The organism is Bradyrhizobium sp. AZCC 1721 (genome assembly GCF_036924715.1).
Taxonomy (GTDB): Bacteria; Pseudomonadota; Alphaproteobacteria; order Rhizobiales; family Xanthobacteraceae; genus Bradyrhizobium.
The window spans coordinates 455833-569226 of sequence record NZ_JAZHSB010000001.1; the positions used below are offsets into that span (position 1 = coordinate 455833).

Here is a 113394-nt window from a genome sequence, read left to right on the forward strand (position 1 = left end):
ATGGCGATCCTTCAAGAGGACGGCCTGCGCGGTGGCGCGCGCCGCGATCATCTCGGCCTTGAGCAATTGCGCCAGCGCCGAGCGGAACACGTCCTCGCGGCCGGCATGTTTGTCGGCCAGCGCATCGACCGCTGCGGTGATCCGCGCGGTATCGAAACGGTCATCCGCCCCGGCGCGGTCCTCTGTCACGATGCTGTCCATGATCTCCCCGATATCGGACGGCGCAGGGGCTGTCACGGGCGATTGTACGGTCAACGCAAAGCTATGCCGCCGCCTCGGCGAATGCCAGCCATAACCCGTTGGAAAAGTGGGGATTTCCGATGGAGCATGCGGGCAGCCACGAGGGTGTGTGATGACAGCGCGTCGATAGCCCAGTATATCCGATGCACAAAAAAATCCGGGAGTAGAAAATGGACGCCGCCGAACTCCGAGCGATGCAGGCCCCGATCAAGGAACGCTACAAGTCCGATCCCTCGGCCGCGGTCATTACCCTCAAAGCCAAAGGCTCGATCGACCAAGAAGGCATCGCCTGCAAGGTCGAGACCGGCCGCGCGCTGGCAGTTGCGGGGCTGCACCCCGCCACCGGCGGCTCCGGCCTGGAACTCTGCTCCGGCGACATGCTGCTCGAAGCCCTGGTCGCTTGTGCCGGCGTGACGCTGAAGTCGGTTGCCACCGCCACCGATATTCCCCTGAAGACCGGCAACGTCATCGCCGAAGGCGACCTGGATTTCCGCGGCACGCTCGGCGTCGACAAGGAGGCCCCGGTCGGCTTCGAGGAGATCCGCCTGCGCTTCGAGGTCGCAACCGACGCACCGCAGGACAAGCTCGATCTGCTGCTCAAGCTGACGGAGCGCTATTGCGTGGTCTACCAGACCATCAAGAACGGCCCGAAAGTCTCGGTGTCGATGAAGCGGGTGTGAGGCACATTGCTCGACGTCGTCCCTGCGAACGCAGGGACCCATAACCACCGAAGTCCATTGGTGAGGAAGTAGAAGAGCCGCACCGCCCATAATCGAAACGCCGCGGCGTATGGGTCCCTGCGTTCGCAGGGACGACAGGTAAATGTCCCCCGAACTCGCCTTCCTCCTGACGCTCGGCCTGCGCATGGCGATCACCGCGGCATTCGTGGTGACGGCTTCCATCGTCACCGAACGCTCGGGCCCCGTCATCGGCGCGCTGATCGCGACGCTGCCGATCTCGGCGGGGCCGTCCTACGTATTCCTCGCGCTCGATCATGACGCGGCCTTCATCGCCGAGGGCGCGCTGGCGAGCCTGCCGATCAATGCCGCGACGATCTTCCTCGGGCTGACCTACGTCGTGCTGGCGCAACGCCACGGCGCGCTGCTCAGTTGCCTTGCGGCGGTCGCCGTATGGCTCGCGTTCGCCGCGATCATCCGCTCGGTGCAATGGTCGCTCGCCGGCGGTCTGATCGTGAACGCCATTGCGTTTGCCATCTGCGTCCCGCTGCTTGCCCGCTACCGCCACGCCAAAATGCCGCCGATCCGGCGGCGCTGGTACGACATTCCGCTGCGCGCCTCGCTGGTCGCAACCTTGGTGGCGACGGTGGTCACGACATCTAGCTGGGTCGGTCCCAAGATCAGCGGCATGATCGCGCTATTCCCGATCGTGTTCACCTCGATGATGCTGATCCTGCATCCGCGCATCGGCGGCCCGCCGACCGCGGCGGTACTCGCCAACAGCGCCTGGGGCTTGATCGGGCTCGGGATTGCGATTGCGGTGCTGCATGTCGCGGCACTGCGGTTCGATTCGGCGGTTGGGCTGAGTCTCGCGCTGGCGACATGCGTGGGGTGGAATCTCAGTTTGTGGTGGCTGGGGCGGAGGAAGGCATTGCGAACTTAACTGTGCTCCGCCTGGGAGTTCGATGTCCTCGGATGTCTCAACAGGAAGTCTGCTCTCGATCGCACCAGCGAACTCCGATCTGTCACCAGATGGGCAATGAGCGGTCCCTCGTCAGGTATCTCTGATCGCACAGCGATCATCGCGTCTGCGGCGACCTTCCTCACGAAGGGTGATTTGTCACGGATGCCTGTTTCGACGAAGTCGGCAGGAGGACGATCTCTCTGAATGGTCCGCGTGCGCAACACCGGCGTACGTCGTCGCAAGCCGTATACCTTGTCGACCCAGGTCCATTCGAAGCCGACGGGCCAGATAGCCTTACCGGAAATTAGACAGCGGTAGGCGGTCGCTCTGACGGATGGTTGCGCGGCCGCCTTTGCCAGCCGCGGGAGGTGCTGATCCATGCCGGGATATCGCAAGGCATGGCGAAGACAGGCTGCGAGAGGACCGGTTGACTGCTTCTGCAGGCGTGTCGCCAAGGCGGCAAGGACGTCATCGCGCGTAAGCACCAGATCGAGGATATTTGCCTCATCACGCCACCGGCCCCAGACAAAGCGCCGCTCGAGCAGGTATACGGCCGCATCCGCCGCAACGGCTGCTGCGAGATCAAGCGCGATACGCTTGACGCACCGCTTCGCGGCCTGACGAACTGGTTCAGCCCAGTCGTTCAGTCGCCACGCCAAAGCCGCAAGGAAGAATGGCGAGGTCGGTGGTGTGGTTATGTGGTTGAGCGCCGCCTCCCTGAGGTAACCACTTGGGTGGAACAGGAATAACCACGCAAGATCCGCATTTGCGGCCAGCAATTCTCGGTCAGATGGAAACGGGAGAGACGATTTCGGCCAAAACCGGTCTCTGACCTGTTGGAAAAAGAGGATTGCTCGGTGAGTTGGGATGACTTGCCGTGGCCGCTTATCCGGCTGCCACCAGCCAAGACCTGCGTGGGTCGCGATTTCCCGGCTGGCTCGTACGACAAGATGTGCCGGCAGCGCTGCGAGTTCGGTAAGGATGTCGTCCAATTCGCGATTGGTCGGCGGTCGCGTGGCAAGAGCGGCAAGCTTGGCCGAAAGCGATGGCGAGAGGATGGGGCGGGCAGGCGATGACATACCGCAGCTTGGCAGCATTCTCCGGTTGTTGGAAGCCGCGCTAGCCTACTTCGGCAGCGTCGCCTTCAGCGCATACAGCGCCTCCAGCGCCTCGCGCGGCGACATCTCATCGGGATGCAAGGCCTTCACCGCTTCCACCAGTTGCTCCGCCTCGCTCGGGGCTACGGCTTCGGCGGCGGCGCGGGAGGGGACGGCGAACAGCGGAAGGTCGTCGGCAAGGGCGCGGGCGGTCTGGCCGCGGTCCTGCGCCTCGAGCTTGGCCAGCACCGACTTGGCGCGCGCGATCACGGCCGGAGGCAGGCCCGCGAGCTTCGCCACCTGGATGCCGTAGGAGCGATCGGCCGAGCCCGGCAGCACCTCATGCAGGAATACGACATCGCCCTGCCACTCCTTCACCCGCACGGTGGCGTTGAACATCCGCGGCAGCTTGGCGGAGAGCGCGGTCAATTCGTGATAATGCGTGGCGAACAGCGCGCGGCAGCGATTGGCCTCGTGCAGATGCTCGATCGCGGCCCACGCGATCGAGAGGCCGTCGAAGGTGGCGGTGCCGCGGCCGATTTCATCCAGGATCACCAGCGAGCGCTCGCTGGCCTGGTTCAAAATCACGGCGGTCTCGACCATCTCGACCATGAAGGTCGATCGTCCCCGCGCGAGATCGTCGGCCGCGCCGACGCGTGAGAACAGGCGGTCGACGACGCCGATCCGGGCGCGCGATGCCGGCACGTAGGAGCCAATCTGCGCCATCAGCGCGATCAAGGCGTTCTGGCGCAGGAACGTCGACTTACCGGCCATGTTCGGGCCGGTGATCAACCAGATCTGACCCGACTTCTGGCCAGGCCCCGGCGAGAGGTCGCAGGCATTGGCAATGAACGGCTGGCCGTCGCGCTTCAGCGCCTGTTCGACCACCGGATGCCGGCCGCCCTCAACGGCGAAGCCGAGCGAGCCGTCGACCTCTGGCCGCACGTAATTGTCGTCTGTCGCAAGCTTCGCCAGCGCGGTCGCGACATCGAGCAGCGCGAACGCATGCGCCGCGGCGCGCAGATCGTCGCTGGCGGCCAGCGCCATGGCGCAAAGCCGCTCAAAAATTTCCAGCTCCAGATTGAGGGCGCGGTCGCCGGCATTGGCGATCTTGGCCTCGATCTCGCCGAGCTCGGACGTGGTGAAGCGAACCTGCCCCGCGAGCGTCTGGCGGTGGATGAAGGTCGCGTTCAGCGGCGGCGCCATCAGTCTGTCGCCGTGCTGCGCCGTGACCTCGACGAAATAGCCGAGGACGTTGTTGTGCCGGATCTTGAGCGCCTTGATGCCGGTATCGTCTGCGTAGCGCGCCTGCATCGCGGCGACCACGAGGCGGGAGGCATCGCGCAGGTTTCGGCTCTCGTCGAGCGCGGGCTCATAGCCCTCGCGGATGAAGCCGCCGTCGCGCTTGACCAGCGGCAGTTGCTCGGCGAGTGCGCGTTCGAATTCGCGCGCGAGATCGCGCGAGGGGCGGCGCAGCGCCTCCATCACGGCGATGATTTCAGCCGGTGCGGCTTCGAGCTGCGCGAGGCGCGCCAGCGCCTGGTCTGCCGCGAGAATGCCGTCGCGCAAAGCGGCGAGGTCGCGCGGGCCGCCGCGACCGACCGACAGCCGCGCCAATGCACGCGACATGTCGGGTGCAGCGCGCAGCGTGGTCCTGATATCGTCACATGCGGCGCCATCGGTAACAAATGTCGCGATCGCATCCAGCCGCCGTGCAATCGCGGCGCTGTCGGTGAGAGGCGCGGCGAGCCGTTGCGCCAGTAGCCGGGAGCCTGCGGCGGTAACCGTGCAGTCAATCGCATCCAGCAGCGATCCGCGCCGCTCGCCAGCGAGCGTCCGGGTCAGTTCGAGATTGGCGCGGGTGGCGGGATCGATCGCCATCGTCGTGCCCGCAGCCTCTCGCGATGGTGGCGACAGCGGCGGACGCTTGCCGACCTGGGTGCGGTCGATATAGGTGACGGCGGCGGCCGCAGCGGTCGCCTCCAACTGCGTCATCGCGGAAAGACCATCCATGGTCGCGACTGCGAAATAGTCACAGAGGCGCCGCTCGGCGGTGGCGCCGTCGAAGACGTCGCGGGTCAAGGGCGTCACTGACGGCAGTTCGCGCAGCAGCGGCCCTAAATCAGGATCGCCATAGAGCGCGTCGGTGACGATGGCCTCGTTCGGATTGATCCGCGCCAGCGTCGCCGCCAGTTCCGCGGTCGAACATTCCGTGACCATGAACTCGGAGGTCGAGATATCGATCCAGGCGAGGCCAATGCGGTCGCCTCCGGAGGAGGCGCGGGCGCGCGCGATTGCCAGCAGATAATTGTTGGTGCGGGCATCGAGCAGGGTGTCTTCGGTCAGCGTGCCCGGCGTCACCAGCCGCACCACGCCGCGCGCCACCACGCTCTTGTTGCCGCGGGCGCGCGCGGCGGCCGGATTCTCGGTCTGCTCGCATACGGCAACGCGATGGCCGGCATTGATCAGGCGATGCAGATAATCCTCGGAGCGTTCCACCGGCACACCGCACATCGGGATATCCGCGCCCTGATGTTTGCCGCGCTTGGTCAGCACAATGCCGAGCGCCTTCGAGGCGATCTCGGCGTCCTCGAAGAACAGCTCGTAGAAATCGCCCATCCGGTAGAACAGCAAGAGCCCGGGATGGGCGGCCTTGATCTCAAGGTACTGTTCCATCATCGGCGTGACGCGCGCGGGCGCCTCTGATGCCGGTGCTTGCTCCGGGGACAGGGGGATGGATTGCTGGATCGTCATTGCGGGCGGCAAACTACAGAATTTCGCCGCCCGGTCCTATTCCCTTACCTGCGTTGTCAGAGTTTTCCACGCCCGGGACCGCCAGACCGATTATACGCCCGGAGCATGACGGCCCCTCCGCGAAAGCGCCGCGGGGCAGCCATGCCTCAATTGACCTGCCGCGGGTGCGCTCCTAAAACTCGCCATCAAATCTGGGTCAACGCCTAAAGCACGGCATTCAGGGAGAGATTCTATGCGTGATGTATTCATTTGCGATGCCGTCCGGACCCCGATCGGCCGGTTCGGCGGATCGCTCGCCAAGGTGCGTGCCGACGATCTGGCCGCAGCCCCGATCAAGGCGCTGATGGCGAAGCATCCCGATCTCGACTGGTCGCAGGTCGACGAAGTATTTTTCGGCTGCGCCAACCAGGCCGGCGAGGACAACCGCAACGTCGCGCGGATGGCGCTGTTGCTCGCGGGCATGCCGGAATCGGTTCCCGGTCAGACGCTGAACCGCCTCTGCGCGTCGGGTCTCGATGCGGTGGGCGCCGGGGGCCGCGCGATCCGCGCCGGGGAAATCGATTTCGCGATTGCCGGCGGCGTCGAATCGATGACGCGGGCGCCGTTCGTGATGGGCAAGGCGCCGGAAGCGTTTGCGCGCTCAGCCGAGATTTACGACACCACGATCGGCTGGCGCTTCATCAATCCCCTGTTGAAGGCACAGTATGGCGTCGATGCGATGCCGGAAACCGGCGAGAACGTCGCCGAAGAATTCCAGGTATCGCGCGCCGACCAGGATGCGATGGCGATCCGCTCACAGCAGCGCGCGGGCGCGGCGATCGCCTCAAGCTATTTCGCCGAGGAGATCACGCCGATCCAGGTGCCCGGCGGCAAGGCAGGTCCCATCACCGTCGACAAGGATGAGCATCCGCGTCCCGAAACCACGCTCGAAGGATTGGCAAAACTGAAGCCGATCGTGCGCAATCCCGGCACGGTGACGGCGGGCAATGCATCCGGCGTCAATGACGGCGCGGCGGCGATGATCCTTGCCTCTGAGCTAGCTGTGAAGAAGCACGGGCTGACGCCGCGGGCGCGCATCCTCGGGCTTGCTTCGGCCGCGGTGCCGCCGCGCATCATGGGCATCGGCCCGGTGCCGGCGACGAAGAAGCTGATGGAGCGGCTTGGCATCAAGATCTCTGACTTCGATTTGATCGAGCTCAATGAAGCCTTCGCTTCCCAGGGCATAGCCTGCCTGCGCCAACTGGGCGTCAAGGACGACGCTGATTTCGTCAACCCGCATGGCGGCGCGATCGCGCTCGGCCATCCGCTCGGCATGAGCGGCGCGCGGCTGGCGCTGACGGCGGTGCACGGCATGGAGAAGCGGGGCGGGAAGCTTGCCTTGGCAACCATGTGCGTCGGCGTCGGCCAGGGCGTCGCGGTCGCGATCGAAAAAGTCAATTAAGACAATGGTTTGGGAGGGTGAAAAATCGCCCTTTCCCAAATTAGTTATGTCATATAATGATCCGGCGGCGCGGCTCAGCGACAAAATCGCAAAGCATTTTGCGCGGCGACTGCGATGCGAGGGAGGAATTCGTCATGACATTGGTCTATCCAGTGCAAAGTCTCGCGGCGCATCCGCCGCGGCTGTCTCCCGCCTACAAAAGCACGGTCAAGCGTTCGCCCTCCAAGCCGCTGATTCCGATGCGTCATACGCTGTCGGAATTGACCGGGCCGGTCTATGGCCACGAGACCGTGCGCGCGAACGATCATGACCTCACCGTTCACGGCAAGGGCGAACCGATCGGCGAGCGCATCATCGTGCACGGCCATGTGCTCGATGAAGACGGCCGCGGCGTGCCGAACACGCTGGTCGAACTCTGGCAGGCCAATTCCTGCGGCCGCTATGTCCACGTCGTCGACCAGCATCCCGCGCCGCTCGATCCGAATTTCACCGGCGCCGGCCGCGCGCAAACGGACGCGCAAGGCTACTATCGCTTCGTCACCATCAAGCCCGGCGCCTATCCCTGGGGCAATCACCACAACGCCTGGCGGCCAGCCCATATCCACTTCTCGGTGTTCGGCCACTCCTTCGTCTCGCGCCTGGTGACGCAGATGTATTTCCCCGGCGATCCGCTATTCCCGTTCGATCCGATCTTCAACTCGGTCACCGACGAGAAGGCGCGCAACCGGATGATCTCGTCATTCGATCTGGAGAACACCAAGCCGGATTGGGCGCTGTGCTACCGCTTCAACATTGTGCTGCGCGGGCGCAACGCCACGCCGATGGAGAACAGTTAAGTGCCTCAGACCAAACCGGACGGCATTACCCCGTCGCAGACCGTCGGTCCGTATTTCGCCTATGGCCTGACGCCGAATGGCAAATACGACTGGAACGATGCGTTCAACAACAATCTGGTGACGCCGGACACCTCGGGCGAGCGCATTCGCGTCGAGGGCACGGTGTTCGACGGCGACGGCGTGCCGGTGCCGGACTGCATGCTGGAGATCTGGCAGGCGGACGCGCAGGGCCGGTTCTCCGATCCGCAGGACAAGCGGGCATTGCCGAATACGTCATTCAAGGGATTCGGCCGCATCGGCACCGATGCCAAAGGCGGCTATGCGTTCGACACGATCAAGCCGGGCGTGGTGCCCGATCCCGACGGCAAGCCGCAGGCGCCACATATCGTGCTTGCGGTGTTCGCACGTGGCATGCTCCTGCATAATTACTCGCGAATTTATTTCGACGGCGAGGCGGCCAATGCCGCCGATCCGGTGCTGGCGCTGGTCCCGGCCGAGCGCCGCTCCACGCTGATCGCGACGCGCCAACCGGGCAGCGGCAATGCGATCTATCGTTTCGACATCCATCTGCAGGGCGATAACGAGACGGTGTTCTTCGACGTGTAGCCGCGACTGCATCGCAGGAGCGGCGCGACAGGCAAGACTTCGCACATGATGACGCTTCGCCAGGTCGAGGTGATCCGCGCCGTGATGGTGACCGGCACGATCGGCGGAGCTGCGAGACTTCTGAACGTATCCGCGCCGGGCATCAGCCGGCTGGTGAAATATACCGAGAAGTCGCTGGGCGTCCGCTTCTTCCAGCGTCAGAACGGGCGCTATTTCCCGACAGCGGAAGCCCGCAACATCTTCGAGCAGATCAACGGCGTCTACGAGAAGATGGACGATCTCTCCGAGATCATCTCCAAGATCGGACGCGGCGATCTGTCCGAACTGCGCATCGGCTCGGTGCCGAGCATCTCGCAGGTGATGGTGCCGCGCGCGATCGAGCGGGTGCGGCGCCGCTATCCCGAATTGCGGATCGACATCAACATCCTCAAAATCGAGGAAGCCGTCGACTACCTGTTGCTCGGCCGCGGCGATTGCGTCGCCATGAGCTACCGGCTCGAGCATCCCGGGCTGGATTTCCTGCCGCTGGCGTCGGGAGAATTGTTCTGCATCGTGCCGGCGGGGCATGAGCTTGCCGGGTGCAAGCAGGTCTCGGCCAAAGAGATCATCCGCTATCCGCTGATCGGCATCGATCCCAACGATCCCTATGGACGGATCATGGCGGAGATATTTGCGCGCAACAAACTCGACTACGACATCACCATCCGCGCCCGCTTCGGCACCACGGTGTGCGCGCTGGTGAAAGCCGGCCTCGGCATCGCCGTGATCGACCAGTTTACCGTCGCGCATGGCGGCTATCCCGGCGTCGAACTATTGAAGATCGTCGAGCCGACCAGGTTCGACACCTACATCGCGGTAAAGCGTGGCGCTCCGCTGTCGCTGCACATCGAGCATTTTATCGACTGCCTGCGCTCGGAAATGCGGGCGGTGGGGCCGGGCAAGGCGGCGCTGCGAAAGCCCGATCCCAAGCCGCGCAAGAAATAACATGATGTTATCTATCCGGCATAAATGGGTAATTGTGTTAGGTAGGCAAAGCGCTATCGTTCGGCCGGATCGGGACGTTCCCGAGCCGTCCGCTGGCCCTTACCCGCATTTGCGCCCGACGACGAGATCATGAGCCCTGCCGCCCGCCCGATTGCTCCGGCCGATCGCCGTTTCCTCACCGGCCTGATCGGCGCGCCGATTGCGCATTCAGCATCGCCGGCGATGCATGAGCGGGCCGCCGAAGCGCTCGGCGCTCATTGCCACTACCAGCTTATCGAAGTTGCCGGTGCAGGCCGCGAAGAATTGCGGTTGCTGCTCGACGGCGTGCGGCGCCTCGGCTTTGCGGGCGTCAACGTCACCTTCCCGTACAAGGAAGCGGTGGTTTCCCTGCTCGACGAATTGTCGCCCGGTGCGCGCGCGATCGGCGCCGTCAACACCGTCGTGGTCCGGGATCACCGGCTGATCGGGCACAACACCGACACAACGGGATTTGCCCGGGCGATCACCGAACTCGTCCGCGATCCCGCGCAGAGCATTGTCGCGGTGATCGGCGCGGGCGGTGTCGGCAAGGCGATCGCGTTTGCGCTTGCCGGCATTGGCGTGGCGGAAATCAGGATCTTCGACACTTATGCAGCCAAGGCAACGCAACTTGCCGGCCTGATCGAGAGCCGTGGCAGCACAAAGGTTGCCGATAGCGTCGAGGAAGCCATGCGCGGCGTCAGCGGCGTGGTCAATGGCTCGCCGGTCGGCATGCTGCCGAACCGTCGCACGCCTGTGCCGGATGCGCTGCTGCACAGGGATATTTGGGTGGCGGACGCGGTCTACACGCCGCTCTGGACGCCGCTGTTGAATGCCGCCAAAGCGAAGGGCGCCGAGGTCATGACCGGACGCGAGCTCGCGATCTACCAGGCGGCGGACGCCTTCGAACTGTTCACGGGACTGAAGCCATCGGCCGTCGAGATGGGAAATGCATTCGACGCCGTGATGGCCAAACGCTACGCTAAAGTGAATGCAGCGTAACAGCACGGCCGCTTACAAGGCCGTCTTTTTGAAACAACAAGAGGGGATGGAAATGAGATCTGGAATCTTTGCCGGGCTATTGCTCGCTACCGTATCGGCCGCAACCGCATTTGCGCAGGGAGCACCGATCAAGCTCGCCGATGTCGCCGAACTGTCGGGCGGCGGCGCCACCGTTGGCAACAACTGGAAAAACGGCATCGATCTCGCGATCGAGGAGATCAACGCCAAGGGCGGCGTGCTCGGCCGCAAGCTCGAAGTCACGCATGCGGATTCGCAATCGAATCCCGGCGTTGCCCGCGCGCAGGTGCAGAAGGCGCTCGACAATGAGCCCTACGTCCTGCTCGGGCCCGGCTACTCGGGCTCGGTCAAGGTTACCTCGCCGCTCGCCGCGGAAGCCGGCATCACCCAGATCATGGGTGGCGAGGCGGCTGAACTGACACAGGGCGGCAACAAGTTTCTGTTCCGCACCTCGTTCGGCCAGCAATCCTCGATGCCAAAAGTCGCGAAGTACATCAACGATGAGCTGAAGGCCAAATCGGTCGCGATCGTCTGGGTCAACAACGACTTCGGCAAAGGCGGACGCGACGTCATCACTAAGGAATTCGCCAAATACAACATCAAGGTCGCGGCAGACCTTTCCACCGAAGCGGGACAGGCCGATTTCGCCGCCGACGTCAGCAAGATCAAGGCCGCGGCGCCCGATGCGGTCTTCGTCTACCTCAACGAGGAAGAAAGCGCGCGCATCCTGAAAGAGCTGAAGCGCCAGGCAGTCGCTGCGCCGCTGGTGGGCGAGACTACCCTGGTTGGTCAAAAGGTCGTCGAACTGGCTGGAGACGCGGCCAACGGCGCGCGCGGCCACGTCGGGCTTACCACCGACGCACCCGTCGATCTGGTCAAGGCCTTCCGGGAAAAGTTCGTCAAGAAGTACAACTACGTGCCCGATCACAACGGACTCAAGGGCTATCTCGCGATCTACATGGTCAAGGCGACCACCGAGAAGATGGGCAAGGTCGACGCCAAAAAATTCGCCGATACGCTTCACGGCCTCACCATCAAGGCCGCGAGCGAGCCCGGCATCCTGATGGATGTGACTTTCGATGAGAAAGGCGACATCGATCGCCAGGGATTCCTGGTCGAGATCGTCGAGGGCAAGCAGGTCGTCAAGCAGGTGCTGCCGAAGCTGAATTGAGTTACGGCGACGGTGGCGCGCGGAGGGGCGCGTCACCGCCGCGATCAGAAATTTCGAAACAGCATTGATATCGTCCGCGTCTGACGGGTGAGGGAGAAGCATGTCCAATCTGCTCGATCTGCTCGTGGCAGGCCTAGCGACCGGGGCGATCTATGCCCTTGTCGCCGTCGGTTTCACGCTGCTGTGGCAGACGTCGCAAACCATCAATTTCGCGCAAGGCGAATTCGTGATGCTGCCGGCGTTCCTGATGCTGGCGGTAATGCATGCGGGCGCGCCGTTCTGGCTCGCCATCATCCTTGGCATCCTGCTGTCGCTGCTGCTGTTGGGGCTCGGCTTTAAGCTGCTGCTGGTCGACCCGATGCTGCGGCACGGCGTGCTGCCACTCGCGATCGCAACCATGGCGCTCGCGATCGGCATGAAAGAGGCGGTGAAGCAGTTCTTCAGCGCGGAAGCCTCGCCGTTCCCCTCTATCGTGCCGGTCGGTGATGTCTGGATCCTCGGCCGCGTGGTCTCGTTGCAGAGCCTCGGCGTGCTCGCACTTGCGATCGCCGTGGTGATCGGCCTGACTGCGCTTTTGAACCGCACGTCGATCGGTCACCAGATGCAAGCGACCGCACAGAATCCGACGGTTGCCCGCATCATCGGCGTGCCGGTCGAACGCATGATCCTGCTGACGTTCCTGATCAACGCGTTTCTGGTGGCCTTGGCGTCGCTGCTGATTACCCCGATTTATCTGGCGAAATTCTCCTCCGGCGAAGTGCTGGGGCAGGCGGCGTTCATCGCGGCGATCGTCGGCGGCTTCAACCAGGTGCGCGGCGCCATTGCCGGTGGGCTGTTGATCGGCGTCGTCGACAATCTGGCGGCGGCCTATGTATCGACGCAGTACCGTGCCGCGGTGCCGTTGATCCTGCTGATCGTCATCATCCTGTTTCGTCCGCAGGGGCTGCTCGGCCGGCCCGAGGAGCGCACGGTATGACCGCAATCGGAAAATACTGGCGTATTGCCCTCGGCGTTGCCGTCATCGCGGCGCTGATCATCGTGCCGATGAATTTCAACCGCTATGGCCTGTATATCCTCAGCCAATGGACGGTGATGACGATTGCCGCAATGGGGCTCAATCTGACGCTGGGATATGCCGGCCAGGTTTCGCTGGCGCAGGGCGCCTTCGTCGGCATCGGCGCCTACGCGGCAGCGATCATGACCACGCAGGGCATGCCGCTGATTGCGGCGCTCGGCGTTGCGATCGTGCTGTGTTTTGCGATCGGATGGATCCTGGGCTATCCGGCGCTGCGCGTGCAGCACCATTACCTTGCCTTCGTGACGCTGGCGTTCTCGACGCTGGCCTTCCTGGTGTTCCGCAACGAGGACTGGCTCACCAAGGGCATCTACGGCATCTCCAATATTCCGCGGCCGAATGTCCTTGGCTTCGCGACCAACCGGCCGCTGCCGTTCTATTATTTCTGCCTCGGCTCGCTCGGCATCGTCTCGCTGGCGATGTGGTGGCTGATCCGCTCGCCCTGGGGCCGCGCGTTCGTGGCGCTGCGCGAAAATCCGGTGCGGGCGCTATCGCTCGGCATCGACACGCGCCGCTATACGCTGATGGCGTTCGCAATCGGGTCGGCGCTTGGCGGCGTCGCCGGCACGCTTTATGCGCCGCTGACGCAATATATCGATCCGGTTCCGTTCAACCTCTCGCTCTCGCTCGATCTATTGATGATGGTGATCGTCGGCGGCTCCGGATTCTTCTTCGGGCCGTTCCTCGGCGCAATGATTGCGGTGCTGCTGCCGGAATGGCTGCGCTTCACGCAAGGCTACTATTTGATGCTCTATGCGGTCGCCGTGATGCTGCTTCTGATCTACTCGCCGACCGGCATTCTCGGCATCCTCGACCGCTATCTGACCGAGCGTCGCACCAAGGCGGCGTCCGCCTTGCGGGCAGTGGCTAAATCCCGGCTGGAGACGGCACCATGACCGCAGTCCTCGAAGTCAGCAACATCAAGAAGAGTTTTGGGGGCATCAAGGCGGTCGACGGCGTCAGCTTCGACGTGCAGGAGGGCGAGATCCTCGGGCTGATCGGCCCGAACGGCTGCGGCAAGTCCACGCTGTTCAACTGCATCCTCGGGCAACTCACGCCGACCGATGGCGAGGTAAAGGTCGACGGCAAAACCGTCACGGGATTGCGGCCGTCCGAGCTGAATCGTCTGGGCGTCAGCCGCACCTTCCAGCTTCTGCAGGTATTCCCGAAACTCTCGGTGCGCGAAAACCTGATCCTTGCCGGCCAGGAGCATCAGGGCAACATGGTGTCGCGGCTGTTCGGCCCCTCCGATGCCGGGCTGAGCGCGGCGGCCGACCAGATCATCGGCTTCTTCAAGCTCGACCATCTCGCCACCGAAGCCGCAGGCGGGCTGTCGTACGGCCAGCAAAAGCTGCTCGACGCCGCGATGGCGTTCATGGGTGGCCCGCGGCTGGTGCTGCTCGATGAACCGGCCGGCGGCGTCAACCTCACCATGCTCGGGGATCTCAAGGAACGGCTGGCGGCGATCAACCGCGAGAAGCGCGCCACCTTCGTCGTGATCGAGCACAACATGGAATTCGTGATGTCGCTATGCACGCGCGTGATGGTGATGGCGGAAGGCAGACTGCTGGCGATGGGCACGCCTGGCGAAGTCCGCGCCAATCCCGCCGTCATCGAAGCCTATCTCGGCCACTAAAGGGATCGATCCATGAGCGATGCTATCCTGGATGTTCAAGGCCTCATCGGCGGCTATGGCAAGATGACGATTCTCAACGGCACCAGTTTTTCGGTGCCGGCGGGCTCCATCACCACCGTAATCGGCCCGAATGGCGCTGGAAAATCCACCGTGTTCAAGGCGATCTTCGGGCTGTTGAAGCTGCGTGAAGGCAGGATCGTATTCAAAGGGCGGGACGTTACCGGGCTGAGCCAACGCGAATTGCTGACGTCAGGCATCTGCTATGTGCCGCAGGGACGCAACATCTTCCCCGAATTGTCGGTGCGCGACAACATCCAGCTCGGCGCCGTCGTCGCCGGGCGGGACATCACCGATCTGCCCGCGCGAATCGAGGCGGCGCTCGACAAGTTTCCGGCGCTGCGCAGAAGGGCAGCGCAGCAGGCGTCCACGCTGTCGGGCGGCGAGCAGAAGCAGCTCGAGATCGTCCGCGGCCTGCTGCTCAACCCGCAACTGGTGCTGATCGACGAGCCCTCGATCGGGCTGTCGCCGCTGATGGTGCAGCAGACCTTCAACATGCTGAAGGAATTGCGCGACCGCGGCGTGTCGATCCTGATGATCGAGCAGAATGCGCGCTCGGCGCTGGAGATTTCAGATTACGGCATCGTGCTCGAACTCGGCCAGACCCGGCTCGTCGACAAAGCGGAGCGGGTGCTGAACGATCCCCGCATCGGGCAATTGTTCCTGGGTGGCGCCATGACGGAAACTGCAGCATGAACCAGCGCTCGATCGCTACCGTTTCGCTCAGTGGCGCGCTCGACGAAAAGCTGCGGGCGATCGCTGCATCCGGATTCGACGCCGTCGAGATCTTCGAGAACGACCTCTTGTCGTTCGCAGGCAGCCCGCGCGACGTCGGCCAGATGTGCCGGGATCTCGGGCTGTCGATCTGCGCCTTCCAGCCATTTCGCGACTTCGAGGGCATGCCGGAGCCGCAGCGAGGGCGCAATTTCGCCCGCGCCGAGCGCAAGTTCGACTTGATGCAGGAATTGCAGACCGACTTGATGCTGATCTGCAGCAACATCTCGCCGGCCTCGATCGGCGGCATCGACCGCGCGGCGGCCGATTTTCGCGAACTGGGTGAACGGGCCGCCGCGCGAGGCTTGCGCGTCGGCTATGAGGCGCTCGCCTGGGGACTTCACGTCAACGATTATCGTGACGCCTGGGAGATCGTGCGGCGCGCCGACCACAAATCGATCGGCATCATCCTCGATAGCTTTCATGCGCTGGCGCCGTCGTTCCCGACGCTGCCGATTCAATCGATCCCGGCCGACAAGATCTTTCTGGTGCAGCTCGCCGACGCGCCGAAACTCGGCCTCGACGTACTGTCCTGGAGCCGGCACTTCCGCTGCTTCCCGGGGCAGGGTGACCTGCCGGTCGCGCGCTTCGTGGAAGACGTGCTCGCTACCGACTATGCCGGCCCGCTGTCGCTGGAAATATTCAACGACCAGTTTCGCGCGGGCTCGGCGGTGCGCACCGCGACCGACGGGCTACGCTCGCTGATCCTGCTCGAGGATGACGTCCGTAGCGCCGCCTCGAGCGCTCCGGCAAAGCCACTGCCGCCGAAGGCGCGCAGCCGCGGCGTCGGCTTCATCGAATTCGCCGTCAGTGAAGAGAAAGCCAGCGACCTCGCGGCGCTGTTCGGCCAACTCGGCTTTCGCAAGACGGGAGCGCATCGCAGCAAGGACGTCGAGCGTTGGTCGCAGGGCCATATCGATCTCGTGATCAATTGCGAGCCTGATAGCTTTGCGCATTCGCATTTTGTCGCGCACGGTCCCGGGGTCTGCGCTATCGCTGTTGATGTCGATGACGCCGGCAGCACCATGGCGCGCGCCGAAGCGCTGCAGGCGCGCACCTTCTATCAGCCGGTAGGGCCGGGCGAGCTTGAAATCCCGGCGATCCGCGGCGTCGGCGGCAGTCTGCTGTATTTTCGGGAGCAAGCCGGCAAGAACTGGGAGCTCGATTTCGAGCCGCTGCGCAGCGATGCGGCTACCGATCGTCTCGACGCCGTCGACCACATCTCGCAATCGATGCCCTACGATGAGATGCTGTCGTGGCTATTATTCTATACCGGCATTCTCGATCTGAAGCGTCTGCCTCAGTTCGAGATCGCCGATCCGGTCGGCCTGGTGCAGAGCCAGGCGCTGATCAACGCCAACGAAAACCTGCGGGTGGTTCTGAACGGTTCATCGGCGACACGCACGCTGTCGGCCCGCTTCATCCACGAATTCTTCGGCTCCGGCGTCCAGCACGTCGCGTTCTCCTGCCGCGATATCTTTGCAGCCGTGGCCGACATGCGCGCGCGGGGTGCAGATTTCCTGAAGATTCCCGACAATTACTACGACGATATCGAGGCCAAATACGGCCTCGACGCCACGACGATGGCGGCGCTGCGCGACAATCAGATTCTCTACGATCGCGAAGGCGAGGGCGAATTCTTCCAGGCCTATACCCATGCCTTCGACGAGCGGTTTTTCTTCGAGATCGTCGAGCGGCGCGACTATCATGGCTTCGGCGCTGCCAACGCCGCGATCAGGCTCGCCGCCCAGACCCGGGAATCCCGGCCGTTCACCATGCCACGGGCTTGAGCGGCCGCGAATTCTGCGGCCACAAGAAACCCGCGGGAACGCGCGCGGCTTCGGAAAGTTCACCTCTGGGAAGGTTGTCGACGCCTTCCGGAGGATCATGACCGATGAAGCGGGGGTCGGCCCGGCTGGCATTGTGGGTTATTCCCGTCGTGGTGCTGACGGCCACGTTGGCCGAGGCGGCCGAAGACGCCACGCGTCCCTCCGAATTCATCCTGATCCTTCAGATCGTGCTGTTGATCACGATCGGCCGCGGGCTCGGCGAGATCATGCAGCGGATCGGCCAGCCGTCGGTGATCGGCGAACTGCTCGCAGGGCTGCTGCTCGGCCCGTCGCTGTTCGGATGGGTCTGGCCCTCGGCGCACGCAGCGATTTTTCCGCCCTCCGCTGAGCAGAAGGCCCTGATCGAAGGTCTCGCCCAGTTCGGCATTCTGTTGTTGCTGCTGCTGACGGGAATGGAAACCGATCTGAAACTGGTCAGGAAAGTCGGCAGGGCCGCGATCATCGTTTCCATCGCCGGCATCGTCGTTCCCTTCCTGTGCGGCTTTTTGCTCGGGCAAATCCTGCCCGATAGCCTGCTTCCGCATCCGGAGGCACGCCTGGTCGCCTCGGTGTTCCTGGGCACGGCGCTATCGATTTCTTCGGTGAAGATTGTCGCCGTCGTCGTTCGCGAGATGAATTTCATGCGCCGCAATGTCGGCCAGATCATCATCGCGACGGCGATCATCGATGACACGATCGGCTGGATCATCATTGCGGTGATCTTCAGCCTTGCCGCGCAGGGCACGTTCGACCTGGTCTCGGTGGGGCAGGCGGTGCTGGGGACGCTGATCTTCCTGGCCATCAGTTTCACGATCGGGCGGCGGCTGGCATTTCGGTTGATTCGCTGGGCCAACGATACGCTGGTCAGCGCCTCCGCCGTGATCACGGTGATCCTCCTGCTGATGGGCGGCATGGCCCTGATCACCCATGCGATCGGCGTGCACACAGTGCTCGGCGCGTTTGTCGCCGGCGTGCTGGTCGGCGAATCGCCGATCCTGACCCGGCAGATCGACGAGCGATTGCGCGGGCTGATCACCAGCCTGTTCATGCCGGTATTCTTCGGTCTGGCGGGATTGAACGCGGACCTGACGGTTCTGAAGGATCCGAATTTGCTATCGCTCACGGCGCTGCTGGTGCTGATTGCAAGCATTGGAAAATTCGGCGGCGCCTACGTCGGCGGCAGTCTCAGCGGAATGAACCGCTACGAGTGCTTTGCGCTGGCAAGCGGCATGAATGCGCGAGGGTCGACGGAGGTCATCATCGCCAGCATCGGCCTTTCCATGGGCGTGCTGAGCCAGAACCTGTTCTCTATGATCGTCACCATGGCGATCCTGACCACCATCGCCATGCCGCCGATGCTGCGCGCTGCGCTGTCGCGGCTTCCCATGAAGGCGGACGAGAAGGAGAGGCTTGAACGAGAGGAACTGGAAGAGAAAGGATTTACCGCAAATCTGGAGCGTTTGCTGCTCGCGGTGGACGAGAGTGCCAACGCGAAGTTTGCATCCCATCTCGCCGGCCTCCTCGCGGGCGCGCGGGGTATTCCGATCACCGTGCTGCATATCGGCGCCCGTGCGAAGCGTCAGGAAAGAAAGCGCGACGAGGAAGAAAGCCCTGAAAGCGCGGTGAGGAGCGCGGCAAGGAGCATCGTCGATTCCGGCCCGGACGAGGCCGCGCGTGAGATCGACGTCACGACGCGCGCCAAGAGCAAAAGGCCGGCGGATGCCGTCATCGACGAGGCCCGGAAGGGGTTCGATCTGCTGATTGTCGGAATGGAAAAGGTGATCGGGACCAGGAACGGGTTTGATGAAAGAATCGAGAACGCTACATCAGGCTTCGATGGCCCGCTCGCCATCGTCGCCGCGAGGGGCAGCCATCTCAAGCAGCCCGCGGCAAGCTCTTCATTCAGGATTCTGGTCCCCGTGTCGGGTAGCGGCATCTCGCGCCGGGGTGCCGAAGTGGCAATTGCGCTGGCCCGTCCGGGTTCGACATCGGTCCGGTTCATCCATGTCGCTACGACCAGGGATCGGGGAGGACGTGGCGCTGCCAATATTTCATTGCCGCAACGGGAGGCGATCCTGAAAGCCGCCGGTTCGCTTGCTGCACATTATGGCATCGAGGCAACGACGGCGATCCGCGCCGGCGTATCACCCGAGCACGCAATCCTTCGCGAAATCGAAAGCAGCGGCGCTGATCTGGTTGTCCTGGGAGTCGACCGCATACAAGGCGAGACTCTCAGCTTTGGAGGCGTTGCATCTGCCGTTCTGAAGAACTCGAGCGCCTCGGTCTTGCTGATATCAACCTAAGTAGCCGGCCGGAACAAAGGTCAAGAACCGGCCGCGTGTCCAACGCGGGCGGTGAGCCCATGGCTGCCCGGTTTCCAGATTTCATCATTGACATAACAGAAGAGTTATATAATAGGTCAGTTATATAACTGACTTGAGATCCACGATGGCGAACCTTGATGCTGCCTTTTCCGCGCTGGCCGACCCGACCCGCCGGGCGATCCTGGCGCGCCTTGCGCTAGGCGAGGCCACCGTCATGGAATTGGCTGAGCCGTTCGAGATGACGCAGCCCGCCATCTCCCGCCACCTCAAGGTCCTCGAAGGCGCCGGCCTTATTCTGCGCCGCGTCGAAGGCACGAAACGGCCATGCCGGCTGGCGCCTGCGGCGGTCGCCGAGATCGACCAATGGCTTGCGATGCTGCGGCAGACGCTCGCGGCAAACTACAACCGGTTGGACGACGTGCTGGCCGAAATGAAAACCAAAGAGTGAAAGGCAATCCCATGAGTAAGTTGACGCTAAAGACCGAAGGCGACACCCACGTCGTGGTTACCAGGCGGTTTACCGCCACGCCGGAGGCGGTGTTTCGCGCGCACACCGAGCCGGCGCTGATCCAGAAGTGGCTGCTTGGTCCGGAAGGCTGGACGATGCCGGTCTGCGTCAACGAGGCACGCCCGGGCGGCAAGATCCGGTACGAATGGAGTGACGGCAAGGGCGGCGGCTTCCACCTGACCGGCGAATTTATCGAGGTGGTGCCGTTTAGCCGCCTCGTACATGTCGAACGGATGCATCTGCCGGACCCGACACCTGACAATCACGTCGAAACCAACTTCGCGCCGGACGGCGCCGGCACCTTGATGACCATGCGAATGACGCTGCCAGATGCTGCGACGCGGACCATGATGCTGTCGAGCGGCATGGAGCAGGGAATGGAAGCGAGCTACGTCCGGCTCGAGAGCTTCATCAATTCGCTCCCTCGCGCCTAGCTGCCGACGCATCAGCAGCGACGCTCATCCCAGCAACATTTCAATGAGGACACGCCGTGATCGAACCACTTCGTATTCTTCAAACCACCCCGCAGCTCACGGCCTCCATCCCGATCAAGGTGCCGCGCGAGGACGTTCGCAAGGTGATGGGACCCGGGCTCGCCGAATTGAAGGCTGCCGTCGCCGCACAGAACGTCGCAGTCATCGGGCCATGGTTCACACACCATATCCGCAACCCCGGCGAAGTCTTCGATTTCGAGATATGCCTTCCGGTCGCCACGCCCGTGGCGCCGGTCAATCGCATGAAGCCAGGGCAATGGCCCGCCATGAATATCGCCCAAACCACCTATCATGGCGGCTATGAAGGCCTCGGCAGCGCCTGGGGCGAATTCCTCGGCGCCATCAAGGCCGCAGGACACAAGACTGCAGACGGCCTTTATGAGTCCTATGCGGTTGGTCCGGACATGAGCGCTGATCCCTCTGCGTGGCGGACGGTGCTCAGCAAGGAATTGCTGGCGTCCTAGGTCCTACTCCATCACCGCATGATCCGGCGCGGTCGATTGTTGGCGCAGGGTTGCCTTGGACGAGCCGATCATGATGGCGAGCGGGATGGCGCAGGCGGTGAAGATCATCACGAGCTGGTAGTCGTACGAGAACGCGATGATCTGCGCCTGTATTTTCACCATCATCTCCGCCATGGCGCGGCCCTTGTCGGTGGCGAGATCGATCATGCCGCTCACGGCGGGCATCTGCAGGGCGTGATTGAAGGGGTTGATATGCTCCGACAGGACCGCGTAGGTGTAGCGCGTGCCTTGCGTCAGTTGCGAGATCACGAGCGATATCCCGATCGAGCTGGCGACATTGCGCATCAAGGTCAGCATCGAGGTGCCGTCGGTGCGCAGATGATTGGGTAGCGTCAGGAACGCCACCGTGGAGAGCGGCACGAATACCAACCCGAAGCCAAAGCCCTGGACCACGCTGATGATCACGATCTCGGTCACGCCGGTCTGGTCGGTCCAGGCAGTCATGTAGAACAGCGACAGGCAGGTGATGCCGAGCCCCGAGACGATCAGCGTCCGCGCTTCGATATGGCGCATCATGCGGCCGACCAGCATCATAGCCACGAACGTGCCGCAGCCGCGGCTTGCCAGCAGAAGGCCCGCGGTAATGATCGGATAGCCGATCACGTTTTGCAGGAACGGTGATGACAGCGCCATGGTCGAGAACAGCACCAGCCCCATCACGGCCATGAACACGCAGCCGCCGACGAAATTCTTGTCCTTGAACAGTGCGAACTGGATAAACGGATGTTGCGTCGTTAGCGAATGCGCCAGGAAATAATAGAAGCCGACGGCTGATATAATGAACTCGGCGATGATCTCGTTGGATTCCAGCCAGCCGAGCTGCTCGCCGCGGTCGAGCGCGAGCTGCAGCGCGCCGATCGCGATTGCGAGCGCGGTGAAGCCGAACCAGTCAAACCGCAGCTCGAGGTCCTTCTTGGTCTCGTCCATGAAGATGACGAGGCCAAGCACGGTGATAATGCCGAACGGCAGGTTAACGAAGAACACCCAGTGCCAGGAATAGGTTTCCGTCAGCCAGGCGCCGAGCGACGGGCCCATGATCGGCCCCATCATCACCCCCATGCCCCAGATCGCCATCGCCTTCGCGCGTTCGTGCAGTGCGTAGGAATCGAGCATCACGGCCTGCGACAGTGGCACCAGCGCCGCGCCGAACACGCCTTGCAACAGACGAAACACCACCATCTGGCCGATGTCCTGCGCCAATCCGCATAACACCGAGGCGATGGTGAAGCCGGCCGAACAGATGATGAAGATGCGCTTGCTGCCGAAGCGGTTGGCGATCCACCCGACCGGCGCGGTCATGATCGCGGCAGCGACGATATAGGACGTCAGCACCCAGTTGATCTGGTCCTGCGACGCGGACAGCGTGCCCTGCATGTAGGGCAGCGCGACGTTGGCGATCGTCGTGTCCAGTGCCTGCATGATCGTCGCCGTCATGGCGCAGATCGTCACCATGTTCCGGCGCAGGCCCGGAACGGATGCCGATGGCTGGCCCGGCGTCGCCATGGCGCTAATCGTGGTCCTGGTTCGCCGTCGCCGGCGAAAGGCCGAGCAGGGCTGAGAGCGAGCGCCGATGGTTGGTGTCGATGGTGGCGTAGACGCTCATGCCGGCCTTCAGCTTGCGGACGAATTTGTCGTTCTTGTCGAAATAGATCCGCACCGGCACGCGCTGCACCACCTTGACGAAATTGCCCGACGCGTTCTGCGGCGGCAGGATCGCAAACTGGGCACCGGTGCCGGGCGAGAGCGAGCCGACCGTACCCTTGAAGGGGTGATTGGGGAACGCATCGACCTCGAGCGTCACGGACTGGCCGACCGCGACATAGGTGAAATCTGATTCCTTCGGGTTGGCGTCGACCCACGGGTTCGAGGTGTCGATGATACTGAACACCGGCGTACCAGCCGTGACGAAGCGGCCGAGCTGGATCTGCTCGACCTGCGTGGCGATGCCGGCCATCGGCGCGCGCATCACGGTGTGGTCGAGATTGCGCTGGGCCTGGTCGAGCGCCGCCTTGGCCTGGGCATAGGGCGGGAATTCCTCGAGCGGTAGATCGGGATTGCCGAGCAGTTGGGCCTTTGCGGTCGCAATCTTCTGCTGCAGCAACTGATACTGCGCGCTCGCGGTGACGAGGGCGGTCGACGCGTTATCGAGGTCAAGCTGCGAGCCGAAATTGTTCTTCACCAGCGAAGACTTGCGCTCCACGTCACGCCGCTTCAGGTCCATGCCCTGCTGCGAGAGTTCGCTCATCTGGCCATAGATTTTCAGGTCGGCGATCAGATTGTCATAGGTGACCTTGGCTTGCGCGAGGTTGGCCTTGGCCTGCGCCACGGCGAGGCGGAATGGCACCGGATCGATCTCAAACAGGATGTCGCCTGGATTGACCTGCTGGCCTTCCTTCACCACGACCTTCTCGATCTTGCCGGAGATGTCGGGCGTGATCAAAACCTTCTGCGCGCCGACATAGGCGTCGTCGGTGGTCACGTAGCGGCCACCGTTGAGATAGAACGTCACGCCGGCGACCAGCGCAACCAACGGCAACACCACCAACAGCAGGAAGCGTCGGTAGCGCCGCATGCCGGCCATCAGCCGGCGGCGCGGCTCGGCCGCGAGTTTCGGCCGTGACGGCGCCCCGGGGGCGCCCTTCTGCTCGGGCGGGAATTTGAGGACGGGATCAGCCATAGCGCTGCTCCTTTCTGGGAGGTTCGCCGGCCGGATTCTGGATCGCGTTGCGAACGTTTTCCTTGATCAGATCGAGTTGGTCGAGCAGGCGGTGGGCATCAGTGGGATTGATGCCGTCGAGCGCGGTCGCCGTCAGTTCGGAGCGAAGCCCGGCGAGCTTGCCGAGCAGCGGCCGCGCGGCCTTGCGCAGATACAGGCGGTTGACGCGCCGGTCATTCTCGTCGCCGCGGCGTTCGATCCAGCCATTGTCGCAGAGCTTGTCGATCAGCCGCGTCAGCGTGATCGGCTGCATTTCCATCAGTTCGGCAAGTTCCGACTGCTTGAGGCCCTCGGTGCGCTCGACCTTGGCCAGCACCGCCCATTGCGCACGGGTGATGCCGTAGCGCGCGGCCTGCCGGTCGGCATAGGCGCGCACCATCCGTTGCACCTCGCCAAGCGTAAACAGGAAGTTCATGTCCACGGAACCGCGCATGCCCAAGCCTCCATAAGCCTGCAATACAATAAGCTTGCTTATGAATTCTGCACGGCGAGTTAATAATGGCCTGATCCGCTTCCAGCACATGGCTGGGAGCCAATGCGTGCGCGGGCTTTAGGATTGGCCCTCAAACTGATACAAGGTCTGACATGAGCCTGACAAAGCCGACATTTCCTGCGCCCGGCCACGATCACGGCCGCTGCACTGCGGAAGCGATCGCGCATGCCGAACAGGTTTGCGCGCGGCGGGCGCAAAAATTTACCCCGATCCGGCGTCAGGTGCTGCAGGCGCTACTGTCGAGCCACCGCCCGCTCGGGGCCTATGAGGTGATCGACGAGCTCGCCAAATCGATGCCGCGGCCGGCGCCGATCACGGTCTACCGCGCGCTCGATTTCCTGATGGAAAACGGCCTGGTCCACCGCATCGAGAGCCGCAATGCGTTCCTTGCCTGCGCGCATGATCATGACGAGACCTCGATGGTGGCGTTTTTGATCTGCGAGCTCTGCGGCTCGGTCGGCGAAATCCCCGCAGCCCCTGTGGCGCAAAGCCTCAATGCGGCGGCGCGGGCCTCCGGATTTGCGCCAAAGCTCTCCGTCGTCGAGATCGCCGGCATCTGCGCGCATTGCCAAAAATAAGAAGCGGCGCCAAGCCGGCCACGAGGATAGATGTCATCCAAGCCAGTAGAACCTTCCGCCGGGCGTGCGCTCACCCCGGGCGCCATCGCCTTGATGCTGATGTTGTGCCTGAGCTGGGGTTTCAATCAGATTGCGGTGAAGCTAACGCTGCCCGATGTGCCGCCGATGCTGCAGGCCTTGATCCGCTCGGCCGGCGCGTTGCCGGTGATGCTGCTGGCCGGTTGGCTGCGCGGCGTAAAATTCTTCGAGCGTGACGGCTCGCTCGGCCCCGGCCTGCTGGCGGGCACGTTGTTCGGTATCGAATTCGTGCTGATCTTCAGCGGGCTGGTGTTCACATCGGCGTCGCGCGCCGCCGTGTTCCTGTACACCGCACCGTTCTTCGTCGCGCTCGGCTCCTACCAGTTTCTCGGCGAGCGGCTGAGCATGATGCAATGGGGCGGGCTGGGTCTCAGCTTTGCCGGTGTCGCGCTGGCGATCGGCGTGCCGCAGGCAAATGTCGACGCAAAAGTGTTGCTGGGCGACCTGCTGGTGGTCGGCGGCGGCGCGCTGTGGGGCGCGACCACCCTGATCGCCAAGGGCACGCGGCTTCGCAACGCAGCTCCGGAAAAGGCGCTCGGATATCAGGTGGCCGTATCGATCCCGATCCTGGGCTGCGCATCCCTGCTGTTCGGCGAGAAGATCACCCACATGCCGAGCGCGCTGTCGATCTCGCTGTTGGCTTATCAGGCGATCTGGGTGGTGGGCTGCACCTTCGTGCTGTGGTTCGCGCTGGTGAAGACCTATTCAGCCAGCAAACTATCGTCGTTCACCTTCGTCACGCCATTGTTCGGCGTCGTCGCCGCCTATTTCATCCTGCACGACACGCTGACCATTGCCTTCGGCGTTGCAGCGCTGCTTGTCATCGCCGGGCTCTATCTCGTCAACAAGCCGGATCCGAAGGTGGTGCCGGATCCGAACGTGCCGGCGTGATTCTTTCCGTCATTCCACAGGTACGCAAAGCACAAGCCCTTCACCGTCATTGCGAGCGAAGCGAAGCAATCCATCCTTCCGCGCGCGCTGAAAGATGGATTGCTTCGTCGCTGCCGCTCCTCGCAATGACGTGGAAGGAGTGCGGGTCTATGTTCTACCCCGTCTCGATCGGCAGCGACGCATCCTTGGCCCATTCGCCCATCGAGCCATCGTAAAGCGTGAGGTTGTCGTAACCGAGCTGGTAGAGCAGGAACAGGTCGACCGTCGCCGAAATGCCGCCGCCGCAATAGGCGACGACCCGCTTGTCCTTGGTGATGCCCTGCGCCTTGAATTTTGCTTCCGCCTCGCCAAGCGGGACGAACGCCGTGGTTTTCGGGTCGAGCAGTGTGGCCGCCGATACGTTGCAACTGCCGGGAACGCGGCCGGGCCGGCCATAGCGGCTGGGCTCGAGGCCTTTGTGAAATTGCGGGCCGAGCGCGTTGACGATGACGGTGCCTCGCTCGGACGTGGCGGCAAGCGTTTCGTGCTTGTCGACGAAGAAACCTGGCCTCGGATTGGCCGTGAATGTTGCCGGCTCGTATCCCTTCGCCGGCCCGGTTTCGAGCGGGCGTCCCTCGAACTTCCATTTGTCGAGACCGCCATCGAGCACCGCGACGTTCTCGAAGCCGAGCGATCTGAGCATCCACCAGAACCGCGTTGCCCACATAGGCGTGCCGATGCTGTACAGCACGACCCGGCTTTGATTTGAAACGCCATGGCGGCCGAACGCCCGTTCGAGCCGCGCCACATCCGGCATCATGAAGCGAAGTTCGGTATCGGGATCGGAGAACTCGCCCTGCAGATCGAGAAAGTCCGCGCCCGGAATATGTCCGGCCTCGAAGCTGTGCCGGCCCGGCACGGTGAGATAGGGTAGGCTGGAGCCTTCAGGGGCGGGTTCGAGGTAGGTGGTGCAATCGAACAGGCGCAGATCGGGCTGACTGAGAAGGTCAGTGAGTTCCGCCGTCGTGATCAGCTCGTTTCGCGCCGGCATACCCGCCTCCCATTATTTATGTTTCGGCAATGCTAGGGCTCGCATCGGGCCATGAAAAGGCCGCCAGACGCATGCTCGCCCTTTCAATTCGGCGATTCCTGTCCAATATAGCGGTTAACGAAGACTGAGGTCTTTTGCCCTGCTTTCGGCCGCTGCGGCTGGCCTAAGCTGTTGAACACACAAGATAAAAATCCGCTATGTGACAAGGCGCACACTGCCTTCGCCGCCCCCTTGGTACATGTCACCAAAACCTGATATTCGAGGCCCCATGAACAAGCCCGAAATAATCCCACAAGACGACGTCGCCGGCCCGAAGGCCCGGCACAAAACCACCCAGGTCATGGTCGGCAATGTTGCCGTCGGCGGAGGGGCGCCGATCGTCGTGCAGTCGATGACCAATACCGACACCGCCGATGTCGAAGGCACAATCGCGCAGGTCGCTGCGCTGTCGCGCGCCGGATCGGAGATGGTGCGCATCACGGTCGACCGCGAGGAAGCTGCTGCCGCTGTTCCGCACATCCGCGATGGCCTGCGCAAGCGCGGCATCACCACGCCCCTGATCGGTGATTTCCATTATATCGGCCACAAGCTGCTCGCCGAATATCCGGCATGTGCCGAAGCGCTCGACAAGTATCGCATCAATCCCGGCAATGTCGGCTTCAAGAACAAGCGCGACACGCAGTTCGCCGACATCATCGAGATCGCCAACAAGAACAACAAGCCGGTGCGCATCGGCGCCAATTGGGGTTCGCTCGATCAGGAGCTGCTGACCAAGCTGATGGACGAGAACACGGCCTCGGCCAACCCGCGCGATGCGCGCGCGGTGACGCGCGAGGCCATGGTGCAGTCGGCGCTGCTGTCGGCCGCCCGCGCGCAAGAGCTCGGCATGCCCAAGAACCGCATGATTTTGTCGGCAAAAGTTTCCGCCGTGCAGGATCTGATTGCGGTCTATCAGGAGCTGGCGCGCCGCTCGGATTATGCCATCCACCTCGGCCTCACCGAAGCCGGCATGGGATCGAAGGGCATCGTGGCTTCATCCGCCGCGCTCGGCATTCTGCTGCAGGACGGCATCGGCGACACCATCCGCATTTCGCTCACGCCTGAGCCCGGCGGCGACCGCACGCTGGAAGTTCAGGTCGCGCAGGAATTGCTGCAGACCATGGGCTTCCGCACCTTTGTGCCGCTGGTCGCGGCATGCCCGGGCTGCGGCCGCACCACCTCGACGACATTCCAGGAGCTGGCGCGCTCGATACAGGATTTCATCCGCGAAGAAATGCCGGCCTGGAAAACGCAATATCCCGGCGTCGAGCAGCTTAACGTCGCGGTGATGGGCTGCATCGTCAACGGCCCGGGCGAATCCAAGCACGCCAATATCGGCATCTCCCTGCCCGGCACCGGCGAAGCGCCGGCCGCGCCCGTGTTCGTCGACGGCAAGAAGTTCCGCACCCTGCGCGGGCCGACCATTGCCGCCGATTTCAAGGCGCTGGTGATCGATTACATCGATCAGCGCTACGGCAAGGGCAAAAAGACGCCCGAGAACGCGGTGACCGCGGCGGAGTAAGCTTTGTCGTCCCTGCGAACGCAGGGACCCATAACCACCAGCCTGCATTGTTGAAACGCAGCCGTCGCCCCGCGTACCATTCCGCCGGCCGCGGCGTATGGGCCCCTGCGTTCGCAGGGGCGACATGTTGAGGGGTTCTCGCCTCTATTCCGTCGTCCCCGCGAACGCGGGGACCCATAACCACAGGTTTTTGTGGTTTATGCCGCGCTGTAGCTCCAGCCCCTACAACAACAATCTCTTGTGGTTATGGGTCCCTGCGTTTCGCAGGAACGACGAGCTACGTGCATTGCACTTCGTCTCGCCTGAGCTACGATGCGTCCCAATCAAGAACGATTGGGAGAACGCCCATGTCATCGCTGTCCGGCAAGCAGGGACCGCGCTACCGGCACGTCGCCGACGAAGCCGAACCTTACGAGACCATTGCGGTCGAGAAACTCACACCGATCATCGGCGCGGAAATCTCCGGCGTTGATATCGGCAAGCTCGTCTCGGACGACGCGCGCTCCAACCGGCAGATGGACGAAATCCATCGCGCGCTCGCCGAAAACCTCGTCATCTTCTTTCGCGACCAGCATATCACTCCGCAGCAACATCTCGCTTTCGGGCGCAAGTTCGGTGAACTGCATGTGCATCCGGCGGCGCCCAACGAGGGCGACCCGGCGCTGATGAAGATCTATGCCGACAAGGATTCGCCGCGCGCCAATGGCGAGGGCTGGCACACCGACGTGTCCTGCGACGTCGAGCCGCCGATGGGGTCGATCCTCTACATCAAGCAATGCCCGCCACGCGGCGGCGATACGCTGTTTGCCAACATGTACGCCGCCTATGAGGCGCTGTCGGACCGAATGAAAACCTATCTCGACGGGCTGACCGCATTGCACGACGGCGAGCAGACCTATCGCGGGCTCTACGCCAACTATGGCGTCGCCGACCGGGTGGAATATCCGCGTGCCGAACACCCCGTGGTGCGCACGCATCCCGTCACCGGCAAGAAGGCGCTCTACGTCAATCGCGGCTTCACCCGCTATATTGTGGGTATTCCCCGCGACGAGAGCGATGCCATGCTCGCCTATCTCTACCAGCACGCGGAGAACCCGCTGTTCCAATGCCGCTTCCGCTGGACGGAAAACGCCATCGCGTTCTGGGACAATCGCTGCGCCCAGCACCGCGCGATGTGGGACTACTGGCCGCACACAAGATCGGGGACGCGCGTGACGGTGAAAGGGGAGCGGCCGGTTTAGAGGCGCGTTGACGTATCGCGCCCCCTGCGCCAAGTTCGGCCAAAAGCAACAACAAATCCCGGAGGACGCCCCATGCTCCGCGCCGAAGACAACAAATTCCTCACCGAGAGCGGCGCCGGCACCGGCATGGGTGAATTGCTGCGCCGCTTCTGGATTCCGGTGCTGCTGTCGGAAGAGTTACCTGAGGCCGACGGCCCGCCGAAGAAGATCGTCGTCATGGGCGAGGAGCTGCTCGCCTTCCGCGATACAAGCGGCGTGGTCGGCGTCATCGATCAATATTGCCCGCATCGCGGCGCCAATCTCTGGCTTGGCCGCAACGAGGAGTGCGGCATCCGCTGCGTCTATCACGGCTGGAAGTTCGACACCGACGGCCGCTGCGTCGACATGCCGACCTCCTATCCCGACCTCAACGCCAAGGACATGATCCGCATCAAGTCCTATCCGGTGCGCGAGTGGGGCGACATGATCTGGGCCTATATGGGTCCCGCCGAAGAGGTGCCCGAGCTGCCCGATCTGGAAATGGCGCTGGTGCCGCCCTCGCATCGCTACGTTTCGAAGAAATGGCAGGACTGCAACTGGGTGCAGGCACTGGAAGGCTCGATCGACACCGCGCATTTTACCTTCGCGCATCTCTCCTTCGAAAAGGAAGAGAACGAGATCCTCGATATCAAGAAGCACTTTGTGAATCCGCTTGTGCGCGTGGCCACCGATCACATGCGCTGGATCGCGGAAGATCCGCGCCCCGTCATCAAGATCAACCCGCATGACGCCGGGCTGACGATTGCCGGCGGGCGTCTCACCGGCAGCGATAGTATCTACTGGCGTATCGCCCAGTTCCTGATGCCGGTGCATGCCTATGCGCCGAGCGCGATGCCGGGCGAGAACATCTTTGGTCAGAGCTTTGTGCCGGTCACCGATACCAATTGCTGGATCTATACTTATGCCTGGAATCCGGAACGGCCGATTACGGATGCCGAGCGTGAGGCCTACGATCGCGGCAACGGCGTCATTGCGGAAGTCGACGAGAACTATGTGCCGCTGCGCAACAAGTCGAACAACTACCTGATCGATCGCAAGCTGCAGAAGACCCAAAGCTACACCGGCATCAAGGGCGTGTCCGAGCAGGACGCCGCCGTGCAGGACAGCCAGGGCCCGATCGCCGACCGCACGCGCGAACATCTCGGCCCGACCGACCTCGGCATCATGCATTTCCGCAAGCTCGTAATGGACGCCGCCCGGGCGCTGCAGAAGGGCGAGGCGCCGCCGCACCTGAAGCATCAGGACCGCTACGCCGTGCGCTCGGGCGCCTGCGTCACCAGCAAAACCAAGGACCTCACCGCTGTCATGATCGAGCGGTTCGGCGATGCGGCCGGCTATGTTGGCGGTCCCGGCAGGAACGCGGCGGCAGAGTAGGGGCAGGCCTGAGCAAATATTACTCGCGCAGATCGTAGCGGTAGGATTTCGAGACGATTTTCCAGCCGTCCCGCAGCTTCATCGCCACCAGATAGTCGGTGAAATAGCGCGGCGGCAACTGGCAGCGCACTTTGATGAAGGCGGTCTGATCATCCGAGCGATCGATCGTCACGATGAAATCCTCGCGCGGCTTTCCTTCAGCCTTGGCGGAGGGCCGCTTGCGTACCCGGTCGAGCCAGTCCGGTACGGTCAGCACCTGCAACTCGCCCTTCTCCAGCCAGCGCAAATCGGCGCTTGCGTCGAAGATCGCGCCGAGCTTGTCGGCATCGCCCTCATAAAGGCCATCGAAATAGGTCTGCACCACGGCTTCGACGGTCGATCGGTCTGAGCTCACGGCTATTCCTCCCGGACAAGACAGAAATCATTCGGGGTGAATTTAGTCATGGACCGGCGGATTGCGCTATTGAGAAAAGGCGAACGCTCGCATCGTTGCCGAGGAATGCAACTGTCCCGCGGGCTGCGCCGGGAACCCCGGTGGAAACGGGCAATAGCGGTGGCCGAACCTGCGGGCCTGTTCGCCTGACTAAGAATATAGCGAGGGGCGCGATTCACGTCTCCGTGGTTCGTGACCTAACTCACAAAGCCCGCCTGATCCTTCTGATAGGCAGACCGGTGTGGTAAAAAAGTACGAGGCTCCGGAGGAGTCATGATGATGTCTGGATCGCTAAAATTGTGCCGATGGGCACTTGCAGCCGCCGCCTTCCTGCTGGTGAGCGAGCCGGCCTTTGCCGAGAAGCGCGTCGCGCTGATCCTCGGCAATTCCGCCTACCAGAATGTCGCACCCCTCACCAACCCGGTTAACGACAGTTCCAAAATCGCGGCAACGCTGAAGGACGCCGGTTTTGACGTCGTCGATTCCCGCCGTGACTTGCCGGCGGCCGAGACCCGTCGCGCGCTGCGCGACTTCGCCGATCGCGCGCGCGATGCCGATATCGCCGTGGTCTATTACGCCGGCCACGGGATCGAAGTTGACGGCGCGAATTACCTGATTCCTGTCGATGCGAGGCTGGAACGCGATACCGACATTTATGACGAGGGCCTCTCGCTCGATCGCATCCTGATCGCAATCGAGCCGGCCAAGAAGCTGCGGCTCGTGATACTCGACGCCTGCCGCGACAATCCGTTTGCCCGCACCATGAAGCGTACCATCGCTTCGCGCGCGATCGGGCAAGGCCTGGCCAAGGTCGAGCCGACCAGCCCCAACGTCCTGATCGCCTATTCGGCCAAGGCCGGTTCGACCGCGGCCGACGGTGACGGCAAGAACAGCCCGTTCACGTCGGCGCTGTCGAATCATTTGACGAAGCCCGGGCTCGACGTCCGCCGCGCGTTCGGCTTTGTCCGCGACGAGGTGCTCAAGACCACCAATAATCGACAGGAACCCTTTGTGTATGGTTCGCTGGGCGGTGAAGACGTGCCGCTGGTGCCGGCGCGTCCGGCGCCTGCGGCGGCAGCTCCTGCGCCAGCCCTCAGTGCGCAGGCCGAAGCCCGCCGCGATTACGAACTCGCGCTGCAGATCGGCAACAAGAGCGCGCTCAACGCCTTCCTTGGGCAATATCCCGACGGCTTCTATTCGAGCCTTGCAAAACTTCAGCTCGACAAGATCGCGGCCGAGGAGGCGCGCGTCGCGGCGACCGAGAAGGCGCGGCTCGCCGAGCAGGAACGGGCCCGGCTCGCCGCCGAGGGCGCCCAGAAGTCGCAGCAGGCAAAGGCCGAAGCGGAAGCCAAGGCCGCCGAGCAGGCGCGCATCGCGGCTGAAAAGGCCAAGCAGGTGGCGCAGGAGCAGGCGGCCGCGGCCGAGCAGAAGCGCGTCGCCGCCGAAAGCGCTGCCGCCGACAAGGCGCCCGCCCCGGCATCCGCTGACAAGGACAAGACCGTGAACGTTGCTGCCCTCACGTCAGGGCCGCCGCAGGCCGACGTCACCAAGTCGGTACAGGCCGAACTGCAACGTGTCGGCTGCCTGACCGGCAACGCCGATGGCAACTGGAATCGCGCCTCGCAGCGGTCGCTGACCCTGTTCAACCGCTACGCCGGAACCAAGCTCGACACCAAGGTCGCCAGCGTCGATACGCTCGATACGATCAAGCTGAAGTCGGCGCGCGTGTGCCCGCTGGTCTGCGAGCACGGCTTCAAGGCCGAGGGCGAGCGCTGCACCAAGATCACCTGCGCGGAGGGCTCGTACCTCAACGACGACAACGAATGTGAGAAGCGTGGCGCCAGGAAGCCGGTGGCCAAGCGCGAGAAGCCCGAACCGCGGCAGGCGCTGGAAGCCAGGCCGTATCAGGTGCCGCGGGGCAGGCAGGCCACCGCCGGGCGTTATCAGGGACGGGATCCGAGCATCGGGGCCAGTGGCCGCCCGCTCACCGGCCTCGAACGCCAGCAGGGCTGCAATGGCTACCAGGCCATCATGTCGGGCGTGTGCCCGTAACGGCGGCCGGCATCAGATCAAGTCCACATTGGCGCCGCGACAGCGGGGCCAATTGCTTTTCAGATCACGCTCGCCGCGATATTCACCATCAAGGCCAGCAGCGCGGTGTTGAACACGAACGAAATGATGCCGTGCACGGTCGCGGTGCGACGGATAATCCTGTCGGTAATGCCGACGTCGGAAACCTGCGCGGTCATGCCGATCACGAACGAGAAGTAGACGAAATCCCAGTAATCCGCATCGTCGTGTGGGGCGCCGCTTGGAAACTGCAGGCCGCCGGGCTTTTTGCCGCGATAGAAATCATGGGCGTAGTGCAGCGCAAAGGCGGTATGCACAAGCGCCCATGACAATGCGATCGTCGCCGTCGCCAGGATGAGCCCGGCCGGATTGCCTTTCGAGGCGCCGAGCTCGAGCACGATCGCGCCAAGGCTTGCGAGGGCGCCGAACGCGGTCACTAACAGGATCAGGAAACGCCCGTCATCCTGCAACACCGCGCTGCGCCTTATGTGGCCGACGTCGCAGCGCAGCATCATGATATAGGCAAGCACGAGATACAGTGCGGCAAAGACATCCCAGCCGACGATGAGACGTGTCGCCAGCCGAAACGTATCAGGCACCAGGAAGAAGACGGTCACGCCAACCGCGAGCGCGATAAAGGTCCGCGGCCTTCCGTAGACGACGCGGACCGGCATCGGCAGGTTCTGGAAGCGAACAAGGTGTTTCTCGAATTCCTTGTCCATCCGTTGGCCTTTGATACGCGCTATAGCGTTTTCGAGCGAAGTGGATACCGGTTCGCGTGAAGAAAACGCGTCAAAACATGAATCCAGAGCTTCGGTTCTGATTTCAATCAGAGCCGAAGCTCTAGTTCCTGCGCTCCGCGACAAAGCGCGCGGCTGCCCGCAATATGTCGCCCTTCGCGCCGAAGATCGACAGTGCGGAATCGGCGCGCGCCAACAGATCGCGCACGCGCTGCTTGGCGCCATCGATGCCGAGCTGGGTGACGAAGGTCGTCTTGCCCAGCGCCGCATCCTGGCCGGTCTGCTTGCCGAGCGCTGCGGCGTCGCCCTCGACGTCGAGCAGGTCGTCGGCGATCTGGAACGCCTCGCCGAGCGCGCGGCCGTAGTCGTCGAGCGCCTGGTATTCCTTCGGCGTGGACTGGCCGAGGATCGCGCCGGCGATGCAGCCATAGCGCAACAGCGCGCCGGTCTTCATCTGCTGCAGCCGCGCCACGTCGACCGGCTCGCGGTCGCCGAAGCGGCCTTCGCCGGCGAGGTCGAGGATCTGGCCGCCGACCATGCCGCCGATGCCGGAACCGCGCGCCAGTGCCCGCGTCAACAAGAGGCGCACATTGGCGTCCTTGTGGATCTCGTCGCGGGTGACGATGTCGAACGCCAGCGTCAACAGCCCGTCGCCGGCGAGGATCGCGGTGGCGTCGTCGGTCTTCTTGTGCAGCGTGGGCCGGCCGCGGCGCAAATCGCTGTTGTCCATCGCCGGCAGATCGTCATGGATCAGGGAATAGCAATGGATGCATTCGAGAGCCGCGCCGACCAGCAGTGCGGCCTCGCGCGGGACGCCGAACACCGCCGAGCTTTCGACCACCAGAAAGGGCCGCAGCCGCTTTCCGCCGCCGAGGCTGGAATAGCGCATCGCGTCCATGAGCCGCTTCGGCCGTGCGATCTCGTCGGGCAGCAGCGTATCGGACAACAGCTTCGCCAGCAGCGCTTCGGTGTCCTCCGCGGTTTGGTCCAGTCGTTTGGCAAAATCGGCAGTGGCGGTGGTCATTAAGAATAGCTCCAGATCAATTTGGCCCGGACAATGTTTGATGGCGGGCGCTTCGTCAATTCCATGACCCCCGTCACAAAAGCGCTGGAAAACGCCCGAAATATCATGGAGATGTCACATGGGTGGGGCCTGTTCAGCGGTCCCGGCGGGCCTAAGCTGAACCGGAAGCATCCAATTTGCGCATTGTCCGAATTTTCGTGCTGATCCTGCTGGCGGTGCTGTTGCTGCCCTACCTGGTGACGCCGTTCTACCGCACCGGGCATCCGGTCTCGGCCCTGATGGCCTGGCGCTGGCTCAAGGGCGCGCCGGTGTCGCGGCAATGGATCGATTTCAAGGCGATTTCGCCCTACCTGCCGCGCTCGGTGGTCGGCTCCGAAGACGCCAGATTCTGCAGCCATCGCGGGGTCGATTGGGGCGCGCTGCAGGACGCAATCGACGACGCCGAGGACGGCGAACCCACCCGCGGCGGGTCGACAATTACCCAGCAGGTGGCGAAAAACCTGTTCCTGTGGCCGGGCCGCAGCGTGGTCCGCAAGGTGCTGGAACTACCGCTTGCGATGTGGATCGATCTGGTGCTGCCCAAGCAGCGGATCCTGGAAATCTATCTCAACATCGCTGAACTCGGCCCGTCCGGGCAGTTCGGGGCGGAAGCCGGTTCCCTCTACGCCTTTGGCCGTTCGGCCTCGACCCTGTCGCCGCGCGAGGCCGCCTTGCTGGCGGCGATTCTGCCCAACCCTGTCAGGCGCAGCGCCCGCAACCCCGGCCCCGGGGTGCGCCGTCTGGCCGCCACCTACATGGCGCGGGCCAATGCCGCGGCGCTACAGCGCTGCTGGAGCGAGAATCGCGCTTTTTGAGCCAATTTTCGGCCGGTTTTACCGCAACCTGCCCTAGCTTTACGCCGGCCCATCCTCTATAAGCGCGGCCTTATCGGCATCGCAGCCCGTGCGCGAAGCGCTGGGCGGTCTGGTTTCGGACGGATGCCTCCGACAAAACACCCCTAGAGGACTGTTATGGCCGTTCCCAGAAGAAAAACATCGCCCTCGCGGCGTGGCATGCGCCGCTCGGCGGATGCACTGAAGAAGCCGACCTATGCCGAGGACAAGGATTCGGGCGAGCTGCGCCGTCCGCACCACCTCGACCTGAAGACCGGCATGTACAAGGGCCGGCAGGTGCTGAAGAAGAAGGAATCCTGACCGGATAGGGGATTAAGGCACCGCTTCCAGTGGCGCCTGCCCGAATTTGGCCAACGAGTGGGCCAACGGTTCCACAGGGCGAAGCGATGCTTTGCCCGGGGACATTTCCGGTTTTCCTAGCAAGGCGCGATACCCATGGTCGGTTTTCCGCTGCTTCTGATTCCGCTCGCGATCTACAACATCATCGTCTTCCTGATGCCGGAGGTATCGTTCACCGATCCGCTGGTGAAGCTGACCTTGATGTCGGGTGCGGAATGGACCGTGACGCTGAGCGACGTGCTGCTCACGCTCAGCATCTTGCTGCTACTCGCCGAAGTCATCAAAGGCGCGCGGCCCGGCGCGAAATATCTCACCGACCATCTGCTTTCGCTGATCGTGTTCGGAGCGGCGGCGGCTGAATTCATGCTGTGGCCGAAGTTCGGCACCTCGACCTATTTCCTGATGACCGCGCTGTCGCTGGTGGATTTCCTCTCCGGCCTCGCATTGCGGACACGACGCCGTGCCGTCGTCGCAGCGGCGGCGCCAGCGCCTACGCCTCCAGCAAAAGACGCCGAAAAAGCCGAAGCCCCGGCAGCCGAGCCCAAAATTGAGCCTGCACCGGCAGCAGCACCTTCGCCTGCCCCTGCCCCTGCCCCTGCCGCTGCTACACCAGCGGCAGCCTCTGTTGCTGAATCCGTGTTGAAGGATCGCGCCGAGCCGAAACCGGTGCAGCCCGCCGCCGCGCCCGAGGCGGCTTCAACGGCAGCCCCGTCGCCCGCAGTGTCGTCATCGGAAGTTCCTGCGCCAGAAGCCCCTGCACCCCAAAGCCCTGCACCCCAAGGCCCTGCACCCCAAGGCCCTACACCCCAAGGCCCTCCGCAAGGCCCTACGCCCCAAGTCTCGTCGCCAGGACTGCAGCCGGGCTCAGGCCCTCCGCCCTCGGATAAGCCCGATACGCCTCAGCGCTGATCCTCTAGATGGATTGCCGCGTCCGGAAGCCGGTGCTGCTACACCGGATCTGGCTGGCGCCATAGGCCGTCTGCGCATCCGCCAGCGATGCCCGCCTCAGGCCGCGGGTTTGCGGTGTCTGATCGGCGGTCGCGATCAACTGCGCGAGGAAGGTCGGATCGGGCCGCGGCATCGCCCCTCTCTGTGACCAGTGTACGGACTGGGCGACCGGCACCAGCTCGACGCAGACCGGCTCGTCGAGGTTGACGAACTCGCCGTCCAAAATTTCCTCTGATCGATCGATATCCAGCATCGCGCACCGCAACCGGCTAAAACTGTCACGTTTCGGGACGAAACGCCCCACTGCGATCTGACCTCGCAAGGCCTATGCCGCTCCCTTCCGCTTCGTTCCCGGCCAACCCGGAAAGTCCGTGAAACATGGTTTCCGGATTATTTATCAACTTAGCCTAGCCTCTCGTTCGAAACAGCCACTATCCTCAAGGCCCAAGGGAATCACCAGGGAATCACCCGGCGGTGTCCCGAATCGAGGCGATCTAATGCCCCCTGTCCCGCAAGCCTCCAGCATTCTTGCCTCGCTAGGCCAGGCAGCTTTCGTTTGGGACCTGATAGCGGACACCATCGCCTGGAGCGACAATGCCGGCGCGGTTTTCACCGACATTCCGGCGGACGCGCTGGCGAGTGGCGCCGGGTTCGCCGGGTTGATCGAGCCCTCCCGTTCGATCCGGACGGACGCCCTCACTCGATCGCCACCGCCGCGGGACGGCGAAGGCGTCGCCTACCGGGTCGAATATGGCGTGCGAGCCTCAAGCTCCGCGCCGGTACTCTGGATCGAGGAAACCGGTTGCTGGTTCGCAGGGCCCGACGGCAAGCCGGTGCGCGCGCAAGGCATTGTCCGCATCAACAATGAGCGCCGTGCCCGTGACCAGCAATTGCTGAAGCTCTCCATGCACGATCCGCTGACCGGTGAACTCAATCGCACGCATCTCATCGCCTCGCTGGCGGAAGCGATCGAGGAAGCCAAGCGTCTCCGGTCGACCAGCGCCTTCATGCTGATCGGCATCGATCATTTGGCGCGCGTCAACGACGCCTTCGGCTTCGATGTCGCGGACGCCGTGATTGCCGAAGTCGGAAAGCGCATCCGTGCCAAGCTGCGCGGCGGCGACGTGCTCGGGCGCTTCTCCGGCAACAAGTTCGGGCTGATCTTGAGGAACTGCAGCGTCGACGACACCAATATCGCGGCCGAGCGCTTTCTGGCGGGGGTCCGAGACGAGGTAATCCCGACCAAATCCGGTCCCGTTTCGGTGACTGCCTCGATCGGCGCGATCAGCATCCCCCGTTACGCCCGCAATGCCGATGAGGCCGTCAACCGCGCCCAGGAAACGCTCGATGGCGCCAAGCGCCGCCGCGCCGGATCATTCGCGCTGTGGAAGCCGAACGTCGAGCGCGACGCCCAGCGCCGCGTCAACATCCGCGTCACCGACGAGATCGTCACTGCATTGAACGAGCGGCGGATCGTCACCGCCTTTGAGCCCGTGGTCGAAGCGCGCTCGCGGCAGCCGGCGTTCTATGAATGCCTGGTACGGATGGAGCAGGAGGACGGGCAGGCGCTGCTGGCGCCCGATATCGTTCCTGTCGCCGAACGATTGGGCCTGATCCGGCTGGTCGATCATCGCGTGCTCGAACTCGCGGTCGCCGAACTCGCGGCGTCGCCGAACGTGCGGCTCAGCCTCAACATCTCGCCCGACACCACCATGGACCCGGACTGGTGGACCGGAATCGAATCGCTGATGCAGGCGCATCCCGGCGCCGGCGAGCGGCTGATCGTCGAGATCACCGAAACGGTTGCGATCCAGGACATCGACGACGTTCGCGGGTTCGTGACCCGCTTGAAGAATTTCGGCAGCCAGATTGCGATCGACGATTTCGGCGCCGGCTACACCTCGTTCCGCAACTTGCGCAAGCTCGGCGTCGATATCGTGAAGATCGACGGCGCCTTCGTGCAGAACATCGCACGCTCCGCCGACGATCGCGCCTTCGTGCATACGCTGATCGATCTGGCCAACCGCCTGCAGATCAAGACGGTAGCCGAATGGGTGCAGGACGAGGAAACCGCCGTGATGCTGCGCGAATGGGGCTGCGATTACATCCAGGGCCGCCTGATCGGACTGGCATCGCCGCAGCGGCCGTGGGCTACGCAAACTGAGACGATATTGCCGGCAGCGGGCTAGCTCTCTCCGCCAGTCGTCCCTGCGAACGCAGGGACCCATACGCCGCGGCCCATCAGCGGCGCAATCGGGTAGACGGCTTCACTAAACAATCAACGCTGGTGGTTATGGGTCCCTGCGTTCGCAGGGACGACGGGATAGAGGCGAGGACCTCTCAACATGTCGCCCCTGCGAACGCAGGGGCCCATACACCGCGGCCGGCGCAAAGGGCACAAGGGGCGACGGCTGCGCTTCGACAATGTAGGCTGGTGGTTATGGGTCCCTGCGTTCGCAGGGACGACAGTAGAGATAGTGAAACGAAGGAGAGTTCTACTCTTCCTTCTTCGGCTCTTTCGACATGCGCTCGAGGCGTTCCTGCATGTCCTTCATCTGGCGGCGAAGATCGTCGATATTGTCTCCGTCGGTCGAGGGCTCCGGCACCTTCTCCGGCTCCGGCGAAGTCGATCCGGCGCGCGGCGGCACGAACGGCTTGAACATCGAGAACGTCTGCTGAAACAATTCCATGTTGCGGCGGACATGTTCCTCGAGCGGCGCGAACGGCGTGCCGCTGAAGGTATTGGTGAGCTGCTTGCGGAATTTTTCCTGCTCGCGCGTCAGCGTATCGATCGACTGCTCCAGATATTTCGGCACCACCAACTGCATGCTGTCGCCGTAGAAGCGGATCAACTGCCGCAGGAAAGTGGTGGGCAACAGATTTTGTCCGGCCTTGTTTTCCTGTTCGAAGATGATCTGCGCCAGCACCTGACGGGTGATGTCGTCGCCGGTCTTGGCGTCATAGACGAGAAAATCCTCGCCTTCCTTCACCATCGCTGCGAGATCCTCGAGCGTCACATAGGTGCTGGTGCCGGTATTATAGAGCCGCCGGTTAGCATATTTCTTGATGGTCGTAGGTTGGTCTGACTTTGCCATAAGCTCACACATCGACACCGAGAGCAGGGAACCCGGCGGCTTCGCCGACGGGCAGACGAGCAACGCAAGCGCAGCAAAGTAAGCATTTTCAATGCGGTTCGGCTACCGTTTTGTGCGGCACGGTTAATTCCAAGGCATAGACGCTGCTATGGAAACCCCCGGGGGATCAATTTGAATGCGCCGCGGTAGGATTTTGGGCGCCGGCCGATTGACATGGGTCAACGAGGTTAACAACATAAGGTGAGAGACAGGCACGCCACCCCGGCCGCCCGCCGTCCAACCAACTCAAGCCCAAGAAACCCCATAAGGAGATGTCCATGTCAGACGATGTCGTCATCGTCAGCGCCACCCGCACTCCGGTCGGCAGCTTCAACGGCGCGTTCGCCACCACCCCGGCCCATGACCTCGGCGCCATCGCCATCAAGGCTGCGCTGGAGCGGGCGGGTGTCGAGCCGGGCCAGGTCTCCGAAGTCATCATGGGCCAGATCCTGACCGCGGCGCAGGGCCAGAACCCGGCCCGCCAGGCCTCGATCAACGCCGGCATTCCGGTGGAGAGCCCGGCCTGGGGCGTCAACCAGCTCTGCGGCTCGGGCCTGCGCTCGGTCGCGCTCGGCTACCAGGCACTGCTGAACGGCGATTCCTCGATCGTGGTCGCGGGCGGCCAGGAATCGATGAGCATGGCGCCGCATGCGCAATATCTGCGTGGCGGCGTGAAGATGGGCGGCCTGGAGCTGGTCGACACCATGATCAAGGACGGCCTGTGGGACGCCTTCAACGGCTATCACATGGGTAACACCGCCGAGAACGTTGCCAAGCAGTACCAGATCACCCGCGCCCAGCAGGACGAGTTCGCCGTTGCCTCGCAGAACAAGGCCGAGGCCGCGCAGAAAACCGGCAAGTTCAAGGACGAGATCACGCCGGTCACCATCAAGACCCGCAAGGGCGACGTCGTGGTCGACACCGACGAATATCCGCGCCATGGTGCTACCCTCGATGCGATGGGCAAGCTCCGTGCGGCCTTCGAGAAGGACGGCACCGTGACCGCCGGCAACGCCTCGGGCATCAATGACGGCGCCGCCGCCGTGGTGCTGATGACCGCCAAGGAAGCAGCCAGGCAGGGCAAGAAGCCGATCGCCCGCATCGTCTCCTGGGGCCAGGCCGGCGTCGATCCCAAGATCATGGGCACCGGCCCGATCCCCGCGTCGCGCACTGCGCTGAAGAAGGCCGGCTGGAACGTCGGCGACCTCGACCTGATCGAGGCCAACGAGGCGTTCGCGGCGCAGGCCTGTGCGGTCAACAAGGATCTCGGCTGGGACACCAGCAAGGTCAACGTCAATGGCGGCGCGATCGCGATCGGCCACCCGATCGGCGCGTCGGGCGCGCGCGTGCTGGTGACGCTGTTGCACGAGATGCAGAAGCGCGATGCCAAGAAGGGCCTCGCCACGCTGTGCATCGGCGGCGGCATGGGCATCGCGATGTGCGTTGCACGCGACTGAACTAAAGGCAGAGTGAGCGGTTGAATGATGAAAAGATCATCTCGCAACCGCGGCTCGAATTGGTAAAGATGAAATGCCCGGTCTTCGTGCCGGGCATTTTCATCTTGTGGGTGCGTTTCCAAGAACGCTTTCAAAAAGATTGAGACTCGTCAAAAGACCGGGACAATTCCGGCGTACTAAGCGATTACCAAGGAGGACTACGACATGGCACGTGTTGCATTGGTTACGGGTGGTACGCGGGGCATCGGCGCTGCGATCAGCAAGGCGCTGAAGGCTGCGGGCTACAAGGTCGCGGCGAGCTACGCCGGCAATGATGCCGCCGCCGAGAAGTTCAAATCCGAGACTGGCATCCCCGTCTACAAATGGGACGTCAGCTCCTTCGATGCTTGCGCCGAGGGCATCAAGAAGGTCGAGGCCGATCTCGGGCCGATCGACGTGCTGGTCAACAATGCCGGCATCACCAAGGACGGCGCCTTCCACAAGATGACGCTCGAGCAATGGAACGCGGTCATCAACACCAATCTCGGCTCGCTGTTCAACATGACACGTCCGGTGATCGAGGGCATGCGCGCCCGCAAGTTCGGCCGCATCATCAACATCTCCTCGATCAATGGCCAGAAGGGACAGTTCGGCCAAGTCAACTATTCCGCCGCCAAGGCCGGCGACATCGGCTTCACCAAGGCGCTGGCGCTGGAGAATGCCAAGGGAGGCGTGACCGTGAACGCGATCTGCCCCGGCTACATCAACACCGAGATGGTGCAGGCGGTGCCGAAGGACGTGCTTGAGAAGAGCATTCTGCCGCTGATCCCGATCAATCGTCTCGGCGAGCCCGAAGAGATTGCCCGCGCGGTGGTGTTCCTGGCTGCCGACGAGGCCAGCGGCATCACCGGCTCGACCATGACGATCAACGGCGGCCAGTACTTGGTGTGATGATCGTCGCGTCATCGCGCGAAGCCGTTGCGTGCAGCAGCGACCAGTAAAAAGTCGTCATGCCCGGGCTTGTCCCGGGCATCCATGTCTTTACAACTGGCGGCAAGAAAGACGTGGATGGCCGGGATAAACCCGGCCATGACGGAAGAAGCTGAACACTTTTCAACGCATGACCTCCCGCACCGCTACCCTGATCGGATTGACCGCGATCCTGATGTGGTCGCTGCTGTCGGTGTTGACGGTCGCGACCGGAAAAATTCCGGCGTTCCAGCTCGCCGCCATGACGTTTGCGATCGGAGCTTTGGTCGCCTTCGCAAGTTTTCTGTTCCGGCCTTCTGCGTTTGCAGCCTTAAAACAGCCAGCGGTCGCCTGGGTCGTCGGCGTCGGCGGATTGTTCGGCTATCACGCGCTGTATTTCCTCGCGCTGCGCTACGCGCCGCCGGCCGAGGCCGGCCTGCTGAACTATCTCTGGCCGCTGCTGATCGTGCTGTTCTCGTCGCTGCTGCCGGGCGAGCGGCTGGCGCCACACCACATCATCGGTGCGCTGCTCGGGCTTGTCGGCACGGTGCTGCTGTTCGCCGGCAACGGCGCCAGCTTTGCGCCAGGCCAGATCCCAGGGCTGGCTGCGGCCTTCGTCGCCGCCTTTGTGTGGGCGGCGTATTCGGTGATGTCGCGCAAGCTCAAGGCGGTGCCGACTGACGCCGTGGCCGGCTTCTGCCTCGCCACCGGGCTGCTGGCCGCGCTCGTCCACGCCATGGTGGAGAAGACGGTCTGGCCGGAAACGATCGGGCAGTGGCTTGCCGTCATCGCGCTCGGCGTCGGCCCTGTCGGTGCTGCGTTCTTCGTCTGGGATATCGGCATGAAGCGCGGCGATATCCGCGTGCTCGGAGCGGCATCCTACGCGACGCCGCTACTATCGACCTTGTTTCTGATCCTCGCCGGTTTCGCGCAACCGACGGCCACGATCGCCGTCGCCGCAATCCTGATTGCGGGCGGCGGGCTGATCGCGGCGAAGGATATGGTGTGGCGGAAATCTTAGGCCGCCGGCTTCCAGCCCGGCGGCTTGTACATCGCCTCCGGAATCTGCCCAAGCTCGGAGCGTTGCAGCTTCTCCGGCATCAGCCCGTAGAACTGCTGGAAGCTCATGATCAGCGGCCGCCATTTGTCGGGATCGATACGGTTGGGCTCGTCATCCATCATGATTCCCGGATGCGCATGCACGCGCGTGATGCGCACCTCGATCGCGGCAAGATTGCCGCGCCAGACCGCATCCTCCTCGGCCATCCCGTGGACGCGTGCGACCTTGGCTTCGATCTGCACCGGGCATTCCAGCGCGCGCGGCGCCGCAACGGTTTCGCCCGGCATCGCGGACAGGCCGCACAGGCCAAACTTGTCACGCGCGTGCCGATAGCCGCGCATCCGCTTGCCCGGCGGCACCGGATCCGAGCCGGTCGTGCGAGCCAGACGATCGACCGCGCCGACCAGTGCGGCCGACGGCAGATTGAGCACGCACTCGCCTGTCCGGATCATGTTCTCGGTGGTCTTTGAGTTGGCCGCTAACCCCAGCATGCAGCGCCAACCAACCCACCATGCCGACGACATCGGCGCGAGGTTGAATGAACCGTCCTCATTGGTCGAGCCGATCAGAACCACCGGCGTGCCGAAATAGAGAATCGCCGGTTCGATCTGGATGTTCGAGATTTCAAAAGTGCCGTGCATTTTTCCGCTCCTCTTGATGCGAGCGGAAACTATTGACGCGAATGCGCGGAACCCACCCGATTCCCGATCGCGATTTTTCATTGCGGCGGGAACGAATGACGACTAGGTCGGCTCCCAGCCCTTCGGCGCCAGCTCGAATTTCGCAAACTCAAATCCTGGCGCCACGGTGCAGCCGACCAGCGTCCAACTGCCGGTGCTCTCGGCGGCCTGCCAGGCGTGCGGCGGGACGATCGCCTGCGGCGCCTCGCCGGCGGCAAGATTCGCGCCGAGCTTCACGCTGCGTTGCCCATCACTATCAGCGATCCAGAGCGTCAGCGCCGCGCCCGCGTAATAATGCCAGGTCTCGACCGCATCGATGCGATGCCAATGCGAGCGTTCGCCGCGTGCCAACAGGAAATAGATCGCGGTCGATCGCGAACGCCCGGCGGTGTCCACACTGTCATCGCGAAACGTCTCGCGATAATGCCCACCTTCGGGGTGCGGCTTCAGGTCGAGCCGCGCGATGATCTCGGCGGCTTCTCGCGGCAGCGCCATCAGGACTTGTTCTTGCGTTCGCGGAGTTCGCCGAACACTTCGACGGCGCTGGCGCCCTTCATGTGCAGCTTGGCTGCCACCGATGGCTCGTCGGCGCGCAGGAACACATTGGCTTTTTTCTCCTCGCCCAACAGCACCGGGATCGTCGGCTTGTTCTCCGCGCGCAGCCGCGTCACTTCCTCGGCGCGCGCCTTCAGCGCCGGATTGTCGCCGTCGACGGTGAGCGCGAATTTGACGTTGGATGCAGTATATTCATGGCCGCAATAGAGCTTGAAATCGTCCGGCAGCGCACGGAGCTTCAACAGCGAATCCCACATCATCGGATAGTTGCCCTCGAACACCCGGCCGCAGCCGATCGAGAACAGCGTGTCGGCGGCAAACACCGCCTTTTCGGTATCGAATACGTAGGAGATATGATCGAGCGTGTGCCCCGGCGTTTCCAGCACCCTGGCCAGCAGGCTTCCCACCTTGAGTACGTCGCCATGGGCAGCGCGCAGGTCGACATTGGCAATCTTGGTGGACTTGTCGTGCGGTGCAACGACGCGGCAATTATATTTCTGCTTCAGCTCGGCAACGCCGCCGACATGGTCGTGATGGTGATGAGTGACGAGAATATCCGTCAGCGCCCAGCCTTCGCGCTCCAGCGCCTTGATGATCGGGGCGGCTTCCGGCGCGTCGATCGATGCGGTGGCCTTGGTCGCGGGATCGTGGATCAAATAGCCGAAATTGTCGCTGAGGCAGGTGAAGGTACGAATTTCCGCGGCCATGACAGCTCCGTGGTTAAGGCTTTCAGCCCCGTCAATCCGCAAGAAATATGGCGTTAACGCTTGCGCGGCAATGCCATTTTCGGCACGCCGCAATGAAACACGGTATGGTAGATTGTGCCCATGACTATCGACGTCATCGATCTCCGGGATTTCTATTCGCAGCGCCTCGGCATCGTGGCGCGGCAGTTGATCAACCGCGGCATTCGGGCGCGCTGGTCCGACGCGGCGGGGCAGCGGGTGCTCGGGCTCGGCTATCCGACGCCCTATCTCGGGCTGTTTCGCGAGGATTCGGAGCGCTGCATCGCTTTCATGCCGGCGGCGCAGGGCGTCCTGAAATGGCCGACGGGGCGGCCGGCGCTGGCATCTCTGATCGATGAATTCTCGATGCCGCTGCCGGACGCCGCGGTGGATCGGATCTTGCTGGTTCATGCGCTGGAGATGTCGGACGATCCGGAGCGCCTGTTGCGCGAGGTGTGGCGGGTGCTGGCGCCGTCCGGGCGGCTGATTGCGGTGATCCCGAACCGGCGGGGCGTGTGGACGCGCACCGACAATACGCCGTTCGGTCACGGCCGGCCCTATTCGCGCGCGCAGATCACGCAATTGCTGCGGCAGACCTGGTTCACGCCGGCGGCGTGGGGCGAGGCGCTGTTTCTGCCGCCGGTCGGCAATAGTTGGTTTCTGCGCTCAGCGATGGCGTGGGAGCGTGTCGGCGCCGCGCTGTCGCTGCCGTTCGCCGGCGTCCATATCGTGGAAGCGACCAAACAGGTCTATCGCGCGATCCCCGCGGGCCGCGAACGTGCGCGGCTGATTCCGTCGCTGGAGCCGGCGCTGGTGCCGTCATCGACGGCGACAAGGGATAAGGTGTAGTCTATCCGCTCGTCGTCCCTGCCTCCGTGCGCAATCGCGCACTCGGCGCAGGGACCCATAACCACAGGCGGTATTTGTTTGAAAGATCGTCGAGCCACGTGCCTCAAATGAAGGCCGCGGCGACGCGATGAGCGCAATTGCGCTCACGCTCGGGGTCCCTGCGCCGAGTGCGCGATTGCGCACGGAGGCAGGGACGACGATTGTGGGTGAACTACTTATTCGTTCCCCGGATTGAAATCTTCGCTTGGCGCGGCGGGCGCGGCCAAGCTGTCGGGGCGCGGGCCGTGCGGCCGGCGACGCCGGCGCGGGAAACGCTCGCCGCGGCCCTCTTCATATCCGCCGGGCGCACCGTTCACCTGCGGCTGCGGGCCGGTGATGAAGGAGGGCAGGCGGTCGACGCCGCCGGTATCGGCAATCACCGGCTGCGGCTGGGCTTGCGGCTGATATTGCGGCTGCGGACGGTGCTCGCGTTCGCGATGGTGTTCGCGCGGCTGTTGGTCGCGCTGGTAGGGCTGGTTGTCGCCGCGCTGTTCGCGTTCGCGCGGATTGTTGTCGCGAATATATGGCTGCGGCTGCTGCGGGACGAAGCCCGGCTCCTGGCCGAAATGCGAAAAACTCTCGCCGTCGTCGTCACCGTCTTCCGTCGGCTGCATTTCGGTGTCGATGCGCGGCTGCGGCTGGTTCTGCCGGAATTGCTCCTGCGCGGCAGCGATCAGGCGGAAATAATGCTCGGCGTGCTGGTAGTAATTCTCGGCAGCGACTGGGTCGCCGGAAGAGCGCGCGTCGCGCGCTAGCTGAACGTATTTTTCCGCAACGTGCGAAGCGGTGCCGCGGATCTTGATGTCAGGCCCGTTGGATTCGAACACCCGGGTCATCGGGTTCTGACCGCGCCGGCCATCGTTCCGGTTACTGCCTTGGTTCCGGTTACGCATCCGCTTGTTGTTTTGACCGTTTCTCATGTCTCGCCTTTATTCCAGCCCTGATGTTTTGCAGTTGCCGTCGTAGCCTGATCCGACCCGGCGCGCACTCAGGCGCACCGAATCACGATGCCGTTCAAACTCATGTCGTCGATTTCGCCAACCCTCGCGTTCAGCAAAGACGCGTTCCCCAATCGGCGGCGTACATTTGCCCGCCGGATCAAATCATTCAGCCTGCCAAAACCAGTCTAACCGTCTTGCATGACGGCCTCGCGTGACTGGCTGTTGCGTAAGTCTTCAAGCGCAATATCAGGCTTTCGTTCGCTTTACGGTCGAGAGCAGCACAGCTCCAGCTATTGCGCTCGATTCGACCTGCGTTTGGAACCTTTCACCCGGCGGGCTCTCGTTTCGAGAAACTCTGGCCTCACCCGCATGATCTTACGGGGCCAGCAACCCTGCACCGATGTTATGAGCGGAACGTAGTCGCTCCGGGCGAATATTCCAAGGGGTTTTTTTGCGTTCCAAAAGGACTTTATCGGGCCATTTTGTGGCCCGCGACCGCCCTCGGAATGCCCGCCAGATCGGCCTTGGGCGCCGTTGCAGGCATCAAGCCTGCGCTCGTCATCAGGGCCTGGATTGGGCCGCTTTGGCCCTCTCCAGCCTCCACGACCAAGGCTGCACCCGGGGCGAGGAGGCCGGCCGCCTGAGGGATCAACGCGCGGTAGGCGTCCAGCCCGTCGGCGCCACCATCGAGCGCGGCGAGCGGGTCATGATTTCTCACCTCTACCGACAGCCGGTCGATATCCGCCGACCGGATATAGGGCGGATTCGAGACGATCAGATCGAATGAACCGGATAGTCCACGCGCGTAATCGCAGGCGATGAACGTCGCGCGCTCCGAGAGGCCGGCGCAGGCGGCATTGGCCGCAGCGGTTTGCAGCGCCGCTTCGGAGATGTCGGTTCCGAATCCCTCGGCCGCCGGCAATTCGGACAACAGCGCAAGAAGAATTGCGCCGGTGCCGGTGCCGAGATCGGCGATACGCATCGGACGAGCGAGATCGCCGCCGGCGCGTAGCAGTTCCAGCGCCAGTTCGACCACCGTCTCGGTATCGGGTCGCGGCACCAGCGTTGCGGTTGAGAGTCGTAAGGGCAGACCCCAAAACTCCTTCTCGCCGATGATGCGGGCGACCGGCTCGCCTGCGAGACGTCGGCGGGCGAATTCCTCAAGGCGTGTCGATTCGTCCGGCGTTAGTTGGCGCTGGGCGGCCGCGATCAAGCCGGTCAGATCGAGACCGAGCGCGTGACCGATCAGAAGCCGCGCGTCGAGCGCGGCGGAATCGATGGCGGCGGTTTTGAGTCTCGCTGCGAGCGCGCGCCGCGCGGCCTCGACGGTCTGGCCGGCGAAATCCGTCATGCGGCGAGCCACAATCTCGACGTCGTCCCTGCGAACGCAGGGATCCATAACCACCGGCCTTTATTGTTGCGAGAGGTCTCGACCCCCACCGCCCACATTGCGAGGCCGCGGCGTACGGGTCCCCGCTTTCGCGGGGACGACAGCCGGATGTTACTCACGCCGCCGCGCCCTGTGCGGCGAGCTGGGCGGCCTGGTGCTCGGTCGTCAACGCGTCGATCAGTTCGCCCAGCGCTTCGCCCGAAATCACCTGCGGCAATTTGTAGAGCGTCAGGTTGATGCGGTGATCGGTGACGCGGCCCTGCGGGAAATTATAGGTGCGGATGCGCTCGCTTCGGTCGCCGGAGCCGACCTTCTCCTTGCGGTCTGCGGAGCGCGCGGCATCGGCGCGCTGGCGCTCGGCGTCGTAGATGCGCGAGCGCAGGATGTTCATCGCGGAAGCGCGGTTTTTGTGCTGCGAGCGGCTGTCCTGCATCATCACCACGATGCCGGTCGGAATGTGCGTGATACGGATCGCGGATTCAGTCTTGTTGACGTGCTGGCCGCCGGCGCCTTGCGCGCGCATGGTTTCGATCCGCAGATCTTCATTCTTGATGTCGACATCGACATCTTCGACCTCGGGCAGTACCGCCACCGTTGCGGCCGAGGTGTGAATCCGCCCCTGTGTTTCCGTGTCGGGCACGCGCTGCACGCGGTGCACGCCGGATTCGAATTTCAGCTTGGCGAACGCGCCGCGGCCCTGCACCTCGGCGATGATTTCCTTGTAGCCGCCCACGGTACCTTCCGAGGCCGAGATCACCTCGACCTTCCAGCCCTGCAAGGCGGCAAACCGCTCATACATGCGGAACAGGTCGCCGGCGAACAACGAGGCCTCGTCGCCGCCGGTGCCGGCGCGGATTTCCAGCATCACGTTGCGGTCGTCCATGGCGTCCTTGGGCAGCAGCGCCACGCGAATCCTCTGCTCGAGGTCAGCAACGCGCGCCTGCAGCGTTTCGAGCTCGGCTTCGGCCATGCTGCGGATTTCGGGATCGGTACCGGCATCAGCCAAGAGCGATTCGGCGCCCGCAATCTCGGCCCGCGCCGTCCGATACGCCTTGACCGCATCGATCAGCGGATTGAGCTCGGCGAGCTCGCGCGTGATCTGGACGTATTTTTCCGAATTCACCTGGCCCAGCAACTCGGCCTCGAGCGAGGCATGATGGGCGAGCAGGATATCGAGTTTGGCTTCGGGCAACATGGCGTATTTCTCAGGCAGCGGATACGGAAAGGTGGCGTTGTCGGGACAGAGCCTCGCTACAACGACAGCCCCTCGGCTTCCGCGAATTCCGTCAGCTTCTGCCGGATCGAGACGCTGCCGGCTGGCGCGTCGAGCAGCGGCATCAGGACAGCTTCCGCCTTTTTGGCGTCGAGGTCGAGGATCATCGCCTTGACCGGGCCGTGCGCGGTGGCCGACAGCGACAGCGAGCGGTAGCCGAGCGCGATCAGCGCCAGCGCGCCGAGCGGCTTTGAGGCCATCTCGCCGCATAGCGAGGCCATCTTCTTCGCAGCTTGCGCTTTCCGCACGATATCGCGCAGCGCGCGCAGGATCGGCACCGACATGGTGTCGAACCGTTCGGAAACTTTTGCGTTGCCGCGGTCGACCGCAAACAAGAACTGGAACAGGTCGTTCGAACCGACCGAAACGAAATCGACCTTCTTCAAGAGTTCGTCGAGTTGATAGAGCAGCGCCGGCACTTCCACCATGGTGCCGACGTCGATACGTTCCGGCAGCGCGTGGCCGTGCTGGCGCAGGTATGTCAGTTCGCGCTCGACAATGGCCTTGGCCTGGTCGAATTCGGCGACATCCGAAATCATCGGAAACATGATCTTCAGCGCCCGGCCGCCGCCGGCCCGCAGCAGCGCGCGAATCTGGCCGCGCAATAGTCCGGGACGGTCGAGCCCGAGCCGGATCGCACGCCAGCCGAGCGCCGGGTTTTCCTCGATCACGGTCTCCATATAGGGCAGCGCCTTGTCGCCGCCAATGTCGAGGGTGCGGAACGTGACCGGCTTGGAACCGGCGGCGTCCAGCACGGTGCGATAGAGCGCGAGCTGGTCGGAAGCGCGCGGCAGGCTCTGGCCGACCATGAACTGCAGCTCGGTGCGGAACAGCCCGATGCCGGCGCTGCCGGTGTCGTCGATATGCGGCAGGTCGATGACGAGGCCCGCGTTGATCATCAGTTCGACCGGCTGGCCGTCCTTGGTCACACAGGGTTTGTCGCGCAGCGCGGCGTACTGCGCCTGCCGCCGCGCGCGAAACCGCACCCGCTCGGCATAGGCCGATTCGATCTCGGCCGAGGGGCGGACATAGATCGAGCCCGAGGTGCCGTCGACGATGATGGGATCGCCGGGGTCGGCAATGCCGGGCGCGTTCGGGACTTCGCCGACCGCAGGGATTCCGAGCGCGCGCGCCACGATCGAGACGTGGGAATTCGCGGTGCCTTCCTCCAGCACCAGGCCGCGCAGCCGCTTGCGATCGTAGTCGAGCAGCGCCGCCGGTCCCATCGCGCGCGCGATCAGAATGGCGTTTTCGGGAAGCTGCTCGCGCGAGGGCGCGTGATCCTGGCCGACCAGTTGCCGCATCAGGCGATGGCCGAGATCTTCCAGGTCGTGCAGGCGGTCGCGCAGATAAGGATCGGTCGAGCGCAACATGCGCGCACGAGTATCGGACTGCACGCGCTCGACCGCGGCTTCCGCGGTGAGGCCGGTGGCGACCGCCTCATGCAGCTTGTGCGACCAGCCGTGGTCGTTGGCAAACATCCGGTAGGCTTCCAGCACCTCGCGGTGCTCGCCGCCGTCGGCGACGTCGCCGCGCTCCAGCATGCGGTCGAGGTCGGCGCGCAGCTTGGTCAGTGCCGCGTCAAGTCGTTTGATTTCCTTCGGCAGGTCTTCGGCGATGTAGTTGGTGATGACGACGCGCGGCTCGTGCAGCACGACATGGCCGAGCGCGATGCCGTCGGAGAGGATCGCGCCGGTCTTGTGCAGGGAATGCCGCGCCGCCGGTTCCGCGCCGGGCTGCGCCAGCGCTGCCAGTTCGCCAGAGGCGATCATCTCCGCCAACACCATGGCGGTGGTCTGCAGCGCCTCGACCTCTTCCTCGACATAGGTGCGCTTGGCGCGGTTCTGCACCACCAGCACGCCGAGGGTGTTGCCGGCGCGCAGGATCGGGACGCCGAGGAACGAATGGTAGATTTCTTCGCCGGTTTCCGGGCGGAACGAGAACGCCGGATGGCTCTGCGCGTCCGAGAGGTTGAGCGGGCTGGCCTCGCTGGCGACGAGGCCGACGAGACCCTCATGCGCGTTCAGCACGGTGCGGTGCACCGCGTCGCGGTTCAGACCCTCGGTGGCGTAAAGCTCGAGCGTGTTATCGATGCGCAGCACGTAGCAGGAGCAGACCTCGGCCACCATGTTGGCCGCGATCAACACCACGATCTTGTCCAGGCGTTCCTGCGCCGAGACCTTCTCCGCCATGGTCTCGCGGAGCCGTCTCAACAAGACGCGGGGACCTCCCGACGTGCTCCGCATGTATCAATATCCTCCCCCGCAAAGCCAGCCCGCCGGGTGGCCGGTCGCTGGCGTGAAACGCACGAAACGCTACGATTATATTCATTCGGCGCCGCCGCTGGCCACCGATCCAGGCCGAATCGAGATCGCCTTTGGTGCAGTTTGCGGCAACGCACCTCACAGGCCGTATAGCCAATCGAGGCTTGCTTTGCCAAGCAAAACGCCTGCCAGAAGCAATAACGTGTGGGTCAGGGCCGATGCTGCGCCAGCGAAACGCATGATCCGCCAAACCAAGCCGGTCTGGGATCAGACCATGCGCTAAATTTGAGAGAAAATCGTTCTAAGTCTGATCGAGCCCGTAGAGCGTGTGCAGCGTGCGCACCGCTAGTTCGGTATAGGCGGCGTCGATCAGCACCGAAAACTTGATCTCCGAGGTGGTGATGGCGCGGATATTGATGTTGCGCTCGGACAATGCCTTGAACGCCTTCGCCGCGACGCCGGCATGGCTGCGCATGCCGCTGCCGATCACCGAGACCTTCGACACGTCGGTGGCGCTGTCGAGCCGGGCATAGCCGATCTTGCCTTTCGACGAGGTGATGGTGTCGCGGGCGCGGTTATAGTCGGAGGCGGGAACGGTGAAGGTGAGATCGGTGGTCTTGCCGTCTTCGGAGACGTTCTGCACGATCATGTCGACATTGATATTGGCCTCGGCCAGCGGGCCGAAGATCGCGGCGGCAACGCCCGGCTTATCCTCGATCTGGCGGAGCGAAATCTGGGCTTCGTCCTTGGAGAAGGCGATGCCGGTGACGACGTGGCTTTCCATCATGATTTCCTCCTCGCTGCAGATCAGCGTGCCCGGCGGTGTGCCGTGCGGGTCGATATCCTCGGGCTTGTCGAAACTGGAACGAACGAACACAGGTATGTTGTGCACCATGCCGAGTTCCACCGAGCGCACCTGCAGAACCTTGGCGCCCAGCGAGGCCAGTTCCAACATGTCCTCGAAGGCGATCTTGTCGAGCCGGCGCGCCTTGGGAACCACCCGCGGATCGGTGGTGTAGACGCCGTCGACGTCGGTATAGATGTCGCAGCGGTCGGCCCGGATGGCGGCGGCGATCGCCACCGCCGAGGTATCCGAACCGCCGCGCCCGAGCGTGGTGATCCGGTTGGTCTGCGGGTTGATGCCCTGGAAACCGGCAATGACGGCGACTTCCTGGCGATCCTTGAAGCGAGCGGTGATCTCGCTGCCGTCGATCTCGAGAATCCGCGCCGAGGCGTGAGCGTCGGAGGTCTTGATTGCGATCTGCCAGCCCTGCCAGGAGCGGGCCTGGATGCCCATGCCCTGCAGCACGATCGCAAGCAGGCCGGCGGTCACCTGTTCGCCGGATGCCACCACGGCGTCATATTCGCGCGCATCATGCAGCGGCGAGGCGTCGCGGCACCACTCCACCAACTCGTTGGTCTTGCCGGCCATGGCCGACACGACGACGGCGACGTCGTGCCCGGCGTCGACTTCGCGCTTGACGTGACGCGCGACGTTGCGGATTCGGTCGATGTTGGCGACGGACGTGCCGCCGAATTTCATCACGAGGCGGCCCATGACGACGCGTGCATTCCCTGTGAGGATAAGTTAGGTGACCCGCACGGAAAGTGGAGCGCCCGGGCCGAAAGCGGCGTATACATAGCGACGCGGTCCGGGGCAAGCACCCCCGGTTCCGTTTTCGACCCAAAAGTGACGGAAATTACTGTAGTAGCGGGTTAATTCAGGGCGAGCGTATGGGGCGTTATATCGATGATATCCTGCAGCCCGGCGAGAGGGTGCTGTATTCGACCAATGCGCACTGGATCTTCTTTTTGCCGGCGATCATCGGCTGGATTATGGCGGGCCTATTCCTGGTGATCTCGGGTATGGTGCCAGCGGGCTCATCCGTACTGATCTGTCTGTCGCTGGCGGCGATATCAGCCATCGCTGCGTTGTACAAAACGGCCACCGCCTGGTTCCATCGATGGACCACCGAGACCGACGTCACCAATTTCCGTGTCGTCCACAAGACCGGCTTTGTTCAGCGGCAGACGTTCGAGATGAGTGTGGACAAGGTCGAGAGCGTCGACGTCAACCAGAGCATCCTCGGCCGCATCCTCAACTACGGCGACGTAACGGTCTCGGGGGTCGGCGAGGGTGGCAAGACCCTCGACACCATTGCTTCGCCACTGGCGTTTCGCAATGCCATCACGGCACGACCGGCCGGTACGTAACTCATGGCCATGCAGCAAAACGCTTCCGCCGCCACAGGCTCCACCGTCGACCCGGCAGAGGTCGCGAAATTTTCGAAATTGTCGGAGGAGTGGTGGGACCCCAAGGGCAAGATGGCCCCGCTGCACAAGATCAACCCGCTGCGGCTCGCCTATATCCGCGACGCCGCCTGCCGCAAGTTTGAGCGTAACGCCAGGAGCCTGAGTTGCCTCTCGGGCCTGCGTATCCTCGATATCGGTTGCGGCGCTGGCCTGTTATGCGAGCCTTTGACGCGGCTGGGCGCGCAGGTGATCGGGATCGATCCGTCCGCGACCAATATTGCGGCTGCCAAGCTGCACGCCGACAAGGGGCATCTGTCGATCGATTATCGCTGCACCACCGTCGAGCAGATGGACCACCGCGAGCGGTTCGACGTCGTGCTGGCGATGGAAGTGATCGAGCATGTCACCGATGTCGGCGCGTTCCTCGCCCGCTGCGCGGCGATGGTCAAGCCGGGCGGGATGATGGTGGTCTCGACGCTGAACCGCAACTGGAAGAGCTTTGCGCTCGCGATCGTCGGCGCCGAATATGTGCTGCGCTGGCTGCCGCGCGGCACCCATCAATGGGACAAGTTCGTCACGCCGGACGAACTCGCCCGGCATCTCGCCAGCAACCGCCTCACCATCACCGAGCAGGCCGGCGTGGTCTACAACCCGCTCGCCGACCGATGGAGCATCTCGTCCGACATGGACGTGAACTACATGGTGGTGGCGGAAGGGGTGTGACTGACGGCGGCACTTTTACCGCATCACCAGTGTCGTCCCTGCGAACGCAGGGACCCATAACCACCGGCTTACATTGTTGAAGCGCAGCCGTCGCCCCGAGTGCCCATTACGCCGGCCGCGGCGTATGGGTCCCTGCGTTCGCAGGGACGACGGCGTGTTTTTGTGGTATCGCGCAATCCTGTCATGACGCCGGTTCTGTTGACCTGACGCATCGCGCCCTGCACGGTGCAGCAGCATCCCGCCGGTATTTCCCATGCTCTCCGTCGCCACGCTCTGGATTCCCTTCACCATCATCGCTGCGCTGGGCCAGGTCGCGCGCAATGCGATGCAGCGGTCGTTGACGGGACCGCTCGGGACCTGGGGCGCGACTAATATCCGTTTCCTGTTCGGCTTTCCGTTCTCACTGGTCTTCTTTACCTTGGTGGTTGCTTTCACTGGCGACAGCGTGCCGTGGCCGACGGCTGTGTTCTGGCCGTGGCTATTGCTCGGCGCGCTCAGCCAGATCGTCGCCACCGGCCTGATGCTGCTCGCGATGAACGATCGCTCCTTTGTCGTGACGACGGCCTACCTCAAGACGGAGGCAATCCAGGCCGCGATCTTCGGCTTCATCTTCCTCGGCGATCATCTGACGCTGCTGAAAGTGGTCGCGATCGTGATCGCGACCGTCGGCGTGGTCATTACCGCGCTGCGGCCGGGCGGCGAAAAGGGCTTTGCGGAGTTGAAGCCGACCATCATCGGCTTGGTTGCAGCGGGCTGCTTTGCGCTGTCGGCCGTCGGCTTTCGCGGCGCCGTGATTGTGGTGCCCGGCGTCTCCTTCGTCACTGCAGCGTCTTATACGCTGGTGTTCAGCCTGTTTGTGCAGACGCTGGTGTTGACGGTCTATCTGCTCGCCCGCGCGCCTGATGTGCTCAAGGCGATCCTCGGACTGTGGCGGCCCTCAATGCTCGCGGGCTTCATGGGCGCATTCGCCTCGCAATTCTGGTTTCTGGCGCTTGCGCTGACGGCGGCGGCCAATGTGCGCACGCTGGCGCTGGTCGAGGTGCTGTTCGCGCAGGCCGTGTCGTATTATTCGTTCAAGCAGCCGATGTCGGCGCGCGAACTGTCGGGAATCGTGTTGATCGTGGTGGGCGTCGCGCTGCTGGTGGCGGTGTGAGAATTTTGCTCCAACCGTCATTGCGAGCGAAGCGAAGCAATCCATTGCGCAACAAGTTGAAAGCTGGATTGCTTCGTCGCTTCGCTCCTCGCAATGACGAGGGACTTGGCACGCTCCGCATCAATTCCTATCTTCCGGCAGCACCGGCAGCGGGGAGACCTCGACGCCTTCGTCGATCAGCGCGCGCGCCTCATCCGGCGTGGCCTCGCCGTAGATCGGGCGGTGCTCGATATCGCCGTAATGCATCTTGCGCGCTTCGTTGGGGAAGCGCTCGCCGACATTGTCGGCATTCTTGACGATGTGATCGCGCAATTCCTTCAGCTTGGCGCGCAGCTCGCGCTCCTGCGCCATCAACAGCGGCGTCGATTCTGATCCGGTTGCTTCCGCAGGCGCGGTCGGCGCGGGCGCGGCTTGCTCGCGGCCCTTCTTGCTGACGATCTGTGGAGCCATGATGGCGCGTTCGACCTTGACCGAGCCGCAATTCGGGCAGCTCACCAGTCTGCGCTTTTCCTGGGTCTCGTAAGCCGCGGAGCTTTGAAACCAGCTTTCGAAAGCATGGCCCTTCTCGCAGCGAAGGTTGTAGCGGATCATGCCGAGCCCCGGACCAGGTGCAGATGCTCGGGGCCCGCCTTGGGATCGGCAATGCCGAAGCGCCTGCCATGCTGCAGCGACGGCACGGCTCTCCGAGCCGTCTCGACCCTGGATGTGTCGATCTTGGCGAGGAACACGCCGGGCTCGACGCCGCCCTCGGCGAGGATCTCGCCCCAGGGGTCGATGATCAGTGAATGCCCGTAGGTCTCGCGCTTGTTCTCATGCATGCCGCCCTGCGCCGCGGCGAACACGAAGCAGCCGGTCTCGATGGCGCGGGCGCGCAATAGCGTGTGCCAATGTGCCTCGCCGGTTTTCCTGGTGAAGGCCGAGGGCACGGTGAGGAACGACGCGCCGGCCTCGGCCAGCGCGCGATAGAGCGCCGGAAACCGCACGTCGTAGCAGATCGTCAGCCCGATCCGCCCCCACGGCAGATCGGAAATCACGGCAGTTTCGCCCGGCTGGTAGTTGGCGGATTCGCGATAGCTCTCGCCGCCGGGCAGGTCGATATCGAACATGTGGATCTTGTCGTAGCTGGCGAGCAAATTACCGTCGGGCCCGATCAGAAACGAGCGGTTGACGGCGCGCTCGGGCGAGAAGCGCAGCGCCAGCGAGCCGATGTGAAGATAAATCTTCAGCTCCGCGGCCAGCGCGCGATAGGCTTTCAGCGAGGGGTCGTCTGCTTCCGATGCAAGATGCTCGAACAGCGCCTTGCGGTTCAGTTGCATCATGTTGCTCACCTCGGGCGTGAGCACGTAGTCGGCGCCTTGCGCTGCGGCCTCGCGGATCAGGTTGATGCCCTGTTCGAGGCTCGGTTCGGGCAGCAGCCCGGTGCGCATCTGCACCATGGCAGCGGTGAAGGTGGAACCGGCGCTCATGAGGGGGCCTTTTCTCCCGCCAGCAAAGCGTCGAGCTTGCCCGCGCGGTCCAGTGCATAAAGCTCGTCACAGCCGCCGACATGGGTTTTGCCGATGAAGATCTGAGGGAAGGTCGAACCGTGGCCCGCGCGGTCGTACATCTGCTCGCGATAGCCCGGGTCGGTGGCCACGTTCAGTTCGGTGAACGCGGCGCTCTTGCGCGTCAGCAGCGATTTGGCTGCGGTGCAGTAGCCGCAGCCGGGGCGGGTATAGATTTCAATGGCAGTCATGGCGCGCTCTGATTGGCAAGTCTTTGAATTACAAGTCTTTGAATTATATGGGAGCCCGGTGGCTGTCCACAACCCGCGCGAATACCAGCACGTCGACCTGCGCGGCCTTGGCGCGCAGTAGCGCCCGAGCGCAAGCGTCGGTCGTGGCGCCTGACGTCAGCACGTCGTCGATCAGGATGACGCGGCGGCCCTGGACGTCGGCCGCGCGGTCGGCGGCGACCTTGAAGGCGCCCTGCACATTGCTGGCGCGCTGCGGTCGGGACAGCCCGATCTGCTGCTCGGTCGCGCGAATGCGGCGAAGCGCCTCAGAGGCCAGTTTGACGCCGGTTTGACGTGAAATCACCCGCGCCAGCGCGCCGGATTGGTTGTAGCGGCGGCTCCAACCGCGCCGCCAGTGCAGGGGAACTGGGACCAGCACGTCGGCCTCATCAAGCAATTCCTTGCCCGCACGGGCCATCCAGCGGCCCATCGCGGGCGCCAGATCGGTGCGATCCTGGTACTTCAGCGCATGAACCAGGGTTCGCGCGACGTCGTCATAGCGCACCGCGGCGCGGGCGCGCTGGTAGGCCGGCGGATTGGCGATCGCCTCCATCGACAGCAGTTCGGGGCCGGGATCATAGACGAAGGGGATGCCGAGTCGCGGACAGAACGGTGGTGCGATGAACGACAGTTTCGCCCAGCATGCCGCGCAAACGCCCTCGCCATGAACCGGTTCGCGGCAGGAAACGCACTGCGTCGGCAGTGCGATGTCGAGCGCGAGCCGCGGCAGATGCGCGAATGCGTCGCGGCAGGCGCCGAGCGCGCCGCGAAGCTGGCTGGAAATGGAGCGTGATGGTGATGCCTCGGCGTCCATGGCGTGAGGCTAGCGCCGTGTCGCGTGCGGCTCAAGCACGGCATTGCCAGAGATAGGCAGCCAGCGTACCAACCGGCATGGCTTCGAACCCGGCCAGCGCGCCCATCCTGTTCGACCGTGCGCTCTTGCGCGCGCGGCTTGACCGCGCGCGGCGCGGCGGGCCGGCGACATTCCTGCTCGATCGTATCAGGGAAGATTTCGAAGAGCGGCTGCAGGCGGTGACGCGAAGTTTTGCCGATGTGGCCGATATCTGGACGCCGGGCGAGCTCTTGCAAAAACCATTGGCCGATCGCTTCTCATCCATCACCCGCATCGATGTCGATCAATCCGAAACCCTGCACTTGCCCCCGCAATCGCTCGATCTCGCTGTTTCTGCGCTGGCGTTTCAGTTCGTCAACGATCTGCCCGGCGTGCTGGCGCAGATCCGCCGCGCGTTGAAGCCGGATGGGCTGTTGCTGGCGGCGATGATCGGGGGCGATACGCTGACGGAGCTCCGGCAGAGCTTTGCCGCGGCGGAAGCCGAATGCGAGGGCGGGGTATCGCCGCGCGTCGCGCCGTTTGCGGATTTGCGCGACATCGGCAGCCTGCTGCAGCGCGCAGGGCTCGCGCTGCCGGTCACCGACGTCGATCGCGTCGTGGTGCGCTACGACAGCGCGTTCGCGCTGATGGTTGATCTCAGGCGGATGGGTGCGACCAATTTTTTGATCGAACGGCGACGGACGCCGACCCGGCGCACCACCATGTTGCGGATGGCGCAGATTTACGGCGAGCGCTTCGCCGATCCTGACGGCCGCATCCGCGCGACCTTCGACGTGATCTGGCTGTCCGGCTGGGCGCCGCATGAGAGCCAGCAGAAGCCGTTGAAGCCCGGCTCGGCGAAAGCAAGCCTGGAAGCGGCGGTGAAGAAAACTGCTCCCAAATAGACAACCCAGGGCGGGATGAGATCAGGTTGGGCCGTGACGACGGACCATTTTTCTTCTCGTGCCCCGGACGCAAGCAGCACGCGTGCGGCGAGCCGGCCCATTCTACTTTGCATGGGGTTGTTTTCGCGATTTTGTGTCTGGGCTCTGCGTGCCGCCGAAGAGGCGCTGCGCGGGGGTATTTGGAGGCGGCAAGTCCGGGCATGACGGCTGTGTATGTGGCCACTACATCAGCAAATCGATCAGATGCGGGATCAGCGGAATGTCTGCAGGCGGCATCGGGTAATCGCGCAGCTTGTTGGCGCGGACCCAGGCCAGTTGCTGGCCCTCGCGCGCTATCACCATGCCTTCCCAGCGCCGGCAGATGTAGAGCGGCATCAGCAGATGAAAGCTGTCATAGGCGTGGCTCGCAAACGTCAGCGGCGCCAGACATGGCTCGCTGACGTCGATGCCGAGTTCCTCATGCAGTTCGCGGATCAAGGTCTGCTCCGGCCGCTCGCCGGGCTCGACCTTGCCGCCGGGAAATTCCCACAAGCCCGCGAGCGCCTTTCCTTCCGGGCGCTGCGCGATCAGCACGCGCTTGTCGGCATCGACGAGGGCGCAGGCGACCACGAGAGTAAGCTTGATGTCAGCCATGCGCCGCTTTCTCGCTTACGACCGGTAGTCGCCGTTAATCGCGACATATTCCTTGGTGAGGTCGCAGGTCAGCACACGGTCGCGGCCCTTGCCGAGGCCAAGCGCAACCTTGATCTGGATCTTCGGGTTCTTCATCACCTCGGAAACCTCCGCCTCGTTGTAGGACGGATCGCGTGCGCCGCTCTTGGCGACGCGAATGCCGTTGAACGAGATCGAAAGCTTGTCGCGGTTGGCGGGCTCGCCGGCCTTGCCGACCGCCATCACCACACGGCCCCAATTGGCATCCTCGCCAGCGATCGCCGTCTTCACCAGCGGCGAATTCGCGATCGACATGGCGATCTTGCGCGCGGAGTTCTTGGTGGTCGCGCCTTCGACGATAACCTCGACCAGCTTGCGCGCGCCTTCGCCGTCGCGGGCCACCTGCTCGGCAAGGTCGGCCAGCACACCTTGGAAGGCCTTGGCAAACGCCTTGAGGCGCGGATCGCTGGCGCGGCTGATCGTTGGCGCGCCATCGTCGGCGGCCGCGCCGGTGGCGAAGGCCAGCAGCGTATCCGAGGTCGAGGTGTCGCTGTCGATGGTGATGGCGTTGAAAGTGTCCTCGACGCCGCTCTTGAGCAGCGACTGCAGCACGGCGGACGACAGCGGCGCATCGGTGAACACGAAGGATAGCATGGTCGCCATGTCGGGCGCGATCATGCCGGCGCCCTTGGCCATGCCGTTGATCGTGACCTTGGCCTTGCCGAGCTTCACTGTGGCGGTTGCGACCTTCGGAAAGGTATCGGTTGTCATGATGGCCTTCGCCGCGTCCATCCAGTGGTCGGGCGTGGCGGCATCCGCCAACGTCGCCAGCACACCGTCGAACTTGGTGGCGTCGAGCGGCTCGCCGATCACGCCGGTGGAGGCGAGGAACACGTCGCCGGTGGTGCAGCCAACCGCCTTCGCGGCGGTTTGCGCGGTCAGCGCCGTCGACTGCTTGCCGGTCTTGCCGGTGAATGCGTTGGCATTGCCGGAATTCACCACCAGCGCGCGGGCTTGTCCCCGGCCGAGCTTGGCGCGGCACCATTCCACCGGCGCGGACGGGCATTTCGATTTGGTGAACACGCCGGCGACCGTGGTGCCCTTGTCCATGACGGCGAGCAGCACGTCGGTTCGCCCCTTGTAGCGGATGCCGGCGGCGGCGGTGGCGAGCTTCACACCCGCAATCGCGGGCATCTCGGGAACATCGGTCGGGGCGAGGGGGGAAACGGTGGCGGACATGCGAGCACCTTCTTCAACCAGATCAACCATCGCCGGACCTGCGCCGGCATCGACGTCTTCAGGGCCTGACAACCGGTCCCCGGACATGGAACGGCCGGGCGCTTCGGCCCGGCCATGACGATGGTAGATACTATCGGTCTCGAAGAAGTGACAGCGATTTTTTACTTCTTCGTCGGCGCCATCTTGGAATCCGAGGGCTTTGCTGCATCCGGCTTGGTGGCCTCGGCCGGCTTATCCATGCGCTCGACCTTGGCGGCCTCGCGCAGCTTGGCGACGTATTCGGCCTGCGCCTTGCGCGTCACATAGGTTTCGATCTGGGCCTTGACCTGCTCGAACTCGGGCGCCTTGCGGGCGCGCTTTTCCTCGACCTTGATGAGGTGCCAGCCGAATTGCGACTTGACGGGGTCGGAAATCTTGCCGGGTTCGAGCGTGAAGGCGACGGCGGAGAATTCCGGCACCATCTGTTCCTTGGTGAAGAAGCCGAGATCGCCGCCATCGGAGGCGCCGGGGTCCTTGGACTTCTTCTTTGCCAGTTCGGCGAAGTCGCCGCCCTTCTTCAGCTCTTCCGCGATCGCCTTGGCCTCATCCTCGGTCTCGACCAGGATGTGCCGGGCGTGGACTTCCATTTCCCCCGTGATCTGCTTGGCGGCCTCCTCATAGACCTGCTTCATGGCCGCTTCGCTGGTCGCGGCCTTGCCCTCGGTGGCGAGCAGGCTGTCCATCAGCAGGCGGCTGCGCGTGAACGCCAGGCGCTTCTTGAAGTCTTCGGAATTCTCGACCTTCTTTTCCTCGGCGGCCTTGGCGACGATCTTCAGGTCGATCAGGAAGGCCAGCACGTTGTCCTTCTTGGTCGCCGGGTCCATTTGCGCGAGGCTGGGGCCGAGTTCCTCTTCCGCGAGCGCGACGTCGCTCTGGCGGATCTCCGCGCCGTTAACCTTGGCAAGAACGGGGTTGTCCTGGGCGCGAACCGGCAGGCCGGCGGCAAGAACCGCAGCCAGACAGGCCATTACGGCCAAAGAACCCCGTGAGCAGGCCGTGCCGAAGCGCAGGCCGGTTTTCGTTTCCGGGAACGAGGTGGTCATGGAAAATCCTTGTCTTGAAGAGGGGCGCCAAAGGCGGCGGGACACTCGCCCAATCATGCGGCCTTGGCAACGCGAAAAGTCTGTCAAAATGATGAATTCCTTGACATATGGACCCACGTTGACAAGGCCCGAACCCGGCCATATCTGTGCCGGATCGTACAGCGGCGATAGCGCTTATTTTGCTGCGTTTTTTGCCGTTGAACCTTGGATTGCTTAATTCCCACTCATTAGGCGGATGACGCCCCGGAACGGGGTATTTGCCGCCGTGCGTCACGGTGAGTTGATAGGCAACTTGGTGGTCCATCACGGCTTGCAACGCAAGTAACGGCAAAGGCAGGAATTGGCATGATCGGCGCGCTCGCCCGCAAGTTTTTCGGCTCCGCCAACGACCGGCGGGTGAAGGGATATCAATCCCGCGTCAACGCCATCAACGCGCTTGAGCCCGAGCTCGCGAAACTCTCGGATGAGGCGCTGAAAGCCCGCACCGCCGAATTCCGCCAGCAGCTCGCCGACGGCAAGACGCTCGACGACATTCTGGTTCCAGCCTTCGCGACCGTCCGCGAGGCCGCCAAGCGCACCCTCGGCCAGCGGCATTTCGACGTCCAGTTGATCGGCGGCATGGTGCTGCACGAGGGCGACATCGCCGAGATGAAGACCGGCGAAGGCAAGACGCTGGTGGCGACGCTCGCGGTCTATCTCAACGCGCTGGCCGGCCGGGGCGTCCACGTCGTCACCGTCAACGACTATCTCGCCCGCCGCGACAGCGAATGGATGGGCCAGATCTACAATTTCCTCGGCTTGACCGTTGGCGTCATTGTTCATGGTCTCGATGATGGCGAGCGCAAGGAAGCCTATTCGCGCGACATCACCTACGGCACCAACAACGAATACGGTTTCGACTATCTGCGCGACAACATGAAGTACCGGCTGGAGGACATGGTCCAGCGCGGCCATTTCTACGCCATCGTCGACGAAGTCGACTCGATCCTGATCGACGAGGCGCGCACGCCGCTGATCATCTCCGGCCCGCTCGACGACCGCTCGGATTTCTACAACACCATCGACACCTTCTTCCCCAAGCTCGACAAGACCGACTACGAGGTCGACGAGAAGCAGCGCACGGTGACGCTGACCGAAGCCGGTATGGAGAAGATCGAGACGCTGCTGCGCGATGCCGGCCAGCTCAAGGGCGAGTCGCTCTACGACGTGGAGAACGTCTCGGTCGTGCACCACATCAACCAGGCGCTGCGGGCGCATTCGCTGTTCACCCGCGACAAGGACTACATCGTCCGCGACGGCGAAGTCATCATCATCGACGAGTTCACCGGCCGCATGATGCCGGGACGGCGCTACTCGGAAGGCCTGCACCAGGCGCTGGAAGCCAAGGAGCACGTTCAGGTCCAGCCGGAAAACCAGACGCTGGCCTCGATCACGTTCCAGAACTATTTCCGGATGTACGAAAAGCTCGCGGGCATGACCGGTACGGCTGCGACCGAAGCCGACGAATTGTTCGACATCTACAAGCTCGAGGTCGTCGAAATCCCGACCAATCTGCCGGTGGCGCGTCTCGACGAGGACGACGAGGTCTACCGCACCCAGACCGAGAAATACGCCGCCATCCTGGCCGAGATCGAGCGCGCCAATGCGCGGCTGCAGCCGGTGCTGGTCGGCACCGCCTCGATCGAAAAGTCGGAAGTGCTGGCCGACTATCTGAAGAAGCACGGCTACAAGCAGATCGATTTCGGCAACGACGTCGCGCTGGAGAAGCTCTATGCCGCCGCGCGCGCCGGCAAGCCGGCAAAACTGTTTGCGGTGCTGAACGCGCGCTTCCACGAGCAGGAAGCCTATATCGTTGCCGAGGCCGGCGTGCCCGGCGCGATCACGATCGCGACCAACATGGCCGGCCGCGGTACCGACATCAAGCTCGGCGGCTCGCTCGAGATGCGGATCCTTCAGGAGACCGCCGACATCACCGACGAGGCCGAGAAGGCCAAAAAGATCGAACAGATCAAGGCCGACATCGAGCGCTTCCGCGAGATCGTGCTGAAGGCCGAGGAAGTGGTGGAGCTCGAGCCTGCCAAGGGCTCAAAGGCGGCCAAGACCGTGACCAAGCCCGGCGGGCTCTACATCATGGGCTCGGAGCGTCATGAATCCCGGCGCATCGACAACCAGCTCCGCGGCCGCTCCGGCCGCCAGGGCGACCCCGGCCGCTCGAAATTCTTCCTGTCGCTGGAAGACGATCTGATGCGGATCTTCGGCTCCGACCGGCTCGACACCATGCTGCAGCGGCTTGGCCTGAAGGAGGGCGAGGCCATCATCCATCCCTGGATCAACAAGGCGCTGGAGAAGGCGCAGCAGAAGGTCGAGGCGCGCAACTTCGATATCCGCAAGAATCTGCTCAAGTTCGACAACGTGCAGAACGACCAGCGCAAGGTGATCTTCGACCAGCGCGTCGAGCTGATGAGGAGCGACAGCGTGGCCGAAATGGTCACGGACATGCGTCACGACTTCATCGACGACATCGTCGCCAAGCACGTGCCCGAGCATGCCTATGCCGAGCAGTGGGATGTCGCCGGCCTCAAGGAAGAATTGAAGCGCGTGCTTGACATCGACCTGCCGGTCGATGAATGGGCCAAGGAAGAAGGCATTGCCGACGAGGAACTGCTGACGCGGATCGAGCAGCGCGTCGACGAGCATATGGCGGCCAAGGTCGCGCAATGGGGCCCCGACGTGATGCGCTACGTCGAGAAAACTATCCTCTTGCAGACGCTCGACCACCTCTGGCGCGAGCACCTGATCATGCTCGATCATCTGCGTCAGGTGATCGGCCTGCGCGGCTATGGCCAGCGCGATCCCTTGCAGGAGTACAAATCGGAAGCCTTCGGCCTGTATGAGGCAATGACCGCGCATCTGCGCGAGGCGGTGACGGCGCAATTGATGCGCGTCGAGATCGTGCCGCCGGAAGAGCAGCAGCCGGTGCTGCCGGCGATGGAAGCGCACAAGTTCGATCCCAATACCGGCGAAGACGAGATGGCCTTTGCCAACGCCTCGCTGGTGCCCCAGGCTCCGGCGGCCGATCGCGATCCGAAAAACCCCGCAAGCTGGGGCAAGGTCGGCCGTAACGAGGATTGCCCTTGCGGAAGCGGCAAGAAGTACAAGCACTGCCACGGCAAGTACGCTTGAGCGCAACGCAGCGCGGCTTCCGCACATGCAAATGTCTCGGAGTACCGGACGCCTCGCCTTCGCGGGCGATGACGATCAAATGCGTACGCGAATTTAGCTGACCGCTGCGAAGGCGCGGATCATCCTCTAGTTCGAGCTGTCGATCAGGCTCTCGAGCAGGCGCTTGAGCTCGTTGGTCGATTTGTCGCCATAGCTCTCGACGATGTGCTCTTCCTGGCTCACCGCCAGCGAGTTCAGCCGCTTGCTCAGCGCCTTGCCGCGGTCGGATACGAACATCAGGACCTTGCGGCGGTCCTTGGGGTCCTGAACGCGGTAGACCAGCGCGTCTGACACCATGCGGTCGACCATCTTGGTCAGCGTGGGATGGTTGAGCAGCACCGCGTCCGCAAGCTCGCCCATCGAATGGCCGTTGCCGTCGGACAGAACTTTAAGGATGCGCCATTGCTCGACAGGTACGCCTTCCTTGCTCAAGCGCATTTCTAGCTGCCGGTTGATCTCCCGGTTGGCTTGCGCGAGCAAATAGGCGAGGTGTTCTGTGATGGGGGAATTGTCTTTCGGCGGTTTGGCCACGGCTGAAACTTCGTCTTGATCCGAATGTGAGTGAATGTCCGGCAACGAGTGCCGTTTCTATATGCACTTCAATTGTTGAATATTCAATATTTTCCAATAAGCTATTTCTCCAACTAAGAAGGGCGGATGCCGCGGCCGCCCGCGGGATGTGTTTTGGTCTGGTGCCAGACAGGAGTTGGCGTGCGTTCGACGGTAAACTTCCCGGCTTCCGGCGGCCCTACGTTTCCGCCGCAGTTGCTGTTTCGAAACCTGTCGGCGGCAGCGGATGATCGCGCCTTGTCGCCGGACGATCATGCCTTCTTCAGGCGGCGCGGCGCCGGGAACAGGCTTCGGATCGGGGGCTTCATATGCTGCACCGGCTCTCCCGGGGTTTGGGGCCCATCCGCCACGAGCAGTGCGCAGCTTGCGGTCGCGGAGATCAACAAGCGCGGCGGTATCCTTGGACGCGAGATCGAGCTTTCGATCTACGATGCAGGCGGGCCGCTCGACGACGTCCTGCGTCGCGCCGAGCAGGCAATCGGGTTCGACGAAGTCGATCTCATCGTTGGCTTGCACACCAGTGCAGTCCGCGTGGCTCTGCGCAAGATTACACGTGGCCGCGTGCCCTATGTCTACACCCCCGTTTACGAAGGCGGCGAACAGACGCCGGGCGTGATGGCGATCGGCGAGACGCCGCGCTGGCAGATCCGACCGTCGATCCATTGGCTCAGCGAGGTCAAGAAGGCCGCGCGCTGGTATCTGATAGGCAGCGACTATGTCTGGCCCTGGCAGTCGCATCGCGCGGTGAAGCGGTACATCAAGGAAGCCGGTGGCCACGTTGTCGGCGAGGAGTTCGTCCCGCTCGGTGAGGACAATCACGAGCCGCATCTGGCGCGCATCCGCGCCGCGCGGCCCGACGTTGTGCTGATCTCCCTGATCGGAACCGACAGCATCACCTTCAATCGCGCCTTCGGCGAATCCGGGCTCGCCGCCACCATGCTGCGGTTCGCCGGAGCGATGGACGAAACCGTGTTGCTCGGCATCGGCGCCGATAACAGCGAGAACCTGTTCTGCGCGTCCGGCTACTTCCCCTGTGTCGGCTCGCGCGCCAATGACGAATTCATGGGCGGCTATCGCGCGATGTTCGGTCCGAATGCCCCGCCGATCGGCTCGCTCGGTCAATCGAACTATGAAGGGTTGCGATTTCTTGAAGCCGCGGCCAACCAGGCCGGCACGCTGGCGATGGCGCCCTTGTTCGCGGCGGGGCGCAATGTCGTTTATAGCGGCGCACGCGGACCGGTGATCGTCCGTGATGGTCGTGTTCGGATGCAGATGTATCTCGCCGAGGCCGATGGCCTCGATTTCAAGGTGATCAAGGCAATCTAGCAACGACGGAACAATCTTATTCAGTCGAAATCCGAAATAATGCTTGAAAAGGAAAATATTTCCGTTTTGGATACCTGCGCAAAGGCCACGGTTCGCACGCGATAAGCGGGCCGCCGGCTGCACGCCCAGGGATCAAAAAGCTTCAGGAGAGCGTCGTGTCAGTCGTCCTTCCAACACCAACGCAACTTCGCGCCGTCGCCGAGCAATGCGGCCTGTCACTCACCGACGAGGACGTCGCTTCGTTCCGCAGTCTGATGCAAGGTTCGATCGATGCCTACAATCTCGTCGCAGCGATGCCGGACGAGCTGCCGGAAGTGAAGTATCCGCGCACCCCCGGCTACCGCCCCTTGCCGGAAGAGAACCCGCGCAACGCCTGGTACCGCAAGTCGACCGTGAAAGGCGCCGCTTCCGGCAAGCTTAAGGGCAAGACGGTCGCGCTGAAGGACAACATCATGTTGGCCGGCGTGCCCATGATGAACGGATCGGCCACGCTGGAAGGCTACGTGCCCGATTTCGATGCCACCATCGTCACGCGGATGCTGGACGCGGGCGCCGAAATCGCCGGCAAGGTTCACTGCGAATCCTTCTGCATGTCCGGCGGCAGTCACACCAACGCGGTGGGACCTGTGCACAATCCGCACAAGATGGGCTATTCGGCCGGCGGCTCTTCGTCGGGTAGCGGCGTCGTCGTTGCGCTTGGCGAGGTCGACATGGCGATCGGCGGTGACCAGGGCGGTTCGATCCGGATGCCGTCCTCGTTCTGCGGCACATACGGGATGAAGCCGACCTGGGGACTGGTTCCGTACACCGGTATCATGCCGATCGAAATTTTCGTCGACCATACCGGGCCGATGACGGCAACGGTGGCCGACAACGCGTTGTTGCTGGAGGTGATCGCCGGCGACGACGGCTACGATCCGCGCATCAAGGCGCCGAAGGTCGAGGAGTATACCAAGGCACTCGGCGGCGGCGTCAAAGGGATGAGGATCGGCATACTCAAGGAAGGCTTCGAGCAGCCAATGGCGGAAGCTGCGGTGAATGAGAGCGTGCGCGAAGCGGCCAAGCGCTTCCGCGATCTCGGTGCCTCGGTCGAGACGGTCTCGATCCCGATGCATTTGACCGGCCCTGCAATCTGGACGCCGATCGGCACCGAAGGCATGACGCAGACCATGATGTATGGCGACGGCTACGGGCTGAGCCGTGGCGATCTCTATTCGACGTCGCTGATGGATTTCCATCGAGGCTGGCGCCGGCAAGCCGACTCGCTGTCGGAGACCACGAAGCTGTTCCTGCTGCTCGGCACCTACATCAACAACAATTTCGGCCCGCGCTACTATGGCAAGGCGCTCAATATCTCCAGGCGGCTGACCGCTGCCTACGACAAGGCCTTCAAGGACTACGATCTGCTGCTGCTGCCAACGACGCCGATGAAGGCGACGCCGCTGCCGCCGGCCAATGCCAGCCGCGAAGACTACGTCGCCCGCGCGCTGGAAATGATTTCGAACACCGCGCCATTCGACATCACCCATCATCCCGCAATGTCGTTGCCCTGCGGCATGGTGGACGGTCTTCCGGTGGGCTTGATGCTGGTCGGCCGGCTGTTCGAGGAATCCACGATCTATCGCGCCGCGCACGCCTTCGAGCAAATCGGCGACTGGAAGAAAATGTGAGCGGCGTTTTGTCGCGGGCCGGTTGGATCGCAAGGCATGGCTAGCACCTTCGTTGCGGCATTCGAGATCCTGAGTTTCGGCGCGATCATCGTTCTGGTCGTGCTGGGGCTCGGGATCATTGCCAGCATGATGGGAATTTTCAACTTCGCGCAGGGCGAGTTCGTCCTGCTCGGCGCTTACGTTACCTATCTGGCGCATAGCCGCGGGATTCCGATCTGGGTGGGCATGGCGGCTGCGCCATTCATCGTTGGCGGCCTCGGCTTCGTGCTGGAGGCGCTCATCATCCGGCGCTTCTATGCCGCGCCCATCGTGGCGATGCTTGGCACCTATGCGCTCGGCCTGATCATCCGCGAAAGCGTGCGCGGCCTGATCGGCGGTTTCTATCTGACCGTGCCGGAGCCGATCGGCGGCTCGATCGATATCGGCACGATGCACATTTCGACGTGGCGCTTCACGATCATCGTCATCACGCTGCTGGTGATGGGCGGCTGCTATCTATTGCTGTCGCGGACCAGCTTCGGCCTTCGCGTGCGCGCGACGTTGGAAAATCCGGCGCTGGCGCGGGTGTCGGGAATCTCGACGCCCCTGATCTACGGCGCCACGTTTGCCTTCGGCGCCGCGCTGGCGGGGCTTGCTGGCGCGTTGATCGTGCCCGTGTTCAGCTTGTTCGCCGACCTCGGTATCCGGTTCCTGATTCAGGGCTTTGTCGCCGTCATGGTCGGCGGCGTCGGATCGTTTATCGGGCCGGTCGCCGGAGCCGGCTTGATCGGAACGCTCAGCGCGGCGCTACCCTGGGTCATGGCGCCCGTGGTCGCCGACGTTCTCGTCTTCGTACTCGCCATCGTCTTCATCAAATTCCGGCCGCAAGGCCTCATCGCTGGAAAAGGGGTTTAGTCGCATGTTTGCCGATCGCCTTGATTTGACGCGCCGTCGTTTCCTCAGCGGCTTTGCTTTCACGACCGGCGCGATTGCGACCGGGATCGGTAGCTGGGTGGTCAGGCCCGACTGGGCCAATGCCGCCGAAGGCCCGATCAAGGTCGGCATCGCAACCGACCTGACCGGCCCGATCGCTTATGCCGGCAATGCTGACGCCAATGTCGCCAAGATGGTCATCAAGCAGATCAACGCTGCCGGCGGCCTGCTCGGCCGGCCGCTCGAGCTCTACATCGAGGACACCGCCTCCAACGAATCGGTCGCCGTCGGCAACGTTCGCAAGCTGATCCAGCGCGACAAGGTCGACATGGTGCTCGGCGGCATCACCAGTTCGATGCGCAACGCGATTAAGGATCCGATCGTGGCGCGCGGCAAGACGCTGTACATCTATCCGCAGCTTTACGAGGGCAAGGAATGCACGGCCAATCTATTCTGCACCGGCCCGACTCCGGCGCAGCAATGCGACGAGTTCATACCCTGGCTGATCAAGAACGGCGGCAAGAAGTTTGCGCTGCCAAGCGCGAACTATGTCTGGCCGCACACGCTCAACGTCTATGCACGCAAGGTGATTGAATCCAGCGGTGGCGAGGTCGTGTTCGAGGAGTACTACCCGCTCGACCAGGTCGACTTCTCAGCCACCGTCAACCGCATCATCTCCAACAAGGTCGATGTCGTCTTTAACACTGTAATCCCTCCCGGTGTCGGTCCGTTCTTCAAGCAGCTCTACGAGGCTGGCTTCCTGAAGAATGGGGGACGGCTGGCCTGCGTGTACTATGACGAGAATACGCTCAACATCAATCAGGCCAGCGAGATCGAGGGTCTTGCAAGCTGCCTTGACTACTTCAAGGCGCTGACCAAGGACGATCCGGTCAGCGCCAAGATCCAGGCGGCCTACGAGAAGGATTTCCCCGGCAATTTCCTGTTCGCCGCCGGCAGCGCGGCGACCGGCACCTATCGCGGGCTGAAGCTATGGGAAGCGGCGGTCAAGGAAGCCGGCAAGATCGACCGCGATGCGGTGGCCGCGGCGCTCGATCATGCCAAGATCGCGGAAGGCCCGGGCGGACCGGCCGAGATGGTGCCGGGCAAGCGGCACTGCAAGATGAAGATGTATACCGCTGTTGCCAAAGGCGGGAACTATGAGATCGTGGGCCGCAGCGACGGCCTCGTCGATCCCAAGGAGTGCTGAGTGATCCATGGGTGCAGCAAAGCAGGCCCTTCGCGCAACGTGAGTCGGGGGCCCGACGTTTCGATGGCTGACGGTGGATTGGATCAAGCATTGCCGGCGCGACTGGCGGCGGGACGGAAGGTGCTCCCGATCGTGGAAGGGGCGGTGCTGATCGCTGCGCTGATCCTGCCGCTGGTTCTGCAGGACTACCTCACGGTGTTCGCTACCCGCGTCATTATTCTCGCCCTGTTCGCGCTCTCGTTCGATCTGGTGTGGGGATATGCCGGCATCATGAGCTTCGGTCAGGCGCTGTTCTTCGGGTCGGCCGGTTATGGCGTTGCACTGATGGCGCGCGACCTCAACATCACCTCGATCTTTCTCGTACTGCCGGCGGGAACGCTGATCGGGCTCACCACCTCGCTGCTGCTCGGTGGCTTTCTGCTGCTCGGCCGGCATCCCTCCAGCGTGATCTTCGTTGCACTCGGTACCCTGACCGGATCCTACGCGGCCGACCGCCTGGCGCGCGGCTGGTACTATCTCGGCGGACAGAACGGCATTCCCTCGATTCCGTCGATGTCGCTCGGTAACTACGACGTTACCGAAGGACCGGTCTATTACTATTTCGCGCTCGGCACTCTGGTTGTCGTCTATCTGCTGTGCCGCTTCCTGGTGCGCTCGCAGTTCGGCCTGGCACTGGCGGGGCTTCGCGAGAACGAGCAGCGCATCGCCTTCTTCGGATACAAGGCGCAACACCTGAAGGCGATTGTTTTCGCCGTGGGCGGCACCATCGCAGGCCTTGCAGGTAGTCTCTACGCATTTCACGAGGGCTTCGTCTGGCCCAATATGGTCGGCGTGGTAATCTCGACGCAGGTCGTGCTTTACGTTTTATTCGGCGGATCGGGCACATTGATCGGCGCGGTTATCGGCGCCGTTATCATCGAGGGCGTCAGCTTCTGGCTGTCGGACAATTATCGCGACATCTGGCCTATCCTTCTCGGCGTGTTGCTGCTGCTGGTGATCCTGTTCCGCCCGCTCGGGCTGATCAGCTTCGTGCTCGGCGAACGCGAGCGCGTCGGCAGTTTTGGGGCGGGACCGAAGGAGAAGCGCAATGCCGCTCCTTGAGGCGACCGGCATCGTCAAGGTGTTTGGCAAGCTCACCGCGCTCGATGGTGCCGCGCTGACGATAGGCGAAAACGAGTTTCACGGCCTGATCGGGCCGAACGGCTCGGGAAAAAGCACCCTGATGAAGTGCGTCGCAGGCGCCGAGGTGCCGACCCAAGGCAAGGTCACCTTCATCAACCGCGATATCACCCAGTTGTCGCCGACCGAGCGAGCCCGCGCCGGCATGAGCCTGAAATTCCAGATCACTAGCGTGCTGCCGACACTGACGCTGTACGACAACATCCTGCTGGCGCTGCAGGCGCAATCCTCGCTGTTCGATCTGGTGTTCTCGCGCACGCGCGGCGTGCTGCACGATCAGGTAATGATGATGCTGAGCCAGTTCCGCCTCGCCGATCGCGCGCATGATGCTGCCGCGGCGCTGTCGCACGGGCAGCAGCAATGGCTGGAAATCGCTATGGCGCTCGCAGCCAAGCCGCGGCTGCTGCTGCTGGACGAGCCGACCGGCGGCATGAGCCTGGAAGAACGCCGCGTCACCGGCGAACTCCTGCAGCCTATCAAGCAGCATTGTTCGCTTGTGATCGTCGAACACGATCTGGATTTCATCCGCGATATCTGCGACCGCCTGACCGTGATCGACCAGGGTCGTGTGCTCGCGTCCGGAACGGTCGCCGAGATCCAGGTCAACAAGAGCGTCCAGGAGATTTATCTACGTCGTGCCTGAACAGACATTTCTCGACGTACGACATCTCGAAGCCGGTTATGGCCGCAGCCAGGTCCTGTTCGATGTCAACATCGGCATTCCCTGGCGTGGCGGCGTCGCGGTGCTCGGCCGTAACGGAGCCGGCAAGACCACACTGATGAAGACGATCGTCGGCGAGCTTGCGAGCTCGAATGGCGAATTGTTTTTCGACGGCCGTGACATCACCCGGCGCCGGACCGAGGAGCGGGTCCGCTCGGGCATCGGCTACGTGCCCCAGGAACATTCGGTGTTCGCTCGGCTCTCGGTGCGCGACAATCTCGCAGTCGGCTCGCTGTTCAACGTTGATCCGACGGCGGTCGATCGGGTCCTGAGCATCTTCCCGAAGCTCGGGCGGCGGCTCGACCAGCCGGCCGGCACGCTGTCGGGCGGCGAGCGCAAGATGCTGGCGATCGGACGCGCGATGCTTGGCAATCCCAAATTGCTGCTGCTGGACGAGCCGACCGAAGGCGTGTGGGTCGGTGTGATCGAGGAGATCACCGAGCGGCTCATCGAGTTGGCCAAGCAGATCGCGATCGTCATCGTCGAGCAGCATCTCGATCTCGCGCTGCGCGTCGCCGATTATGCCTATGTGCTCGATCGCGGCAGGGTGGCGCTGCAAGGCGCTGCTGGCGAGGTGCGGAACGATCCGGAATTGTTGCGCTATCTCGCACCGTAGCGTCCGCCGAAGGCGCATCGGCGTCGATGGCTGATCCGGCTATGAAAGTGTTGCCGCGCCTTACTTCACCGCCCCGAAGCGGCTGTCGAACGAGTTCGTGGACATGATCGGTGCAGAGCCTGCGACTTGATTGTCCTTGGCGGCAGGTGCCGGGCCATCCGACACTGACGGTTTCAGCGGCGGGCGGCTGGCGGCGGCGTGTTTGACGTCGGGCTTCGCTGCCGTCGTCTTCGGCGCAGCGGCTTCAGGACGCGGCGGCTGCTTGGCCTCGGTCGCCGCCTTCGGCTTGGACGGTGGCGTGCTGGCGGTGGCGTCGGCTGCGCCGCCCAGGCCAACCTTGCGGGCGAGGCTGGAGAAGAAACCGTCATTCTGCTCAGTCGGCGGCGCCGCATTGGCGACCCGCGTCGAAGTCGGGGCAGAGGCAGGAGCAGCAGCCGGTACTGCGGCCAGTTTCGGCTGCTCCGGCGGACCCATCAGCAAGTTTTCGGACGGAGCTTTGGGCGGATTGACGTGGGAGGGAACGGTGCCTGGCGCGCGTGCCATCAGCGACAGGCTTGAGCCGTCGCCGGGCTCCGAAAGCCCGGTGCTGCCTTCGGGGACGCGGGCGGCGAACACCTTGTGCATGCCGCCGTCGATGCCGGTGTTGATCCGCGCCATCGGCGTTCCCTTTGCGATCAGCCGCGCGGTCTCGGCAATATCGGTCGCCTGCTTCTCGCGCACGGCGTCGGCGATTTCATCTGATATCGCATAGGCGGGACACTTGGAGGATGCCTCGAACACCGGGTCCTTGGTGGCGCCCGGCGGCTTGACCGCATCGAACACGTATTTCTTTTCGCAGAAATCGACCTTCGGCTCCTGCCGCGTCACCTCGAAATGATCATTGCCTTCCTTGATCATTTTCCAGAACGGCATGTGCGGGTTGTTGCGGTGCTTGGCCATATTGGCCGGCGTCATCCGGAACGGGTAGGCCTGCAACTGGAACGACTTCTGGCCGCCAAAGAAGGATTCGCGGCCCAGCGAATAGATTTCCGCAATCTGCTCGTCGGTCATCGCGTAGCAGCCGCGCGAGGAGCAGTCGCCATGCACCATCAACTGCGAGCCGGTGCGTCCCAATGCTTTGTCGAACGCATTGGGATAGCCGGTGTTGAAGGAGAGGTAATAGGCCGACTGCGGGTTCATCTGCGCCGGCGAGATCGAGTAGAAGCCTTCCGGCGCCTGGCGGTCGCCTTCGCGAACCTTTGGGCCGAGATCGCCCGACCAGCGGCAGATCGGATACGTCTTCAACAGCGCGAAACGGCCGGAGCGGTCCTGCTTCCAGATCTCCAATTCGGCTTCCTGCTTGAACAGCCGGACCAGGATCGGGGACTGCAGGTCCATGTCCTTCGCCGTCATGTCGGCGATCAGTTTTGGCGGGACTGGCTGGTTGGCCTTGGCGTTGTTGGCCAGCGAGATGCCGTCACTGTTGCAGCCGGCCATCAACACGCCTGCGCCCACGAGGACAGCCGACGTGACGAGCGCGCGAACCAGCGAGCGGTTAATCAAAGGCTAAGCTCCACACCCACCGGGCATTCTCGCACCCCAAATCAACAGCGACATGCCCTGAAGCCATTGTCTAAAATACTACCCATTGCCCCCCTGCGCCGCAACCCGAACGACGCCGTCCAGCGGCTGCCGCGGCAGGCACGGTCAACAAAAACTAAAGACTGGGCTCGGGGCCTAATTGCGGCCGAATCATGCGCGCTGGCAAAAATAATGGCCGTTTAGAGGTCGTTAATCCATTGGGGCGAGTAGGCTCGAGCGAACTTACCGAGGCGGCGTAGACACGGACGAAGCGATCAGCCGAGCTTGCGGCCGATATCGAGGAATTTCTGCCGCCGATGCCGGCGGACAGCATCCGCGTCGAGATTGCGGAGATCGTTGAAGGCCTCCGCGATGGCATCGCCGGTGGCCGAGATCATGGCGGCAGAATCGCGATGGGCGCCGCCGGCGGGCTCTTTCAGGATCTGGTCGATCACGCCGAATCGCAGCATGTCCTGCGCGGTGATCTTCATGCTGGTGGCAGCTTCCTGCGCCTTGGTGCCGTCGCGCCACAGGATCGAGGAGGCCGCCTCCGGCGAGATCACGCTGTAGATCGCGTGTTCGAACATCAAGACCTTATTCGCGGTGGTGATGGCGATCGCGCCGCCGGACATGCCTTCGCCGGTGACGATTGCGACATTGGGTACGCCGAGCGATAGGCAGGCGTCGGTGGAGCGCGCGATGGCTTCCGCCTGGCCGCGTTCCTCAGCGCCGATGCCAGGATAGGCGCCGGCGGAATCGACGATCGACAGCACGGGAATGCCGAAACGATCGGCCAGCTCCATCAGCCGCACGGCTTTGCGATAGCCTTCAGGCCGGGCCATGCCGAAATTATGCTTGATGCGACCCTCGGTCGAGGCGCCCTTTTCCTGGCCGACGACGCAGATGCTCTCGCCGCGGAAGCGGCCGAAGCCACCCATCAGGGCCTCGTCCTCGCCGAATTTGCGGTCGCCCGCCATCGGCGTGAAGTCCGTGATCAGCGCATTAACGAAATCGGTGAAGTGCGGGCGCTGCGGATGGCGTGCCACCAGCGTCTTCTGCCACGGCGTCAAATTGGCGTAGAGATCGGCCAGCGCCTGGGACGCCTTGTCCTCGATGCGCGCAATCTCGTCGCCGATGTCGCTGCCGGACGCCGCCAGCGCGCGCAATTCGTCGATCTTGGACTCGAGTTCGGCGACTGGTTTTTCGAAGTCGAGATAGCTGCGCATCTGTTCCGGCATCAAGACAATATAGGTAACAACGCGCTGTGAGGCGAAGCGGTTTTCGATTCACCCCAGGAAAGCACGCATCTTCAATGACTTAGCGCGCGTCTCGGTCCGGATAGCCCGGTTCGCCGAAAGCGCGCCAAACAAGGCCACGGGCGGGATGGCTGTTTCGGGGGAGAAGCCGCGGAAGTCAAGGCGGGAGTTCATTTACCTGTCATCCCTGTGTTTCGCAGGGACGACTACGACTTCTCCGCCAGCGGATGCAGGTCGCGCACCAGGCTCTTCAGCCGTTCCTCGACCACATGGGTATAGATTTGCGTGGTCGAGATGTCAGTGTGGCCGAGCAGGGTCTGCACGATGCGCAGGTCCGCGCCGTTATGCAGCAGATGGCTGGCAAAGGCGTGGCGCAGCACGTGCGGCGAGACCAGCCGCGGCGCCAGGCCTGACGCCGCTGCCAGTTCCTTCAAGTCGCGCGCAAAGTGCTGGCGCGTCAGATGGCCGCTCTCGCCGAAGGAGGGAAACAGCCACTTCGATACGGCGGCGTTTTTCTTCTTCTCGGGCCTGAGCGCTTCCATGGCGGCGAGGTAATCTGCCATCGCCTGCCTTGAGGCTTCGTTGAGCGGCACCAGCCGTTCCTTGTTGCCCTTGCCGCGCACCATGATCATGCGGGCATCGCGCCGCGCGGCCGATAGCGGCAGCGCCACCAGCTCCGAGACGCGCAAGCCGGTGGCGTAGAGCACTTCCAGCAGGCAATACAGCCGCATCGCGCGCAGCCGCTGTTGCGGCGAGGCGTTCTCGGCCTCGGTCAATTGCTTGGCCCGCGTCAGCATCCGGTCGACATCCGATATCGACAGCACCTTCGGCAGCCCGCGGCCGCGCTTCGGGCCGGACAGGATCGCCGCCGGATCGTCGGCGCGGATGCGCTCGTTGAGCAGGAAGCGGAACAGATGCCGCATCGCCGACAGCCGCCGCGCCACGCTGGAGGATTTGAAGCCGCGGGTATCGAGATCGGCGAGGTAGTCGCGCAGCACGTCAGTCCCGGCACGGGTAAAGTTCTGGCCGGCTTGCCCAAGAAATTCGGAGAAATCTGTGAGGTCGCGCCGATATGCGTCGAGCGTATTGTCGCCCGCCCCCTGTTCCGCCGCGAGCATGTCGAGGAACAGGTTGATCAGCTTCGCGTCGGAGGGTGTCGTGCGCATTCGCTATGATACCGCATGATCCGGGCAGGACGGAGGCTTTTCAAACACGCGCCTGGACGCAGCGTTCGGAAGGCCAGACCGTTTTCAAGCGAAGTGGACACCGGTTCGCGTTAAGAAAATGCGTCAAAGCAGCCCGGTTCTGATTCAATCAGAACCGAAAGTCTCTAGGACATTTGACTGATCGCCGTGGCCTGCGACCAGACGACCATCCACCGCCCGTCGCGATATTCGTAAGTGTCGGTGTGCCAGTATTCGCCGGGTGCGACCTGGTGGCCACCGAACACGATCTCGAGCCTGGCGCGATACCGGATCACGGCATGGCCCTTGTGCTGCCGCACGGCGATAGGTCCGGGTTCCCACATGAGATATTTGATCTGGCCGCTCGTGATCGCACCCAGATATTCGTCCTTGGATAGCGGCATTCCGATCGGCGTAATCAACTGGAACTCCGACGCATGAAGCGGCCCTGCCGCCTCCATGTCGCCGGCGACGAGGGCGCGAAGCCGGGACCGTTCGGCGTTGCGGATGTGCTCGGCTTCCGGCGAGCCGTCCATGTCGGTGGTGTGCGTTGGCATCGGTGTTGTCCAATTCTGTAAGGGGAGGATTAGAATGCGTTGCGACGGCGCAACCTGCGGGTTGACCCTGATTGCGCGAGTAACGGGGCTGCCGCTCTACGCCTTGGTGATCAGGCCATAGTCGATCAGGCTTTGTGCGCTGGCGCGAATGCAGTCCTCGTCGGGCCGCGGTCTCCAGTTCAGCACGCGATGCGCCTTGGCCGCGCTTACGCTGAGGTCGCGATCGAGTTCATGAATGATCATGCGCGAACGCGGGCTGAACGGAGCCATTGCCCTCACCATCCAGTTCGGCACTTCGCCGCCGGGCAAATCGGGAGCATAGGCTGGGAACGATTTTGCCAGCACGGCGGCCAGTTCTCTCAACCAGAAAAATCCTCCGCCGATGATGAAGCGCTGGCCGGAGGCATCCGGACAGGTCATGGCGCGGATATGGGCATCGGCCGCATCGCGCACGTCCACGACCGCGAAGCCGAAGCGCGGGACACGCTTCAGCTTGCCGCTCATCATTTGCTGGATCAGCCCGACCGATGTGCCGTATTGCGGACTAAGCAGCGGACCGAAGATCATGCCCGGGTTGATGACGGCCAGATCGAGTCCGGTCTCCTTGGCAAAGGTCCACGCCGCCTGTTCGGCCAGCGTTTTCGACCTGTAGTAAGGCGTGGCCCGCGCGCTGGTCGGATTAGTCCAGTCGCTCTCGGTATAGGGAGCCTGACCGTTGCCATGATTGGTAGCGGCGACCGAGGATGTCAGCACCACACGCGCGACACCGGCATGATGGGCCGCGCGCAGCACTCGTAGCGCGCCGTCTCGCGCGGTCTCGATCAATTCTTCCGCGTCCCTTGGCAGGCCCGCCGGGAACGGCGAGGCGGCGTGGATGACATAGCGGCACCCATCTACCGCGGCATCCCAACCGGCATCGGAGCAAAGATCGGCCTGAACAAAGCTAAGCGCCTCGGCGTGAGCGGGCGCGGCGACACCAAGCTGGCTCCTGATCCGGTCACAGGCGGTAAGGCTACGGACGGTGCCGCGAACGCGAAAGCCGCTCGCCAGCAATTGCCTCGCGATATGTCCGCCGAGAAATCCGCCGATGCCGGTGACGAGCACCGTAGCGGCCGCGGGATCATTCAACTTGTTAGGCATGTCGATTCGATCCTTTAGGGCTACCGATGGCCGTCATTAGACAGGTGGACAGTTGTTGTCTAATCGTCTTTTGACGGATTAGACAAATGCTGTCAATCTGTCTCGGATGAATCAGAGCGACCAAAAATCTGAGGCTATTCTCGACGCGGCGCTCCCGGTCTTTGTCCGTCACGGTTTTCGCAAGACGTCTATGGCCGACATCGCGCGCGCCGCGGGCATGTCTCGCGCGGCGCTCTATCTAAGCTTCAACAGCAAAGAAGAACTGTTTCGGGCGGGGTCGGCGCGGGCGCACGCCCGGGCGATGCGAAAGGTCGAAGCCGCGCTCGCTGGTGACGGCGATGTTTTCAGTCGGATTGAGGCGGCAATTGCCGCCTTCCAGCGCGAGTTAATCGCGCCTTTCACCGGCAGCGGCGACGCGGCGGAACTGTTCGAAACAAACATGGCGTTGGCCCGAGACGTCACGCTGGCGGCGCGCGCCGAGTTGGTGGCCCTCCTTGCCCAAGCGCTAACCAATGCGCAGGCGACAGGTGCGATCACCTTGGATGCTCTGCATGCCACGCCTGCCGATGTAGCCGCCATCATTGTTGCGGCCATGGAGGGTATCAAGGACGCGCAAGTGGCGGGCCACGATCTGCTCGAAGATACGCGGCTGTTCCTGCGTCTACTGCGCAAAGCGCTGAGTCGCTAACTTGCTATCTCTTGAGGAACTTGTCTGCGGGAATGGTAACCGTCATTTCCCGGGGGCTTGGATTGACGAAATTCGCCAGCGCGAAAACCACGCCATAGATCACCCCGGCTATCACGCCGACGACCGTCAGAAAGCGGAACAAGCTGGGCATAGGGGCTCAGGGCGGCGAATTAACCAATGAAATCATCCAACATGTTCCCTTCGCCGTGGCAAGAGTCTCTGGCAACTGCGTCAGTCGGGGTAGTATAGGTGTCACGAAGCGGTGGAAATCCGCAAAACCACAGAGCTTTTTGATGTCCGAGACCGTCGCACCGGCCCAGGCGAGCGCCCCCCAGGAGGCCGACATTATGTCGGCCCTGGGACGGCGTTCGGTTGTGCTGGTTGGCATGATGGGGGCCGGCAAGTCGACCATCGGCCGCCGGCTGGCGGCGCGGCTGCGGCTGCCATTTCTCGACGCCGATATCGAGATCGAGGCGGCCGCCGGGATGTCGATTCCGGATATTTTCGAAACCCACGGCGAGCCGCATTTCCGGGACGGCGAGGCGCGGGTGATTGCGCGGCTGCTCGACAGCGGCCCCGCCGTGATCGCCACCGGCGGCGGCGCCTTTATGCGCGAGGACACCCGCAATCGCATCCGCGACAAGGCGGTCTCGATCTGGCTCAAGGCGGACGTCGACGTCATCATGAAGCGCGTGAGGCGCCGCGCCGACCGGCCGCTGCTGCAGACCGAGGATCCGACTGCCACCGTCAGCCGTCTGCTCGAAGCGCGCGAGCCGGTCTACCGGAGCGCCGACGTGACCATTCTGTCTCGCGACGTGCCGCACGACCGAATCGTCGACGAATGCATCGAGGCCCTGCGCGCCCGGCTGTGTGCCGGCGCCCCGGCCGCCCAGCCAACAACCGACGGGATGAACGTCACGCCATGACTGCGCCGCTGAAACATTCCGCCGACATCACGGTCGACGTCGCCCTCGGCGACCGCGCCTATGACATCGTGATCGGCCGCGGCGTGCTGGATACGCTCGGCGCGCGCGTTGCTGCGCTGCGTCCTGGCGTGCGAACCGCCATCGTCACCGACCGCACCGTCGCAAAGCACTGGTTGGAGCAAACCGAGCGCTCGCTTACCGAAGCCGGCATCCCGATGTCACGCGTGATCGTCGAGGAAGGCGAGGTGTCAAAGACCTATGCCGGTCTCGAAAAGGTCTCCGAAGCGCTGATCGCGGCGAAGATCGAGCGCAACGATCTGGTGATCGCGCTCGGCGGCGGCGTGGTCGGCGATCTCGCCGGTTTCGCGGCGGCGATCCTGCGCCGCGGTGTCGATTTCGTGCAGGTGCCGACCTCGCTTTTGGCCCAGGTCGATTCCTCGGTCGGCGGCAAGACCGGCATCAATTCGCCGCAGGGCAAGAATTTGCTTGGCGCGTTTCATCAGCCGGTGCTGGTGATCGCCGATACGTCGGTGCTCGACACGCTGTCGCCGCGCCAGTTCCGCGCCGGCTACGCCGAGGTCGCCAAATATGGCGTGCTCGGCGATGAAGCCTTTTTCACCTGGCTCGAAGCCAACCATGCCGACATCTTCTCCGGTGGCGCGGCGCGCGAGCACGCGATTGCAACCTCCTGCCGCGCCAAGGCCGCGATCGTCTCCCGCGATGAGCGCGAAAATGGCGAGCGCGCGCTGCTCAATCTCGGCCACACCTTCGGCCATGCGCTGGAGGCCGCGACCGGCTTTTCCGACCGCCTGTTCCACGGCGAGGGCGTCTCCGTCGGCATGGTGCTGGCGGCGGAGTTTTCAGCGAAACTCGGCATGATCTCCGAGGTCGAGGCCACCCGGGTCGAGCGCCATCTTGCTTCCGTTGGCCTGCCGACCCATTTGCAGGACATCGCAGGCTTTGCCCAGGAAGGGCTGGCCGATGCCGACGCCCTGATGGCGCTGATGGCGCAGGACAAGAAGGTCAAGCGCGGCAAGCTGACCTTCATTCTGCTGCAGGCGATCGGCCGCGCGGTGGTTGCAAACGACGTCGAGCCGGCGCTGGTTCGCGATTTCCTGCAACAGAAGTTGTCGGGATGACGGGATTATCGGGCGGCTTGACGCAAGCGTTGCGCGGGGCCGGAGCCGTCACGAGGAATATATGAGTTCGACCGCGTTCAATCTGCTGCTGGCGATCTTGCTGCTCGCCGCCAACGCGTTTTACGTGGCCGCCGAGTTTGCGCTGGTCAAGAGCCGCGGGTTTCGCATCAGGGCAATGGTCGAGCAGGACCGGTTCGGCGCGCGCCTGCTGCATGGCATGATGGGCAATATCGAGGCCTATCTCGCCTGCTGCCAACTCGGCATCACCATGGCTTCCCTCGGTCTCGGCTGGGTCGGCGAGCCCACCGTTTCGGCGCTGCTCGAGCCGCTGCTTGTTCCGCTCGGAATGTCGGAACGTACGCTGCACTTCGTCTCGTTCCTGGCGGGCTTTTTGGTGTTCTCCTCGCTGCACATCGTGATCGGCGAGCAGGTGCCGAAGACATTTGCGATCCGCCAGCCGACGCCGGTCTCGCAATGGATCGCGTACCCGCTCTATTTGTCCTATCTGGTGTTCTATCCGCTCAACTGGCTGCTCAACGCCGCCTCCCGCGGGATCCTGCGCATGTTCGGCGTCAAGGAATCCTCCCAGCACGAAATCCTCACCGATTCCGAAATCGAGGGCCTCGTGGAGGAATCGGCCGTGCACGGCGGCATCGAAAGCGGCGAGGCCGAGTACATCCACAACGTCTTCCGCTTCGGCGATCTCGCCGTATCTGATGTCATGGTCCACCGCACCGCGATGGTGATGATCAACGCCGACCTGCCGCCGGACGAACTGGTGCGCGAGGTGCTGGCGACCGAATACACCCGCATCCCCCTGTGGCGCGACAAGCCGGAGAACATCATCGGCGTGCTGCACGCCAAGGATCTGCTGCGCGCGATCCGTGCGTCCGAAGGCGACACCTCGCGCATCGACGTTTCGGCGATCATGCTGCCGCCCTGGTTCGTGCCGGAGATGCGGCCCCTGTCCGAACAGTTGAAGGCGTTCCGCCGCCGCAAGACCCATTTCGCGCTCGTCGTCGACGAATATGGCGAGGTCGAAGGCATGGTGACGCTGGAGGACGTCCTGGAAGAAATCGTCGGCGATATTTCCGACGAGCATGACGTTGTGGTCGCCGGCGTCCGCGTCCAGGCCGACGGCTCTGTGGTGGTGGATGGCTCCGTGCCGATCCGCGACCTCAACCGCGCCATGAACTGGCATCTGCCCGATGAGGAGGCGACGACGGTCGCCGGCCTCGTGATTCACGAGGCGCGCTCGATCCCCGAACGCGGCCAGAATTTTACCTTCCACGGCTGCCGTTTCCGCGTGCTGCGCCGCGAGCGCAACCGCATTACGGCGCTGAAGATCACGCCGCTGCCGCGCGAAACCGACGCGGAGTATCCGAAGCCGAAGCGGGCAGGGACGGCGTTCTGAACGTCGGCGCCATAACGGCGTCAGCTATTCAATATCGATGGTGACGCCGCTGAGCTTCCATTGGCCGTCGGAGGGAATGAAGCCGAGCTGGTACTTCACCTTTTTCGGCGTGGTGTCGAAGCGGCCCTTCAGGCGCAGCACGCCCTTGTCATCGATCTTTGCGTCCTCCTCCGGAATGACCGGGCTGGCGACGATCGCGTCGAACACGGCGTGCTTCTCGACCAGGTCCTTGAAGACAGCCCGCAGCTTGTCGGGCGGAAACTGATCGCGGAACGGCTTTGAAATCTTGGCGTGCAGGACCGTGAAATTGTCCGATGCCACCGCGTCGTTGAGCGTCACGAGAATGCTCTTGATCAGCACTTCCTGGACAAAGGGGCTCGGCATGTCCAGCGCGTGTGCCTTGGTTGACGAGACTGCAACCAGGACTATCACGGCCACGGCCCATCTGAAGCGTACCCAATGCTGCATCGGACGACCCTATCGAGCGGCGATGGGATTGGGGCCGCTACGGCCCGGTTCGGATGGAACTGCGCCCATCGCCCTGGCAGTCAACAGATAGATCAAAACGGTTGTGCCGTCTGCGCGATCTTGAGCAAAAGCCACAGGTCTTCGGCCTGTCGGCGCACTTCAAGATCGGGTTGGGTTCTTCAGCCCTGACCTTCCCGGGGCGCCTGCGCCTTGATGGCGAGTGCATGGACGGAGCCCTTGAGTTCCGCGTCAAGCGCCGTGTTTACCATGCGGTGGCGTTCAACGCGGCTCTTCCCTTCGAAGGCCGGAGACACAATATAAACCCTGAAATGCGTCTCGCCTCCAGGCCTGTGGCCGGCGTGGCCCTCATGCAGATGAGATTCGTCCGCGACGTCGAGGCTTTCCGGCAAGAAAGCTTCACGCAACTTGTTTATGATAATGTCCCTGGTGCTCATGATGGTGGCAGATAATTCTGTGTCGGCTTCCGGTCAATGGCGCATCCGAATAGAGGTATTCGCAATGTCAAGACTTGAAGCCTTGCGCATTGCGTAGTCAAAGTCAGCCATGCCGATTGATTCATCCAAGTTCTTCGATTCCATTCGCATCAAGCCCAACAAGCTGAGTGCGAAGCAGCAGGCGCAGGCGCGCGAGGAAGCCGCCATGTGCGAGTGGGCGGGCTGCCAGAACAAGGGCCCGCACCGGGCGCCCAAGGGCCGGGAGAATTCCCGCGAGTACTGGCACTTCTGTCTCAACCATGTGCGCGAATACAACCAGTCCTACAATTTCTTCCAGGGGATGAACGCCGATGCCGTCGCGCGCTACCAGAAGGATGCGCTGACCGGCCATCGCCCGACCTGGAAGATGGGCGCCAACACCGCCGGCAAGAAGGGCAAGCAGCCCAGCGCCGAGGACTTTGACGGCGCCGCCGATCCGTTCAGCATGTTCTCCGAGCTCAACGGCCGCGGCCGCTGGCGACCCGGCCCGGGCGCGCAGGCCAAGGCCGAGACGCGCAAGGTGATGAACGCCGAGCGCAAGGCGCTGCAGGTGATGGGGCTTTCCGCCGAGGCAACGCTCGATGACGTCAAGGCCAAGTACAAGGCGCTGGTCAAGCAGCACCATCCCGACGCCAATGGCGGCGACCGCTCCACCGAGGACCGCCTGATCGAGATCATCAAGGCGTATAATTATTTGAAGACGGTGGTACGGGCGTAGCGCGCTATTCATCGTCGCCCCTGCGAACGCAGGGGCCCATAACCACCGGCACTAATCGATAGAGAAAGCTGTCTACCCGTATGCCCTATCCACGCGCCGCGGCGTATGGGTCCCTGCGTTCGCAGGGACGACAGCGGAGATTTTGGCTCCGCTGCTGCCCTGTACGAAGTTTTGGTCCCGCTCACCCTGGCATCGGCCCGACATACGCCGAACTCGGCCGGATCAGCCGGCCGCCACGCTGCTGCTCGCGGGCATGCGCGGTCCAGCCTGCGGCGCGCGCCACCGCAAATATCGGCGTAAACGCCTGTCGCGGAATTTTCAGCGCGTCGAGCAGGATTGCGGTGAAGAATTCCACATTGGTGTCGAGCGGGCGGTCGGGGTTTTTCCGCCGCAATGCGTCGCGGATGTAGGCCTCGACCTCGCCCGCGAACGGCAGATCGGTGCCGCCTCCTGCGAGCCGCTCGATCGCGCGCTTGAGCACGTCTGCGCGCGGGTCGCGGACGCGATAGACGCGGTGGCCGAATCCCATCAGCCGCTCGCCGCGGGCCAGTGCGCTGTCGACCCACGGCTTGATGCGCTCGGTCGAGCCGATCGCATCCAGCATCTCCAGCACCGGCTCAGGGGCGCCGCCATGCAATGGCCCGGTCAGGGCGCAATAGCCGGCCGTGATGGCTGCGAACAAATCCGCTTGCGTCGAGGCTACGACGCGCGTCGTGAAGGTCGACGCGTTCATGCCGTGGTCGCACACCGTGACGAAGTAGGTGTCCAGCGCGGTGATCTCGCGCGGTTCGGCTTTGCGGCCGCGCAGCATCGACAGCGTGTCGGCGGCATGGCCAATGGTCGGGTCGGGCGCGATCGGGTCCTCGCCTTTGGCCCGCTGCAGCAGCGCGCCGGCGATCACAGGCAACGCGCCGACGATGGTCGCCTCGTGCTCAAGTCCGTTCTCGCCGCGCAGGCCGGCAACGGCTGCGCGAAAGCCGTCGACAATCGACATGCCACGCGTTGCCGGCAGCAATTCGGGTAGCCGTGCGAATGCGCGTTCCCGCGCAGCCCCAAGCCTCAAGCGCACATTGGCTTCGTTGAGCGAGGTTCTCATTGCGGCGTTCCACAGCCGCGCGGTCACGCCTTCAAAACTCGACTTGCCCGCGAGGTCGCCGACCCGTTCGCCGGCGATGATCAGTTCGCCGCGCTCGCCGTCGACATGGCTGAGGACGGTTTCGGCGGCCGGAATGCCGTCGAGGCCGATCGGGGTCTTGGAAATCTGCATGTTCATGAGGGCTCTCCTTTGCCTGCTGCAAAGGTCGGGTCCCTCGACAACTTGATCAATCTTGATTATGTAAATCAATATGAAAAAATCCTCCGGCCTTTACCTCTCGGCCCGCGAGGCCTCCGCCGAACTCGCGATCTCGCAGGCAACCCTCTACGCCTATGTGAGCCGTGGCTTGATCCGGTCGGAACCAGCGGAGGATTCTCGCAGCCACCGCTACCGGGCCGAGGACGTCCGCACGCTGAAAGAGCGGCGCGCGCCGTCGCCGGAGCCGCGCGGCCTGCGCAGCTTCGACGCCGATCTGCCGGTCATGGACTCAGCCGTCGCAACCATCACCGAGGACGGTGCGATCTATCGCGGTGTCAACTGCATCGATCTCGCCGAGCGCGACACGCTCGAACATGCCGCGACGCTGTTGTGGGATGTGACGGGCGTCGATCCCTTCGATCAGAACAATTGTCCCGTTGTGTCGGACGAAATGCGCGCAGTGGCCGAGGCCGCAAGTGGGGCTAATGCGATAGATCGCGCCATCGCCGTGCTGGCGCTCGCCGCCAGGGCTGACCCGCGGGCCTTCACCCGCGCCGACGAAGAGCGCGCGATGCTAGGTGGCCGCATCATGCGCCTCGTGGTCGCGACCATGCTGAACGCCAAATTCTCGGCAAAGCCGCTTCACTTGCAGATCGCACGCGCCTGGGCGCCGGAGCACAAGCACGCGGCCGATCTGATCCGCCGCGCGCTGGTGCTGCTGGCCGATCATGAGCTGAATGCCTCGACCTTCACGGTGCGCTGCGCGGCCTCGACCGGGCTAAATCTCTACGATGCCATGATCGCCGGTCTCGTCGCGCTGAAAGGCCCGAAGCACGGCGGCGCCGGCGTGCTGGCGGCGCAGCTTCTGAAGACGCTTGCCAGTGGCGAGGTCGCCCCCGTCATCCGCGAGCGCGTCGCGCTCGGCGAACGCTTCGCGGGCTTTGGTCATGGGGTCTATAAGCATGGCGATCCCCGTGCGTGGGCGCTCTTGGAGGCGTTGGCACGCTCGGGCGCGGACCGTAAGTTTACCCACGAAATCCCGGAGCGGATCGCCGAAGCGACCGGCGAGTTCGTCAATATCGACTATGCCCTTGCGGTGCTGGTGCACACACTCGGCCTGCCGACCGGCCATGAACTGGTGTTGTTTTCCATGGCGCGAACGGTCGGATGGATCGCGCATGCCTGCGAGCAATTGCGTCATGGCCGGCTGATCCGGCCCCGCGCGCGCTATGTCGGCCCCGCACCGGGACGGAGCCCCGTCCGCGCCTGACGGCGGCGCAGCGTCCAGACGCCGAGCGCGATGATCGCCGCCGCGAACACGGCCAGAATCCACAGATGCTTGCCGGTGTGTTGGTGATGCGGCAGACCGGCATATTCATGTAACGCCGAGACCGCGAGCACGCCTGGCAGTACATGTGCCAAAGCCCAGGCGAGTACCGCGGGAATATTGACGCCGAAGAAAACTGCCGGCGACATCCCGAGCGCGCCGGCCGTGACCGGTACGAAGGCGCGGATCGGCGGCACAAAGCGCGCGAACAACACCGCCAGCGTTCCCCAGCGGTGGAAGAACGTCTCGCTCTGCGCCATCACGCCTGGATATTTCGACATCGGCCAGGCGCCCAGAATTTCGCGTTGCGAGCGATGGCCGGCCCAGAACGCCGAGCCGTCGCCGAGTATGGCGCCGGCGATCGCGGCCGCCAGCACGCCCCACAGCTTCAGTTCGCCGCCGGGCACCAGCGCACTCAGCGCAAGGATGATGGTCGAGCCCGGCACCAGCGCGCCTGCGACCGGGATCGCTTCCAAAAAGGCCGCCAGAAATAGCGTCAGGTAGGCCAGCCACGGATGGGCCGATACGACTGCAATCACGGGATCGAGGAATGAAGTCACAACCTTGCTGTCCGATAGGTGGGCTGAACTCAGAGCTACCAAGCCCGGGCAGGGGCTGAAAGTGCCGGTTTTGCGCTTGGCGGGTGGCCAAGGCGGCAAAAGTGCGGCGTGATTCGCAGAGCAGCCCTCCAAAAACCTGAGAGATGGCTTATCTCAATGATAAGGCAATGGAACTTTGATTGCGCCGCGGGCTTCTGCCGGCCCCTGCTCTCTGCTAGGTTCGCGTTAGCCCCCATCCGCAGCCATTCGACAGATCTGGTTTCGGGAACGCCCGGGACCTCGGAGGATTGATGACGACCGCCGCCATGAGCAAAGTTTCGGAGCCCGTCGGACTGCCCGACATGAAGGTGTCGGTCCGGCAGGTTTTCGGTATCGACAGCGACCTCGAAGTGCCGGCCTATGCCGAAGTCGACCCGCATGTGCCGGAAGTCGATTCGGATTACCGCTTCGACCGCGCCACCACGCTCGCGATTCTCGCCGGTTTCGCCAAGAACCGCCGCGTCATGGTCACCGGCTACCACGGCACCGGCAAATCGACCCATATCGAGCAGGTCGCCGCAAGGCTGAACTGGCCGTGCGTGCGCGTCAACCTGGACAGCCACATCAGCCGTATCGATCTGGTCGGCAAGGACTCGATCGTCATCAAGGACGGCAAGCAGGTTACCGAATTCCGCGACGGCATTCTGCCCTGGGCGCTGCAGCACAACATCGCGCTGGTGTTCGACGAATACGACGCCGGCCGCCCCGACGTGATGTTCGTGATCCAGCGCGTGCTGGAAGTCTCCGGCCGCCTGACGCTGTTGGACCAGAACAAGGTGATCAAGCCGCACCCGGCGTTCCGCCTGTTTTCGACCGCCAACACGGTCGGCCTCGGCGACACCTCAGGCCTCTATCACGGCACCCAGCAGATCAACCAGGGCCAGATGGACCGCTGGTCGATCGTCACCACGCTGAACTATCTGGCGCATGACGAGGAAGTCGAGATCGTGCTGGCCAAGGCGCATCACTACCGCACCCAGGAAGGTCGCGACATCGTCAACAAGATGGTGCGGCTGGCCGATCTCACCCGTAACGCATTCGCCAATGGTGATTTGTCGACGGTGATGAGCCCGCGCACCGTGATCACTTGGGCCGAGAACTCCGACATCTTCGGCGATATCGGCTTCGCGTTCCGCGTCACCTTCCTCAACAAGTGTGACGAACTGGAGCGGCCGCTGGTGGCCGAATTCTATCAGCGCTGCTTCAACCAGGAACTGCCCGAGAGTTCGGTGAACGTGGCGCTTTCGTAGCTGTCGTTCCCGCGAAAGCGGAACCCATACGCCGAGGACTTTCGATGGAAGGATGCTGCCAACGTCGGGTGAATTGACGACCGCTGGTGATTATGGGTCCCTGCTTTCGCAGGGACGACGGGTGATAGAAACGTAATGACGACGTCGAACATCAAATTCCGCACCGGATCCAAGGAAGCCCCGACCGAACCGTTCAAGCGCGCGGTGACCTCGTGCCTGCGCGCGATCGCGAAGGCGCCGGAACTTGAAGTGACGTTCGCGGCCGAGCGTCCCGGTCTTGCACCGGGCAAGGCGCGGTTGCCGGAACCGGCCCGCAAGATGACCAAGCGGGATGCTGCGATCGTGCGGGGCCACGCCGATTCGGTCGCGTTGAAGCTCGCCTGTCATGATCCCAAGGTGCATCGCAAGCTGATGCCGGGAAATCCGCAGGCGCGCGGCGTGTTCGAGGCGGTGGAGCAGGCCCGTGTCGAGGCCATCGGCTCGCGGCGAATGGCGGGTGTGGCGAAGAACCTTACCGCGATGCTCGACGATCACTTTCATCGTGGCAAATACGACGAGATCACCGACCGCGCCGATGCGCCGCTGTCCGATGCACTGGCGATGCTGGTGCGCGAACGGCTGACGGGCCTTGCGCCGCCGGCGGCTGCGAAAAAAATGGTCGATCTCTGGCGTCCGGCGCTGGAAGACAAGATCGGCACCCGGCTCGACAAGCTCAGCCGCGTCACCGAGGACCAGGCCAAGTTTGGCGATCTCGTGCACGACCTGTTGTCAGCGCTCGACCTCGGCGACGACCGCGATGCGGACGCCGATGACGACGAAAACGATGACGAGAATCCGGACGGCGAGAGCGATCAGTCCGGCGCCGAGGGCTCGCCCGATTCCGATGCCGCGCAGGAAATGAGCGCCGACCAGGCGCAGGCTTCCACCGACGAAATGTCGGAAAGCGCGATGGAGAGCGCGCAGGCTTCCACGTCAGATACGTTCGACGACGGCGAACTCGGCGACGACGAGACGCCGGGCGAAGCGACGCGGCCGAATATGCGTGGCGCCAACGAGCCGCGCGGCCCGGAATATCACGCCTTTGCCCCGAAATTCGACGAGGTCATCGCCGCCGAAGATCTCTGCGATCATGACGAACTGGAGCGGCTGCGCTCCTACCTCGACAAGCAGCTCGCGCATCTGCAGGGCATCGTGGCGCGGCTCGCCAACCGGCTGCAGCGCCGCTTGATGGCGCAGCAAAACCGCGCCTGGGAGTTCGATCTCGAGGAAGGCATTCTCGACCCCGCACGGCTGTCGCGCGTGGTCACCGATCCCTATCACCCGCTGTCCTTCATGCACGAGAAGGAAGCGACCTTCCGCGACACCGTGGTGACGCTGCTGCTCGATAATTCCGGTTCGATGCGCGGCCGGCCGATCACGGTGGCGGCCACTTGCGCCGACATTCTCGCGCGCACGCTGGAGCGTTGCGGCGTCAAGGTCGAGATTTTGGGTTTTACCACCCGCGCCTGGAAGGGCGGCCAGTCCCGCGAGGCTTGGCTCGCGGCCGGCAAGCCGGCCAATCCCGGCCGGCTCAACGATCTCCGCCACATCATCTACAAGTCCGCCGACGCGCCCTGGCGCCGTTCGCGCAAGAATCTGGGCCTGATGATGCGTGAGGGCCTGCTGAAGGAAAACATCGACGGCGAGGCGCTGGATTGGGCGCACAAGCGACTGCTCGGTCGCGCCGAGCAGCGCAAGATCCTGATGATGATTTCGGACGGCGCGCCGGTCGACGATTCCACGCTGTCGGTCAATCCCGGCAATTACCTCGAGCGGCATCTGCGCCACATCATCGAGGAGATCGAGACCCGTTCGCCGGTCGAACTGATCGCGATCGGCATCGGCCACGACGTCACGCGCTATTATCGCCGCGCGGTCACTATCGTCGATGCCGAGGAGCTCGGCGGCGCCATCACCGAAAAGCTCGCCGAGCTGTTCAGCGAAACCCACGGCGCCGCGCCTGCCACGAGCCACCACCGGCCGCGCCGCCTGCATTCGTGAGCGCATGCCCCCGCTCATAGGCCGCCGCCGCCTTTTGAAATATGCAGCGGCGGGGCTTTCCATGGCTGCCGTGCCCGGCGCTGCATTGGCGCAGACCGCCGTTCAGCGGCCGCCGAGGCAGACTGTTCCCGACGAGTTCTCGGTCAGTGCGCCGGTCTCGATTGAGGTCAATGCAAGGCCGCTGCAGTCGTTCGATACCCGCGACCGCTCGCGTGTGCGGTTCGGCGAACTCGAATTTCGCAGCGGGCTGATCCTGACGTCGCGGTTCCGCGGTTTCGGCGGCTTGTCCGGCCTGCGGCTGGATCCAAAGGGCGAGCGCTTCATCGCCATCAGCGACAAGGGGGGCTGGTTCACCGGCCGCATTGTCTACAAGGGCCGCGAGATGACCGGACTCGACGATGTCGAGGCCTCGCCGGTGCTTGGCCACGACGGCAAGCCGATCACCTCGCGCGGCTGGTACGACACCGAGGCGCTCGCGCTCGACGGCTCGCTGGTCTATGTCGGCCTCGAGCGCGTCAATCAGATCCTGCGCTTCGACTTTTCCAAGGGATTTACGCGCGCGCAGGGCGAATTGATTCAGTTGCCGCTCGGCGTGCGCAAGCTGCCCTACAACAAGGGAATCGAGGCGCTTGTCGTGGTGCCGAAGGGCTTGCCACTGGCGGGAACGCTGATCGCGATCTCCGAACGCGGGCTCGACGCGCAGGGCAACATCACGGCCTTCCTGATCGGCAGGACGCTGGGGCTGTTCAGCATCCGTCGCAGCGACAATTTCGATGTCAGCGACGCGGTGCTGCTGCCGTCCGGCGGGCTGCTGCTGCTCGAACGCAAATTCTCCTGGCTCGGCGGCGTCGGCATCCGCATCCGCCGCATCGCGCTTGCCTCTATAATCCCCGGGGCAGTTATCGACGGCCCCGTGATCTTCGAGGCCGACCTCGGCAGCGAGATCGACAATCTGGAAGGCATCGACGCCCATGTCACGCCGGAGGGCGAAACGGTCCTGACGCTCGTCTCCGACGACAATTTCTCGATGATCCAGCGCAATCTGCTGCTGCAATTCGCGCTGGTGGAGTAGGGGTGGGTTGCAGCCGGCGCGGGTTGAGGCGACAGGGCCGGCTCGTTACACCATAAGGCTCGCTGTCCTCCAGTCCGGATAATGTCCCCATGAGCGCTTTGTTTACCCCGATCAAGCTGCGCGGCCTTAACCTCGCCAACCGCATCATGGTGGCGCCGATGTGCCAGTATTCGGCTGTCGACGGCGAGGCCAATGACTGGCACTTCACCCATATCAATTCGCTGGCGCTGTCGGGGGCGAGCGTTTTCTGTATCGAGGCGACGGCGGTGGAGCCGACGGGCCGGATCACGCCGGGCTGCCTCGGCCTCTACAATGACGCCACCGAAGCCGCGCTGAGACCGATCCTGGCGTCCGTGCGCAAGCGTTCGAAGGCCGCCGTGATGATGCAGCTCGCGCATGCCGGCCGCAAGGCGTCGAGCCACACGCCGTGGGATGGCGGGCAGTTGATCCCGGTGACTGAGGGCGGCTGGCGGGCGGAGGGGCCGTCGGCGATCCCGCACAAGGAGAGCGAGCCGCCGCCCGTTGCCTTCGATGCCGCGGGGCTTGCGCGCGTGCGCGATGCGTTCGTGGCGACTACGAAGCGCGCCGAGCGCCTCGGCATCGACGCGATCGAGGTGCACTCGGCGCACGGCTATCTGCTGCACCAGTTCCTGTCGCCGATCGCCAACCGGCGCACCGATCAATATGGCGGCTCATTGCAGAATCGCATGCGCTTTCCGCTCGAAGTGTTCGACGCGGTGCGCGCGGGGTTTCCGCATGACAAGCCGGTGGGATTGCGCGTCTCCTGCACCGACTGGGTCGAGGGTGGCTGGGATCTGGCGCAGACCATCGAGTTTGCGCAGGAGCTGAAAAAGCACGGCGTCGACTGGATCGACGCGTCCTCGGGCGGCGTGTCGCCGCTGCAAAAAATTCCGCTCGGCCCCGGCTACCAGGTGCCGTTCGCGCAAGCGATCCGCGAGGCGACCGGGCTGACCACGATTGCCGTCGGCCTGATCACGGAAGCCAAGCAGGCCGAGGAGATCGTGGCCTCCGGAAAGGCCGACATGGTCGCGCTCGCCCGCGCCATGCTCTACGACCCGCGCTGGGGCTGGCACGCCGCGGCCGAACTCGGCGGCGAGGTGTTCGCCCCGCCGCAATACTGGCGCTCGCAGCCTTCGACCCAGAAGGCGCTGTTCGGCGCCACGACGTTCGGGACGCGGTAGCGCGCGCTCGCCGTCATCATGTTCCTCAACGCGGCGGCTTCGGCGCCGCGTCGACGGGACGGACCTGCCAGAAGCGCAGCAGGCGGCGGGCGCTCTCGACCGTCAGCTTGGCGTATTGCTCTCTCGCTTTCGCGAGCTCGTGCCGGCCCATCGAGCCGGCAGCGAAGCGGCTATCGAGCACGGCGGCCACCGTGTCCCAGTTCAGCCCGGCGACGCGGCAGGGGATCAGCACGCCGTCGTCGCGCAGGCTCTGCATCACCGGGCGGATCACCTCGACGCTCGAGCCTGATAGTTCGGCGAGCGCTGCGACCGTCTCGGCGTATTTCCGCTCTCTCGCAAATGCCAAGAGCGCCGGCTCGTTCAGTTTGCCGTGTTTGGCGAGCGCGGCGACGAAGCGGCGGGCGGCGGTGAAATCGCGCGTGCGCGACATTTCGCGGCTGGCGCCGGTCGAGGCGGCGGCGATCGCGTTCCGGATCTCCTCGAACAGATGCGGCGGCGCGCGCGACAACAGCCGCGTGCGCACGGCTTCCGTTGCGTTCTGCAGCAGTTGCCGGCGCTGTTCGGCCGGCAGGTCGATGCGGATGCCGGTCTCGACCGCCAGATCTGGATCGCTCTCCGCCTGCTTCAGCACGATCGCAAAACCGCTCGCCGACATTCGCGCGCCGGGATTGGTGACGAGCCGCCGGCTGACGGAGGGATAATGCCGCTTCAGCAGCGCGTCGGTGACGATCTCGGTCAGCCACCAGCGCCCGGAGATCGCCAGCAGATGCTGCTCGCCCTTGGTTTGCGCCAACTCCACCAGATCCTCGGCCGTCAGCCGCGCCGATTCGGTCAGCACCGGACGCGCGATCGTAATCTCGTCATTGTGCGCGAGCCTTCGGATCACGCGAGGCGGCGCCTGCTTCGCCGAAGCGAGCTGCGTGCTCAATTCGGCGAGCGCGATGCGCGCGGAGACGTCGGCCAGCGCCCGCAGCTCGATGGTGCGGATCAGGCGCTCCAGCACGTCGCCGAACAGCTCGATCTGCTCGCCGGAATAGCCGTCGGCGGACAGCAGAAACAGGTCGGTGACCTGCCTCAGCGCATCCAGATGTTTTTCCGCCGAGCCGGCCTGGATGGCCGCCTCGACCTCCTCGGTGATCGATCGTTCCAACATCGCTCGTCCTGAGCGTTTCAAGGCGGTTCTGGCAGCAGATAGGTGAGATTAGGGAGCAGAGTTGAACGATTCGTAAACCATTTGGGTTCCGCGGCGGCAGCAATGCGGCCGTAAGGTTGCGGCGGTGCTAGGCCAGTGGCCGAGTGATGCGCTTCGCATCCAACTATCGCCGCGTCGTCCCTGCGAACGCAGGGACCCATAACCACCGGCGTGCATGGTCGAGCAAAGCCGTCGTCCATCTTGCCACGCCAACATCGGCCGCGGCGTATGGGTCCCGGATCGCGCTTCGCTTGTCCGGGACGACGGCTGAATGCCACCCTACAATTCCGCGACGTCCTCCGCGCTCGCATGCGCCGACGCTGTCGGCATCGGGAATTTCTCGTAGTGCTTCGGCAGGTTCACCGGCCGATAGCTCGGCAGCGCGTCCATGCGCTGCAGCGCCGACTCGTGGATGACTGCGCCGTCCGGGATCAGCCGCGGCTCGGCGTCGGGGATGTAGTAGCCGAAATGGCTCTCGCGCGCCGGCCATTCCTTGTACGTCGCGCGCTTCGGCAGATATTCGAGCAGCCACCACGCGCCACGCAGCGACTCGTGCGCTTCGCCGCGCACGTCAGGCGCGACATAGGAGAACGGGCTGCCCTTGCGCTGGATGCCCCAGGCGAGCTGGTTGACGGTGGCCTGGTTGACGCGGAGCCCGCATTTTGTCGCCTCGTCGATCATCCAGAGCAGCGGATATTTTGAAAGCCCGCTTTCCTTTTCCGGATAGCCGCCGCCGATATCGTCATGCACGCCGGCGAACCACACCTGCAGAATATCCTGCGGCTCGGCGTTGATGTCGTTGAAGCGGTTGTGCCGGAAGGTCTGCGGATCGTCCCATTTCTTCAGGCGAAACATGCGGCGCCGCTCGTCGATCGAGATCGCCTGCCGGAAAGTCTGCACGCTCGGGTTCGCAGTGGTGAACGCGAGCTCCTCCAGGCTCGGCCAGTAGAACCGATCAGCCCGCGGCACGATCACGCTGGCGACCGTATCCCAGACGCCGACGAAGCGGATCGTCGGCCAGCGCGCAGACGTGATGCGCGCGAACTGGGCTGCGTTGTCGAACGCGGTCTGCGGCAGCGGCCCTTGCGCGTCGCCGGCATCGCTGAGCAGCTTCATCTCGCGGCGCAGCTTCGGCGCCTCGTCGGAGGAGAACTGCTTGTAGGCGATCAGGCCGCTTCCTGCGAGATTGACCTGCTCGGGCGAGATCAATCCAATCTTGTGCACCAGCCCCGCCAGCACCCGCACGGTATAGGCGCCGCGGGAAAAGCCGAACAGATAGATCTGGTCGCCTTCGCGATAATGCTGGACCAGGAAGCCATAGGCCGCGAGCACGTTGTCATCGAGCCCATAGCCGGTGGCGAGCCCCAGGATGGCGTTGAAATCCTGCTTGAACTTGTGCCACGGGTCCGGCCGCTCCAGCGTGCCGACGCCGGGATCGTAAAACACCATCTGCCGCGGCTCGGTCTTCTCCGTCTTGCGCAGGCAGCGATAGAGCTTGAGCACATTGGAGATGTTCTCGGAAATCTCGTTGCCGGTGCCGTCGCAGCAGATGATGATGTTGCGCATGGGGGACTCGCGGGGGCTGCCTCGGCGAGTATAGCGGAGTTTGGGATTTGGGCTATTGCGCTAAACGGTGGCCGGGCTCCTAAGATGATTAGAGGTGTGAGGTCGTTGAGATTTGGTGCGGTCGCTGTAGAGCGATCTCGAATCAGGGGAGCAAAGGCTCAGGTGCTTGTGGCTATGATCGCTAACATGGCCGTCGCCCGAAAGAGCGAAGATTCCCCGCGCCGTCGAGAGCCGACGTTAGCTTCTTTTCTTCCAGACCGCTCTCGTTAGTTCGAAGACGGTTGTTGAAGGTGGACCGAATGGTTTGCCTTCCTTCGATCGGGAGTTGAGTTGCGCCTCAGCTCTTGCTTCCGCTTTGGATAGCTCTTTGATCAACTTGACGTAATCAAGAGAGCGTCCTTTGCCCTCCTTGTACTCGGGGCAGAGGGAACAGAGGTGGTCGAGAGCTTGATGACGGCCATCCGGCCTGTGGAAGTCTTCGTGGTGAAGAATGAGCCAAATTTCAAAGCACGGGTTTGATCTGGCAACAAAAATTCCGTTTTCAGCACATATTTTTACACCTCGATCAAAGTGATGGTGTTCATCTCGATCGAAGACGGCCCAAACTTGATCGGACTTGGCATACCAATCCAATCCCTTTTTGCCGATAAAGCCGCGTTTCGTTGCTTCCTCGACAGCTGTGGCTGCAATCACCTCAGGCGTCCCTGCTCCCGGAATGATCTCGATATTTGCGTTCGACACGCGCTTGATAGCTGCAAAGTAAAGCGGAGCGGAATTTGTGTCTTCGCAGACCAGCAAGAAAAGGGGTTTGGGATCATATACTGCACGACGACGCTTGCTGTTTGAGAATCGACGACGGGAGGCTTTTGCCATAGTTCATTTGACCAGCAAAAGATTGGAGCTACTTCCTGAGAAAGGGATCGCACCATAGCGGCCTTGAAGATAGCCCTTCTCGATGTTGTCGGTATTTCTGGTTTTGATATCTGAAAGAGGAAACAGGTGTGTAGCGCCCCCAATATCCTTCTCGCTAAACCAGATTTGATCTCGCCTGAGGAAACTTGACGTCATTAGATTAGTATCGTGCGTTGTCGCGACCAGTTGGGCGCCTAATGGGTTCGTCTTCGGGTTGGAGAATAGCGCTAGAACTGCTTCGCCTACTTGAGTGTGAAGGCTGGCATCCAGTTCATCGATAAAAAGTGCGGTACCGCTATCTAAAGCGGCAAAAACAGAGGAGAGAATAATTAGCAAACGACGAGTGCCCGCGCTTTCGTGCGCGAGCTCTAAATAAACGACCTCGTCAGTGTCAGATTGATGGGCGAGTTCAAAGTCAGTTAACTTGGCGGGCGGCTCGGAGACAGGTTCTTCGGGCAGATGCCGCTGTAACAATGCCTGTAGTTCGGTGCGGAAGACCTTCGTATCGGCATCGTGCTCTTTTTCTGTGGCTCGGAAACCAATTACGCCAGTTCCAATCTGCGTTAGAAAATTGATGATGCGGTCGTCAATGAGTTTCTGCTTAGCTGCCATTGATGCGCGGTTCGGAACTAACGTGGTGTCGAATTTCATGGAAGTGATGAACAAGAAAGCCTTAGACAGTTGCTCGTGCCCGTTCTGAGCCGCTGCAGACAGAAACAGACTATTTGGCCTCATTAGCTCCGAGATGACCTTGTTCTGTCCTTTGAGCGTGCGACCAAACCTGATCTCATCTGGTGCGCTTCTCTCGAATAGCATTTGACGACGCCCGTGAGGAAACGCGTACAGCCATTCCTCTGTAAATGCTTCATCCGTAGCATGAAGGCCGTAGCGATAGCGCGTTGCGTCCATCACAAATTCTAATTCAATTTTAGTAGGCTTCGCCTTGCAGGACGGGCTCAAAGCAAATGACCGTCTTGGCACGCCCCCATTTGGAGTTCCTCGAGTTTGGGAGAAGTTTACGGCACTCTTGATCCACCGAAATGCTTCAATCAAATTGGTCTTGCCAGATGCGTTAGGTCCGTAAATTACGGCTGATGGCAAAAGCCATCCTCCCTCCATTGGTTCACACCGCAAAAGTGTTTCGGCGTGTTCTTTGAAGAAGCCAGAGGGCACGAGTGAAAACTCCTGCCTGTCCCGGATCGAACGAAAGTTTTCCACCGAGAAGAACACGATCATGGGCTAAATCCAATCAACACTACGTTTCGAGCCACTTTGTGCATGAAATATGTAAACTATGCCATAAGATTGCAATGGATATCTTCCGGAAAACTGGTTCTATTTCATTCAGGTTTCAAAATTTTAAGTTGGCTGTTTTAGGTATGCAATCTATAGTTGCGGCAATCTATAGTTGTGCGGCAATCTATAGTTGTGCGGCCGAGTCTTCCAACTCGGCCGCTCGGAACTTTCAACCTCTGTCTAGCTCAGTTCCAAGCGTCGGCGTGCCTCATTCATGTCCCCGCCGGCGCCTGCGCTACGTCCACCACGTGCCGATCCTGTCCGACCGTAATCACGATCGTATAGCTCTTCTTCCCGCCAGCCTGATCGGTCGGCGGCGCCAGATGCAACTGCCCGCCATACCATTCGCCGGGCATGAGCGTGTTGTCCTTGATGACCGTCTGCTCGAGCATGGCCATGTTGCGTTGTCCCGTTTCGATGGTGGCGGCGAACATAGCTTCGTTCTGAATGGCGGCGCTGTTCTGCGCGATCACAGCGGCTGTCGGGCTGTAGAACGTACCTGTGCGACCGCTTGGTGTCGTATAGGTGCCATGACCTGCCTGAGAGGCGCTGTAGGCGTTCGCAGCACCGGCAACACCAGTCAGAATGGCTGCTGCCACCTGCCGGTTCTTTTCTTCCTGCTGCAGCATTTCGAACGTGACGATCTGCATCCCGAAATCGGAGCCGCCGACGTGCTGGACGGCTTCCACCTGGGCTACGCGAAATTCCGTCGGCTGCTTGCCAATGTTGTTGATGCCGACGACAAACACCGGGCGTCCGTTCGCCTGCAGTTGGCGCGATGCCGGGCGGACCAGCACCAGCGAACTCTTCTGGCGTGAGACAAGCGCCGGTTGCCCGTCGCGCATCATCGCCTGTTGCTGTGGATTGGAAGCGCGAAACGCTATTGTTTCGCCGTTTGAAACGCAGCCGCCCAACGCGGCGCAAAGCGCCACGATTCCGAAATTACGCATGACATCAGCCCCCAGACCCGTCGCCATACAAGAGCAACCGGAGGACGTGGGCAAGCGCGCATGCGCGGGAATGCACACCGTGGAAGTACGGTGTGATTTTAGAACGAAGTAAGACGTGGATGGCCGGGACGAGCCCGGCCATGACGAGGAGAGAGTGCGTGCGTGTGCTCAAACAAAAACGGCCGGGTCTTCCGACCCGGCCGCTCCAAACTTCGATCCGCCGATTTCGCCTTGGACTCAGCTCGCCTTCTTCACGAACGCGGGCTTGCCGACCTTCTTCTCGATCGCGCGCTTCAGTTCGAGGGCGCGGGGGGAGAGGACGTCGGCCTTGGCCTTCAGGAGGTAGGCATCGAGGCCGCCATTGTGGTCGACGCTCTTGAGCGCATTGGTCGAGACGCGCAGGCGCACGTTGCGGCCGAGCGCGTCCGAGATGAAGGTGACGTTGGCCAGGTTCGGCAGGAAGCGCCGCTTGGTCTTGATGTTGGAGTGGCTCACCTTGTGGCCCACCTGGGGGCCCTTGGCCGTCAGTTCGCAGCGCCGGGACATTCCGAAAAATCCTCTTCCATCCCCTTCTCAAGGCCAAGCCGCTTCTCGCGGGCGCCGCGGGGGTCCAAAATCGCGTCCATTCCAGGAACCGCGGACGTATAGGGGGAGACGGCCACGGGGTCAAGGTTGTTGGGTTGGTAAAGTCAACTGTAACGGCTGGTTTACCAGGGGTTCCAGCCACTTAAGGGACCATATAAAGGGCGTAATCCGCGTCGACACCATGGCTTTCGAAAAAGAACCGGCCCCAAGCCCCCGCAAGCGGTGGGAGGCCAGGGAGAGGTCGGGTAGAGGCGTGGTTTTCGCGATAACCCGCGTTGTTTGCCGGATATTTTTGCCTAAATGAACATCAGCTCGCGCCGATCCCGGGATTATTCATTCGTGACTGCCAGATGCGCCGTTTCGCGCCAAACTCTCTCCGCCAGGCTCGGCCTCGTCGTCGGCCTGTGCGCCGCTGCGTGGAGCTTACTCGCGCCGCAGACAGCTTCCGCGCAGGGGCGGTTGGACGCGCATTATGAGGCGACGCTGGCGGGCATCCCCGTCGGCAAGGGAAGCTGGACCATCGAAATCGGCGACGATGTGTTTTCGGCCTCCGCGCAGGGCGGCACGGCCGGGCTGTTGAAGGCGTTTTCCGGCGGCACTGGTTCCGGCGCCAGCCAGGGCCGCATCGTGAACGGCGCGCTGGTGGCGAACGCCTATACCGCGACCACCACCACGCAGAAGAAATCCGAGACTATCCGGATTTCGCTGGCCAATGGCGGCGTGAAGGATTTTTCGATCGACCCGGCGCCGCCGGTCGATCCCGGCCGCATTCCCGTCACCGACGCGCACCGCAAAAGCGTGCTCGATCCCATGACGGGCTCACTGCTGCGCGTGCCCGGCAATGGCGAAGTGCTGGCGCCGGATTCCTGCCGCACCGGAGCCGGGATTTTCGACGGACGCATGCGCTACGATCTCAAGCTCGATTACAAGCGCATGGAAACGGTCAAAGCCGAAAAGGGCTATCACGGGCCGGCGCTGGTCTGCGCGATCTATTTCAACCCGGTCGCGGGCTACATCCCCGATCGCCCCGTGATCAAATATCTCGCGAACGAACGGCGGATCGAGATTACGTTTGTGCCGATTGCGGGGACGCGCGTCTTGGTTCCCTTCCGCATGACGATCCCGACGCCGTTCGGCTTGGCGATGCTGGAAGCGACGTCGTTCGTGACATCAGCCATGCCGCCACGGGTGGCGAAGACGAATTGAGGCTTTACCGTCGTCCCTGCGAAACGCAGGGACCCATACGCCGCGGCCGTGTTAATTGAGGGACTCGGAGTTGCAGCCGGCGCGAACATGAGCGCTTGTGGTTATGGGTCCCTGCGTTCGCAGGGACGACGGGAGAGCTGAATCCGCCTTGACTCTTCCTCACTTCTGATTCGACTCCGTCGCCCTGATCTTTTTAAGAAATTAGTCCCGAAACCGTCGCTTGTGGAGCCGCCGTAAACTTGATCTAGTGTCGCCGGGTGCGCTTCAGCGCGAGATGTTGCGGTGAACGTATCGGGTCTCGGGAGGAGTCAGCGATTCGGACGCGATTCGTTCCAGACTCGTTCCAGAGCTTAAGCCGCGACCGCATCACCGTCGCAAAGTGAAACAGAATCGGCGCAGTTGGTGCCAAACGAAAGAGAAACTCCGCGTTTTTCCGTCATTGCGAGGAGCGAAGCGACGAAGCAATCCATACCTCCACACGTGTGGCGCTATGGATTGCTTCGCGGAGCCTGTCATCCGGCGGCGCTTTGCGCCGACCGGGTGGCTCGCAATGACGGGTTGGGCGCTCGCACCTAAATAAGAAACACCTGCACAGAATGGCTTTCTCTCCTTCCAAGTTCGCGAACGATCGCGCGCCCGGGGCGGGCGTCACCGCCGTGCTCGGGCCGACCAATACCGGCAAGACGCATCTGGCCATCGAGCGGATGCTGGGGCACTCGTCCGGCGTGATCGGGCTGCCGCTGCGGCTTTTGGCGCGCGAGGTCTACAACAAGATCGCCGATCGCGCTGGGACTGAGGCGGTTGCGCTTGTCACGGGTGAAGAGAAGATCAAGCCGAAGAACCCGCGCTACTGGGTCTCCACCGTCGAGGCGATGCCCAGGGATCTCGACGTCTCGTTTCTCGCCGTCGACGAAATCCAGATCGCGGCCGATCTCGAGCGCGGGCACGTCTTCACTGATCGCATCCTGCACCGTCGCGGCCGCGACGAGACGCTGCTGTTAGGGGCCGCCACCATGCGGCCGATCATCGAGCGGCTGCTGCCGGGCGCTTCCATCGTCACGCGTCCGAGGCTCTCGCAGCTCGAATTCGCCGGCGACCGCAAGATCACGCGCCAGCCGCGCCGCACCGCGATCGTCGCGTTCTCGGCCGATGAAGTCTACGCGATCGCCGAATTGATCCGCCGCCAGCATGGCGGCGCGGCCGTCGTGCTTGGCTCGCTCTCGCCACGCACGCGAAACGCGCAAGTCGCGATGTTCCAGAACGGTGACGTCGATTATCTCGTCGCCACCGACGCCGTCGGCATGGGGCTGAACCTCGACGTCGACCACGTCGCCTTTGCCTCCGACCGCAAGTATGACGGCTATCAGTTCCGCAGGCTCAATCCGGCCGAGTTCGCGCAGATCGCCGGCCGCGCCGGGCGCGCGACGCGCAACGGCACCTTCGGCACCACGGGGCGCTGTGCACCGTTCGAGCCGGAACTGGTGAACGCGCTGCAGAACCACACGTTCGACACCGTCAAAATGCTGCAATGGCGGAATTCGAGGCTGGATTTCTCCTCGCTCGGCGCGCTGCAGGTGTCGCTGGCGCTGCCGCCCGGGCATGACGCCTTGACCCGCGCGCCGATTGCCGAAGATCTGCGCGTGCTCGATCATGCGGCGCGCGACGGCGAGGTGAGGGACATGGCCCACGGCGCACCAGCCGTGGAACGGCTGTGGGACGCCTGCCAGATCCCGGATTACCGCAAGATCGCGCCCGCTGCCCACGCCGAGCTCGTGACCACGCTTTATGCATTCCTGATGAAGAAAGGTCGGATACCCGACGCATGGTTTGCCGCCCAGGTCGACCAGGCCGACCGCGTTACCGGCGATATCGACACGCTGTCGGGCCGGATCGCGCAAATCCGCACCTGGACCTTCGTCGCCAACCGGCCGGACTGGCTGTCCGACCCCGACCACTGGCAGGGGATCACCCGTGAGGTGGAAAATAAATTATCCGATGCGCTGCATGAACGCCTTACGGAGCGTTTCGTTGACCGGCGGACCAGTGTATTGATGCGCCGCCTGCGGGAGAACTCAGTTTTGAATACGGAAATTGGCAAGACCGGCGAAGTGATTGTGGAAGGCCACGCGATCGGCCGGCTCGATGGATTCACCTTTGCACCCGATGCGGCGGAAGCCGGCTCGGACGCGAAAGCGCTGCAGGCGGCCGCCCAGCAGGTGCTGGCGAGCGAGATAAACGCGCGCGCGGAAAAGCTCTCGGCCGCGCCCGACGACCAGTTCGTGCTGACTTCCGACGGCACCATCCGCTGGACCGGCGATGCGGTCGCAAAACTCGTCGCGGCTGACGATGCGCTGCATCCGCGCATCCGCATCATTTCCGATGAGCGCCTCTCCGGCGCGCCGCGCGAGGCCGTGCAAGCGCGGCTCGATCTGTGGCTGAAGACGCATATCGAAAAGCTGTTGGGGCCGCTGTTCGGGCTGTCGAAGGCCGAGGACATCACGGGTATTGCGCGCGGCATCGCATTCCAGCTCGTCGAAGCGCTCGGTGTGCTGGAGCGCTCGAAGATCGCGAGCGAGATGAAGGATCTCGACCAGGCCTCGCGCGCGACGTTGCGAAAGTACGGCGTGCGGTTCGGCGCCTATCACATCTATTTCCCGGGGCTCTTGAAGCCCGCGGCGCGCGCGTTGGCCTCGCTGTTGTGGGCCGAGAAGCAGGACAATGTCGATATGTCCGCGCTGTCAGGCGCGCAGCATCTGGCGAGCTCGGGGCGCACCTCGTTCCCGGTCGACAAGGCGTTACCGCGCGATGCCTATCGCGTGCTCGGCTACCGCCAGTGCGGCGAGCGTGCAGTGCGCGTCGACATCCTGGAGCGTCTCGCCGATCTCATTCGTCCCGCTTTGGCGTGGCGCGAGACGTCGCCGGGCGAAAAGCCCGCCGGCGCGTTCGACGGCCGCGGCTTTGTGGTGACGCAGGCGATGACCTCGCTGACGGGATCCGCAGGAGAGGATTTCGCCTCGATCCTGCGCGCGCTCGGCTACCGCATGGACCGCCGCCCGCAGCTCGCCCCGAAGCCCGCGCCCGAGGCCGTCGTCGAGACGGTCTCCGCCGAAACGCCGCCGGTCGAGGCGAGCGCTGAGACGACTGCTGATGCGCCGGCGGAAGAAGTCGCGGCCGAAGTGCCCGTCAGCGGCGCGCCCGCGCCGTCGTCGGCCTCGCTGCTGCCGGATGTGACCCCGGTGGCCGCCGAACAACCCGCTGCTGCGGTGGAAGCTGCGCCCGCCGAGACCACACCGGCGGAAGCCGCGATCGCGGATGCGCCTCCGGAACAGGAGACGCCGGAAGCGGTCAGCGCCGCGGAAGCGGCAGCCGAACCCGAAACCGCGAGCGAAGCGCCTGCCGAAGCCGAAGCGCCTGCCGAAGCCGCTCCGGTCGAAGCTCCGGCAGCCGAAGCCAAGTCCGAGACACCGGCAGAGCCTGCACTCGTCGAAGTCTGGCGGCCCGGCGGCCGTTCCGACGAGCGCCGTCCGCATCACGACCGCAGCCGCCAGCGCCATCGCGCGGGCGAAGGTGCGCAGGCCGCTGCCGGAGAAGGCGAGGGCGCGCAGCGCGAGCAGCGCCATCGCCGTGGCCGTCGCCACGAGTTCAGAAAGCCGCGCGAGGGCGCACCGGCCGATGCTACGGCAGCGCCGCCCGCAGAAGGCGCGCCCGCGGCAGAAGCGCGTCCGGACCGTCCGCCGCGCGAGCGTTTTGAGAGCAAGGGCCGCGACCGCGAGGAGCGCCGCGACAAATTCGATCGCAACAAGGGCGAGCGCAAGGGTGGCCGCGACAAGGGCGAGCGCGGCGGCCGTGATTTCGGCGGACGCGACAAGGGCGGCCGCGACAAGCGTGACTCTGGCCCCTCGCACCGTCAATGGGCGACGAGCGCGAGCCCACGCGACCGCGACCGGCCGGTCGATCCGAATTCACCGTTCGCAAAGCTGGCGGCGCTGAAGGAGCAACTCGCCGGCCGTAAGGAATAGCCAAAGCGTTTTCAAGCGAAGTGGGTACGCGGTCCAAGAAAACGCGTGAAGAATAAACTACGAGAGATTAGTTGGAGCGGCAGCGTCTCGACAAATGGCTGTGGCATGCGCGGGTGGTGAGGGCCCGCACCTCGGCTGCCGCCCTCGTCGAGGCCGGTCACGTCCGCATCAACGGCGTGCGTGAGATGGCGCCGGGACATTCGGTGAAGGTCGGCGATGTCTTGACGATCGGGCTCGACCGCACTGTGCGCATCCTGAAAGTGGTGGGATTTTCCGAGCGGCGCGGCGACGCTGCGGCGGCGCGCGTGCTCTACGATGATTTGCAGAACGACAAACAATAACTATCTGGAAAGGGCACGCAGGGACGCCTGAAAAACGGCCGCTAGAGGCCGCTGCTTCCCTTGCGGCAGCGCACCGCATGCGCTACGCAAACCCCGGAAAACTGATCCGTTTCGGAGCGTTGGATGACTTACGTCGTCACTGAAGCCTGCATCAAGTGCAAATATACCGACTGCGTTGAGGTTTGCCCCGTCGACTGCTTCTACGAGGGCGAGAACATGCTGGTCATCCATCCCGACGAATGCATCGACTGTGGCGTCTGCGAACCCGAATGTCCGGCGGATGCCATCAAGCCCGACACCGAGCCGGGCCTCGAGAAGTGGCTCGAGGTCAACACCGAGTACGCCAAGAGCTGGCCCAACATCACCCAGAAGAAGGACGCCCCGCCGGACGCGAAAGAATTCGAAGGTGTCGAGGGCAAGTTCGAGAAATATTTTTCCAAGGAACCCGGTAGCGGCGATTAAGCCTGTGGATAAGTTGCGGGTTCGTCGAGCCTGATTTTAGCCCCAATCTGAACCGAACGCGGTGAGCGGATTTAACCCTGTTAGCGGTCTTATGACGGAAACCGCCCCGTAAGGGCCCGGAACCCGGCGTAAATCATTGATTTTTGCGGAAAATGTGCTATATTCGGCAGATAAAAGCCGATCCCGGCCATGCGTATCCTGTGGCCCCGGTGGGTTTTCGTAAAAACATCGAACAGGGGCGTGGCAGTTCCGCGCGCAGGCTGTGTCACAGAAAACGCGTAAAAAGAGTGCTTCCAAGACGACGAAAAAAGCCGCTCCGGCCAGCCGCAGCGCAACCAAAGGCCGTGCCAAGGCGCCCATGAAGGACGCCAAGAAGGTTTCGGCCACAAAGTCCTCAAAGAACAAAAGAAGCGCAATGCCAGAAAAGACTGCCAAGACCGCCGCGAAAGCGACGGGTTCGAAGACCACTGCGTCGAAAGTTGCTGCCAAGCATCCCGTCAAGACCCCTGTGAAGGCTGCTCCTCCGAAAGCCGCCGCGCCGAAGGCTGCTGCCAAGCCGGTTGCCGCCGCGCCGCGCGTCGAGGAACCGAAGAAGGTCGTGACCCAGCGTCAGGGCTTCAAGGCCAATGAATTCGTGGTCTATCCGGCTCACGGCGTCGGCCAGATCCTGGCCATCGAGGAGCAGGAGATCGCGGGCGCCAAGCTCGAGCTGTTCGTGATCAATTTCATGAAGGACAAGATGACGCTCCGCGTGCCGACCGCCAAGGTCGCCAATGTCGGCATGCGCAAGCTGTCCGAGCCGGCGCTGGTCAAGAAGGCCCTCGAAACCCTGAAAGGTCGTGCGCGCGTCAAACGCACGATGTGGTCGCGCCGGGCGCAGGAATACGAAGCGAAGATCAATTCGGGCGACATCGTCGCGATCGCCGAAGTGGTCCGCGACCTCTACCGCTCGGAATCGCAGCCCGAGCAGTCCTACTCGGAACGCCAGCTCTATGAAGCGGCGCTCGATCGGCTGTCACGCGAAATCGCGGTCGTGCAGCATTCGACCGAGACCGAAGCGGTCAAGGAAATCGAAAGCCAGCTCGCCAAGAGCCCGCGCCGCGGCGCCAAGGCCGAAGCCACCGAAGCTGATACTGAGGCCGACGAGGCGGATGTCGACGCCGACGGCGACGACGCCGCCGTGGCGGACGAAGCTGCCTGAAAGAATCCCAGGGATTGAAACGAAAAGCCCGGTCGAAAGACCGGGCTTTTTGTTTGGCTGCATTGCTATAGCGAGCGATTGCCGTCGCCCCTGCGAAAGCAGGGGCCCATACGCCGCGGTCGGCGGAATGGGCACTCGGGGCGACGGCTGCGCCTCAGCAATGTAGGCCGTGGTTATGGGTCCCTGCGTTCGCATGCGTTCGCAGGGACGACAGGACAGAGGCGAGAACCTCTGAACGTGTCGCCACTGCGGAAAGCAGGGGCCCATAACCACAGGGCGGCGTTGTTGAGGCAACGGCGACAAGTCGCTTGTGCGGGACGACAAGAGGCAGAATAGGCTAAACCTTGCAGTCACTTACGCGGAAAGTGGCCCAATTTTCGACTTTTTGTGACCAGAATCGGGGGAGAACCTCCCAGCCACATCCAGATCTACCGCAAGGGGGATTCGATGAAAGGGCAGGTTCAGTCAGTCTTTCTCGCCATTGTCATGGCCGCGCTGCTTCCGATCAGCGCGCCGGCCGCGCAGGTCAGGGAATGCAGCGCCGCGGTGCCGTCAAGCGCGCAAGGGCATTGGTCCTGGCGCCTGATCGACGGCCGCAAATGCTGGTACGCCGGCAGGACCGTGATTTCGAAATCGTTGTTGCGGTGGCCTGCCGCGGCGCCTGCACCCGCGCAAGCGAAGGCCGAGGCCGAGCCGGTAAGCATCGTCACAGAGAAGCGCAGCGAGCCCATGGATGCGCAGGCGCGGATGCTTGACGATGACAATAGTTTTGAGTCGCGGTGGCGTTCGCGCGTGACTATCGAGTAGCGTCGGGAGAGATCGCCGCGAAAGCAGGGCCCCATAACCACAGGGCGATGTTGCTGCGTTAGGGCGTTTGGCGGATTGCGCTATTACAGCGACCGCGGCGTATGGGTCCCCGCGCCCGGTACGCAATTGCGCACTAGGCGGGGGACGACGACGCAGCGGCGTGCTTCCCCACTCAATCCACCACGATCTTCACGCGATCGCGCGGCTTGACCTGGGCGTGCTGGTCGAGGCCGTTGAGGATGCGGAAGCGCTCGGTGGGGCGGTCGACGCCGGTCATGCGGTGGGACAGCGATTCCACGGTGTCGCCGGGCTGCACGGTGATGACCTTGATACGCAATGGGCGCGCGGCCTGGATTTCTTCCAGCGTCAGGCGGCGGAACGAGTTGACGGTCTCGCGCGCATTTCGTTCGCTTTCGGTATTGCGCTGCTTGGCGGCGAAGATGAAGCGGTAGACGTCGCTGCCGTAACGTAGCGCATAGACCTTGAACTGCCACTGATCGCCATTCGCCGACGCCGCAGCCACCGGGAAACCGTTGATCATCAGGTCTTCGGTCGAGCCCTTGTCGACACCTTCCATCCAGCCGGAATTGAGGTAATCGGCGAGCGACTGTTCGGCCGGCACGCGCACCACGTCGAAGCGCATCGCCTGCGTGCCGCCCTCGCGCACGCCGATCACGGCCTGCGCAGTGTTGTCGAGCGTGAACGTCTCGGGCGCCTGGAAGGTGAAGCCGAGTTTCGGATGCAGGAAGCGACGCCCGCGCACAAAGCCCTCGCTGGGGTCCTCGCCATAGACGATGTTGTCGATGGCGGCGAGATAGGTCTCGCGGTCGCGCTCGCCGCTCTGCGGCGAGGTGTATTGCCGCGCGCTGGCCTGCGCGTTCTGCACGCGCTCAGGCGTTGCCGGATGCGAGGACAGAAAGTCCTGCGCGCGCGGATCGAGCGAGGTCTTGCCGGCCTTCAGCGCCGCATTGCGCTCCATCGCGGCGAGGAAGCGCGCCGCGCCATAGGGATCGAAGCGGGCGCGGGCCGAAATGCCGACGCCGATGCCATCGGCCTCGAACTCCTGCTGCCGCGAGAAGCTCGCCATCGTCAGCTTGGTTTTCGCCAGCGCCAGCGCGGTCAGATCCGGATCGTTGCTCATGTCGGTGACGACGCGCGTCACCACCGCCGCCTGCCGTGCCTGATCTTCCCGGATCGAGGCGTGCTTTGCGATGACATGTGCCATCTCGTGGCTCAGCACCGAGGACAGTTCCGAGGTGTCGCTGGCGAGCGCCACCAGCCCGCGCGTCACATAGAGTTGGCCGGTCGGCAGCGCGAAGGCGTTGACCGCGCCGGAATTGAGGATGGTCACCCGGTAGGCCTGGTCCGGACGGTCGGACGCCGCCACCAGCCGGTCGACCGTCTTGCCGATCAGGGTTGCGAGTTTCGGATCGTCATAGGCGCCGCCATAGGAGGCCAGAATGCGCTCGTGCTCGCGCTCGCTCGCCGGTGTCTGTGCGACAGTGCGGCTCGGCTTCGGCGCGGGCACCGTCGGTGCGGCGGTCTCGATCTTCCCGAGATTTCCACAGGAAGAAAGGATCAGCGCCACGCACAACAGCGCCGGCGCAGCCAGAAGGCGGCAGCCCGTGTTTCCTTCGCGCCGTTCTGCACGATGCGTCAAATCAGCCACTAAGATCACGATCCGACCGGGATCCTTGATCTCATCCCCTCTTGTTTGCGCGTGATCCCAGCGAAGACCGATGCCAGCCCTCGAATCAAACGCTATTTCCCGCCCACCACCTCAATCTGCCCCACCCGAAGCAACTCAATTCGCGGTCCTCCCCGCGACGAGACAACGCCGCGGACACGAATCCGTCGATTTTCGAGCAACTTAGGTCCAAGGCCGGCGCTCTCGAACGCCGGTATGATGCGCCTTGAAATAGTCGCAGCAAAGTCCCGTGTCCAGTTCCGCCCGAAATTCAGGTAGGTCATTGCCCCCGCCTGCCGAACGGACAGCACTTTGCCCTCGACCACCGTAAAGTGCCCAATCGCGGCCAGAATATCGCCCGGACTTTCCGTGTTTTTTATGGCAGTTGAACTTGCCCAGATTCCCAATTTGGCATTTCTCGCCACGCCCTCGGCGGCGGACAGCGCTGCAGCGCAATTTTTGTCGGATATATCGCTCGAAACCAGGGCCTCGCCGCGGCGTAGCAGCTCGCTTTGCACCGATTGTTCCGAACCGGTCACGAACACAAAGGCCGACTGCCGGCCGTACCGATCCGGCGTGTCATCCTCGCCATGCAGGGTCACGTCGCGGCCGGTGATGATAGCCGACAATGCGGCCCTGCCGCTGGCCGTGTCGGTTCCCGCGCGCTCGATGCCGGCGAGGCGGATTTCCCGGCCGTCCTCGAGGCGAAAGCCGCGCGCATCGACCACGGCAGCGACGCGCCCTTCGCCCTGCCGCTCCAATACGCAGTCGGCGGCGTCGGCCTCGCCGGTGGACGCCAGCGCGAGAAACAATGCGGCGGATGCCGTAAGCGCAGCGCTGTAACGCAATGCCGGACCGGTCATAACGCTGCTCTCTGTCCCGCTCGTTCCTGTATGCTCGATCAATGACAGCAATACTACCTGAGATTGCCAGGTAGGGGGAGACAATGGAAGTCAACGGCATTGCCCATATTTTTCTCACCGCCTCGAATTACGAACGCTCCCGCGATTTCTATCGCAAGCTGCTGCCGTTTCTCGGCTTGAAGCCGGTCATCGATAGCGAGACGACCTACTACTGCGTCGGCGGCCGCACCGCGGTCGGCATCAGCGCGCCGTCGCCAGAGCACGAGGGCGCTGCCTTCGAACAGCAGCGCGTCGCCCTGCACCACCTCTGCTTCCGCGCCCGCGAACGCGCCGATGTCGATGAGTTGCACGGCTTCCTGAAGACGCTCGGCGCCAAGATCATCCGTGCGCCGCGCGAAGACCAATGGGCGCCAGGCTATTATTCGATCCTGTTCGAGGATCCCGATGGCATCCGGCTCGAGCTCAATCACGTGCCGGGCAAGGGGTTGTTGGCATGAGTGGCGTTCCCCGGATGCTGCGCAGTGCGCCGCATCAGCGGCGTAATGCGCTGCTGATCCGGAGTCCATGTTGCGGCGGTAGGTCCCGGCTCTGCGGTGCGCCGTCAAGAGACGCTGCACCGCGTCCGGGACACGAGCGTTTCGATACGCGGCCGTAGGATGGGTGCGCTGCGCTCCACCCATCCTAGGACTATCGCTAAAGAAAGATGTTCCAGATGGCGATGCGTGCGTCGCTCAGGCGCCCATCGGCATCGAAGTCCAGGTATACGATCCACTGTTTGGATCCAAAGCCGTTGGGCGACATCGTTTGGCATGTGAGGACGGGCCCGACGATGCCCTGGCAATTAAGTGTCTCTTTGCGAAGCACGGCGATGGCGGCCTCCCTGTCCGTTCCCAGCGGGACAATCTTCAAAAATGCTTCGCGTGCCGGTACAGAGTTATTCGTGCTCTCCTTTTCTGCGGCGCGCATTTCACCAAGCAGGCGATGATCTCGATAAAATTCATCGGCTTTGGCGGTCTCGTACCAAATCCAGAGCCATAGGGTGATGTACATTGCGGCCGGAATGGCCGCTAGCGCCAAGCAGACAAGCAGCGCTATTTTCAGAAATTTGCGCAAACGGAGCGATGATGGGTATCGAAGCGAACCCACCATGTC

107 protein-coding genes (2 of these 107 cut by a window edge) are annotated in these 113394 nt (G+C 63.3%); 60 read left to right on the forward strand and 47 right to left on the reverse strand.

All coding sequences use genetic code 11. The features are described 5' to 3' along the window. Positions 1 to 201, reverse strand: the 5' portion of a protein-coding gene (locus V1273_RS02155; RefSeq protein WP_334408568.1) for a [protein-PII] uridylyltransferase. The gene continues 2595 nt to the left of window position 1, outside the view; only the first 201 of its 2796 coding nucleotides appear in the window; the start codon lies at positions 199 to 201; its stop codon lies off the left edge, out of view. A gap of 209 nt (positions 202 to 410) precedes the next feature. Between V1273_RS02155 and V1273_RS02160 the strand changes: the two genes are divergently transcribed. After that, positions 411 to 920, forward strand: a complete 510-nt coding sequence (locus V1273_RS02160; protein WP_334366038.1) for an OsmC family protein — start codon at positions 411 to 413, stop codon at positions 918 to 920. A gap of 142 nt (positions 921 to 1062) precedes the next feature. Then, positions 1063 to 1860, forward strand: a complete 798-nt coding sequence (locus tag V1273_RS02165; protein ID WP_334408569.1) for a hypothetical protein — start codon at positions 1063 to 1065, stop codon at positions 1858 to 1860. Here V1273_RS02165 and V1273_RS02170 read toward each other — a convergent pair. Both V1273_RS02170 and mutS read right to left on the reverse strand, forming a co-directional pair. Next, positions 1857 to 2960, reverse strand: a complete 1104-nt coding sequence (locus V1273_RS02170) for a hypothetical protein (RefSeq protein WP_334408570.1) — start codon at positions 2958 to 2960, stop codon at positions 1857 to 1859. The two genes, V1273_RS02165 and V1273_RS02170, sit on opposite strands and share 4 nt — an antisense overlap. A 45-nt stretch (positions 2961 to 3005) precedes the next feature. Beyond that, the gene (gene mutS / locus V1273_RS02175) at positions 3006 to 5732 is read right to left on the reverse strand and encodes a DNA mismatch repair protein MutS (protein WP_334408571.1); all 2727 of its coding nucleotides are present in this window, start codon (positions 5730 to 5732) and stop codon (positions 3006 to 3008) included. A gap of 232 nt (positions 5733 to 5964) precedes the next feature. Between mutS and pcaF the strand changes: the two genes are divergently transcribed. From pcaF to V1273_RS02250, 15 genes are all read left to right on the forward strand, one after another. Then, positions 5965 to 7173, forward strand: a complete 1209-nt coding sequence (pcaF, locus tag V1273_RS02180; RefSeq protein WP_334408572.1) for a 3-oxoadipyl-CoA thiolase — start codon at positions 5965 to 5967, stop codon at positions 7171 to 7173. Positions 7174 to 7307: 134 nt separating this feature from the next. After that, positions 7308 to 8009 (forward strand): protocatechuate 3,4-dioxygenase subunit beta, encoded by a 702-nt coding sequence (gene pcaH, locus V1273_RS02185; RefSeq protein ID WP_213289532.1) that lies wholly within the window; start codon positions 7308 to 7310, stop codon positions 8007 to 8009. Further along, positions 8010 to 8615, forward strand: coding sequence for a protocatechuate 3,4-dioxygenase subunit alpha (gene pcaG, locus V1273_RS02190; protein WP_334366043.1), 606 nt, complete (start codon positions 8010 to 8012; stop codon positions 8613 to 8615). Positions 8616 to 8660: 45 nt separating this feature from the next. Then, complete coding sequence (locus V1273_RS02195) at positions 8661 to 9599, forward strand: LysR family transcriptional regulator (protein ID WP_334408573.1); 939 nt, start codon at positions 8661 to 8663, stop codon at positions 9597 to 9599. Between the two features lie 129 nt (positions 9600 to 9728). After that, positions 9729 to 10619, forward strand: a complete 891-nt coding sequence (locus V1273_RS02200) for a shikimate dehydrogenase (protein ID WP_334408574.1) — start codon at positions 9729 to 9731, stop codon at positions 10617 to 10619. 52 nt (positions 10620 to 10671) lie between these two features. Further along, a complete protein-coding gene (locus tag V1273_RS02205; protein WP_334366046.1) occupies positions 10672 to 11808 on the forward strand; it encodes an ABC transporter substrate-binding protein in 1137 nt (378 codons plus the stop codon). Between the two features lie 100 nt (positions 11809 to 11908). Next, positions 11909 to 12784: a branched-chain amino acid ABC transporter permease gene (locus V1273_RS02210; protein WP_334366047.1), complete on the forward strand. Its 876-nt coding sequence runs from the start codon at positions 11909 to 11911 to the stop codon at positions 12782 to 12784. Continuing rightward, positions 12781 to 13779: a branched-chain amino acid ABC transporter permease gene (locus V1273_RS02215; RefSeq protein WP_334408575.1), complete on the forward strand. Its 999-nt coding sequence runs from the start codon at positions 12781 to 12783 to the stop codon at positions 13777 to 13779. Before V1273_RS02210 ends, V1273_RS02215 begins: the two co-directional genes overlap by 4 nt. After that, the gene (locus V1273_RS02220) at positions 13776 to 14519 is read left to right on the forward strand and encodes an ABC transporter ATP-binding protein (RefSeq protein ID WP_334408576.1); all 744 of its coding nucleotides are present in this window, start codon (positions 13776 to 13778) and stop codon (positions 14517 to 14519) included. Before V1273_RS02215 ends, V1273_RS02220 begins: the two co-directional genes overlap by 4 nt. A 12-nt stretch (positions 14520 to 14531) precedes the next feature. Further along, positions 14532 to 15272 (forward strand): ABC transporter ATP-binding protein, encoded by a 741-nt coding sequence (locus V1273_RS02225; protein ID WP_334408578.1) that lies wholly within the window; start codon positions 14532 to 14534, stop codon positions 15270 to 15272. Continuing rightward, positions 15269 to 17140, forward strand: a complete 1872-nt coding sequence (locus tag V1273_RS02230; protein WP_334408580.1) for a bifunctional sugar phosphate isomerase/epimerase/4-hydroxyphenylpyruvate dioxygenase family protein — start codon at positions 15269 to 15271, stop codon at positions 17138 to 17140. Before V1273_RS02225 ends, V1273_RS02230 begins: the two co-directional genes overlap by 4 nt. Before the next feature lie 104 nt (positions 17141 to 17244). Continuing rightward, positions 17245 to 19482, forward strand: coding sequence for a cation:proton antiporter domain-containing protein (locus V1273_RS02235; protein ID WP_334408582.1), 2238 nt, complete (start codon positions 17245 to 17247; stop codon positions 19480 to 19482). A 145-nt stretch (positions 19483 to 19627) separates the two neighbouring features. Further along, positions 19628 to 19951 carry an ArsR/SmtB family transcription factor gene (locus V1273_RS02240; RefSeq protein ID WP_334408583.1) on the forward strand — a complete coding sequence of 108 codons (324 nt, stop codon included), beginning with the start codon at positions 19628 to 19630 and terminating at the stop codon, positions 19949 to 19951. A gap of 11 nt (positions 19952 to 19962) precedes the next feature. Then, a complete protein-coding gene (locus V1273_RS02245; protein ID WP_334366053.1) occupies positions 19963 to 20445 on the forward strand; it encodes an SRPBCC domain-containing protein in 483 nt (160 codons plus the stop codon). A gap of 56 nt (positions 20446 to 20501) precedes the next feature. Beyond that, on the forward strand, positions 20502 to 20969 hold the full coding sequence (locus V1273_RS02250) for a GyrI-like domain-containing protein (protein ID WP_334366054.1): 468 nt from the start codon (positions 20502 to 20504) through the stop codon (positions 20967 to 20969). Between the two features lie 3 nt (positions 20970 to 20972). Here the strand turns inward: V1273_RS02250 and V1273_RS02255 are convergent, their stop codons facing one another. From V1273_RS02255 to V1273_RS02265, 3 genes are read right to left on the reverse strand one after another with little or no spacing between them, the layout of a single operon-like run. Further along, positions 20973 to 22532, reverse strand: coding sequence for an MDR family MFS transporter (locus V1273_RS02255; protein WP_334366055.1), 1560 nt, complete (start codon positions 22530 to 22532; stop codon positions 20973 to 20975). A 4-nt stretch (positions 22533 to 22536) separates the two neighbouring features. Further along, positions 22537 to 23706 carry an HlyD family secretion protein gene (locus V1273_RS02260; RefSeq protein WP_334366056.1) on the reverse strand — a complete coding sequence of 390 codons (1170 nt, stop codon included), beginning with the start codon at positions 23704 to 23706 and terminating at the stop codon, positions 22537 to 22539. After that, on the reverse strand, positions 23699 to 24178 hold the full coding sequence (locus tag V1273_RS02265; protein ID WP_334366057.1) for a MarR family winged helix-turn-helix transcriptional regulator: 480 nt from the start codon (positions 24176 to 24178) through the stop codon (positions 23699 to 23701). The genes V1273_RS02260 and V1273_RS02265 overlap by 8 nt, the downstream gene beginning before the upstream one ends. A gap of 152 nt (positions 24179 to 24330) precedes the next feature. On the opposite strand from V1273_RS02265, the gene V1273_RS02270 reads away from it, so the two are divergent. Both V1273_RS02270 and V1273_RS02275 read left to right on the forward strand, forming a co-directional pair. Further along, the gene (locus tag V1273_RS02270) at positions 24331 to 24816 is read left to right on the forward strand and encodes a Fur family transcriptional regulator (protein ID WP_028347712.1); all 486 of its coding nucleotides are present in this window, start codon (positions 24331 to 24333) and stop codon (positions 24814 to 24816) included. A 30-nt stretch (positions 24817 to 24846) separates the two neighbouring features. Continuing rightward, entirely contained in the window at positions 24847 to 25785 is a 939-nt protein-coding gene (locus V1273_RS02275) for a DMT family transporter (protein WP_334408584.1), read from the forward strand. A gap of 154 nt (positions 25786 to 25939) precedes the next feature. On the opposite strand, the gene V1273_RS02280 is transcribed toward V1273_RS02275, so the two are convergent. Beyond that, on the reverse strand, positions 25940 to 26815 hold the full coding sequence (locus V1273_RS02280) for a sulfurtransferase (protein WP_334408586.1): 876 nt from the start codon (positions 26813 to 26815) through the stop codon (positions 25940 to 25942). Positions 26816 to 27083: 268 nt separating this feature from the next. Here V1273_RS02280 and ispG point away from each other — a divergent pair, with 268 nt between their 5' ends. The 3 genes from ispG to V1273_RS02295 all read left to right on the forward strand — a co-directional run bounded on the left by ispG (position 27084) and on the right by V1273_RS02295 (position 31030). Further along, positions 27084 to 28376, forward strand: coding sequence for a flavodoxin-dependent (E)-4-hydroxy-3-methylbut-2-enyl-diphosphate synthase (gene ispG / locus V1273_RS02285; protein WP_334408587.1), 1293 nt, complete (start codon positions 27084 to 27086; stop codon positions 28374 to 28376). Positions 28377 to 28723: 347 nt separating this feature from the next. Further along, on the forward strand, positions 28724 to 29617 hold the full coding sequence (locus V1273_RS02290) for a TauD/TfdA dioxygenase family protein (protein WP_334408589.1): 894 nt from the start codon (positions 28724 to 28726) through the stop codon (positions 29615 to 29617). A gap of 72 nt (positions 29618 to 29689) precedes the next feature. Then, a complete protein-coding gene (locus tag V1273_RS02295) occupies positions 29690 to 31030 on the forward strand; it encodes a Rieske 2Fe-2S domain-containing protein (protein WP_334408591.1) in 1341 nt (446 codons plus the stop codon). A 19-nt stretch (positions 31031 to 31049) separates the two neighbouring features. On the opposite strand, the gene V1273_RS02300 is transcribed toward V1273_RS02295, so the two are convergent. Beyond that, a complete protein-coding gene (locus V1273_RS02300; protein WP_334366063.1) occupies positions 31050 to 31424 on the reverse strand; it encodes a nuclear transport factor 2 family protein in 375 nt (124 codons plus the stop codon). A gap of 318 nt (positions 31425 to 31742) precedes the next feature. Between V1273_RS02300 and V1273_RS02305 the strand changes: the two genes are divergently transcribed. Beyond that, entirely contained in the window at positions 31743 to 33515 is a 1773-nt protein-coding gene (locus tag V1273_RS02305) for a caspase family protein (RefSeq protein ID WP_334412153.1), read from the forward strand. Positions 33516 to 33574: 59 nt separating this feature from the next. On the opposite strand, the gene V1273_RS02310 is transcribed toward V1273_RS02305, so the two are convergent. Both V1273_RS02310 and V1273_RS02315 read right to left on the reverse strand, forming a co-directional pair. After that, positions 33575 to 34255 (reverse strand): DUF1345 domain-containing protein, encoded by a 681-nt coding sequence (locus tag V1273_RS02310; protein WP_334379480.1) that lies wholly within the window; start codon positions 34253 to 34255, stop codon positions 33575 to 33577. A 121-nt stretch (positions 34256 to 34376) separates the two neighbouring features. Then, complete coding sequence (locus V1273_RS02315) at positions 34377 to 35297, reverse strand: polyprenyl synthetase family protein (protein WP_028347703.1); 921 nt, start codon at positions 35295 to 35297, stop codon at positions 34377 to 34379. Positions 35298 to 35473: 176 nt separating this feature from the next. On the opposite strand from V1273_RS02315, the gene mtgA reads away from it, so the two are divergent. From mtgA to V1273_RS02330, 3 genes are all read left to right on the forward strand, one after another. After that, the gene (gene mtgA, locus V1273_RS02320) at positions 35474 to 36151 is read left to right on the forward strand and encodes a monofunctional biosynthetic peptidoglycan transglycosylase (protein ID WP_334379479.1); all 678 of its coding nucleotides are present in this window, start codon (positions 35474 to 35476) and stop codon (positions 36149 to 36151) included. A gap of 156 nt (positions 36152 to 36307) precedes the next feature. Next, the gene (rpmF, locus tag V1273_RS02325; protein ID WP_028347701.1) at positions 36308 to 36490 is read left to right on the forward strand and encodes a 50S ribosomal protein L32; all 183 of its coding nucleotides are present in this window, start codon (positions 36308 to 36310) and stop codon (positions 36488 to 36490) included. A 135-nt stretch (positions 36491 to 36625) separates the two neighbouring features. Then, on the forward strand, positions 36626 to 37438 hold the full coding sequence (locus V1273_RS02330) for a hypothetical protein (protein ID WP_334408593.1): 813 nt from the start codon (positions 36626 to 36628) through the stop codon (positions 37436 to 37438). Positions 37439 to 37442: 4 nt separating this feature from the next. On the opposite strand, the gene V1273_RS02335 is transcribed toward V1273_RS02330, so the two are convergent. Then, positions 37443 to 37730, reverse strand: coding sequence for a hypothetical protein (locus V1273_RS02335; RefSeq protein WP_334408594.1), 288 nt, complete (start codon positions 37728 to 37730; stop codon positions 37443 to 37445). A 244-nt stretch (positions 37731 to 37974) separates the two neighbouring features. Between V1273_RS02335 and V1273_RS02340 the strand changes: the two genes are divergently transcribed. Continuing rightward, positions 37975 to 39666 (forward strand): putative bifunctional diguanylate cyclase/phosphodiesterase, encoded by a 1692-nt coding sequence (locus V1273_RS02340; RefSeq protein ID WP_334408595.1) that lies wholly within the window; start codon positions 37975 to 37977, stop codon positions 39664 to 39666. A 306-nt stretch (positions 39667 to 39972) separates the two neighbouring features. Here the strand turns inward: V1273_RS02340 and phaR are convergent, their stop codons facing one another. After that, on the reverse strand, positions 39973 to 40572 hold the full coding sequence (gene phaR, locus V1273_RS02345; protein WP_334366071.1) for a polyhydroxyalkanoate synthesis repressor PhaR: 600 nt from the start codon (positions 40570 to 40572) through the stop codon (positions 39973 to 39975). A gap of 317 nt (positions 40573 to 40889) precedes the next feature. On the opposite strand from phaR, the gene V1273_RS02350 reads away from it, so the two are divergent. The 3 genes from V1273_RS02350 to yddG all read left to right on the forward strand — a co-directional run bounded on the left by V1273_RS02350 (position 40890) and on the right by yddG (position 44037). Beyond that, positions 40890 to 42068 (forward strand): acetyl-CoA C-acetyltransferase, encoded by a 1179-nt coding sequence (locus tag V1273_RS02350; protein ID WP_334408596.1) that lies wholly within the window; start codon positions 40890 to 40892, stop codon positions 42066 to 42068. Between the two features lie 204 nt (positions 42069 to 42272). Beyond that, positions 42273 to 42998 carry an acetoacetyl-CoA reductase gene (phbB, locus tag V1273_RS02355; protein WP_334366073.1) on the forward strand — a complete coding sequence of 242 codons (726 nt, stop codon included), beginning with the start codon at positions 42273 to 42275 and terminating at the stop codon, positions 42996 to 42998. A gap of 169 nt (positions 42999 to 43167) precedes the next feature. After that, entirely contained in the window at positions 43168 to 44037 is an 870-nt protein-coding gene (yddG, locus tag V1273_RS02360; protein ID WP_334408597.1) for an aromatic amino acid exporter YddG, read from the forward strand. Here the strand turns inward: yddG and V1273_RS02365 are convergent. The 3 genes from V1273_RS02365 to gloB all read right to left on the reverse strand — a co-directional run bounded on the left by V1273_RS02365 (position 44034) and on the right by gloB (position 46018). Continuing rightward, positions 44034 to 44717 carry a flavin reductase family protein gene (locus tag V1273_RS02365; RefSeq protein ID WP_334408598.1) on the reverse strand — a complete coding sequence of 228 codons (684 nt, stop codon included), beginning with the start codon at positions 44715 to 44717 and terminating at the stop codon, positions 44034 to 44036. The two genes, yddG and V1273_RS02365, sit on opposite strands and share 4 nt — an antisense overlap. Before the next feature lie 102 nt (positions 44718 to 44819). Beyond that, on the reverse strand, positions 44820 to 45251 hold the full coding sequence (locus V1273_RS02370; RefSeq protein ID WP_442894054.1) for a cupin domain-containing protein: 432 nt from the start codon (positions 45249 to 45251) through the stop codon (positions 44820 to 44822). Continuing rightward, on the reverse strand, positions 45251 to 46018 hold the full coding sequence (gloB, locus tag V1273_RS02375) for a hydroxyacylglutathione hydrolase (protein ID WP_334408599.1): 768 nt from the start codon (positions 46016 to 46018) through the stop codon (positions 45251 to 45253). The genes V1273_RS02370 and gloB overlap by 1 nt, the downstream gene beginning before the upstream one ends. A 120-nt stretch (positions 46019 to 46138) precedes the next feature. Here gloB and V1273_RS02380 point away from each other — a divergent pair, with 120 nt between their 5' ends. Continuing rightward, on the forward strand, positions 46139 to 46885 hold the full coding sequence (locus V1273_RS02380) for a methyltransferase domain-containing protein (RefSeq protein WP_334408600.1): 747 nt from the start codon (positions 46139 to 46141) through the stop codon (positions 46883 to 46885). Positions 46886 to 47100: 215 nt separating this feature from the next. Here V1273_RS02380 and V1273_RS02385 read toward each other — a convergent pair whose 3' ends face one another. The 5 genes from V1273_RS02385 to V1273_RS02405 all read right to left on the reverse strand — a co-directional run bounded on the left by V1273_RS02385 (position 47101) and on the right by V1273_RS02405 (position 54350). Then, on the reverse strand, positions 47101 to 47844 hold the full coding sequence (locus tag V1273_RS02385; RefSeq protein WP_334408601.1) for a DUF4167 domain-containing protein: 744 nt from the start codon (positions 47842 to 47844) through the stop codon (positions 47101 to 47103). A 490-nt stretch (positions 47845 to 48334) separates the two neighbouring features. Then, the gene (gene prmC, locus V1273_RS02390; RefSeq protein WP_334408602.1) at positions 48335 to 49216 is read right to left on the reverse strand and encodes a peptide chain release factor N(5)-glutamine methyltransferase; all 882 of its coding nucleotides are present in this window, start codon (positions 49214 to 49216) and stop codon (positions 48335 to 48337) included. A 154-nt stretch (positions 49217 to 49370) separates the two neighbouring features. Further along, entirely contained in the window at positions 49371 to 50450 is a 1080-nt protein-coding gene (gene prfA, locus V1273_RS02395; RefSeq protein ID WP_334366079.1) for a peptide chain release factor 1, read from the reverse strand. A gap of 56 nt (positions 50451 to 50506) precedes the next feature. After that, positions 50507 to 52774, reverse strand: a complete 2268-nt coding sequence (gene ptsP / locus V1273_RS02400) for a phosphoenolpyruvate--protein phosphotransferase (protein WP_334366080.1) — start codon at positions 52772 to 52774, stop codon at positions 50507 to 50509. A 319-nt stretch (positions 52775 to 53093) separates the two neighbouring features. Further along, entirely contained in the window at positions 53094 to 54350 is a 1257-nt protein-coding gene (locus V1273_RS02405; protein ID WP_334408603.1) for an aspartate kinase, read from the reverse strand. A gap of 176 nt (positions 54351 to 54526) precedes the next feature. On the opposite strand from V1273_RS02405, the gene V1273_RS02410 reads away from it, so the two are divergent. The 3 genes from V1273_RS02410 to V1273_RS02420 all read left to right on the forward strand — a co-directional run bounded on the left by V1273_RS02410 (position 54527) and on the right by V1273_RS02420 (position 56921). Further along, on the forward strand, positions 54527 to 55006 hold the full coding sequence (locus tag V1273_RS02410; protein ID WP_334408604.1) for a PH domain-containing protein: 480 nt from the start codon (positions 54527 to 54529) through the stop codon (positions 55004 to 55006). Positions 55007 to 55009: 3 nt separating this feature from the next. Beyond that, positions 55010 to 55768 (forward strand): bifunctional 2-polyprenyl-6-hydroxyphenol methylase/3-demethylubiquinol 3-O-methyltransferase UbiG, encoded by a 759-nt coding sequence (gene ubiG / locus V1273_RS02415; protein ID WP_334366083.1) that lies wholly within the window; start codon positions 55010 to 55012, stop codon positions 55766 to 55768. Between the two features lie 253 nt (positions 55769 to 56021). Beyond that, the gene (locus tag V1273_RS02420; RefSeq protein ID WP_334408605.1) at positions 56022 to 56921 is read left to right on the forward strand and encodes an EamA family transporter; all 900 of its coding nucleotides are present in this window, start codon (positions 56022 to 56024) and stop codon (positions 56919 to 56921) included. Between the two features lie 120 nt (positions 56922 to 57041). Here the strand turns inward: V1273_RS02420 and V1273_RS02425 are convergent, their stop codons facing one another. From V1273_RS02425 to V1273_RS02440, 4 genes are read right to left on the reverse strand one after another with little or no spacing between them, the layout of a single operon-like run. Next, on the reverse strand, positions 57042 to 57512 hold the full coding sequence (locus tag V1273_RS02425) for a DUF1178 family protein (protein WP_334366085.1): 471 nt from the start codon (positions 57510 to 57512) through the stop codon (positions 57042 to 57044). Then, positions 57509 to 58387: a carbon-nitrogen hydrolase family protein gene (locus V1273_RS02430; RefSeq protein ID WP_334379467.1), complete on the reverse strand. Its 879-nt coding sequence runs from the start codon at positions 58385 to 58387 to the stop codon at positions 57509 to 57511. The genes V1273_RS02425 and V1273_RS02430 overlap by 4 nt, the downstream gene beginning before the upstream one ends. After that, entirely contained in the window at positions 58384 to 58656 is a 273-nt protein-coding gene (grxC, locus tag V1273_RS02435) for a glutaredoxin 3 (protein ID WP_334379466.1), read from the reverse strand. Before grxC ends, V1273_RS02430 begins: the two co-directional genes overlap by 4 nt. Before the next feature lie 43 nt (positions 58657 to 58699). Further along, positions 58700 to 59509, reverse strand: a complete 810-nt coding sequence (locus V1273_RS02440; RefSeq protein ID WP_334408606.1) for a ComF family protein — start codon at positions 59507 to 59509, stop codon at positions 58700 to 58702. Positions 59510 to 59586: 77 nt separating this feature from the next. Here V1273_RS02440 and V1273_RS02445 point away from each other — a divergent pair, with 77 nt between their 5' ends. Further along, positions 59587 to 60432 carry a methyltransferase domain-containing protein gene (locus V1273_RS02445; protein WP_334408607.1) on the forward strand — a complete coding sequence of 282 codons (846 nt, stop codon included), beginning with the start codon at positions 59587 to 59589 and terminating at the stop codon, positions 60430 to 60432. A gap of 222 nt (positions 60433 to 60654) precedes the next feature. Here the strand turns inward: V1273_RS02445 and V1273_RS02450 are convergent, their stop codons facing one another. The 3 genes from V1273_RS02450 to V1273_RS02460 all read right to left on the reverse strand — a co-directional run bounded on the left by V1273_RS02450 (position 60655) and on the right by V1273_RS02460 (position 63404). Further along, positions 60655 to 61065 carry a (deoxy)nucleoside triphosphate pyrophosphohydrolase gene (locus V1273_RS02450; RefSeq protein WP_334408608.1) on the reverse strand — a complete coding sequence of 137 codons (411 nt, stop codon included), beginning with the start codon at positions 61063 to 61065 and terminating at the stop codon, positions 60655 to 60657. 15 nt (positions 61066 to 61080) lie between these two features. Then, a complete protein-coding gene (gene argJ, locus V1273_RS02455) occupies positions 61081 to 62322 on the reverse strand; it encodes a bifunctional glutamate N-acetyltransferase/amino-acid acetyltransferase ArgJ (protein WP_334408609.1) in 1242 nt (413 codons plus the stop codon). 161 nt (positions 62323 to 62483) lie between these two features. Then, positions 62484 to 63404 (reverse strand): peptidylprolyl isomerase, encoded by a 921-nt coding sequence (locus tag V1273_RS02460; RefSeq protein WP_334366092.1) that lies wholly within the window; start codon positions 63402 to 63404, stop codon positions 62484 to 62486. A gap of 345 nt (positions 63405 to 63749) precedes the next feature. Between V1273_RS02460 and secA the strand changes: the two genes are divergently transcribed. Then, on the forward strand, positions 63750 to 66587 hold the full coding sequence (secA, locus tag V1273_RS02465) for a preprotein translocase subunit SecA (protein WP_334366093.1): 2838 nt from the start codon (positions 63750 to 63752) through the stop codon (positions 66585 to 66587). A 126-nt stretch (positions 66588 to 66713) separates the two neighbouring features. Here the strand turns inward: secA and V1273_RS02470 are convergent, their stop codons facing one another. Continuing rightward, positions 66714 to 67157 carry a MarR family winged helix-turn-helix transcriptional regulator gene (locus V1273_RS02470; protein ID WP_028347666.1) on the reverse strand — a complete coding sequence of 148 codons (444 nt, stop codon included), beginning with the start codon at positions 67155 to 67157 and terminating at the stop codon, positions 66714 to 66716. 180 nt (positions 67158 to 67337) lie between these two features. Between V1273_RS02470 and V1273_RS02475 the strand changes: the two genes are divergently transcribed. The 7 genes from V1273_RS02475 to V1273_RS02505 all read left to right on the forward strand — a co-directional run bounded on the left by V1273_RS02475 (position 67338) and on the right by V1273_RS02505 (position 74827). Next, positions 67338 to 68522 carry a substrate-binding domain-containing protein gene (locus V1273_RS02475; RefSeq protein ID WP_334366094.1) on the forward strand — a complete coding sequence of 395 codons (1185 nt, stop codon included), beginning with the start codon at positions 67338 to 67340 and terminating at the stop codon, positions 68520 to 68522. Positions 68523 to 68677: 155 nt separating this feature from the next. After that, positions 68678 to 70192 (forward strand): amidase, encoded by a 1515-nt coding sequence (locus V1273_RS02480; protein ID WP_334366095.1) that lies wholly within the window; start codon positions 68678 to 68680, stop codon positions 70190 to 70192. 36 nt (positions 70193 to 70228) lie between these two features. Continuing rightward, a complete protein-coding gene (locus V1273_RS02485; RefSeq protein ID WP_334379462.1) occupies positions 70229 to 71086 on the forward strand; it encodes a branched-chain amino acid ABC transporter permease in 858 nt (285 codons plus the stop codon). A gap of 4 nt (positions 71087 to 71090) precedes the next feature. Next, positions 71091 to 72311: a substrate-binding protein gene (locus V1273_RS02490; protein WP_334366098.1), complete on the forward strand. Its 1221-nt coding sequence runs from the start codon at positions 71091 to 71093 to the stop codon at positions 72309 to 72311. A gap of 63 nt (positions 72312 to 72374) precedes the next feature. Beyond that, positions 72375 to 73412, forward strand: coding sequence for a branched-chain amino acid ABC transporter permease (locus V1273_RS02495; RefSeq protein ID WP_334379461.1), 1038 nt, complete (start codon positions 72375 to 72377; stop codon positions 73410 to 73412). Further along, positions 73399 to 74133 (forward strand): ABC transporter ATP-binding protein, encoded by a 735-nt coding sequence (locus V1273_RS02500; RefSeq protein ID WP_334379460.1) that lies wholly within the window; start codon positions 73399 to 73401, stop codon positions 74131 to 74133. Before V1273_RS02495 ends, V1273_RS02500 begins: the two co-directional genes overlap by 14 nt. Continuing rightward, complete coding sequence (locus V1273_RS02505) at positions 74126 to 74827, forward strand: branched-chain amino acid ABC transporter ATP-binding protein (protein ID WP_334379459.1); 702 nt, start codon at positions 74126 to 74128, stop codon at positions 74825 to 74827. Before V1273_RS02500 ends, V1273_RS02505 begins: the two co-directional genes overlap by 8 nt. Positions 74828 to 74887: 60 nt before the next feature. Here V1273_RS02505 and V1273_RS02510 read toward each other — a convergent pair whose 3' ends face one another. The 5 genes from V1273_RS02510 to V1273_RS02530 form a co-directional block, all read right to left on the reverse strand. Beyond that, positions 74888 to 76369: a murein L,D-transpeptidase family protein gene (locus V1273_RS02510; RefSeq protein WP_334408610.1), complete on the reverse strand. Its 1482-nt coding sequence runs from the start codon at positions 76367 to 76369 to the stop codon at positions 74888 to 74890. A 293-nt stretch (positions 76370 to 76662) separates the two neighbouring features. Beyond that, a complete protein-coding gene (locus V1273_RS02515) occupies positions 76663 to 77625 on the reverse strand; it encodes an acetyl-CoA carboxylase carboxyltransferase subunit alpha (RefSeq protein WP_334366103.1) in 963 nt (320 codons plus the stop codon). Between the two features lie 224 nt (positions 77626 to 77849). Beyond that, a complete protein-coding gene (gene xerD / locus V1273_RS02520) occupies positions 77850 to 78809 on the reverse strand; it encodes a site-specific tyrosine recombinase XerD (protein WP_334408611.1) in 960 nt (319 codons plus the stop codon). 164 nt (positions 78810 to 78973) lie between these two features. Continuing rightward, positions 78974 to 79384, reverse strand: a complete 411-nt coding sequence (locus tag V1273_RS02525; protein WP_334366105.1) for a nuclear transport factor 2 family protein — start codon at positions 79382 to 79384, stop codon at positions 78974 to 78976. A 96-nt stretch (positions 79385 to 79480) separates the two neighbouring features. Beyond that, positions 79481 to 80524 (reverse strand): SDR family oxidoreductase, encoded by a 1044-nt coding sequence (locus tag V1273_RS02530; RefSeq protein WP_334366106.1) that lies wholly within the window; start codon positions 80522 to 80524, stop codon positions 79481 to 79483. A gap of 106 nt (positions 80525 to 80630) precedes the next feature. On the opposite strand from V1273_RS02530, the gene V1273_RS02535 reads away from it, so the two are divergent. After that, complete coding sequence (locus V1273_RS02535; RefSeq protein ID WP_334366107.1) at positions 80631 to 81212, forward strand: TetR/AcrR family transcriptional regulator; 582 nt, start codon at positions 80631 to 80633, stop codon at positions 81210 to 81212. 4 nt (positions 81213 to 81216) lie between these two features. Here V1273_RS02535 and V1273_RS02540 read toward each other — a convergent pair whose 3' ends face one another. Continuing rightward, positions 81217 to 81363: a histidine kinase gene (locus V1273_RS02540; protein ID WP_334366108.1), complete on the reverse strand. Its 147-nt coding sequence runs from the start codon at positions 81361 to 81363 to the stop codon at positions 81217 to 81219. Positions 81364 to 81505: 142 nt separating this feature from the next. On the opposite strand from V1273_RS02540, the gene V1273_RS02545 reads away from it, so the two are divergent. The 3 genes from V1273_RS02545 to V1273_RS02555 all read left to right on the forward strand — a co-directional run bounded on the left by V1273_RS02545 (position 81506) and on the right by V1273_RS02555 (position 84691). Then, the gene (locus V1273_RS02545; RefSeq protein WP_334366109.1) at positions 81506 to 82138 is read left to right on the forward strand and encodes a shikimate kinase; all 633 of its coding nucleotides are present in this window, start codon (positions 81506 to 81508) and stop codon (positions 82136 to 82138) included. Continuing rightward, positions 82135 to 83277 (forward strand): 3-dehydroquinate synthase, encoded by a 1143-nt coding sequence (aroB, locus tag V1273_RS02550; RefSeq protein ID WP_334408612.1) that lies wholly within the window; start codon positions 82135 to 82137, stop codon positions 83275 to 83277. Before V1273_RS02545 ends, aroB begins: the two co-directional genes overlap by 4 nt. 61 nt (positions 83278 to 83338) lie before the next feature. Then, positions 83339 to 84691, forward strand: a complete 1353-nt coding sequence (locus tag V1273_RS02555) for a hemolysin family protein (protein WP_334408614.1) — start codon at positions 83339 to 83341, stop codon at positions 84689 to 84691. Positions 84692 to 84715: 24 nt separating this feature from the next. On the opposite strand, the gene V1273_RS02560 is transcribed toward V1273_RS02555, so the two are convergent. Continuing rightward, positions 84716 to 85129, reverse strand: coding sequence for a hypothetical protein (locus tag V1273_RS02560; RefSeq protein ID WP_334379452.1), 414 nt, complete (start codon positions 85127 to 85129; stop codon positions 84716 to 84718). Positions 85130 to 85338: 209 nt separating this feature from the next. Further along, positions 85339 to 85614, reverse strand: coding sequence for a BolA family protein (locus V1273_RS02565; protein WP_334366113.1), 276 nt, complete (start codon positions 85612 to 85614; stop codon positions 85339 to 85341). Positions 85615 to 85723: 109 nt separating this feature from the next. Here V1273_RS02565 and V1273_RS02570 point away from each other — a divergent pair, with 109 nt between their 5' ends. Continuing rightward, entirely contained in the window at positions 85724 to 86371 is a 648-nt protein-coding gene (locus tag V1273_RS02570; protein ID WP_065746619.1) for a J domain-containing protein, read from the forward strand. Positions 86372 to 86552: 181 nt separating this feature from the next. On the opposite strand, the gene V1273_RS02575 is transcribed toward V1273_RS02570, so the two are convergent. Further along, positions 86553 to 87644, reverse strand: coding sequence for a citrate synthase/methylcitrate synthase (locus V1273_RS02575; RefSeq protein WP_334408615.1), 1092 nt, complete (start codon positions 87642 to 87644; stop codon positions 86553 to 86555). A 73-nt stretch (positions 87645 to 87717) separates the two neighbouring features. Between V1273_RS02575 and V1273_RS02580 the strand changes: the two genes are divergently transcribed. Continuing rightward, positions 87718 to 88935: a citrate synthase family protein gene (locus V1273_RS02580; protein ID WP_334408616.1), complete on the forward strand. Its 1218-nt coding sequence runs from the start codon at positions 87718 to 87720 to the stop codon at positions 88933 to 88935. Here the strand turns inward: V1273_RS02580 and V1273_RS02585 are convergent. After that, a complete protein-coding gene (locus V1273_RS02585; protein WP_334366116.1) occupies positions 88893 to 89552 on the reverse strand; it encodes a DedA family protein in 660 nt (219 codons plus the stop codon). The genes V1273_RS02580 and V1273_RS02585 overlap by 43 nt on opposite strands. 290 nt (positions 89553 to 89842) lie before the next feature. Between V1273_RS02585 and cobS the strand changes: the two genes are divergently transcribed. The 4 genes from cobS to V1273_RS02605 all read left to right on the forward strand — a co-directional run bounded on the left by cobS (position 89843) and on the right by V1273_RS02605 (position 95155). Further along, entirely contained in the window at positions 89843 to 90841 is a 999-nt protein-coding gene (gene cobS / locus V1273_RS02590; RefSeq protein WP_442894055.1) for a cobaltochelatase subunit CobS, read from the forward strand. Between the two features lie 135 nt (positions 90842 to 90976). Continuing rightward, a complete protein-coding gene (gene cobT, locus V1273_RS02595; RefSeq protein ID WP_334366117.1) occupies positions 90977 to 92881 on the forward strand; it encodes a cobaltochelatase subunit CobT in 1905 nt (634 codons plus the stop codon). 4 nt (positions 92882 to 92885) lie between these two features. Further along, complete coding sequence (locus tag V1273_RS02600) at positions 92886 to 93953, forward strand: esterase-like activity of phytase family protein (RefSeq protein ID WP_442894056.1); 1068 nt, start codon at positions 92886 to 92888, stop codon at positions 93951 to 93953. An 89-nt stretch (positions 93954 to 94042) separates the two neighbouring features. Continuing rightward, the gene (locus V1273_RS02605; protein WP_334408619.1) at positions 94043 to 95155 is read left to right on the forward strand and encodes an NADH:flavin oxidoreductase/NADH oxidase; all 1113 of its coding nucleotides are present in this window, start codon (positions 94043 to 94045) and stop codon (positions 95153 to 95155) included. Between the two features lie 25 nt (positions 95156 to 95180). Here the strand turns inward: V1273_RS02605 and V1273_RS02610 are convergent, their stop codons facing one another. The 6 genes from V1273_RS02610 to rpmB all read right to left on the reverse strand — a co-directional run bounded on the left by V1273_RS02610 (position 95181) and on the right by rpmB (position 101617). Further along, on the reverse strand, positions 95181 to 96308 hold the full coding sequence (locus V1273_RS02610) for a DUF2336 domain-containing protein (RefSeq protein WP_334408620.1): 1128 nt from the start codon (positions 96306 to 96308) through the stop codon (positions 95181 to 95183). A gap of 318 nt (positions 96309 to 96626) precedes the next feature. Beyond that, positions 96627 to 97913, reverse strand: coding sequence for a DUF2235 domain-containing protein (locus V1273_RS02615; protein ID WP_334408621.1), 1287 nt, complete (start codon positions 97911 to 97913; stop codon positions 96627 to 96629). Between the two features lie 237 nt (positions 97914 to 98150). Then, positions 98151 to 98786, reverse strand: coding sequence for an RloB family protein (locus V1273_RS02620; protein WP_334408623.1), 636 nt, complete (start codon positions 98784 to 98786; stop codon positions 98151 to 98153). 3 nt (positions 98787 to 98789) lie between these two features. After that, on the reverse strand, positions 98790 to 100061 hold the full coding sequence (locus tag V1273_RS02625; RefSeq protein WP_334408624.1) for an AAA family ATPase: 1272 nt from the start codon (positions 100059 to 100061) through the stop codon (positions 98790 to 98792). 272 nt (positions 100062 to 100333) lie between these two features. Further along, positions 100334 to 101098, reverse strand: coding sequence for a hypothetical protein (locus V1273_RS02630; protein WP_334408625.1), 765 nt, complete (start codon positions 101096 to 101098; stop codon positions 100334 to 100336). Between the two features lie 210 nt (positions 101099 to 101308). Next, positions 101309 to 101617, reverse strand: a complete 309-nt coding sequence (gene rpmB, locus V1273_RS02635; RefSeq protein WP_171579080.1) for a 50S ribosomal protein L28 — start codon at positions 101615 to 101617, stop codon at positions 101309 to 101311. Positions 101618 to 101956: 339 nt separating this feature from the next. Here rpmB and V1273_RS02640 point away from each other — a divergent pair, with 339 nt between their 5' ends. The 6 genes from V1273_RS02640 (at position 101957) to V1273_RS02665 (ending at position 109692) form a co-directional block, all read left to right on the forward strand. Then, on the forward strand, positions 101957 to 102862 hold the full coding sequence (locus V1273_RS02640) for a DUF3108 domain-containing protein (RefSeq protein ID WP_442894057.1): 906 nt from the start codon (positions 101957 to 101959) through the stop codon (positions 102860 to 102862). Between the two features lie 596 nt (positions 102863 to 103458). Further along, positions 103459 to 106881 (forward strand): helicase-related protein, encoded by a 3423-nt coding sequence (locus V1273_RS02645; protein ID WP_334408626.1) that lies wholly within the window; start codon positions 103459 to 103461, stop codon positions 106879 to 106881. Between the two features lie 71 nt (positions 106882 to 106952). Continuing rightward, positions 106953 to 107222, forward strand: a complete 270-nt coding sequence (locus tag V1273_RS02650) for an RNA-binding S4 domain-containing protein (protein ID WP_028347636.1) — start codon at positions 106953 to 106955, stop codon at positions 107220 to 107222. Between the two features lie 123 nt (positions 107223 to 107345). Next, positions 107346 to 107684: a ferredoxin FdxA gene (gene fdxA, locus V1273_RS02655; RefSeq protein ID WP_057842040.1), complete on the forward strand. Its 339-nt coding sequence runs from the start codon at positions 107346 to 107348 to the stop codon at positions 107682 to 107684. Between the two features lie 415 nt (positions 107685 to 108099). Beyond that, entirely contained in the window at positions 108100 to 108885 is a 786-nt protein-coding gene (locus tag V1273_RS02660) for a CarD family transcriptional regulator (RefSeq protein WP_334366127.1), read from the forward strand. Between the two features lie 447 nt (positions 108886 to 109332). Then, positions 109333 to 109692: a hypothetical protein gene (locus V1273_RS02665; protein WP_334366128.1), complete on the forward strand. Its 360-nt coding sequence runs from the start codon at positions 109333 to 109335 to the stop codon at positions 109690 to 109692. Between the two features lie 172 nt (positions 109693 to 109864). Here V1273_RS02665 and V1273_RS02670 read toward each other — a convergent pair whose 3' ends face one another. Then, a complete protein-coding gene (locus tag V1273_RS02670) occupies positions 109865 to 111352 on the reverse strand; it encodes a M48 family metalloprotease (protein ID WP_334412156.1) in 1488 nt (495 codons plus the stop codon). Positions 111353 to 111453: 101 nt separating this feature from the next. Beyond that, positions 111454 to 112242, reverse strand: coding sequence for a thermonuclease family protein (locus V1273_RS02675; protein ID WP_334408628.1), 789 nt, complete (start codon positions 112240 to 112242; stop codon positions 111454 to 111456). A gap of 83 nt (positions 112243 to 112325) precedes the next feature. Between V1273_RS02675 and V1273_RS02680 the strand changes: the two genes are divergently transcribed. Beyond that, complete coding sequence (locus tag V1273_RS02680; RefSeq protein WP_334408629.1) at positions 112326 to 112739, forward strand: VOC family protein; 414 nt, start codon at positions 112326 to 112328, stop codon at positions 112737 to 112739. 196 nt (positions 112740 to 112935) lie between these two features. Here V1273_RS02680 and V1273_RS02685 read toward each other — a convergent pair whose 3' ends face one another. Next, positions 112936 to 113394, reverse strand: the 3' portion of a protein-coding gene (locus V1273_RS02685; RefSeq protein ID WP_334408630.1) for a hypothetical protein. 60 nt of this gene lie beyond the right edge of the window; 459 of the gene's 519 nt are visible here — the last part of the coding sequence; its start codon lies off the right edge, out of view; it ends in the stop codon at positions 112936 to 112938.

What these genes read in the sequence shown, in the direction of transcription:
- V1273_RS02540 (WP_334366108.1), bottom strand. Translation starts at nt 81,363, where the DNA reads ATGCCCAGCTTGTTCCGCTTTCTGACGGTCGTCGGCGTGATAGCCGGG.
- yddG (WP_334408597.1), top strand. Translation starts at nt 43,168, where the DNA reads ATGACCTCCCGCACCGCTACCCTGATCGGATTGACCGCGATCCTGATG.
- V1273_RS02580 (WP_334408616.1), top strand. Translation starts at nt 87,718, where the DNA reads ATGAAAAAATCCTCCGGCCTTTACCTCTCGGCCCGCGAGGCCTCCGCC.
- V1273_RS02450 (WP_334408608.1), bottom strand. Translation starts at nt 61,065, where the DNA reads ATGGCTGACATCAAGCTTACTCTCGTGGTCGCCTGCGCCCTCGTCGAT.
- V1273_RS02290 (WP_334408589.1), top strand. Translation starts at nt 28,724, where the DNA reads ATGTCATCGCTGTCCGGCAAGCAGGGACCGCGCTACCGGCACGTCGCC.
- V1273_RS02210 (WP_334366047.1), top strand. Translation starts at nt 11,909, where the DNA reads ATGTCCAATCTGCTCGATCTGCTCGTGGCAGGCCTAGCGACCGGGGCG.
- V1273_RS02385 (WP_334408601.1), bottom strand. Translation starts at nt 47,844, where the DNA reads ATGAGAAACGGTCAAAACAACAAGCGGATGCGTAACCGGAACCAAGGC.
- V1273_RS02680 (WP_334408629.1), top strand. Translation starts at nt 112,326, where the DNA reads ATGGAAGTCAACGGCATTGCCCATATTTTTCTCACCGCCTCGAATTAC.
- fdxA (WP_057842040.1), top strand. Translation starts at nt 107,346, where the DNA reads ATGACTTACGTCGTCACTGAAGCCTGCATCAAGTGCAAATATACCGAC.
- V1273_RS02220 (WP_334408576.1), top strand. Translation starts at nt 13,776, where the DNA reads ATGACCGCAGTCCTCGAAGTCAGCAACATCAAGAAGAGTTTTGGGGGC.
- V1273_RS02490 (WP_334366098.1), top strand. Translation starts at nt 71,091, where the DNA reads ATGTTTGCCGATCGCCTTGATTTGACGCGCCGTCGTTTCCTCAGCGGC.
- V1273_RS02160 (WP_334366038.1), top strand. Translation starts at nt 411, where the DNA reads ATGGACGCCGCCGAACTCCGAGCGATGCAGGCCCCGATCAAGGAACGC.
- V1273_RS02660 (WP_334366127.1), top strand. Translation starts at nt 108,100, where the DNA reads ATGCCAGAAAAGACTGCCAAGACCGCCGCGAAAGCGACGGGTTCGAAG.
- V1273_RS02600 (WP_442894056.1), top strand. Translation starts at nt 92,886, where the DNA reads ATGCCCCCGCTCATAGGCCGCCGCCGCCTTTTGAAATATGCAGCGGCG.
- V1273_RS02270 (WP_028347712.1), top strand. Translation starts at nt 24,331, where the DNA reads ATGAGCCTGACAAAGCCGACATTTCCTGCGCCCGGCCACGATCACGGC.
- V1273_RS02605 (WP_334408619.1), top strand. Translation starts at nt 94,043, where the DNA reads ATGAGCGCTTTGTTTACCCCGATCAAGCTGCGCGGCCTTAACCTCGCC.
- V1273_RS02275 (WP_334408584.1), top strand. Translation starts at nt 24,847, where the DNA reads ATGTCATCCAAGCCAGTAGAACCTTCCGCCGGGCGTGCGCTCACCCCG.
- ptsP (WP_334366080.1), bottom strand. Translation starts at nt 52,774, where the DNA reads ATGCGGAGCACGTCGGGAGGTCCCCGCGTCTTGTTGAGACGGCTCCGC.
- V1273_RS02495 (WP_334379461.1), top strand. Translation starts at nt 72,375, where the DNA reads ATGGCTGACGGTGGATTGGATCAAGCATTGCCGGCGCGACTGGCGGCG.
- cobT (WP_334366117.1), top strand. Translation starts at nt 90,977, where the DNA reads ATGACGACGTCGAACATCAAATTCCGCACCGGATCCAAGGAAGCCCCG.
- prfA (WP_334366079.1), bottom strand. Translation starts at nt 50,450, where the DNA reads ATGTTGCCCGAAGCCAAACTCGATATCCTGCTCGCCCATCATGCCTCG.
- aroB (WP_334408612.1), top strand. Translation starts at nt 82,135, where the DNA reads ATGACTGCGCCGCTGAAACATTCCGCCGACATCACGGTCGACGTCGCC.
- V1273_RS02445 (WP_334408607.1), top strand. Translation starts at nt 59,587, where the DNA reads ATGGCTTCGAACCCGGCCAGCGCGCCCATCCTGTTCGACCGTGCGCTC.
- V1273_RS02240 (WP_334408583.1), top strand. Translation starts at nt 19,628, where the DNA reads ATGGCGAACCTTGATGCTGCCTTTTCCGCGCTGGCCGACCCGACCCGC.
- V1273_RS02410 (WP_334408604.1), top strand. Translation starts at nt 54,527, where the DNA reads ATGGGGCGTTATATCGATGATATCCTGCAGCCCGGCGAGAGGGTGCTG.
- pcaH (WP_213289532.1), top strand. Translation starts at nt 7,308, where the DNA reads ATGACATTGGTCTATCCAGTGCAAAGTCTCGCGGCGCATCCGCCGCGG.
- V1273_RS02425 (WP_334366085.1), bottom strand. Translation starts at nt 57,512, where the DNA reads ATGATCCGCTACAACCTTCGCTGCGAGAAGGGCCATGCTTTCGAAAGC.
- secA (WP_334366093.1), top strand. Translation starts at nt 63,750, where the DNA reads ATGATCGGCGCGCTCGCCCGCAAGTTTTTCGGCTCCGCCAACGACCGG.
- V1273_RS02440 (WP_334408606.1), bottom strand. Translation starts at nt 59,509, where the DNA reads ATGGACGCCGAGGCATCACCATCACGCTCCATTTCCAGCCAGCTTCGC.
- prmC (WP_334408602.1), bottom strand. Translation starts at nt 49,216, where the DNA reads ATGACGGATTTCGCCGGCCAGACCGTCGAGGCCGCGCGGCGCGCGCTC.
- V1273_RS02525 (WP_334366105.1), bottom strand. Translation starts at nt 79,384, where the DNA reads ATGCCAACGCACACCACCGACATGGACGGCTCGCCGGAAGCCGAGCAC.
- V1273_RS02500 (WP_334379460.1), top strand. Translation starts at nt 73,399, where the DNA reads ATGCCGCTCCTTGAGGCGACCGGCATCGTCAAGGTGTTTGGCAAGCTC.
- V1273_RS02430 (WP_334379467.1), bottom strand. Translation starts at nt 58,387, where the DNA reads ATGAGCGCCGGTTCCACCTTCACCGCTGCCATGGTGCAGATGCGCACC.
- argJ (WP_334408609.1), bottom strand. Translation starts at nt 62,322, where the DNA reads ATGTCCGCCACCGTTTCCCCCCTCGCCCCGACCGATGTTCCCGAGATG.
- V1273_RS02370 (WP_442894054.1), bottom strand. Translation starts at nt 45,251, where the DNA reads ATGGCGCTGCCGCGAGAAGCCGCCGAGATCATCGCGCGGCTCGACCTG.
- phbB (WP_334366073.1), top strand. Translation starts at nt 42,273, where the DNA reads ATGGCACGTGTTGCATTGGTTACGGGTGGTACGCGGGGCATCGGCGCT.
- V1273_RS02555 (WP_334408614.1), top strand. Translation starts at nt 83,339, where the DNA reads ATGAGTTCGACCGCGTTCAATCTGCTGCTGGCGATCTTGCTGCTCGCC.
- cobS (WP_442894055.1), top strand. Translation starts at nt 89,843, where the DNA reads ATGACGACCGCCGCCATGAGCAAAGTTTCGGAGCCCGTCGGACTGCCC.
- V1273_RS02315 (WP_028347703.1), bottom strand. Translation starts at nt 35,297, where the DNA reads ATGACCACCGCCACTGCCGATTTTGCCAAACGACTGGACCAAACCGCG.
- V1273_RS02205 (WP_334366046.1), top strand. Translation starts at nt 10,672, where the DNA reads ATGAGATCTGGAATCTTTGCCGGGCTATTGCTCGCTACCGTATCGGCC.
- V1273_RS02260 (WP_334366056.1), bottom strand. Translation starts at nt 23,706, where the DNA reads ATGGCTGATCCCGTCCTCAAATTCCCGCCCGAGCAGAAGGGCGCCCCC.
- V1273_RS02295 (WP_334408591.1), top strand. Translation starts at nt 29,690, where the DNA reads ATGCTCCGCGCCGAAGACAACAAATTCCTCACCGAGAGCGGCGCCGGC.
- ispG (WP_334408587.1), top strand. Translation starts at nt 27,084, where the DNA reads ATGAACAAGCCCGAAATAATCCCACAAGACGACGTCGCCGGCCCGAAG.
- V1273_RS02365 (WP_334408598.1), bottom strand. Translation starts at nt 44,717, where the DNA reads ATGCACGGCACTTTTGAAATCTCGAACATCCAGATCGAACCGGCGATT.
- V1273_RS02340 (WP_334408595.1), top strand. Translation starts at nt 37,975, where the DNA reads ATGCCCCCTGTCCCGCAAGCCTCCAGCATTCTTGCCTCGCTAGGCCAG.
- V1273_RS02570 (WP_065746619.1), top strand. Translation starts at nt 85,724, where the DNA reads ATGCCGATTGATTCATCCAAGTTCTTCGATTCCATTCGCATCAAGCCC.
- rpmB (WP_171579080.1), bottom strand. Translation starts at nt 101,617, where the DNA reads ATGTCCCGGCGCTGCGAACTGACGGCCAAGGGCCCCCAGGTGGGCCAC.
- V1273_RS02245 (WP_334366053.1), top strand. Translation starts at nt 19,963, where the DNA reads ATGAGTAAGTTGACGCTAAAGACCGAAGGCGACACCCACGTCGTGGTT.
- xerD (WP_334408611.1), bottom strand. Translation starts at nt 78,809, where the DNA reads ATGCGCACGACACCCTCCGACGCGAAGCTGATCAACCTGTTCCTCGAC.
- V1273_RS02215 (WP_334408575.1), top strand. Translation starts at nt 12,781, where the DNA reads ATGACCGCAATCGGAAAATACTGGCGTATTGCCCTCGGCGTTGCCGTC.
- pcaF (WP_334408572.1), top strand. Translation starts at nt 5,965, where the DNA reads ATGCGTGATGTATTCATTTGCGATGCCGTCCGGACCCCGATCGGCCGG.
- V1273_RS02530 (WP_334366106.1), bottom strand. Translation starts at nt 80,524, where the DNA reads ATGCCTAACAAGTTGAATGATCCCGCGGCCGCTACGGTGCTCGTCACC.
- V1273_RS02195 (WP_334408573.1), top strand. Translation starts at nt 8,661, where the DNA reads ATGATGACGCTTCGCCAGGTCGAGGTGATCCGCGCCGTGATGGTGACC.
- V1273_RS02165 (WP_334408569.1), top strand. Translation starts at nt 1,063, where the DNA reads ATGTCCCCCGAACTCGCCTTCCTCCTGACGCTCGGCCTGCGCATGGCG.
- V1273_RS02305 (WP_334412153.1), top strand. Translation starts at nt 31,743, where the DNA reads ATGTCTGGATCGCTAAAATTGTGCCGATGGGCACTTGCAGCCGCCGCC.
- V1273_RS02565 (WP_334366113.1), bottom strand. Translation starts at nt 85,614, where the DNA reads ATGAGCACCAGGGACATTATCATAAACAAGTTGCGTGAAGCTTTCTTG.
- V1273_RS02460 (WP_334366092.1), bottom strand. Translation starts at nt 63,404, where the DNA reads ATGACCACCTCGTTCCCGGAAACGAAAACCGGCCTGCGCTTCGGCACG.
- V1273_RS02335 (WP_334408594.1), bottom strand. Translation starts at nt 37,730, where the DNA reads ATGCTGGATATCGATCGATCAGAGGAAATTTTGGACGGCGAGTTCGTC.
- V1273_RS02620 (WP_334408623.1), bottom strand. Translation starts at nt 98,786, where the DNA reads ATGGCAAAAGCCTCCCGTCGTCGATTCTCAAACAGCAAGCGTCGTCGT.
- V1273_RS02230 (WP_334408580.1), top strand. Translation starts at nt 15,269, where the DNA reads ATGAACCAGCGCTCGATCGCTACCGTTTCGCTCAGTGGCGCGCTCGAC.
- V1273_RS02330 (WP_334408593.1), top strand. Translation starts at nt 36,626, where the DNA reads ATGGTCGGTTTTCCGCTGCTTCTGATTCCGCTCGCGATCTACAACATC.
- mutS (WP_334408571.1), bottom strand. Translation starts at nt 5,732, where the DNA reads ATGACGATCCAGCAATCCATCCCCCTGTCCCCGGAGCAAGCACCGGCA.
- V1273_RS02380 (WP_334408600.1), top strand. Translation starts at nt 46,139, where the DNA reads ATGACTATCGACGTCATCGATCTCCGGGATTTCTATTCGCAGCGCCTC.
- V1273_RS02280 (WP_334408586.1), bottom strand. Translation starts at nt 26,815, where the DNA reads ATGCCGGCGCGAAACGAGCTGATCACGACGGCGGAACTCACTGACCTT.
- V1273_RS02255 (WP_334366055.1), bottom strand. Translation starts at nt 22,532, where the DNA reads ATGGCGACGCCGGGCCAGCCATCGGCATCCGTTCCGGGCCTGCGCCGG.
- V1273_RS02665 (WP_334366128.1), top strand. Translation starts at nt 109,333, where the DNA reads ATGAAAGGGCAGGTTCAGTCAGTCTTTCTCGCCATTGTCATGGCCGCG.
- V1273_RS02535 (WP_334366107.1), top strand. Translation starts at nt 80,631, where the DNA reads ATGAATCAGAGCGACCAAAAATCTGAGGCTATTCTCGACGCGGCGCTC.
- V1273_RS02310 (WP_334379480.1), bottom strand. Translation starts at nt 34,255, where the DNA reads ATGGACAAGGAATTCGAGAAACACCTTGTTCGCTTCCAGAACCTGCCG.
- V1273_RS02420 (WP_334408605.1), top strand. Translation starts at nt 56,022, where the DNA reads ATGCTCTCCGTCGCCACGCTCTGGATTCCCTTCACCATCATCGCTGCG.
- V1273_RS02485 (WP_334379462.1), top strand. Translation starts at nt 70,229, where the DNA reads ATGGCTAGCACCTTCGTTGCGGCATTCGAGATCCTGAGTTTCGGCGCG.
- V1273_RS02625 (WP_334408624.1), bottom strand. Translation starts at nt 100,061, where the DNA reads ATGATCGTGTTCTTCTCGGTGGAAAACTTTCGTTCGATCCGGGACAGG.
- ubiG (WP_334366083.1), top strand. Translation starts at nt 55,010, where the DNA reads ATGGCCATGCAGCAAAACGCTTCCGCCGCCACAGGCTCCACCGTCGAC.
- V1273_RS02675 (WP_334408628.1), bottom strand. Translation starts at nt 112,242, where the DNA reads ATGACCGGTCCGGCATTGCGTTACAGCGCTGCGCTTACGGCATCCGCC.
- V1273_RS02640 (WP_442894057.1), top strand. Translation starts at nt 101,957, where the DNA reads ATGAACATCAGCTCGCGCCGATCCCGGGATTATTCATTCGTGACTGCC.
- V1273_RS02265 (WP_334366057.1), bottom strand. Translation starts at nt 24,178, where the DNA reads ATGCGCGGTTCCGTGGACATGAACTTCCTGTTTACGCTTGGCGAGGTG.
- rpmF (WP_028347701.1), top strand. Translation starts at nt 36,308, where the DNA reads ATGGCCGTTCCCAGAAGAAAAACATCGCCCTCGCGGCGTGGCATGCGC.
- grxC (WP_334379466.1), bottom strand. Translation starts at nt 58,656, where the DNA reads ATGACTGCCATTGAAATCTATACCCGCCCCGGCTGCGGCTACTGCACC.
- V1273_RS02645 (WP_334408626.1), top strand. Translation starts at nt 103,459, where the DNA reads ATGGCTTTCTCTCCTTCCAAGTTCGCGAACGATCGCGCGCCCGGGGCG.
- V1273_RS02405 (WP_334408603.1), bottom strand. Translation starts at nt 54,350, where the DNA reads ATGGGCCGCCTCGTGATGAAATTCGGCGGCACGTCCGTCGCCAACATC.
- V1273_RS02610 (WP_334408620.1), bottom strand. Translation starts at nt 96,308, where the DNA reads ATGTTGGAACGATCGATCACCGAGGAGGTCGAGGCGGCCATCCAGGCC.
- V1273_RS02225 (WP_334408578.1), top strand. Translation starts at nt 14,532, where the DNA reads ATGAGCGATGCTATCCTGGATGTTCAAGGCCTCATCGGCGGCTATGGC.
- phaR (WP_334366071.1), bottom strand. Translation starts at nt 40,572, where the DNA reads ATGGCAAAGTCAGACCAACCTACGACCATCAAGAAATATGCTAACCGG.
- V1273_RS02235 (WP_334408582.1), top strand. Translation starts at nt 17,245, where the DNA reads ATGAAGCGGGGGTCGGCCCGGCTGGCATTGTGGGTTATTCCCGTCGTG.
- V1273_RS02615 (WP_334408621.1), bottom strand. Translation starts at nt 97,913, where the DNA reads ATGCGCAACATCATCATCTGCTGCGACGGCACCGGCAACGAGATTTCC.
- V1273_RS02630 (WP_334408625.1), bottom strand. Translation starts at nt 101,098, where the DNA reads ATGGCGACGGGTCTGGGGGCTGATGTCATGCGTAATTTCGGAATCGTG.
- V1273_RS02170 (WP_334408570.1), bottom strand. Translation starts at nt 2,960, where the DNA reads ATGTCATCGCCTGCCCGCCCCATCCTCTCGCCATCGCTTTCGGCCAAG.
- V1273_RS02515 (WP_334366103.1), bottom strand. Translation starts at nt 77,625, where the DNA reads ATGCCGGAACAGATGCGCAGCTATCTCGACTTCGAAAAACCAGTCGCC.
- V1273_RS02545 (WP_334366109.1), top strand. Translation starts at nt 81,506, where the DNA reads ATGTCCGAGACCGTCGCACCGGCCCAGGCGAGCGCCCCCCAGGAGGCC.
- V1273_RS02350 (WP_334408596.1), top strand. Translation starts at nt 40,890, where the DNA reads ATGTCAGACGATGTCGTCATCGTCAGCGCCACCCGCACTCCGGTCGGC.
- V1273_RS02200 (WP_334408574.1), top strand. Translation starts at nt 9,729, where the DNA reads ATGAGCCCTGCCGCCCGCCCGATTGCTCCGGCCGATCGCCGTTTCCTC.
- gloB (WP_334408599.1), bottom strand. Translation starts at nt 46,018, where the DNA reads ATGGCCGCGGAAATTCGTACCTTCACCTGCCTCAGCGACAATTTCGGC.
- V1273_RS02575 (WP_334408615.1), bottom strand. Translation starts at nt 87,644, where the DNA reads ATGAACATGCAGATTTCCAAGACCCCGATCGGCCTCGACGGCATTCCG.